General features: G+C 41.5%; 102 protein-coding genes and 2 pseudogenes (1 of these 104 running past the window's edge). 49 read left to right on the forward strand and 55 right to left on the reverse strand.

Annotated elements, in window-relative coordinates:
* Positions 1 to 126: 126 nt before the first annotated feature.
* The 7 genes from FNW02_RS06340 to FNW02_RS06370 form a co-directional block, all read right to left on the reverse strand.
* On the reverse strand, positions 127 to 603 hold the full coding sequence (locus FNW02_RS06340; RefSeq protein ID WP_191756718.1) for a hypothetical protein: 477 nt from the start codon (positions 601 to 603) through the stop codon (positions 127 to 129).
* 436 nt (positions 604 to 1,039) lie between these two features.
* On the reverse strand, positions 1,040 to 3,544 hold the full coding sequence (locus tag FNW02_RS06345; protein WP_191756719.1) for a bluetail domain-containing putative surface protein: 2,505 nt from the start codon (positions 3,542 to 3,544) through the stop codon (positions 1,040 to 1,042).
* Positions 3,545 to 3,942: 398 nt separating this feature from the next.
* The gene (locus tag FNW02_RS06350; protein ID WP_191756720.1) at positions 3,943 to 6,036 is read right to left on the reverse strand and encodes a bluetail domain-containing putative surface protein; all 2,094 of its coding nucleotides are present in this window, start codon (positions 6,034 to 6,036) and stop codon (positions 3,943 to 3,945) included.
* Positions 6,037 to 6,406: 370 nt separating this feature from the next.
* Positions 6,407 to 6,766, reverse strand: coding sequence for a hypothetical protein (locus FNW02_RS06355; protein ID WP_191756721.1), 360 nt, complete (start codon positions 6,764 to 6,766; stop codon positions 6,407 to 6,409).
* 275 nt (positions 6,767 to 7,041) lie between these two features.
* Positions 7,042 to 7,719, reverse strand: a complete 678-nt coding sequence (locus FNW02_RS06360) for a DevA family ABC transporter ATP-binding protein (RefSeq protein WP_191756722.1) — start codon at positions 7,717 to 7,719, stop codon at positions 7,042 to 7,044.
* A 62-nt stretch (positions 7,720 to 7,781) separates the two neighbouring features.
* Positions 7,782 to 9,005, reverse strand: a complete 1,224-nt coding sequence (gene devC / locus FNW02_RS06365; RefSeq protein WP_191756723.1) for an ABC transporter permease DevC — start codon at positions 9,003 to 9,005, stop codon at positions 7,782 to 7,784.
* A 215-nt stretch (positions 9,006 to 9,220) separates the two neighbouring features.
* Positions 9,221 to 10,438 (reverse strand): efflux RND transporter periplasmic adaptor subunit, encoded by a 1,218-nt coding sequence (locus tag FNW02_RS06370; RefSeq protein ID WP_225225476.1) that lies wholly within the window; start codon positions 10,436 to 10,438, stop codon positions 9,221 to 9,223.
* Between the two features lie 173 nt (positions 10,439 to 10,611).
* Here FNW02_RS06370 and FNW02_RS06375 point away from each other — a divergent pair, with 173 nt between their 5' ends.
* Positions 10,612 to 11,196 (forward strand): YdeI/OmpD-associated family protein, encoded by a 585-nt coding sequence (locus tag FNW02_RS06375; protein WP_191756724.1) that lies wholly within the window; start codon positions 10,612 to 10,614, stop codon positions 11,194 to 11,196.
* Between the two features lie 337 nt (positions 11,197 to 11,533).
* Here FNW02_RS06375 and FNW02_RS06380 read toward each other — a convergent pair whose 3' ends face one another.
* On the reverse strand, positions 11,534 to 11,797 hold the full coding sequence (locus tag FNW02_RS06380) for a hypothetical protein (RefSeq protein WP_191756725.1): 264 nt from the start codon (positions 11,795 to 11,797) through the stop codon (positions 11,534 to 11,536).
* A gap of 142 nt (positions 11,798 to 11,939) precedes the next feature.
* Here FNW02_RS06380 and FNW02_RS06385 point away from each other — a divergent pair, with 142 nt between their 5' ends.
* The 4 genes from FNW02_RS06385 to FNW02_RS06400 all read left to right on the forward strand — a co-directional run bounded on the left by FNW02_RS06385 (position 11,940) and on the right by FNW02_RS06400 (position 13,313).
* Positions 11,940 to 12,362, forward strand: a complete 423-nt coding sequence (locus FNW02_RS06385; protein WP_191756726.1) for a hypothetical protein — start codon at positions 11,940 to 11,942, stop codon at positions 12,360 to 12,362.
* Positions 12,363 to 12,580: 218 nt separating this feature from the next.
* Positions 12,581 to 12,811, forward strand: coding sequence for a DUF433 domain-containing protein (locus FNW02_RS06390; protein WP_191756727.1), 231 nt, complete (start codon positions 12,581 to 12,583; stop codon positions 12,809 to 12,811).
* A gap of 24 nt (positions 12,812 to 12,835) precedes the next feature.
* On the forward strand, positions 12,836 to 13,102 hold the full coding sequence (locus FNW02_RS06395; protein WP_191756728.1) for a type II toxin-antitoxin system HicA family toxin: 267 nt from the start codon (positions 12,836 to 12,838) through the stop codon (positions 13,100 to 13,102).
* Complete coding sequence (locus tag FNW02_RS06400; protein WP_191756729.1) at positions 13,086 to 13,313, forward strand: type II toxin-antitoxin system HicB family antitoxin; 228 nt, start codon at positions 13,086 to 13,088, stop codon at positions 13,311 to 13,313. Before FNW02_RS06395 ends, FNW02_RS06400 begins: the two co-directional genes overlap by 17 nt.
* 139 nt (positions 13,314 to 13,452) lie before the next feature.
* On the opposite strand, the gene FNW02_RS06405 is transcribed toward FNW02_RS06400, so the two are convergent.
* The 3 genes from FNW02_RS06405 to FNW02_RS06415 form a co-directional block, all read right to left on the reverse strand.
* Positions 13,453 to 13,956, reverse strand: coding sequence for a GNAT family N-acetyltransferase (locus tag FNW02_RS06405; protein ID WP_191756730.1), 504 nt, complete (start codon positions 13,954 to 13,956; stop codon positions 13,453 to 13,455).
* A gap of 169 nt (positions 13,957 to 14,125) precedes the next feature.
* Entirely contained in the window at positions 14,126 to 16,159 is a 2,034-nt protein-coding gene (locus tag FNW02_RS06410; protein WP_191756731.1) for a hybrid sensor histidine kinase/response regulator, read from the reverse strand.
* A 4-nt stretch (positions 16,160 to 16,163) separates the two neighbouring features.
* Positions 16,164 to 16,736, reverse strand: a complete 573-nt coding sequence (locus FNW02_RS06415) for a chemotaxis protein CheB (protein WP_191756732.1) — start codon at positions 16,734 to 16,736, stop codon at positions 16,164 to 16,166.
* Between the two features lie 756 nt (positions 16,737 to 17,492).
* Here FNW02_RS06415 and FNW02_RS06420 point away from each other — a divergent pair.
* The 5 genes from FNW02_RS06420 (at position 17,493) to FNW02_RS06440 (ending at position 22,185) form a co-directional block, all read left to right on the forward strand.
* Positions 17,493 to 17,990, forward strand: coding sequence for a DUF2231 domain-containing protein (locus tag FNW02_RS06420; RefSeq protein ID WP_191756733.1), 498 nt, complete (start codon positions 17,493 to 17,495; stop codon positions 17,988 to 17,990).
* Complete coding sequence (locus tag FNW02_RS06425; RefSeq protein ID WP_191756734.1) at positions 17,987 to 18,592, forward strand: DUF2231 domain-containing protein; 606 nt, start codon at positions 17,987 to 17,989, stop codon at positions 18,590 to 18,592. The genes FNW02_RS06420 and FNW02_RS06425 overlap by 4 nt, the downstream gene beginning before the upstream one ends.
* Before the next feature lie 95 nt (positions 18,593 to 18,687).
* Complete coding sequence (locus tag FNW02_RS06430) at positions 18,688 to 19,611, forward strand: cytochrome c oxidase subunit II (RefSeq protein WP_191756735.1); 924 nt, start codon at positions 18,688 to 18,690, stop codon at positions 19,609 to 19,611.
* Between the two features lie 131 nt (positions 19,612 to 19,742).
* Positions 19,743 to 21,428 (forward strand): cytochrome c oxidase subunit I, encoded by a 1,686-nt coding sequence (ctaD, locus tag FNW02_RS06435; protein ID WP_191756736.1) that lies wholly within the window; start codon positions 19,743 to 19,745, stop codon positions 21,426 to 21,428.
* Between the two features lie 157 nt (positions 21,429 to 21,585).
* Positions 21,586 to 22,185, forward strand: a complete 600-nt coding sequence (locus FNW02_RS06440; protein WP_191756737.1) for a cytochrome c oxidase subunit 3 — start codon at positions 21,586 to 21,588, stop codon at positions 22,183 to 22,185.
* A 205-nt stretch (positions 22,186 to 22,390) separates the two neighbouring features.
* Here the strand turns inward: FNW02_RS06440 and FNW02_RS06445 are convergent, their stop codons facing one another.
* The 6 genes and pseudogenes from FNW02_RS06445 to FNW02_RS06470 all read right to left on the reverse strand — a co-directional run bounded on the left by FNW02_RS06445 (position 22,391) and on the right by FNW02_RS06470 (position 25,456).
* Entirely contained in the window at positions 22,391 to 23,227 is an 837-nt protein-coding gene (locus tag FNW02_RS06445) for a CheR family methyltransferase (protein ID WP_191756924.1), read from the reverse strand.
* Between the two features lie 332 nt (positions 23,228 to 23,559).
* The gene (locus FNW02_RS06450) at positions 23,560 to 24,096 is read right to left on the reverse strand and encodes a hypothetical protein (protein WP_191756738.1); all 537 of its coding nucleotides are present in this window, start codon (positions 24,094 to 24,096) and stop codon (positions 23,560 to 23,562) included.
* 333 nt (positions 24,097 to 24,429) lie between these two features.
* A pseudogene (locus FNW02_RS06455) lies at positions 24,430 to 24,580 on the reverse strand (photosystem II q(b) protein); the annotation flags it as partial.
* A complete protein-coding gene (locus tag FNW02_RS06460; RefSeq protein WP_191756739.1) occupies positions 24,581 to 24,838 on the reverse strand; it encodes a hypothetical protein in 258 nt (85 codons plus the stop codon).
* Positions 24,839 to 24,899: 61 nt separating this feature from the next.
* Positions 24,900 to 25,136 (reverse strand): hypothetical protein, encoded by a 237-nt coding sequence (locus FNW02_RS06465; protein WP_191756740.1) that lies wholly within the window; start codon positions 25,134 to 25,136, stop codon positions 24,900 to 24,902.
* Between the two features lie 128 nt (positions 25,137 to 25,264).
* The gene (locus FNW02_RS06470) at positions 25,265 to 25,456 is read right to left on the reverse strand and encodes a hypothetical protein (RefSeq protein WP_191756741.1); all 192 of its coding nucleotides are present in this window, start codon (positions 25,454 to 25,456) and stop codon (positions 25,265 to 25,267) included.
* Positions 25,457 to 26,218: 762 nt separating this feature from the next.
* Here FNW02_RS06470 and FNW02_RS06475 point away from each other — a divergent pair.
* The 9 genes from FNW02_RS06475 (at position 26,219) to FNW02_RS06515 (ending at position 35,483) form a co-directional block, all read left to right on the forward strand.
* Positions 26,219 to 26,491 carry a GlsB/YeaQ/YmgE family stress response membrane protein gene (locus FNW02_RS06475; RefSeq protein WP_191756742.1) on the forward strand — a complete coding sequence of 91 codons (273 nt, stop codon included), beginning with the start codon at positions 26,219 to 26,221 and terminating at the stop codon, positions 26,489 to 26,491.
* Between the two features lie 792 nt (positions 26,492 to 27,283).
* Positions 27,284 to 28,807 (forward strand): AAA-like domain-containing protein, encoded by a 1,524-nt coding sequence (locus tag FNW02_RS06480; protein ID WP_191756743.1) that lies wholly within the window; start codon positions 27,284 to 27,286, stop codon positions 28,805 to 28,807.
* Positions 28,808 to 28,811: 4 nt separating this feature from the next.
* The gene (locus tag FNW02_RS06485; RefSeq protein ID WP_191756744.1) at positions 28,812 to 30,389 is read left to right on the forward strand and encodes an AAA-like domain-containing protein; all 1,578 of its coding nucleotides are present in this window, start codon (positions 28,812 to 28,814) and stop codon (positions 30,387 to 30,389) included.
* Between the two features lie 237 nt (positions 30,390 to 30,626).
* Complete coding sequence (locus tag FNW02_RS06490) at positions 30,627 to 30,803, forward strand: hypothetical protein (RefSeq protein ID WP_191756745.1); 177 nt, start codon at positions 30,627 to 30,629, stop codon at positions 30,801 to 30,803.
* Positions 30,804 to 31,076: 273 nt separating this feature from the next.
* A complete protein-coding gene (locus tag FNW02_RS06495; protein ID WP_191756746.1) occupies positions 31,077 to 31,415 on the forward strand; it encodes an anti-sigma factor antagonist in 339 nt (112 codons plus the stop codon).
* A 38-nt stretch (positions 31,416 to 31,453) separates the two neighbouring features.
* Complete coding sequence (locus FNW02_RS06500) at positions 31,454 to 31,891, forward strand: ATP-binding protein (protein WP_191756747.1); 438 nt, start codon at positions 31,454 to 31,456, stop codon at positions 31,889 to 31,891.
* Positions 31,892 to 32,096: 205 nt separating this feature from the next.
* The gene (locus FNW02_RS06505; protein ID WP_191756748.1) at positions 32,097 to 32,939 is read left to right on the forward strand and encodes a PP2C family protein-serine/threonine phosphatase; all 843 of its coding nucleotides are present in this window, start codon (positions 32,097 to 32,099) and stop codon (positions 32,937 to 32,939) included.
* Between the two features lie 52 nt (positions 32,940 to 32,991).
* A complete protein-coding gene (locus FNW02_RS06510) occupies positions 32,992 to 34,596 on the forward strand; it encodes a CHASE2 domain-containing protein (protein WP_191756749.1) in 1,605 nt (534 codons plus the stop codon).
* A gap of 83 nt (positions 34,597 to 34,679) precedes the next feature.
* The gene (locus tag FNW02_RS06515) at positions 34,680 to 35,483 is read left to right on the forward strand and encodes a DUF928 domain-containing protein (RefSeq protein ID WP_191756750.1); all 804 of its coding nucleotides are present in this window, start codon (positions 34,680 to 34,682) and stop codon (positions 35,481 to 35,483) included.
* Positions 35,484 to 35,491: 8 nt separating this feature from the next.
* On the opposite strand, the gene FNW02_RS06520 is transcribed toward FNW02_RS06515, so the two are convergent.
* The 4 genes from FNW02_RS06520 to FNW02_RS06535 are packed head-to-tail and all read right to left on the reverse strand — an operon-like array spanning position 35,492 to position 40,319.
* Positions 35,492 to 36,283 carry a DUF928 domain-containing protein gene (locus FNW02_RS06520; RefSeq protein WP_191756751.1) on the reverse strand — a complete coding sequence of 264 codons (792 nt, stop codon included), beginning with the start codon at positions 36,281 to 36,283 and terminating at the stop codon, positions 35,492 to 35,494.
* A gap of 20 nt (positions 36,284 to 36,303) precedes the next feature.
* Positions 36,304 to 38,646 (reverse strand): CHASE2 domain-containing protein, encoded by a 2,343-nt coding sequence (locus FNW02_RS06525; RefSeq protein WP_191756752.1) that lies wholly within the window; start codon positions 38,644 to 38,646, stop codon positions 36,304 to 36,306.
* A gap of 20 nt (positions 38,647 to 38,666) precedes the next feature.
* Positions 38,667 to 39,608 (reverse strand): DUF1822 family protein, encoded by a 942-nt coding sequence (locus tag FNW02_RS06530; RefSeq protein ID WP_191756753.1) that lies wholly within the window; start codon positions 39,606 to 39,608, stop codon positions 38,667 to 38,669.
* A gap of 3 nt (positions 39,609 to 39,611) precedes the next feature.
* Positions 39,612 to 40,319, reverse strand: a complete 708-nt coding sequence (locus tag FNW02_RS06535) for an RNA polymerase sigma factor (protein WP_191756754.1) — start codon at positions 40,317 to 40,319, stop codon at positions 39,612 to 39,614.
* A 931-nt stretch (positions 40,320 to 41,250) separates the two neighbouring features.
* Between FNW02_RS06535 and FNW02_RS06540 the strand changes: the two genes are divergently transcribed.
* The 3 genes from FNW02_RS06540 to FNW02_RS06550 are packed head-to-tail and all read left to right on the forward strand — an operon-like array spanning position 41,251 to position 47,932.
* Complete coding sequence (locus tag FNW02_RS06540; RefSeq protein ID WP_191756755.1) at positions 41,251 to 42,618, forward strand: NF038122 family metalloprotease; 1,368 nt, start codon at positions 41,251 to 41,253, stop codon at positions 42,616 to 42,618.
* Positions 42,615 to 45,293: a beta strand repeat-containing protein gene (locus tag FNW02_RS06545; RefSeq protein WP_191756756.1), complete on the forward strand. Its 2,679-nt coding sequence runs from the start codon at positions 42,615 to 42,617 to the stop codon at positions 45,291 to 45,293. Before FNW02_RS06540 ends, FNW02_RS06545 begins: the two co-directional genes overlap by 4 nt.
* Positions 45,293 to 47,932: a CHAT domain-containing protein gene (locus tag FNW02_RS06550; protein ID WP_191756757.1), complete on the forward strand. Its 2,640-nt coding sequence runs from the start codon at positions 45,293 to 45,295 to the stop codon at positions 47,930 to 47,932. Before FNW02_RS06545 ends, FNW02_RS06550 begins: the two co-directional genes overlap by 1 nt.
* Here the strand turns inward: FNW02_RS06550 and FNW02_RS38445 are convergent.
* Both FNW02_RS38445 and FNW02_RS06555 read right to left on the reverse strand, forming a co-directional pair.
* Entirely contained in the window at positions 47,912 to 48,088 is a 177-nt protein-coding gene (locus tag FNW02_RS38445) for a ribbon-helix-helix domain-containing protein (protein ID WP_225225477.1), read from the reverse strand. The two genes, FNW02_RS06550 and FNW02_RS38445, sit on opposite strands and share 21 nt — an antisense overlap.
* 16 nt (positions 48,089 to 48,104) lie before the next feature.
* Entirely contained in the window at positions 48,105 to 48,311 is a 207-nt protein-coding gene (locus tag FNW02_RS06555; RefSeq protein WP_191756758.1) for a hypothetical protein, read from the reverse strand.
* Positions 48,312 to 49,006: 695 nt separating this feature from the next.
* Between FNW02_RS06555 and FNW02_RS06560 the strand changes: the two genes are divergently transcribed.
* From FNW02_RS06560 to FNW02_RS06580, 5 genes are all read left to right on the forward strand, one after another.
* On the forward strand, positions 49,007 to 49,273 hold the full coding sequence (locus FNW02_RS06560; protein WP_191756759.1) for a Mo-dependent nitrogenase C-terminal domain-containing protein: 267 nt from the start codon (positions 49,007 to 49,009) through the stop codon (positions 49,271 to 49,273).
* Positions 49,274 to 49,936: 663 nt separating this feature from the next.
* Positions 49,937 to 51,001 (forward strand): CemA family protein, encoded by a 1,065-nt coding sequence (locus FNW02_RS06565; RefSeq protein ID WP_225225478.1) that lies wholly within the window; start codon positions 49,937 to 49,939, stop codon positions 50,999 to 51,001.
* Between the two features lie 111 nt (positions 51,002 to 51,112).
* Entirely contained in the window at positions 51,113 to 51,748 is a 636-nt protein-coding gene (locus tag FNW02_RS06570) for a carbonic anhydrase (protein ID WP_191756761.1), read from the forward strand.
* Between the two features lie 256 nt (positions 51,749 to 52,004).
* Positions 52,005 to 53,033 carry a bestrophin family protein gene (locus FNW02_RS06575; RefSeq protein WP_225225479.1) on the forward strand — a complete coding sequence of 343 codons (1,029 nt, stop codon included), beginning with the start codon at positions 52,005 to 52,007 and terminating at the stop codon, positions 53,031 to 53,033.
* 562 nt (positions 53,034 to 53,595) lie between these two features.
* Positions 53,596 to 54,630 (forward strand): PstS family phosphate ABC transporter substrate-binding protein, encoded by a 1,035-nt coding sequence (locus FNW02_RS06580; RefSeq protein WP_191756763.1) that lies wholly within the window; start codon positions 53,596 to 53,598, stop codon positions 54,628 to 54,630.
* Positions 54,631 to 54,642: 12 nt separating this feature from the next.
* On the opposite strand, the gene FNW02_RS06585 is transcribed toward FNW02_RS06580, so the two are convergent.
* From FNW02_RS06585 to FNW02_RS06600, 4 genes are all read right to left on the reverse strand, one after another.
* Entirely contained in the window at positions 54,643 to 56,025 is a 1,383-nt protein-coding gene (locus FNW02_RS06585) for a CHAT domain-containing protein (protein ID WP_191756764.1), read from the reverse strand.
* On the reverse strand, positions 56,022 to 56,783 hold the full coding sequence (locus FNW02_RS06590) for a MinD/ParA family ATP-binding protein (RefSeq protein WP_191756765.1): 762 nt from the start codon (positions 56,781 to 56,783) through the stop codon (positions 56,022 to 56,024). The genes FNW02_RS06585 and FNW02_RS06590 overlap by 4 nt, the downstream gene beginning before the upstream one ends.
* Before the next feature lie 64 nt (positions 56,784 to 56,847).
* Complete coding sequence (gene glgX / locus FNW02_RS06595) at positions 56,848 to 58,965, reverse strand: glycogen debranching protein GlgX (protein ID WP_191756766.1); 2,118 nt, start codon at positions 58,963 to 58,965, stop codon at positions 56,848 to 56,850.
* Positions 58,966 to 59,046: 81 nt separating this feature from the next.
* Positions 59,047 to 59,460, reverse strand: a complete 414-nt coding sequence (locus FNW02_RS06600) for an anti-sigma factor antagonist (protein WP_191756767.1) — start codon at positions 59,458 to 59,460, stop codon at positions 59,047 to 59,049.
* On the opposite strand from FNW02_RS06600, the gene FNW02_RS06605 reads away from it, so the two are divergent.
* Complete coding sequence (locus FNW02_RS06605) at positions 59,447 to 59,665, forward strand: hypothetical protein (RefSeq protein WP_191756768.1); 219 nt, start codon at positions 59,447 to 59,449, stop codon at positions 59,663 to 59,665. The genes FNW02_RS06600 and FNW02_RS06605 overlap by 14 nt on opposite strands.
* 17 nt (positions 59,666 to 59,682) lie before the next feature.
* On the opposite strand, the gene FNW02_RS06610 is transcribed toward FNW02_RS06605, so the two are convergent.
* The 8 genes from FNW02_RS06610 to FNW02_RS06660 all read right to left on the reverse strand — a co-directional run bounded on the left by FNW02_RS06610 (position 59,683) and on the right by FNW02_RS06660 (position 72,810).
* Complete coding sequence (locus tag FNW02_RS06610) at positions 59,683 to 61,509, reverse strand: AGE family epimerase/isomerase (protein ID WP_191756769.1); 1,827 nt, start codon at positions 61,507 to 61,509, stop codon at positions 59,683 to 59,685.
* 136 nt (positions 61,510 to 61,645) lie between these two features.
* Entirely contained in the window at positions 61,646 to 62,278 is a 633-nt protein-coding gene (locus FNW02_RS06615; RefSeq protein WP_191756770.1) for a DJ-1/PfpI family protein, read from the reverse strand.
* 312 nt (positions 62,279 to 62,590) lie between these two features.
* Complete coding sequence (locus FNW02_RS06620) at positions 62,591 to 62,911, reverse strand: antibiotic biosynthesis monooxygenase family protein (protein WP_191756771.1); 321 nt, start codon at positions 62,909 to 62,911, stop codon at positions 62,591 to 62,593.
* Positions 62,912 to 63,165: 254 nt separating this feature from the next.
* Positions 63,166 to 65,379: a CHRD domain-containing protein gene (locus FNW02_RS06625; protein WP_191756772.1), complete on the reverse strand. Its 2,214-nt coding sequence runs from the start codon at positions 65,377 to 65,379 to the stop codon at positions 63,166 to 63,168.
* Between the two features lie 165 nt (positions 65,380 to 65,544).
* Positions 65,545 to 66,726 carry a Nif11-like leader peptide family RiPP precursor gene (locus tag FNW02_RS06630; protein WP_191756773.1) on the reverse strand — a complete coding sequence of 394 codons (1,182 nt, stop codon included), beginning with the start codon at positions 66,724 to 66,726 and terminating at the stop codon, positions 65,545 to 65,547.
* Positions 66,727 to 67,302: 576 nt separating this feature from the next.
* Positions 67,303 to 70,815 carry a nuclear transport factor 2 family protein gene (locus FNW02_RS38450; protein ID WP_225225480.1) on the reverse strand — a complete coding sequence of 1,171 codons (3,513 nt, stop codon included), beginning with the start codon at positions 70,813 to 70,815 and terminating at the stop codon, positions 67,303 to 67,305.
* A 79-nt stretch (positions 70,816 to 70,894) separates the two neighbouring features.
* Complete coding sequence (locus tag FNW02_RS06655; protein WP_191756774.1) at positions 70,895 to 72,436, reverse strand: EthD domain-containing protein; 1,542 nt, start codon at positions 72,434 to 72,436, stop codon at positions 70,895 to 70,897.
* A gap of 32 nt (positions 72,437 to 72,468) precedes the next feature.
* On the reverse strand, positions 72,469 to 72,810 hold the full coding sequence (locus tag FNW02_RS06660) for a carboxymuconolactone decarboxylase family protein (RefSeq protein WP_191756775.1): 342 nt from the start codon (positions 72,808 to 72,810) through the stop codon (positions 72,469 to 72,471).
* 1,452 nt (positions 72,811 to 74,262) lie between these two features.
* Between FNW02_RS06660 and FNW02_RS06665 the strand changes: the two genes are divergently transcribed.
* Positions 74,263 to 74,460, forward strand: coding sequence for an NblA/ycf18 family protein (locus FNW02_RS06665; RefSeq protein WP_191756776.1), 198 nt, complete (start codon positions 74,263 to 74,265; stop codon positions 74,458 to 74,460).
* A gap of 255 nt (positions 74,461 to 74,715) precedes the next feature.
* Here FNW02_RS06665 and FNW02_RS06670 read toward each other — a convergent pair whose 3' ends face one another.
* Complete coding sequence (locus FNW02_RS06670; protein WP_191756777.1) at positions 74,716 to 75,951, reverse strand: LL-diaminopimelate aminotransferase; 1,236 nt, start codon at positions 75,949 to 75,951, stop codon at positions 74,716 to 74,718.
* 36 nt (positions 75,952 to 75,987) lie between these two features.
* The gene (locus FNW02_RS06675) at positions 75,988 to 76,128 is read right to left on the reverse strand and encodes a hypothetical protein (protein WP_191756778.1); all 141 of its coding nucleotides are present in this window, start codon (positions 76,126 to 76,128) and stop codon (positions 75,988 to 75,990) included.
* A 72-nt stretch (positions 76,129 to 76,200) separates the two neighbouring features.
* Here FNW02_RS06675 and FNW02_RS06680 point away from each other — a divergent pair, with 72 nt between their 5' ends.
* From FNW02_RS06680 to FNW02_RS06715, 8 genes are all read left to right on the forward strand, one after another.
* Complete coding sequence (locus FNW02_RS06680; protein WP_191756779.1) at positions 76,201 to 76,914, forward strand: TIGR04283 family arsenosugar biosynthesis glycosyltransferase; 714 nt, start codon at positions 76,201 to 76,203, stop codon at positions 76,912 to 76,914.
* 76 nt (positions 76,915 to 76,990) lie between these two features.
* Positions 76,991 to 77,218, forward strand: coding sequence for a hypothetical protein (locus tag FNW02_RS06685; protein WP_225225481.1), 228 nt, complete (start codon positions 76,991 to 76,993; stop codon positions 77,216 to 77,218).
* 116 nt (positions 77,219 to 77,334) lie between these two features.
* Entirely contained in the window at positions 77,335 to 78,078 is a 744-nt protein-coding gene (locus FNW02_RS06690) for a TVP38/TMEM64 family protein (protein ID WP_191756781.1), read from the forward strand.
* A 222-nt stretch (positions 78,079 to 78,300) separates the two neighbouring features.
* Positions 78,301 to 79,059 (forward strand): TVP38/TMEM64 family protein, encoded by a 759-nt coding sequence (locus FNW02_RS06695; protein WP_431356798.1) that lies wholly within the window; start codon positions 78,301 to 78,303, stop codon positions 79,057 to 79,059.
* 171 nt (positions 79,060 to 79,230) lie between these two features.
* A complete protein-coding gene (locus FNW02_RS06700) occupies positions 79,231 to 80,778 on the forward strand; it encodes a mercuric reductase (RefSeq protein ID WP_191756783.1) in 1,548 nt (515 codons plus the stop codon).
* A 172-nt stretch (positions 80,779 to 80,950) separates the two neighbouring features.
* The gene (locus FNW02_RS06705; protein ID WP_191756784.1) at positions 80,951 to 81,655 is read left to right on the forward strand and encodes an SDR family oxidoreductase; all 705 of its coding nucleotides are present in this window, start codon (positions 80,951 to 80,953) and stop codon (positions 81,653 to 81,655) included.
* A gap of 109 nt (positions 81,656 to 81,764) precedes the next feature.
* Complete coding sequence (hppD, locus tag FNW02_RS06710; protein WP_191756926.1) at positions 81,765 to 82,856, forward strand: 4-hydroxyphenylpyruvate dioxygenase; 1,092 nt, start codon at positions 81,765 to 81,767, stop codon at positions 82,854 to 82,856.
* Between the two features lie 140 nt (positions 82,857 to 82,996).
* Complete coding sequence (locus tag FNW02_RS06715; RefSeq protein ID WP_191756785.1) at positions 82,997 to 83,689, forward strand: HAD family hydrolase; 693 nt, start codon at positions 82,997 to 82,999, stop codon at positions 83,687 to 83,689.
* A gap of 187 nt (positions 83,690 to 83,876) precedes the next feature.
* On the opposite strand, the gene FNW02_RS06720 is transcribed toward FNW02_RS06715, so the two are convergent.
* Positions 83,877 to 84,497 (reverse strand): CPP1-like family protein, encoded by a 621-nt coding sequence (locus tag FNW02_RS06720; protein WP_191756786.1) that lies wholly within the window; start codon positions 84,495 to 84,497, stop codon positions 83,877 to 83,879.
* A gap of 686 nt (positions 84,498 to 85,183) precedes the next feature.
* Between FNW02_RS06720 and FNW02_RS06725 the strand changes: the two genes are divergently transcribed.
* Positions 85,184 to 85,903, forward strand: coding sequence for a response regulator transcription factor (locus tag FNW02_RS06725; protein WP_162395669.1), 720 nt, complete (start codon positions 85,184 to 85,186; stop codon positions 85,901 to 85,903).
* Between the two features lie 556 nt (positions 85,904 to 86,459).
* Here FNW02_RS06725 and FNW02_RS06730 read toward each other — a convergent pair.
* The 3 genes from FNW02_RS06730 to FNW02_RS06740 form a co-directional block, all read right to left on the reverse strand.
* On the reverse strand, positions 86,460 to 86,657 hold the full coding sequence (locus FNW02_RS06730) for a DUF2811 domain-containing protein (protein WP_162395668.1): 198 nt from the start codon (positions 86,655 to 86,657) through the stop codon (positions 86,460 to 86,462).
* 612 nt (positions 86,658 to 87,269) lie between these two features.
* Positions 87,270 to 87,920 carry a bifunctional phosphoribosyl-AMP cyclohydrolase/phosphoribosyl-ATP diphosphatase HisIE gene (gene hisIE / locus FNW02_RS06735; RefSeq protein ID WP_191756787.1) on the reverse strand — a complete coding sequence of 217 codons (651 nt, stop codon included), beginning with the start codon at positions 87,918 to 87,920 and terminating at the stop codon, positions 87,270 to 87,272.
* Positions 87,921 to 88,021: 101 nt separating this feature from the next.
* The gene (locus tag FNW02_RS06740; protein WP_191756788.1) at positions 88,022 to 88,210 is read right to left on the reverse strand and encodes a ChaB family protein; all 189 of its coding nucleotides are present in this window, start codon (positions 88,208 to 88,210) and stop codon (positions 88,022 to 88,024) included.
* 109 nt (positions 88,211 to 88,319) lie between these two features.
* Here FNW02_RS06740 and hemL point away from each other — a divergent pair, with 109 nt between their 5' ends.
* Positions 88,320 to 89,618: a glutamate-1-semialdehyde 2,1-aminomutase gene (gene hemL, locus FNW02_RS06745; RefSeq protein ID WP_191756789.1), complete on the forward strand. Its 1,299-nt coding sequence runs from the start codon at positions 88,320 to 88,322 to the stop codon at positions 89,616 to 89,618.
* Between the two features lie 109 nt (positions 89,619 to 89,727).
* Here hemL and FNW02_RS06750 read toward each other — a convergent pair whose 3' ends face one another.
* Positions 89,728 to 89,889, reverse strand: a complete 162-nt coding sequence (locus FNW02_RS06750) for a metallothionein (protein ID WP_191756790.1) — start codon at positions 89,887 to 89,889, stop codon at positions 89,728 to 89,730.
* Positions 89,890 to 90,313: 424 nt separating this feature from the next.
* Here FNW02_RS06750 and FNW02_RS06755 point away from each other — a divergent pair, with 424 nt between their 5' ends.
* On the forward strand, positions 90,314 to 91,930 hold the full coding sequence (locus tag FNW02_RS06755) for a serine/threonine-protein kinase (RefSeq protein WP_191756791.1): 1,617 nt from the start codon (positions 90,314 to 90,316) through the stop codon (positions 91,928 to 91,930).
* A gap of 494 nt (positions 91,931 to 92,424) precedes the next feature.
* The gene (locus tag FNW02_RS06760) at positions 92,425 to 93,156 is read left to right on the forward strand and encodes an FHA domain-containing protein (RefSeq protein WP_191756792.1); all 732 of its coding nucleotides are present in this window, start codon (positions 92,425 to 92,427) and stop codon (positions 93,154 to 93,156) included.
* A gap of 101 nt (positions 93,157 to 93,257) precedes the next feature.
* Here the strand turns inward: FNW02_RS06760 and recA are convergent, their stop codons facing one another.
* A complete protein-coding gene (gene recA / locus FNW02_RS06765) occupies positions 93,258 to 94,331 on the reverse strand; it encodes a recombinase RecA (RefSeq protein WP_191756793.1) in 1,074 nt (357 codons plus the stop codon).
* A 1,208-nt stretch (positions 94,332 to 95,539) separates the two neighbouring features.
* Between recA and FNW02_RS06770 the strand changes: the two genes are divergently transcribed.
* On the forward strand, positions 95,540 to 96,013 hold the full coding sequence (locus FNW02_RS06770; protein ID WP_191756794.1) for a BON domain-containing protein: 474 nt from the start codon (positions 95,540 to 95,542) through the stop codon (positions 96,011 to 96,013).
* 429 nt (positions 96,014 to 96,442) lie between these two features.
* Complete coding sequence (locus tag FNW02_RS06775) at positions 96,443 to 97,312, forward strand: amino acid ABC transporter substrate-binding protein (protein ID WP_225225491.1); 870 nt, start codon at positions 96,443 to 96,445, stop codon at positions 97,310 to 97,312.
* Between the two features lie 33 nt (positions 97,313 to 97,345).
* On the opposite strand, the gene acsF is transcribed toward FNW02_RS06775, so the two are convergent.
* Positions 97,346 to 98,440: a magnesium-protoporphyrin IX monomethyl ester (oxidative) cyclase gene (gene acsF, locus FNW02_RS06780; protein WP_191756796.1), complete on the reverse strand. Its 1,095-nt coding sequence runs from the start codon at positions 98,438 to 98,440 to the stop codon at positions 97,346 to 97,348.
* A 435-nt stretch (positions 98,441 to 98,875) separates the two neighbouring features.
* Here acsF and hemN point away from each other — a divergent pair, with 435 nt between their 5' ends.
* The 4 genes and pseudogenes from hemN to FNW02_RS06800 all read left to right on the forward strand — a co-directional run bounded on the left by hemN (position 98,876) and on the right by FNW02_RS06800 (position 102,845).
* Positions 98,876 to 100,258 (forward strand): oxygen-independent coproporphyrinogen III oxidase, encoded by a 1,383-nt coding sequence (gene hemN, locus FNW02_RS06785; protein ID WP_191756797.1) that lies wholly within the window; start codon positions 98,876 to 98,878, stop codon positions 100,256 to 100,258.
* 323 nt (positions 100,259 to 100,581) lie between these two features.
* A pseudogene (locus FNW02_RS06790) lies at positions 100,582 to 100,857 on the forward strand (GlsB/YeaQ/YmgE family stress response membrane protein); the annotation flags it as partial.
* Positions 100,858 to 101,044: 187 nt separating this feature from the next.
* Positions 101,045 to 101,743 (forward strand): manganese catalase family protein, encoded by a 699-nt coding sequence (locus tag FNW02_RS06795; RefSeq protein ID WP_191756798.1) that lies wholly within the window; start codon positions 101,045 to 101,047, stop codon positions 101,741 to 101,743.
* Between the two features lie 373 nt (positions 101,744 to 102,116).
* Positions 102,117 to 102,845: a DUF3891 family protein gene (locus FNW02_RS06800; protein ID WP_191756799.1), complete on the forward strand. Its 729-nt coding sequence runs from the start codon at positions 102,117 to 102,119 to the stop codon at positions 102,843 to 102,845.
* Positions 102,846 to 103,574: 729 nt separating this feature from the next.
* Here FNW02_RS06800 and FNW02_RS06805 read toward each other — a convergent pair.
* Positions 103,575 to 104,771, reverse strand: a complete 1,197-nt coding sequence (locus tag FNW02_RS06805; RefSeq protein WP_191756800.1) for a site-2 protease family protein — start codon at positions 104,769 to 104,771, stop codon at positions 103,575 to 103,577.
* A 508-nt stretch (positions 104,772 to 105,279) separates the two neighbouring features.
* Positions 105,280 to 105,534: a photosystem I reaction center subunit PsaK gene (gene psaK / locus FNW02_RS06810; RefSeq protein WP_191756801.1), complete on the reverse strand. Its 255-nt coding sequence runs from the start codon at positions 105,532 to 105,534 to the stop codon at positions 105,280 to 105,282.
* Positions 105,535 to 105,660: 126 nt separating this feature from the next.
* On the opposite strand from psaK, the gene FNW02_RS06815 reads away from it, so the two are divergent.
* On the forward strand, positions 105,661 to 106,293 hold the full coding sequence (locus FNW02_RS06815; protein ID WP_191756802.1) for a phosphoribosylanthranilate isomerase: 633 nt from the start codon (positions 105,661 to 105,663) through the stop codon (positions 106,291 to 106,293).
* Positions 106,294 to 106,395: 102 nt separating this feature from the next.
* Here the strand turns inward: FNW02_RS06815 and folE are convergent, their stop codons facing one another.
* The 5 genes from folE to FNW02_RS06840 form a co-directional block, all read right to left on the reverse strand.
* Complete coding sequence (folE, locus tag FNW02_RS06820; protein ID WP_162395803.1) at positions 106,396 to 107,103, reverse strand: GTP cyclohydrolase I FolE; 708 nt, start codon at positions 107,101 to 107,103, stop codon at positions 106,396 to 106,398.
* A 98-nt stretch (positions 107,104 to 107,201) separates the two neighbouring features.
* The gene (locus FNW02_RS06825) at positions 107,202 to 107,921 is read right to left on the reverse strand and encodes an SDR family oxidoreductase (protein ID WP_191756803.1); all 720 of its coding nucleotides are present in this window, start codon (positions 107,919 to 107,921) and stop codon (positions 107,202 to 107,204) included.
* 361 nt (positions 107,922 to 108,282) lie between these two features.
* Entirely contained in the window at positions 108,283 to 109,263 is a 981-nt protein-coding gene (locus FNW02_RS06830; protein ID WP_191756804.1) for an acetyl-CoA carboxylase carboxyltransferase subunit alpha, read from the reverse strand.
* A 92-nt stretch (positions 109,264 to 109,355) separates the two neighbouring features.
* A complete protein-coding gene (locus FNW02_RS06835) occupies positions 109,356 to 110,375 on the reverse strand; it encodes a long-chain acyl-[acyl-carrier-protein] reductase (RefSeq protein WP_191756805.1) in 1,020 nt (339 codons plus the stop codon).
* Positions 110,376 to 110,578: 203 nt separating this feature from the next.
* Positions 110,579 to 111,277, reverse strand: a complete 699-nt coding sequence (locus FNW02_RS06840; protein ID WP_162395647.1) for an aldehyde oxygenase (deformylating) — start codon at positions 111,275 to 111,277, stop codon at positions 110,579 to 110,581.
* Positions 111,278 to 111,464: 187 nt separating this feature from the next.
* On the opposite strand from FNW02_RS06840, the gene FNW02_RS06845 reads away from it, so the two are divergent.
* Entirely contained in the window at positions 111,465 to 112,292 is an 828-nt protein-coding gene (locus FNW02_RS06845) for a carbohydrate ABC transporter permease (RefSeq protein WP_191756806.1), read from the forward strand.
* Between the two features lie 20 nt (positions 112,293 to 112,312).
* Here the strand turns inward: FNW02_RS06845 and FNW02_RS06850 are convergent, their stop codons facing one another.
* From FNW02_RS06850 to FNW02_RS06865, 4 genes are all read right to left on the reverse strand, one after another.
* Positions 112,313 to 112,759 (reverse strand): type II toxin-antitoxin system VapC family toxin, encoded by a 447-nt coding sequence (locus tag FNW02_RS06850; RefSeq protein WP_191756807.1) that lies wholly within the window; start codon positions 112,757 to 112,759, stop codon positions 112,313 to 112,315.
* The gene (locus tag FNW02_RS06855; protein ID WP_191756808.1) at positions 112,759 to 113,115 is read right to left on the reverse strand and encodes a hypothetical protein; all 357 of its coding nucleotides are present in this window, start codon (positions 113,113 to 113,115) and stop codon (positions 112,759 to 112,761) included. The genes FNW02_RS06850 and FNW02_RS06855 overlap by 1 nt, the downstream gene beginning before the upstream one ends.
* On the reverse strand, positions 113,108 to 114,979 hold the full coding sequence (locus FNW02_RS06860) for a serine/threonine-protein kinase (protein WP_191756809.1): 1,872 nt from the start codon (positions 114,977 to 114,979) through the stop codon (positions 113,108 to 113,110). The genes FNW02_RS06855 and FNW02_RS06860 overlap by 8 nt, the downstream gene beginning before the upstream one ends.
* 98 nt (positions 114,980 to 115,077) lie before the next feature.
* Positions 115,078 to 115,343, reverse strand: the 3' portion of a protein-coding gene (locus FNW02_RS06865) for a hypothetical protein (RefSeq protein ID WP_191756810.1). 229 nt of this gene lie beyond the right edge of the window; the window shows 266 of its 495 coding nt (coding positions 230-495); its start codon lies off the right edge, out of view — the gene reads right to left on this strand; its stop codon occupies positions 115,078 to 115,080.

Here is a 115,343-nt window from a genome sequence, read left to right on the forward strand (position 1 = left end):
AGTGAACCACGAGTCCGTAAACGCCGCCCAAAAGCTTACCCCTTAATGACCAAACCCCGGCATGAGTTACGCAAGCAATTGCAAACAGCTTAAACCACAAGTGTTTCGGCTTTTCTTAGTGCCATTCTAGTCAGTTACAGAATCAACTGTTCCGTTGGCATCACTGTCCTCGCTTACCGATATCACGTTGCCTTTAGTATCGTAGGTATAAATGGTGAATCGCTTGCCGTTATAAATGGAATCAGAGCTTACGGTTATTAGGTTGCTCTTGGCATCGTAAGTATACTTGCTGACAAAATTAACTACGCCGTTACTATTGGAGTCCTGATATAATAAGTTGCCTTTGGCATCATAGATAGAGGTTCCGATGGAGTCAACTGTGCCGTTGGCATCACTGTCCTCGTTTCCAGATGTCACATTACCTTTGGCATCATAAGTAATAGTAGTACTATAATTAGCCCTACCATCGCCATCGTAGTCAATACTGCTGCGTATGAACTTGTAAGTGATAATTGAATCTGCTATGCCATCGCTGTTTTTGTCAATCTTCTCGGTGATCAAGTTGCCAAAGTCATCGTAGGTATATGTTGTAGTAGAAGCCATTAATTTATTTTCGTGTTTTGGATACTATTACTGATTGTAGTGAGTGCTAAATTACTCTGTTGACGAATTAATATATGTCAATAAATTGAGCTGTTGATGTGAGCAAAGATAGTAAAACTATCGGAAAACCAAATTTTGCTTAACTACATCTATTTTGATAAATGTATTTTTTAGTTAAAGATAAAAATAAGTTTATTATTATCATTCATTAGATGCAAATAATATGGTATTGTGCGCGTTGCTGAATCAAGGGATGAAATAGCACTGAAATTAAAAACTCCTGATACTCTCTGCGTCTCTGCGCCTCTGCGTGTTACGCCAAAAAAACCTGTCATAAACACGCTTTTTGTATCTTTCAAAATATTATTCTGTGACTTTTTTGCTAATAGAGATATTGCAATGCAACATCTCTACATTAAATTTTCACCAACTCAAGTTAAACAATAGACAGCGCACCTAAATTACCACCTAAAGACGTTTCTACATTACTACTCCAATAAGTAATCTCAATGATGGCGTCAGTGGTGGCATTAAACCCATTTGTCGAATCGTTGAGAGCTAAAAAAGTTCGCTGATTATCACCTGTACCAACGCCAAATGTTGCCGCTTTATTGGCAGCAAAAGTAGTTGTATTCAATAAACTTTGAATTTTAGCCTCAGTCAAAGTGTTAATCTGGCCAAATTGGACAATATTAGCAGCATCCACGGCTAATGGTGCATCGATAGTATCTACACCAATCTTGAAGTCTTGAATCACATCAAAATTAGACAGTAACGAATCACTTAACGACTCAAACACAAATTTATCACGCCCCTTACCGCCAATTAGGATATCTGCGCCACCAGCACCAATGAGTGTATCATTACCGCTGTCACCCGATAGTTTATCATTGCCGTCAAATCCTGAGAGTTGATCATTTCCGTTGCCACCATAAAGTAGGTCATTGCCATCAAATCCCACCACATCATCATTACCATTACCACCAGAGATATAGTCATCTCCCGCTAATCCCAAAAGTTCATCGTTACCGTCGCCACCATAAATTTGGTCACTGCCAGCATCACCAATCAGCTCATCATTATCGCTGCCACCTTTAAGGAACAAACCCTCTACTGGATTATCACTATCAATAATCTTTGATACGACTTGACTAATGCGAGTATCTAGCAAGTAGTAGCGCTCAACAATATTGCTGACTACAACTGTATCGTAGATATAGCTAGCAATAGCATCAGTGATGCCATCATTATTGTTATCAATCTTCTCAGATATCAGCTTGCCGTCAGCATCATAGTTATAGGTAGTGAGTGTGTCGATGATGCCGTCGTTTCCATTATCAAAATTCTTGGTTGTCAACTTGCCGTCAGCATCATAGCTGTAAGTGGTGACTGAATCAGTGAAACCATCATTGTTATTATCAATCTCCTCAGATATCAGCTTGCCGTCAGCATCATAATTATAGGTAGTGAGTGCGTCGATGATGCCGTTGTTGCCATTATCAAAATTCTTGATTGTCAACTTGCCGTCAGCATCATAGCTGTAAGTGGTGACTGAATCAGTAATACCATCATTGTTATTATCAGTCTGCTCAGATATCAGTCTGCCGTTGATACCATAGCTGTAAGTGGTGACTGAATCAGTAATGCCATCGCTATTGTTGTCATCTTTTTTGCTTGTACGACCAAAGGTAGTCGTTATATTAGGCACACCGTTAACACCGCTCAAGGATGCTAAGTTACCGTATGTATCATAGGTATAGCTGGCGCTACTGACAATAGTGCCGTCGCCATTCAAGTCATAGCCGACTGATGTTAACTGACCGTAAGCATTGTAAGTAAAAGTGTTGACGATATAGTCAGCTTTACCGTCGCCATTGTTATCAGAGCCTACCGATGTTTGGTTTCCGTTAACATCGTAAGTATAGGTCGTAACAAAGTCAACTTTACTGTCGCCATTGTAGTCAGAGCTGACCGATGTCTGGTTGCCGTTAGCATCGTAAGTATATGTATAGACTTGCTCAAGCTTGCCGTCGCCATTGCTGTCTTCGCTATAGAATATCTGGTTGCCGTTGGTATCGTAAGTATAAATCTTGATTTGCTCAGGCTTGCTCTCATCATTGTTGTACTGCTTCTCAGATGTGCGGTTGCCGTCGGCATCATAAGTATAAGTAGTGACGTTGACTTGATAAGGAATACCGTCGGCATCGTAGTATTTAGTACTTTTGGAGGTTTGATTGCCGTCGGTATCGTAAGTATAGATTGTGATATCATCACCTCTGCCATCCTCATAATCATTGGTTTCGGATGTCAGATTGTCGTTGATATTGTAAGTATAAGTGGTATTTTGCTCAAATTTGCTACCGTCTTTATAAAGATTACTTGTACGAGCGGATGTTAGTCTACCGTTGGCATCGTAAGCATAGGTGTTAGCATAATCAACTGTGTCGTTGCCACCGAGCCTGGATATTAATTTGCTTTTAGCATTGTAGGTATCGGTGTAGAATAAATCATCAGCTACACCGTCGCCATCGTTGTCTATACTTTCGGATGTGCGATTACCATTGGCATCATAGGTATAAATAGTAGTACTATTACCAATTGTTACGGTTGTGCGATTGCCGTCAGCATCATAGGTATAAGTGACAAATTCAGGCGTACTGTTGCGCTCATAGACAGATGTCAGGTTGCCGTTGGCATCGTAAGTAGCAGTATAAAATACTTCATTAGCTATATCGTCGTTATCTTCGCCATAGTTATAACTCCCAGATATACGATTACCTTTGGTATCGTAGGTATAATAAGTTAAGATAGCGTCCTCAAGGCTACTAAATATGACGTTGTAGGTGATGACCGAGTCTGCTATCCCATCACCGTTATTGTCAATGCTTTCGGATATGAGAGTACCGTCAGCATTGTAAGTATAAGTTGTAGTTAATGCCATTACTTGTATTAAGTTTACTAGAGATAATTATTGATTGTAGCCAGTACTAAATTACTCTATTTACAAATTAATAAATAGCAATAAATTGAGCCGTTGATGTGAGCAAAGATAGTAAAACTATCGGGGAAAAAATTTTGCTTAACTACATCTATCTTGATAAATATACTTTTTAGTTAAAGATAAAAATAAATTTATTATTAGATGCAAAGAATATGGTAATATATATTTTGACGCCAGATATAAAATCGAGGAGCGATCGCTTCACTACTCAACTTCCATAAAGCGATTTATCAACTCTAACAATGCATATCCGTCTTAAAAATTTCAAACAGAATATAAAAATAGTAGAGACGTTGTAATGCAACGTCTCTACTACATCAAATTTCCACCAACTCAAATTAAACAATAGATAGCGCACCTAAATTGCTATCCAAAGACGTTGCTAAATTACTACTCCAACCAGTAATTTCAATGATGGCATCATTGGCGGCGTTAAATCCATTTGTCGAATCGTTGAGAGCTAAAAAAGTTCGCTGATTATCACCTGTACCAACGCCAAATGTTGCCGCTTTATTCGCAGCAAAAGTAGTTGTATTTAATAAACCTTGAATTTTAGCCTCAGTCAGAGTGTTAATTGTGCCAAATTGGATCACATTGCTGGCATTCACGGCTAATGGTGCATCGATAGTATCTACACCAATTTTGAAGTCTTTAATCACATCAAAATTAGACAATAATGAATCACTCAAAGACTCAAACACGAACGCATCACGTCCATTACCTCCAACTAAGATATCGCCACCAGCACCGCCGATGAGGGTATCATTACCACTGCCAGCGTCAAGTCTGTCATTGCCGTCAAATCCTGAGAGTTGATCATTCCCGTTGCCACCGTAAAGTAGGTCATTGCCATCAAATCCCACCAAATCATCATTACCATTGCCACCGTAGAGAGAGTCAGACCCAGCTAATCCCAAAAGTTCATCATTACCGTCGCCACCAGAAATTTTGTCATTGCCAGCATCCCCAATCAGTTCATCATTACCATTGCCACCATTGAGGAGCAAATCCGCCACTGGATTGTCATTATTAACAATTTTTTCTACAAGTTGACTAACGCGAAAGCTGATAACGTAGTCACGCTCAATAATCGTATTTTCCGCTGTATCGTAGATGTAGCTAACAATACTATCAGTAACACCATCATTGTTGTTGTCAATCTCTTCTGATATCAGCTTACCGTCAGTATCGTATTTGTAAGTAGTGAGCGTATCAATGACACCATCATTATTGTTATCAGCCTGTTTAGAAATTAGCTTGCCGTCATCATCATACCTGTCCGTAAAAACTGCATCAGTCTGACTATCGCCGTTATTATCACTAGTTACGCTTGTGCGATCGTATACTCTAGTAAACTCCGCACCGGAATCAAGAGAAGAAGATACTAGATTGCCGTAAGTATCGTAAGCATAAGTACCAATGAGGTTGTAATAGTTTACTAGTGTTAAACGACCGTAGGCATCATAGGTATAAGTAAAGGCGAGTTCATCAGCTTTGCCGTCACCATCATAGTCGTTGCTTAAGGATGTCAGGTTACCGTTGGCATCGCGCGTATAAACGTAACCTTCTCTAACCTGGCCATCATCGTCGTAATATACGGCGGAAGTCAGGTAGCCGTTGGCATCATACGTGTAGGACTCAGAACTGGTGGATATGAGGTTGCCGTTGGCATCGTAAGTTGAGGATGCAGATATGGGGTTGCCGTTGGCATCATAAATCTCATAGCTGTAAGTAGTAACTTCGTCAATGATGCCATCGTTATTATTGTCAAAGTTCTTGGTTTTCAGATTGCTATCGGCATCATAGCTGTAAGTGATGATAGAGTCAGGCTTGCGATCGCCATCGTTGTCAATACTTTCGGATGTCAGGTTGCCCTTAGCATTATAAGTGTAGATGATTGTATCAGTATTACCATCGCCATCCTTGTCATAACTTTCGGATGTCAGGTTGGCCTTCGCATCGTAGGTGGCAGTGTAAACTACAGTTTCATCGATGCCATCGTTGTTGTAATCAATACTTTTAGATGTTAGATTACCGTTGGCATCGTAGGTATACATAGAAGCAGACTCAAACGTGCCGTTGTTATCGGAGTCAATTCTTTCGGATGTAACGTTGCCCTCAGTATCATAAGTATAAGTGACAAACTCAGGCGTACTGTTACGATCATAAACGGATGTCTGCTTGCCGTTGGCATCGTAGGTAGCAGTATAGAATACATCTTCACCTATACCGTCACCATCTCCGTCATAGCCTGCGGATGTCCGATTACCTTTGGCATCATAGGTATAAATAATGGTGGGGAAGAACCCATAGGTGTCAGATATGATGTTGTAGGTGATGACCGAATCTATTATCCCATCGCTGTTTTTGTCAATCTTTTCGGTGATCAGGTTGCCGGAGTCATCGTAGGTATAAGTTGTAGTTGAAGCCATTACTTGTATTTAGTGTATTAAAGATAATTGTTGATTGTACTAAGTGCTCAATTACTTATATTGAGTAATTAATCTTTTGCAATAAATAAAGTGATTAATATAACCAAGTTTGATGGAGTAAAATCATTTTCATACTTAGACTAAATTAACTTACTCTACCTTGAGGATAGTTTTGTGATCAATACAAGAAAATAAAGTTCACTCTCCAGATAGATGCACAAAATTTTTAATATTTAGCATTACGGTATGTAAATTATGAAAGCGATCGCTTCCCTACATGACTTCTATGCAGCAATGAATAAGCTTTAGGTAAGTTATATCTATTCCCAACCTTTACACTTTTATAAGTGAGGTTCAATCACCTTAAAACTCACACTGCCATTTTGCGTTTATTTTCTCGGAAAACTTTGAATGTAATAGGGCAATCTGGAGTTTGAAAAACTTTGTCTTCGCTCAAAGCCAACCAGAGAACCCACTTTTTAGGATTTATGCCTAAACATACATAAGAGTATTTTCTATTTTCAATACACCAATGATAATTAATATCTTTAAGAAATTCAGTCTTTAATTGCTCAAACATAATTTCCCAATCAGGGCAAATATTTTGAAGCTTGTATTTAACCCAGTCTTTCACTTCAGAAGAATTTAACCACTCGGACAATTCATCCGCTGTTGGATGAAGGTTCCTATATTGAGAATCTAAAAAATTTCTTAATTTTGATTTTAGCATTGATTTTTAGGAGATAATTCAACTCTTTAACAGTGGAAAATCAATACAAAATGATTTCTCATTAACCACAGATAAACACAGATAAACACCGATAAGTTTGTACCTAAGCTGACTAATGAACGCTATAATAAATAATTTAGTATATAACTGTCTGTAGAAACAAAAAGTAATAAAGTGAATAAGACTTGAAACTACTTTTCTAATTAAAGCAGCAACAATCTAACTCTTGCAGATTCTCTTTGTTATTTGTGTAAATTTTCTGTGTAAGTTTCTTGTTATTTTCTTTGTAAGCGTCCATCTTCCATGTGAACAATGCGATCGGCAATATCTAAAATCCGGGCATCGTGAGTTACAAGTAAAACTGAACAACCTTCTTCTTTTGCAAGACGTTGAATAATGTCAACGACATCGCGACCAGTTTTGCTGTCTAGTGATGAAGTAGGTTCGTCTGCTAGTACTAATTTTGGCTGAGCAACCAACGCTCTAGCAATTGCCACTCGTTGCTTTTGTCCGCCTGATAATTTGTCTGGGTAATTATCTACAAGTTCGCCTAATCCTACAGCTGCTAACATGCCTACAGCGCGGTGTCGATACTCCTGTTTGGGAATTTCTGGATGTAGCTTTAAGGACATGCGGACGTTACCATAGGCAGAGAGGCACTTAAGTAAGTTGTGATGCTGGAAAATAAAGCCGATTTGGTTTCGTACTTGAGTTAACTGGTTTTTGTTAGAACCCCGTAGTTCTTGACCAAGGATTTTCAGACTTCCATCCTGCACCGATCGCAATCCGCCAATTAGTGTGAGTAATGTTGTCTTACCACCACCAGAAGGGCCTGTGAGGATAACAATTTCCCCCGGATAAATCACCAAATCCACATCACTCAGCACAGGCTTACGCAAAATCCCTTGACCGAAAGCATGATTGAGGTTGCTAACAGCGACAGTCGGTTCCATAATACTAATTCGTAATTCGTAATTCGTAATTTGTAATAACGATCAATAGCGAAACGTTAGCTTTAAAACACATCAGCCGGATCGGCAGAACGAAGTTTAGTAGTGGCGATCGCACCAGAAACAGCACACATTACAATGGTTAGGATGAACACTTGAATAGCAACACTCGCCTTCATCGCCAAGGGAATTCGCGTGAGTGTTACGAGTAATTGATAGATACCAACTGAGGCGATAAAGCCAGGAATAAATCCCATTACACCCAAAATCACAGCTTCTTGTAGTACTACTAATAATAGAGAGCGATCGCTATAACCCATAGCTTTGAGAGTGGCATATTCTGACAGGTGATCGCTAACATCAGAGTAGAGGACTTGATAGAGAATAATCACCCCCACAACAAAGCCGACAATTGTACCAAACTTGAGGATGATCCCCTCTGGCTGTGAACCGTAAAATTGCTGCTCGCGTTGAATTAATTCTTGATGAGTAAATACCTCCACCTCTGGCGGAAGACGTTGACGCAGTTGTGCTTGGACTTTGGTTAAATTTGCACCTTTTTCCAGGGTAACTACCCCTAGCCGCGCTTGATTGAGGCTATCTTGACCATTCCGCTGAGCGTAATTCCAGTCACTCATAATCACGTTCCCTTTATCATTCATGGTGCTACCCATGCTGAAAAGTCCAACTACATGGGTGCGGCGATTTTCCATGAGAGTTGCTAACTCTGATCTTTTAGCAAGTGATTGAGGAATTTCACCTAAAGAAGCTTGCGATAAGCGGTCAAATAATACCGCATCTGGTGCAGTCAATTTTGCTAGTTGCTGATTTACTTCTGGTAATTTCAACACAGAAGAATGGGCAGGATTGAAAGCAATAACCCTAACTTCGTTACCAAAGAAACCCCGTCTGCGAGGTATTTTTTGGTTAGAGTTATTCGGTTTAGATAATTGATTGGGATTTACCCAATTTGCTCTATTAATATAGACAGGGCTAACAGCAGAGACACCATCTACCGCAGTTGCTTGATAAATGTAAGCACGTGGAAAAGATATTCTAAACTGTAAACTAGGACTGTATGAGGATACTAATAATAAATCTCCTCCTAAACTTTCATGAAGTCTGGTTGTTCCTTCTGTTAGCATTGCTAGGAGTCCTAACTGTGTGAACATCAGAATATTGGCAAAGCACACGCCTGTAGTTGCTACAGCTAAGCGTACTTTTTGATGAGACAACTGCGACCAAGCTAGGGGAGTTTCTAACGATAATTTGAGCGGGGGGAATTTCATGATTTCAGGTTCCTGATTTGGGTAAAAAATTACCTTTTAACGAACCGCCAAGGACGCCAAGGACGCCAAGAGTAGAAAGAGAAGATTTGAGATATTGCTGAATAAGTATCAAAGCCTAAAATTCATTCTCTCAAACTTTTACTCTCTGCGACTCTGCGCCTCTGCGTGAAACAAAATTCATATTTCCACTCAACAACGCCACATTTTACTAATCATTAAGAAGCCGCAACGTCAATCTTGACTCGCACTTGCATCCCAGTTAAAGCGGCTACTTTTGAAGTATCTTCTGGGTGAATGCGGATTTTAACTTCCACTACACGAGCATTAACATCGTTAGTTGGATTATTTTGGTCTTGATTTAAGCGGGTTTTACCAATCTGCAAACCAATCTGATCGACTTTACCCCGGATATCGCCACTAAAGCCGCCGTACTCGCTGTTAATTATCGCTTGCTGTCCTAGACGCACCTTGACGATATCAGTTTCGTAGACTTCTGCGATCGCATACATCTGTTTTGTTTGTCCTAATTCTGCAATTCCCTCTTGGGTATTTACCTGTTCTCCAACACGGGTATTGAGCCGTAAAATCTGCCCAGCGACGGGAACTCGCACTTGGGAATCTTCTAATTGAGCTTTTTGCTGTTCTACCTGGATTTGAGCTTGCTCTAATTCAGCTTTCGCAATCTCAACATCAACTGGGCGCACTTCCTGCAAGCGCTTGAGATTCGCCTTTTCTTTAGCAAGTTGTGCTTGTACGGTGGATGTGGTGTTGTCTAACTCGGCCTTATTTTGCGAAAGAACTGCTTTTGCTCGATCAAATTTCTCTTGGGCGTCGTCTAACTCAGAGCGCTTGATAGCTCCTTGGTGAGCTAAAGTCACATAGCGTTGATATTGCAGCTGAGTATTGCGGATAGTTGCTTGGGCTTGGGCGATAGTTGCTTCTCGCTGTTTGGTTTCAGTTCGTAGGCGGGCTTCTAATTCAGTAATAGCAGCACGTTGGGCAGCAATTTCTCCCTGTTTAAAATCTCCTTGCTGAATTTTAAGCAATTGCGATCGCTTAATTATCACATTTGCTTGAGCATCCCTAAGTTGTTGTTCAGCTTTGTTCTGTCCTTGAAGAATGGCAATTACCTGATTTGCCTTGACAAAATCACCTTCCTTTACCAGGATTTGGTTAACACGGCTATCTTGGGCATTAACTACAGAAATCTTAATCACGTCTCCTTCTGGTACTAACTTTCCTAAAGCTACTACCCGGCTGGAGGTAGCAACTTCAGTCTGTACCGGAGCATCACGAGGATTATTTTGTGCTTGTATAGAACCGCAAGCGACAGATAACGTGGAAAGACTGATGATAGTTGTGTAAGTCACACACTGCCGAAGCACGACAGATACACCTTGCTGAAACTGAACCATAGCTAATGGGAGCATCATAGCTTTTGGCATTATGTTTTGATGTTTACGTCAAGCCACAAACATGCTAAGAGGCAACGTCTACAAGGAAATACAGACTCCAGGTGTATTTATAAGGTTCCCACGAATAAAATTGCTGACTATCAGCGATGATAATATCGATTCTCAATTGAATGTATCACATAGTCAGTATCATGCCGAAATTTGATAATCAACTAGAAACTTTTTATGCCACAAATCGCCAAAAATGGCGGGAATGGTTGGAGAAAAATCATCACACCTCTATTGGTATATGGCTCATCTACTACAAAGTTAAAAGTGGTAAGCCAAGCGTTCAATATAGCGAAGCTGTGAAAGAAGCTTTATGCTTTGGTTGGATTGACAGTAAAGTCAAATCGTTAGATGAAGAACGTTATATGCAAATATTTACACCCCGAAAATCAAAAAGCGTATGGTCAAAGTTAAACAAGAAATATATTGAAGAACTTATCGAACAAAATTTAATGACGGATGCTGGTTTGAAAAAAATTGAAGTTGCTAAACAAGATAACTCCTGGAACACATTAGACGCTATAGAAGAGTTAATTATTCCAGTAGATTTAAAGCAAGCATTAGAAGCAAACGAAACTGCTAACAAATATTTTCAGGCATTTAGTAAGTCATCCAAAAAGAATATACTCTTTTGGATTGAAAGTGCCAAACGTCCAGAAACAAGGTTAAAAAGAATTGAGCAAACTATAAGCTCAGCTACACAGAATAAAAATCCATTAGTATTATGATGACAATGTATAGCAAAGTGCTGAAGCGCGGATAGCTAGCGATACGCTAACGCTCTACTCTTCCATAACAGGCGATCGCCCCAATGAAATAAATAGACCTCTTGCATGAATCAGATTATGAACAGCCATAACACTATTTATTTGTGAGGCTGCACCAAATTTTCTTGACTTATTCTTTCTTTGTTTCTTTGTGTCCTTTGTCTTGAAAAGTTCTGATGCCTACGGCAACCCCTTCGGGGAACGGAGGAAGCCTCCGCTCAGACTTTTCGCTGCGCCTTTGCGGTTCGTTCCTCTTTTCAAATATTCGTGCAAGAGGTCTCATCTAATTTCTTCCCGTCTAAAAGCTCGTTCCGAGTTTAAGATGCTCACTACTTATTTCGGGGAGCGCATTTGCTATTTCGGGGAACACATTTGCTATTTTAGCGAGTGCATTTGCTATTTCGGGGAACACATTTGCTATTTTAGCGATCGCATTTGCTATTTTGGCGAGTGCATTTGCTATTTTGGCGAGTGCATTTGCTATTTCGGGGAACGCATTTGCTATTTTAGCGATCGCATTTGCTATTTTGGCGAGTGCATTTGCTATTTTAGCGATCGTCATTACTGATTGAGTTAATTATGGTACAGTATAAATACATATATAGTCTTAGTTTTTATGTTTTAATTAAAGCCATAAAAATACGCTTATCACGCAGAAAAGTATCCGAATATCTTGAAAAAGAACTATTCAAGAAATATCTTCTATGTCTTTAAAAACTCGCGGTTCTGCTGCTGTAGACAAAGCTCAACGTCGTCTTGCTCAGCTTAAATCCATTCATGAGCATCTGGATTTAGGGCACGGATTAACCATTGAAGTTTATGCCCACCTAATCGATACTACCCGTGCCATGCTAGAAGCCCATAATACGCTTTTGTCTAATCTTGAGGAATCTCGTAAGACAATCACGCAGATGGATAGAGCACTCTCGGAATTGTCTGAGAGAATGCTCACTGGAGTCGCTACTATATACGGCAAAAACAGCATAGAGTATTCAAAGGCAGGCGGCTCTAATCGAAAGCGGGCTAAACAATCTAGTTCACAAGTTCCTTCAGTTGTAGCGGTTCCTACCACTCAACCCGCTCAAAGTATAATTGCAAACAAGTCAACTAACGGCAAGCGCGGTTAGCTCTTGCTTTACAGCTAAATAGGCGTGTTCATCTACCTCAATACAACCTTATCTTAAAACTATTGTATTGCTGAGGTCTAGATAATCTTTGGCAAAATTGCAAATTGAATGTTTATACCGATTCAATTAATAATTGCAACAAATCCTTTGGTAGAGACGTTGCAATGCAACGTCTCTACTAATGTCATCATAGAAGAAGCAAGAAACGAGCAAAGACAATGCAAAAACAGCTTAAGCAACTAGTTGTATCTGATCCAACAGTGATGATGGGAAAACCTGTAATTGTCGGGACACGCATCACCGTTGAGTTAATTCTAGAAAAGCTAGCTGCTGGCGAAACCCCAGAACAAATTCTAGAATCTCATCCACGACTCACACGCGAAGCTATTCAAGCAGCTTTAGCATTTATCTTTGCATCAACAAATTTTTCAAGAAATATGAGACGATAGAAACATTAGAACAGTCAAAAAAACGTGAGTCAACAAGAGAAACTCTTAGCTAAAATCCAATCAGGTACTTCTGATACAGATATTCCTTTTGCTCAACTGTGGCAACTCTTATATAGTTTAGGCTTTGATGAAAGGATTCGTGGTAATCACCGCATCTTTGTCAAACAAGATGTTGAGGAGATATTGAACCTACAACACAAAATAGGAAAAGCCAAAAGCTATCAAGTTAAGCAAGTTCGCGCAGTGATTCTCAAGTATCAGCTAGGAATTAAAAATGATGCTTCACTATGAAATTATTCTCTATTGGAGTGAAGAAGATACAGCATTTATTGCCGAAGTACCAGAATTACCAGGCTGTGCTGCTGATGGCGAAACTTATCAAGAAGCACTGCAAAATGTAGAAATTGTTATGCAGGAATGGATAGAAGTGGCTAAGGATTTAGGGCGTCAAATTCCTCAACCGCGACGGCGCTTAATATCTCTAGCAAAGGATAAGGAATAGGGAATGGGGGCCCCCTCTGGGGATAAGGGGGAATGGAAATTGGAAACAAAGAATAGGGGATTATTAACAGGCTTTAAAAGTATAAATTTGTATCTCCACAAATATCAAACAAATGATAGAAGTATTTGAGTAATTACAATTAAATAATAGGTTTATTAATTCGCAGCCCCATGATAACTAAGTCCCGTTCAACGTCATCAATTTCTGCGATTTTAGGTAAATGCCCCCAATTTTGAAAGCCAAATGTCTCAAACAGCTTTAAGCTGGGTTGATTATGAGCAAAAATGAAGCCTACAAGGGTCTTTATACTTAAATTAGGACTTTCGCTAATTGCTTTTGCTAAAAGTTGCCGTCCTAAACCACGTCGATGAAAAGCAGAAGCAATGTAAATACTAATTTCGGCAGTTGTATTATAGGCTGGTCGCCCATAAAATGATTGGAAACTGAGCCACCCAGCAATTACTCCTTCTACTTCGATTACCCAAAGTGGGCGTTGTGAAGGCGATCGCCCTTTAAACCAAACCAAGCGACTTTCCACAGACACAGGTTCTAAATCAGCGGTTGCCATACGGCTAGGAATTGCAGCATTATAAATTGCCACAATTGCAGGTAAGTCAGTTTCAGTGGCGTGGCGAATAGTCATTGCTACAAACAGTAAACAGTAAACAGTAAACAGTAAACAGTAAACAGTAAACAGTAAACAGTAAACAGTAAACAGTAAACAGTAATCAGTTAACTGTTAAATAAGATTTTAATTATTAACCTAGAAATTCATTCCTGGGTGGTTGTTGAGAGAAGTGCAAGAATTTAATTTATGGAAGCTGAGGTAATTCTAAAACACTGGCAACTAAAGCAATCAACTCTGTAGGGTCAACTGGCTTAGATAAATGCTTCTGAAACCCTGCTGAAAGGGCTTTTAATCGGTCTTCTTCTCGCGTGTATGCTGTTAAAGCGATCGCTGGGATATGTCCGCCTTTTTCTGGTTCTAAAGAGCGCAGTTGACGAATCAACGTGTAACCATCTTGATCTGACATCCCAATATCGCTAATTAAGACATCTGGTTTTGAGTGTTCTAATATTTTTAGCGCTTCATCAACTGATGCTACCGCAGTGGCGATCGCTCCATACTCTTCAAACATGAAGCTGAGAAAGTTACGGGTATCCGTTTCATCATCTACTACTAGAACCTTTAATCCAGCAAGGGGAGCAGAGCCAGCAGGCAAGGAAGTTTCTCCTTCTGTTTCTTTATTCTTACTACCTCTGTTTTCGCGTAGCAATGGTAGTCTGACGGTAAAAGTTGCTCCCTGTCCTGTACCTGGACTTTCAGCCGAGATTGTGCCTTTGTGCAGTTCCACCAAATGGCGGACGATCGCTAATCCTAATCCTAGCCCATTGTGCGATCGTGTTGTTGTGCTATCTGCCTGTCGGAACCGCTCAAATACTTTAGGTAAAAATTCTGGGCTGATGCCAATACCAGTATCAATAACTTGAATTTGGGCAGATTTGATAGTTGTTAATTCTTCCTGAGTACTAACCATTGATAAAGTAACTTCTACCTTGCCACCTTTAGGAGTGAACTTAATGGCGTTAGTTAGGAGATTCCAGACAACTTGTTGTAAACGGGCTGAATCGCCAAAGACTGACCCTATGGAAGTATCCAGGATAGTGTTTAATTGAATACCTTTTGTATCTGCCAAGGGACGTACTGCCTCTAGGGCTGCTTCAGTCACAGTTACCAAATTCACAGCACAAATATTTAACCGCAGTTGACCCCGGATAATCCGTGATACATCCAAAATATCCTCAATTAATTGCACTTGAGACGTAGCGTTGCGTTCAATCGCCTCTAGGGCGCGAGCAGTTGCTTTTTCGTCAAGTTTCTTGGAGCGGAGGATTTTTGACCAACCCAGCATCGAGGTTAAGGGTGTGCGAAGTTCATGGGAGAGAACAGCGAGAAATTCATCTTTCATTCGATTTGCTGCTTCTGCTTCTGCTCTTGCTGTTTGTTCTCGAATTACTTGAGCGCGGACTTCTTCGGCTTGCTTGCGTTCAGTAACATCTTCGAGCGTACCGACATACCCTAGCAATTCGCCTTGACTCGAAAGCATCGGTGATGACCGAATTTGAACCCAACGGATATGGCCATGAGCATTTTGAAATCGAAATTCTTCAGAGTAGTCACGACCTTGACTAATGTAATTAGACCAACTGGCGATCGCTTTGTCGCGATCACTTGGATGAACAGATTCCAGCCACCTTTTAACTAAACTTTCTGCTGGTCTGAGTCCGCAAATTGCCTGATAACGGGGATTAGTATAGTTACAGCGTCCTTCAGTGTCAGTCTCAAAAATGCCAATAGGTGAACAGGTACTCAGTGAACGGAAGCGTTCTTCACTTTGTCTAAGTTCAGCATTGACGGCTACAAGTTCAGCAGCTTGTCTTTTCACTGCTTCTGTTTTCTTAAATAATTCTACAAATACTGTGACTTTAGAAGTTAAAATATTTGGGTCTATTGGTTTGAGCAGATAATCGACTGCACCTAGGGCATAGCCTTTAAATAGCATTTGGTCGCTGGTGCTAAAGGCAGTGAGAAAAATAATTGGAGTGTGACGCGATCGCCCCCGATTCCGAATCAAAGTAGCAGTTTCAAAACCATCAATCCCTGGCATTTGCACATCCAGCAAAATCACCGCAAAGTCTTGATGCAACAGACACCTCAAAGCTTCTTCCCCAGAGGTTGCTCTCACCAGATTTTCCCCCAGTTTTTCCAGGATTGCCTCTAGTGCTAGCAAGTTTTCTAGTTTATCATCCACTAGGAGGATGTTTACTTTGGGTTCCATCTGCATGGTTTCATTTCCGTATAGGGTGACAAAGCTTGACTAACTGAGAAGCAATGTCTGAGAGTGACAAAATCCAGTCTACTGCAACAGCAGAAATTGCTGCTTCTGGCATAATGCAACTCTCAGCGGTGGTAGGTTCTTGAACAATAGTGAGTCCTCCCCGCGCTTTCACTTTTTTAAGACCTTGAACACCATCTTGGTTTGCTCCTGTCAATATTACACCGATGACTTGCTGGGCGTATATATCAGCTGCCGACTCAAACAGCACATCAATCGATGGTCGGGCATAAGAAACAGGCTCATCAGTAGAAAGAGCAAAGTGATTTGGTTCAATTAGCAAGTGATAATCTGCGGGAGCTAGATAGACATGCCCTGACTCTATTTGATCTTTGTCTTCCACTTCTCGGATCGGCAACAAAGTGTGTTCTTGTAATAATTTATTCAGTGTGTCATCAGACTCTTTGTGGCGGTGTTGCACGATCGCGATCGGCACAACCAAGTCTGCTGGTAAGTTTCTCAGAATAATTTTTAGTGCTGATAATCCGCCCAAAGAAGTCCCAATGACCACTATTTTAAATGACACTTTTTTAGCCCTCATGCCCGTGGAATCAGGATTGCAATCTCGATGTAACTTGATGGCTCATAGAATACTTTTCCCATTCTCCAACTCCTCGACAACTATTAAGCTCATCCCACCCCTAAAAGAGGATGGGATTTCACGTTGACTGTTGACTGTTAACTGTTGACTGTTAACTGTTGACTGTTAACTGTTGACTGTCAACGGCGTCGGGGCGTCTTTCATCACCTACCGAGAAGGAATTGGTTTTCGCGACGCCTTTTTATAACCTACCTTGATTTGGCGTTTATATCATCCATTTAAAAGTATATCTATTTGTTATTAGCATTACAAATTGATATTTTATAAAAGTGAAGTAATTTACATAAACATAGACTATTGGTATTTAATAATATTTTAATAATGCAAGAACAGATACATTATAAAACCTAGCTTTTGCTAAATAAATAACTTTTAATTTTTAATTTTTAATTTTTTGACAATTCACAAAAATTTACCTAAGCTAAAAGATAGGTTAAGCAAATCAAACAAGTGACAGCGATTTAGTTTAGCTACATCAAGAATTGCTGTTGCAGAATATCGCCCAGGAAAATGAATCGCAACCACAATCATTTACTTTAAAAGCAAATTCAGCAGATTGCACCAGGTAGATATTAAACAAATTCTGGTCATCTAGGAATGGATGCTGATGGTGATGTTAGCGAGTATTCATCAATCAATAAAATTTGACCCAGGTGCAGTAGATATGTCCAGGAGAACACCATGTTTGAGTATATTACGTCTTTGAACGACCATAATTTACCCTACCCAGATACGATTCATCCCATCGTTGTCCATTTCGTAATTGCGATGGTATTGTTTTCCTTCTTCTGCGATGTAGTTGGTTATTTTACTGGTAAAACCCATCTTTTTGAGGTGGGTTGGTGGAATATGTTTGTGGCGACAATCGCCATCTTCGTCGCCGTCATTTTTGGTCAGTTTGAAGCTGGCTTAGCCCAACCTTACGACCTAGCTAAATCAGTGCTAAATATGCACACACTACTTGGTTGGTCACTTTCTGGAATCATCGCCGCAATTACAGCATGGCGCTATGTAATTCGTACCCGCAACCCACAAAAATTACCGATTTATTATTTGGCAGCAGGACTACTTTTGACCTTGATAGTTGGCTTTCAGGTATATCTCGGCGATGAACTTGTTTGGGTATATGGATTGCACACAGTGCCAGTTGTGGAAGCGGTAAAGGATGGTATGTCATGAACTCAGAACTAATTGATCAATTGAGCGCACAACTGGGTGCAAATGGACTGCCTTACACCATTCCCATTCATCCCAACCTAGTGCATCTTACCCTAGGTCTGTTCATTATTGGAGTTACCTTTGATATCGTCGGTGTTTTGTTCCCCTTCCAAAAGTGGGTTTTCAAATTTTTGGCAATTACCGTTGAACGTGACAACTTCTTTAATGTTGGCTGGTACAACATGTTAGCTTCCAGCATCATTACATTTTTCACGGTAGCGGCAGGCTTTTACGAAATGATGTTGGCAGCACCGTCACCTAATGTGAAAAGTGCCTGGGGATTGCAGGCAATGGAAACCATGCTTTGGCACGGTGTTGGTGGTGTGTTTTTATTAGCGCTGATTATTGGCATGACCGTCTGGAGAGGATGGCAGCGCTTCGTTTGGAGCAAAAACGCAGATAGACAAGTGCAGTCGAGTTATTTGCTCACAGGCATAACAGTCATGTTGATTATGTTCTTCCACGGCACACTAGGGGCACAAATGGCCACCGAATTTGGCATACACAATACCGCAGATAACTTACTGCGATTAGGCCAAGACCTCAATACAACACTTAAGTAATTTGTCCTTTGTCCTTTGTCATTTGTCATTAATTATTCTCTCCCCCTGCTCCCCAGTCCCCAATCCCCAATCCCCAGTCCCCAGTCCCCTTAACCATGAAAATCCAGAAGATTTTAAACATTTTGACATTAATTACGGGTGCGATCGCAGTGACTACTACTAGTCTCTGGATTGGAAAACAGGCTTATTCCTGGCTTCCACCACAAGCAGCCGCCGAATCTCGACTGATTGATGATTTAATTAGTTTTTTGGTAACGCTAGGTGCATTGATTTTTTTGGGAGTGACTAGCACTCTCATGTATTCAGTGATTTTCCATCGCGCCAAAAAAGATGACTACACCGACGGCCCCCCAATTGAAGGTAATGTCACACTGGAAGTTGTTTGGACAGCCATCCCAATTTTGCTAGTATTTTGGATTGCGGGTTATAGCTACCAAGTGTATGAGCAAATGGGAATTCAAGGCCCGATGGAGCATGTACATTTCCATCTGCCGATGGCTATGCAATCTGCCTATGCAGCGCCAAAAGACCCAGCAAGCGACGCCTTAACTGAACCAGTAGAAAAAATTGATGTACTAGCCAAACAGTGGGCTTGGGTGTTTCATTATCCCCAAAAAGATATTACCAGTACCGAATTGCATTTACCTAGCGATCGCCGGGTGCGTTTAGCACTGCAATCAGCAGACGTTCTGCACGGCTTCTACATTCCGGCATTTCGCCTCAAACAAGACGTGATTCCCAATCACACTATCGACTTTGAATTTACTCCCACCCGCACAGGCGAATATCGACTGACCGATTCCCAATATAGCGGCACATACTTTGCGACCATGCAAGCCGATGTAGTTGTCGAATCTCCCGAAGATTATCAGCAATGGCTAGCCCAAGCTGCAACCCAAAAGCCGTCTGTGGCAAATAATCAGGCAGCTTCCGAATATGCTCAAGCATCCAATCAGTCAGTCAAAACTGGTTGGACGACTGTTGCACCTGCGGTAGCTCCTCTAGTCAATGCCCATTAGGGGAGTCAACAGTTCAAAGTAAATCATTTGTTGCTCCTTTAAAAAGTTAAGAGTCCTCCAGTCCAAATTTTGACCATTGACTGTTGACTCTGGACTCTTTGAGTAGCACCCGGTTAAAAGGAAAATAATCGATGACTAATATTCCTATTGACAGTATCAGTATCGCTAGTCAGCAGCCCAACCACGAATCTCCGGGTAACTGGAAAGAATACTTCAGTTTTAGTACAGATCATAAAGTAATTGGTATCCAGTACCTCGTTACTTCTTTCTTCTTCTTTCTCGTTGGCGGTATCTTTGCGATGGTGATTCGGGGAGAACTAATTACACCCGAATCAGATTTAGTTGACCGCACCGTCTACAACGGGATGTTCACCATGCACGGCACTGTCATGCTGTTTTTGTGGACATTTCCCTCGCTAGTTGGTTTTGCTAACTATCTAGTGCCCCTGATGATTGGGGCGCGAGACATGGCATTTCCCCGCCTCAACGCCGTCGCCTTTTGGATGGTTCCAATAGTTGGGATTCTGCTAATGGGCAGTTTTCTCATCCCTGGTGGCCCAGCCCAAGCAGGCTGGTGGTCTTACCCACCAGTTAGTCTCCAAAACCCGACAGGTAACTTAATTAATGGTCAAGTTCTCTGGTTGCTGGCAGTGGCAATATCAGGCGTGTCCTCAATTATGGGAGCAGTCAACTTTGTCACCACAATCGTCAAAATGCGAGCACCAGGCATGGGCTTCTTTCGGATGCCCCTATTTGTTTGGGCAGTATTTAGCGCTCAGATTATCCAACTATTTGGACTACCTGCACTAACAGCAGGTGCGGTAATGCTGCTACTTGACCTCACAGTTGGCACCGCCTTTTTTGACCCAGCCAAGGGCGGGAATCCAGTCATGTTCCAGCACTACTTCTGGTTCTACTCTCACCCTGCCGTTTATGTGATCATTCTGCCTGTATTTGGGATTTTCTCAGAAATCTTCCCAGTTTACTCACGTAAACCCCTGTTTGGCTACAAGGTAGTCGCCATTTCATCCATCTTAATTGCCGTAGTCAGCGGTATTGTTTGGGTACATCACATGTACGTCAGCGGTACACCTGGTTGGATGCGGTTAATTTTCATGCTGACAACAATGTGTGTATCTGTACCCACTGGTATTAAGGTATTTGCTTGGGTAGCGACCATTTGGGGCGGTAAGCTGCGGCTGAATACAGCGATGCTATTTGCTCTAGGTGCATTGGTAATGTTTGTCTTCGCCGGCATCACAGGCATCATGCTTTCCTCTGTGCCTGTTGATGTACACGTTAATAACACTTATTTCGTAGTAGGTCACTTCCACTACGTCCTTTACGGCACAGTAACGATGGGCTTGTATGCTGCCATCTACCACTGGTTCCCCAAAATGACCGGGCGGATGTACTCCGAAGGCTGGGGTAAATTGCACTTTTGGTTAGCATTCATTGGCACTAACCTCAACTTTTTACCCATGCACCCTTTAGGACTACAAGGGATGTTACGTCGAGTCTCTTCCTACGCCCCAGAGTATGCATTCTGGAATATCATCGCTAGTCTCGGCGGATTTCTGCTGGGAATGTCTACCTTGCCCTTCATTTTCAACATGGTGATTTCTTGGATGCAAGGTGAGAAAGCACCTGATAACCCTTGGCGGGCAATTGGATTAGAGTGGTTAGTTTCTTCACCACCCCCAGTCGAAAACTTTGAAGAAATTCCCATTGTTCTTACCGAACCCTACGGCTACGGCAAGTCAGAACCATTGACAGCCAACTTACAGAGCCATAACTCTTTAACAGACATAAAGTAACCCAAAAAGAGGTACGTAGAAACCCTTTGCGTACCTCCGCGCTTTCCTCCCTTCGGGTTCACCAGTCGCCTGCGGAGGGAAACCCTCCCGCAGCGCTGGTTCACCGCGTTCCTTTGCGTTTCAAATTCAACCCTCAAAGTAAAAAAGAATTCCCCCGATGGACAGTTATATCATTTCCCATGAATCGCACCAGACAGCAGAACACAGCCACGACGAAGAAGGCAACAAAATGTTTGGCTTCATTGTGTTTCTCCTGTCTGAAAGCGTCATTTTTCTGAGTTTTTTTGCAGGATATATTGTCTACAAAACAACGACCCCTAACTGGCTACCTTCTGGTGTTTCTGGACTAGAAATTAAAGAACCAACCATCAACACAGTAATTCTTGTCGCCAGTAGCTTTGTTATTTACTTAGCAGAACGCGCCCTTCAACGCCATGACTTAATGAAATTTCGCCTATTTCTCTTAGCCACGATGGTAATGGGAACTTACTTTTTAGTAGGACAGGCGATTGAATGGAACAGTCTCAGTTTTGGCTTCACTTCAGGGGTATTTGGTGGGACGTTCTATTTACTAACTGGCTTCCACGGTTTGCATGTTTTTACTGGCATCCTGTTGCAGTTAATAATTTTTGTCCGCTCCTTCATTCCCGGAAACTACGACTCAAGTCACTTCGGTGTCAATGCAACTTCATTATTTTGGCATTTCGTAGATGTCATTTGGATTATTTTGTTTGTCCTGATTTATATTTGGCAGTAGACATTAAATCTGCTTTCATTCTGCGTTGCGATCGCAGTTAAAATGTATTACTGAGCAATGGATAAAAACAGTGCTGCTCGTTTTCACTTCCAAATTCAGCACCGGCTAAACGCCCCGCTAACGCTAACATTGCTCAGTATTGCTTCACTGAGTCAATCTGCCTGTAAATAATAGATTTTATTATAAAGTCTAAATCTAGTAACTTTTACGTCCCCGCAATTTTCTTGTAGAGCTTCTCGCCCTTGGCTATTTCTTCATAATATTGTTCATAAGGAGTGAATCTGATCGATTCTTGTCGTCCTAAACCCAAAAGACCAAAGTTGCAAAGACTATTATAAAAAAGTTCATGTACCCGTTTTTGAAGTACTTGATTGAAATATATTAAAACGTTACGACAAATGATGATATTAAATTCATTGAAAGAACCATCAGTTGCCAAATTATGCTGAGCGAATACTACGTTTTCTCTTAAGGATGTCCGAAAAATGGCATTGTCATAAGCCGCTGTATAATATTCTGAAAAAGACTGCTTACCACCTGCTTTGAGGTAAAGCTGAGTATATTCCTGCATAAGTTTTAGGGAGAAAATACCACTCCTGGCGGTTTGTAGTACCTTCTCGTTAGTATCAGTAGCATATATCCGACAACGATGGTAAAGCCCTTCTTCTTGCAGCAGAATTGCCATTGAGTATACTTCCTCCCCAGTAGAGCAGCCAGCGTGCCAAATCCGAATAAACGGATACGTTTGCAAGAACGGAATAACTTGATTTCTTAAAGCCTTATAAAAGCTGGGGTCACGAAACATTGATGTTACATTCACCGTTAGACCTAGCAAAAACCGTTCAAGATAGGCGCGATTGTGGAGTAACTGCTCTTGCAATGCAGAAATATTGGCTAACCCTTCTAGCTGTATAAAGCTCAGAATGCGTCGCTTGAGTGAGGAAAGAGCATAATTACGGAAGTCATAACCGTAATATTGGTACACTCCCTCTAATAGCAACTGGATTTCGATGTCCTCCAAAGTGGGTTTGGGCAAAGTCATAGTAGGAATTAGCATATCTATCTGCTTAACCAATTACTGAAATACGCTAGCTATTCAACAAATTAAACTGCTTGCGGCTAGCAAAGCAACTACAGTGGTTTGCACTTGGATGTAATGAACTCACTTCTCCTACCAGAAAGGGAAATCTTTGCTCCTATTCCCTAAATTAGATTTGCTTTTCTCAATTGATAATAACTATTTTCCTTAAAATACCTTATTTATCACCAACTTTTAACACAATACACTGATAGTATTTTAATAATTCCAAACGATAATCATAGAGTTTCACCTTGAATTATCCAGTTTGCCAATTGAATTTACTATTTAACCGTTCAGTTCAAATAATTGAATACTACACCTAAACAGGCGATCGCTACTATTGAAATCCCAGTTAGCCATCTCACCTGGTAGCGCAGATGTTTAATCTCTAAGCTAAGACTTTCCGTTGATGATAAAGAATATGGCTGAAGTTGTTCTGCTTCGATAGCTACCTCTTGAGCTATCTCTTGAGGTATATTTTGTAATCCTTTAAAGGCAATTTGTAAGTATAGCCAATCAGTAATCAGTCGGGGACAATTCTTTTTAAACCAATTGAAGGCTAAGACTCTAAAAACTGGTTTGGACATTCGAGAAATTAACTTCATCACCCTGTTTAGGGGTCGCAAGCGAATCTTTTGGTTAATCAAGTTGACTGAGCCAACATCATAAAGACAATCCAGAATTAGTTTTACAGTGGCTTCTTCACTGTTAATTAAATTTTGTATTAAAAGCAGAACATCACGCATACGCTCTGCTTCATTATCTTTTTCTGGCAATGTTTCTGAAGGCTGTACTAAGGTCTTTAGGGGTTTTTGTCTAACTATTGTCATACTGGTAAAATAACAGCGACATTATTTTAAGTACACCTGTCTATCGAAAGAAATATATTTTATCTAGAGGGAGAATGTAAAAAGTGAACTACTAAGACTTCTAAGGCTGAAGTCTGAGCTTCTATAATCACGGGGGAGTGCCGCAACGCGCGACTGTCGTTCATGCTTTGGTCTTATACCATTTCACGAAATTTTTGATACAAATCACTTTTCCTACTCCCCCTCTGCCTCCCTGCTTAAGCGTAGGGGTACAAGTCGGGGAACCCGCCCAACGCAGTGGGCTAGCTATACAAAAAAAATCCGCCTGCGCGGTTTAAAAGGCTGACATTTTACAATTGTGCTTACACCCAAGGCGGTGTATATGCCGATTACAAACCATGCAGCTAAGAAGAAGTGAAAGCTGCGGCTGTTTTTCAAAGAAGCCTATTGGAAGTATTAACCAACTGAAATAGCCGTGAGCCGCAACGATGTTGTAGGTTTCTTCTCACGAATCAATATTCTCTTTAATCGAACGGTGGAGCAGGCGGCAAGGCCAGCAGAAAGCTCCACAAATACTTACCGAAGCAATAGCAGCGAAAACTCGCCAAGTCAAACTAGGTGGAGTGGCATCTGAGGGTTGGTTTTGTGCGCCTTTAGCTAGTTCTGGAGCGGAATGAGATAGCTGACTGGCTGTACTCACCCCTTCAATCGCCGCTCCAATTAGATAAGCTACCAGGGCAATTCCTAGCCAGTGATTTATCATGTTGTACTATTTGAATTCTGATGAAGATGCTCGACAAGAAGCAATTATTTGGTTTCTCATGCTAATGATTGCTTTGCCCAACAGATAGTCTGCCTTCTGCCGTGTCGCGAATGAGGGGCAGTTTAGATTTGATGTAAGTATTGAGGCTACCATCTGCCTGAGCGTCAAGCCCTTGCTTGGCTTGCAACTGCTGGAGGAGTAATTGCACTAAAGCAGCATCGTCAAACTGGAGCAGGATACTGACCTGAGTAGACTCGATTACAGCCCACAGTTGTTGCATCATTTTGGCAGTGATCATGAGTCTCAACCCTCTTAAGCTTTTCTTTATATTTACACAGTTTTGGAATCGACACTAGGTTTTTGTCTCTGGTTTAATCAATCAACACAATTAGAGAGGCGTAAAAATAGCAAGATTTACGCAAATCCTTATTCCGTCTTGTTTTCATTAATTTTGAGGTCAGGGTCGCCACCAGTGATTGTTTGGAATAAGTTCCCTAGTAAGAGGAAAAAAGCCGCGATCAACAATATGAACATTAAACTAGCAAGAGCAGCAAAGGGAGAGATGATGAGCGACACTAACAAAGCAAACACCACAGTCGTTATTAGTGTTTTATTCATTCTTTTTTTACCTTAAATAATTGCTAATCTCCAACTTACTAACTAAATCAGGAACTCGTCTACATCCAATAGACGGAATCAGTCATATTTATCTGGTAGTTGTTTGAGATGAAATTAACTGATAAGCTGTCGCGCATATAATCTGCACATCTTTTCGTGTTGGCTGTTGATTGTTGACGGTTGACAGTTAACCGTCAGCGATTAACGAACCTCATGAGTGACTGTGCAATTTAAAAGCGTAATAGCTTAATATTTAGTTAAGTGCATTAATGAAGATGCTCAACTCCAGTCAATTAATTTGTTGTTAGAACAACCAAGCTGAAGTTTACTTGAAAATGTGAAGCACTTTATCTTGAGTTTCTCCAATTTTTAGAAAGGCTAGAGAAAATGATTCAGATTGTGTACTCACTTTGAGATTTCCTAGCCATATTCGCTTGACCTTATCCAAATCTAAGAACGTAATTCTCATTATCCGGCAACAATTCTGGCATTGTGGCAAAAACCTTTCCAGACGTGATTAGTTGTGATGAGATTGGAAAAGTCAAAGCCTAACTTCCGTAAAGGTTTTAGCGTATGTGTCATAGCGGAATGCGAAAATGTATAAAGTCTTGAGAAAGAGGGCTAAAAAACCGTATACGGCTTTTCGAGCCACCAAAGTATTCCTTAAGGTTATAATCATTAGTTCTGATGGGAGATGTAATACCTAAATTTGAATTGTTATTCTATATTTGTGAGTAAAAAATATTTTCAAAATTAACAACAATGAACATTCTTGCTTGGATTGTTTTAGGTCTAATTGCTGGCGCGATCGCTAAAGCTATCTATCCTGGTCATCAAGGCGGCGGAATTCTCGGAACAATCTTGTTAGGAATTATTGGTGCTTTTGTTGGCGGTAGTTTAGGTGTATTCTTCAGTACAGGAACCTTAGCTCTAGCCGCACCTGGTCTTAGCATTACTGGTATTATAGTCGCAGTTTTGGGTGCAATTGTAGCCGTTTTCCTTTGGAACTTGCTAACCCGTAGAAGTGCTGTATAAAAAACTAAATCAGTTTCAACTAATAATCAATCTCAGGGAATTAATTCTACTTTTTATCCCTGAATTAAAGTCAAAGAATAGCGCCTACCTTTACTTAGGGAGCGCTATTCTTGTTTTTTAATAAATACAAAATAAAGATTAGCAAAAACTTGAATGTAGTGCGTAAACGTATAGAAGTTTGTAGCCAAACATCACCGTTTGTTAAATGTTGATGATATTGATTGCTAGATTTGTGGGATACTAGTGCAACAAGGTATAAGGCAGCACGCTGCACTACAACAATGGAAATGCAGAGATACACTACGATTTCATTTAAATTTAAAACAGCTTTCAAAACTGACTTAGCACAGATTGATATTGCTGTATGAGTTTGCATCTAACACAGCTTCATCCCTTACTCAAAAACTATTATGCTAATTGCCTTCAAAAAACAGTTAAATAACCTGTTAGATAACTCTCTGATGGCAACAAGTTTCAGTCATGTCCGAGTTAACTCGATTACAAAATAAGACCTGCTATAGTGTCATTGCATAAAAAGTTCCCAAAAAGTAATTTTAGAAAGATTTTTTGACACTTACTACTTAATTATTTGAGCGAGCAATTTATCTCAGCTTACTCACATGTCCTAAGCCACTACCAAAATGTATTTGTCCCTACCACAGCCAAGTTTAGCTTTGTTTGGACTTAAAAGGTTAAAAACTTACACTATTAAATTTAAGTAAATAAGTAAAAAAAGTATGAAAAAGTCCGTTAAAGTCATATCTAAAATAAACTTTATTACTTTTTTTACAAATGAGTATCGAAGAAGCATTAGTAATTTTAGACACATTTCTTGAGCAAAGCTTAAATGACGTTCAGGAGCTAGTGTTTCGCCAAGCTTGGGAAGGGCAAACTTATCCAGAAATAGCAGAAAGTTCTGGTTACGATGCCAATTACATAAAAGATGTTGGTTCTAAGTTATGGAAGTTACTGTCACAGGCTTTGGATGAGGAGGTTACGAAAAGTAATTTTCGGTCAGTTTTAAGACGGCGATCGCGTAGTATCGACTTTCGTGAAGCATCCCGTACCCCTGTAGAATCACAAGCTACACGTAGCATTGAGCATAGTATCAGGGAAGACATCATCCAAAAAAGATCGCAGAATGTACAAGCAGCCTTAAAGCATCGTCAGCCATTAGAAAAACAGAGAGAGGAACTTGAGATTATCTCTAAGGATGGTGAAATATCAGAGTTACTTGTGGGGATAGAGGCACAAGAGAGGAGAAAATCCCTAAGTCCTAATTCTGAGTTGCTAGAAATTCCTAGTGGTTCAGTACCACTCAATTCCTTTTTTTATATCGAGCGTCCTCCAATTGAAGAACGCACCTATGCCGAAATCAATAAACCTGGAAGTCTGATCCGAATTAAAGCCGCCAGCCAAATGGGGAAAACCTCCCTGCTGCACAGAATTCTTGCTCATGCCAGACAGAATGGGCTACACACAGTACAGATAAGTTTGCAGCGGGCAGATAGTCAAGTTTTCACTAGCTTAGAAAAATTCTTACGCTGGTTTTGTGCCAACATTAGTCGGCAATTGAACATAGAACCAAAGCTAGATGATTATTGGGATGAAGATATTGGCAGCAAAGTTAGCTGTACATTGTATTTACAGGGGTATTTACTGCAAAAAATCGACTTTCCGGTAGTCTTAGCTTTGGATGAAGTGAATCGCATTTTCGAGTATCCAGAAATCTGTCGCGACTTTCTACCCTTACTACGCTCCTGGTATGAAGATGCTTCTGAACTAGAAATTTGGCAGAAACTTCGACTAGTGGTGGTTCACGCCACTGAGGCTTATATTCCGTTAGATATCAATCAATCGCCTTTCAATGTTGGGCTACCGATTAAGTTACCAGAATTTAGTTTAGAGCAAGTACAGGAATTGGCCATACGTCATGGGTTGGATTGGGTTAAATCTGAGGCAGGAGTGCATAAACTCACTCTGCTGATAGCGATGATTGGCGGTCATCCCCATCTAGTACGTCTAGCTCTTTATCAGTTGGGACGTCAAGAGGTGACTCTAGAGCAGTTATTACAAGATGCTCCCACTATTGCTGGAATTTATAGCAACTATTTGCGGCATCATCTGGCGAATATCCAAGGGCATCCCCACCTGATAGCAGCACTCAAATCAGTAGTTACGTCGCCAACAAGTGTGCAATTAGAAGCGATCGCCGCCTATAAACTAGAAAGCATGGGTCTGGTAAAACTTGAGGGAAACCAGGCAATGCCTAGCTGTGAGCTGTATCGACTTTATTTCCGCGAGCAATTGGGCTAAAGGCATGAATAAGTACGAATATCAAATCGGCGGTAGTCTGAAAGTAGAGGCTCCTAGCTATGTAGAACGACAAGCTGATTTTGAACTCTATAATTCTTTGCTACAGGGAGAGTTTTGTTATGTATTCAGCTCACGACAGATGGGCAAATCCAGCTTGCGCTTACGAACAAGGCATCGATTAGAACAAGCAGGTTTTAGTTGTGCCTCTATCGACATGACCCGAATCGGTAGCGCCAATATCACCCCTTCTCAATGGTATAAGGGCATAGTAGTTGACTTATTGAGAGGTTTTAATCTCTTTGAAAAAGTAAATTTAAAAACCTGGTGGTGGGAACGAGAAGATTTACCAGCGCTACAGCGATTGAGTCAGTTTGTTGAAGACATTTTGTTAGTTCAGATCAAAAGTGAAAAAATATTTATTTTTGTTGATGAAATAGATAGTGTTCTCGGTCTGAATTTTCCAGTCGTCGATTTTTTTGCGCTGATTCGGTCATGCTACAATCAACGAGCCGAAAATCCAGAATATAACCGCCTAACTTGGGCGCTGTTCGGAGTGGCAACGCCCTCAGATTTGATTGCCGATCGCAACTCTACCCCATTTAATATAGGCAAATCTATTGACCTGCATGGCTTTTTGTTGTCGGAAGTTCAGCCATTAGCAGCAGGTTTAGAGGGTAAGGTTGCTAACCCGATGGCGGTTCTCAAAGAGATTTTGGCTTGGACGGATGGTCAACCCTTTCTCACCCAAAAGCTATGTGAGATTGTAGTGCAAGAAAGAAACAGTGGCCGCAAGGATGTTGAGGAGCATAGAAGTTTAGAAGCCGATGATCGTTACAAGTTAGATGACCATTTACCCATTATTAATTATCATCTCATCAGTTTTTATTACCAATTTCCATCGTTAATTTTGGAAAAGCTTGTGCAAACTCACATCCTTGAAAACTGGGAAGCCAATGACGAGCCAGAGCATTTGAAAACCATCCGCGATCGCCTCCTCACAGATGAGCAACGTGCAGGAGGTTTGCTGGGAATGTACCAGCAAATTTTACAGGGAATTCAAGTCTGTTCTAATGATGGAGAAGAACAAATCGAGCTGCTGTTATCAGGGTTAGTGACTAAACAGCAAGGACAACTGATAGTGAAAAACCGCATTTATCATCAGGTTTTTAATCAAGCTTGGGTAGAGAAACAATTAGCAAAACTGCGACCTTATTCTCAGACATTAAATGCTTGGGTAGCTTCAGAGTACCGTGACTATTCACGGCTATTACGCGGACAAGCCTTGCTTGAGGCTCTAGCTTGGTCACAGGGCAAAAGCTTAAGCGATTTAGATTATCATTTTTTAGCAGCTAGCCAAGAATTTGATCGGCGAGAAGTTGAGACGTGGTTAGAGGCGGAACGTGCTAAAGAAGTTAAAGCCAGATTGGTTCAAGAGCAAAAAGCTGCTAGATTTCAAAGATTGTTTTTTCTGGGTGCATTCAGTTGGGTATTGTTGATTGCTTTAGGCTTAGGGATGGGAACTTTATTCGAGTATGGAAAGAACTGTTCTGTTAGATTTAAGCAATTGTTCCATTACCGATGAGTAGGAAGAAAGGGGATTGGGGAATGGAAAACTCTTCTCTAGTCGCCAGTTTTTAATTTTAATTTCTGATAAAACTATAGCGTTTCCTAGTCGGCTGAGGTACAAATTTGTCGGTGTTTATCCGTGTTTATCTGTGGTTAATTACAACTTCTGTATAATACCGATTCAATTAATGATTGCAACAAATCTTTTGGTAAAGAGACGTTGCATTGCAACGTCTCTACATGGTCTGTCTCTTTGTCAAAGTCAATTTTTTTTAACGTAGACGCGGAGCGGCTTGCCGCAGGCTACCGCCAACGCGCAGCGGACGCACCAGAAGGATGCATACTCCTGCAAAGAAGCAAGCTACGCGGAGCGTCTGTCTACGACACGCTACGCGAACGTAGAGAGCAAAGAGAAGGAATAAATACTTAACTGAATTGTATTGCTTCTTCTTTGTACCTCACTCAAATGATAACTGCTATATATGACTTTTTCTGACTAAATAATACAAAGCAATTCGAATAGTTTTTTGATATCTCTAACTATTTAGGACTTTTTCAGGCTGTGTTTGTGCAACCAAAAGCTTAATTTAGATTCAGGATTAAACAAAAACCATCCCAACTATACAAATTAAATAAATTATAGGTGTCGGTTAACAATTTTTTGGTAACACTATCAAATTAATGTAGTTTAAGGAATAAAATTATGGCTTTTAATGCAACTCTAGAAACAAATAATAATATTGCCACCATCAAGTTGTCTGGCGAATTAGATGGGTTGACTGCATCAGTTTTCAAAACAGAAGTAGATAAAGCAGCATCTCAGAAAGTGAAATGCCTTGTTTTACTAATGCAGGATCTAGAATATATGTCTAGCGCTGGTCTACGGGTGCTGATTTTCGCTAAGCAAAAAATGGGTGCAAACGTTGATATTTATGTCGTTGGCGCTCAGGAAACGGTGATCAATACATTGCAAAAGACTGGATTTGATCAAAGTGTGATTTTGCTAGATGATGATAATATCTCTGAACTCGAAAACGTTTAGAAGAAAGCATATTAATTAGTTTCTACAAGGCAATTGGTATGCAACCTTCTTTAACAGTGCCGGCAACCTTGGATTCACTTTCAACAATCGCTAAATATGTACTCGCAGCTACCGCAGCAGCCGGTTTAGATAAAAAAGCTGCCTATCGGTGCCGCTTAGCAATAGACGAAATAGCCACCAATATCATTACTTATGGCTATGGTCAAGCAGGTTACGAAGGGGTATTGGACTTGCAAGCAGAGATTGACGAGCAAGCTTTGACTATTTCTATTGAAGATACAGGTTTAGCCTACGACCCTTGCCAAACGCAGCTTCCAGACGAAAATCAGTTAAAGTTGCCTCTAGAGGAGCGGTCAATTGGTGGTCTAGGCATATATCTTGCGCTCCATGAGGTCGATAAGTTTCTTTATGAACGCGTCGATAACAAGAATCGCAACATCTTCATTATGTTTCGTATGAAAGAGAACAAGGAATAGGGAATAGTGGAAAATAGAGCGATCGCTAGAGACTAGTCAAATCAACGCAGTAGATGCGATCGCGTCCTACTTACTAATTAGTACCGTTTTACATAGTATTTGTACTGCCGTGCTATCTAGATGCAACCTTCTGCAATGTTAATGCACCCTTTTTTATTCTCATTCCTTGACTCTGCCAAAAAATGTTTAAGGAGGCTCCTCCATAATGAAAACTGAGCACGAGCTTCTACTTATCTATGAGCGAGACTTACAAATCGCTCACATGATTCAAGCCGACTTCTTACCAGAAGCTTTGCCACAGATGCCTGGGTGGGAAATAGCAGCCCGTTTTCATCCAGCGCGTGTAGTAGGTGGAGACTTTTACGATGCTTTTCCCCTTGCTAATCACCGAATTGGTTTTGTGATTGCGGATGTTTGCGATAAAGGGGTGGGTGCTGCGTTATTTATGTCCCTTTTCCGAAGCTTGATTCGGGCTTTTGCCCAACAGCATTATAATTTGAGCTGGTTAGGCGCTCTTAACGATGAGAGCAGCAAGTTAGCGAAAGGTGGACAACGGGCACAGGCTCCAAGAATTGGTACTACTGCGCTCAAAAATGCTGTCAGCCTGACAAATAATTATATTGCTAATAATCACAGTCGGATAAATATGTTCGCCACACTTTTCTTTGGTGTGTTGAACCCAAGCACAGGTCTATTGCACTACGTTAACGCTGGACATGAACCTCCAGCTATTTTTGGGGCTGGTGGTGTTAAGGCTAGGCTTAAACCTACTGGCCCAGCTGTTGGGATAATGCCTAATAGAGAATTTGGAATTCAGCAAGTCCAGTTGGAACCGGGAGATATTTTAGTAGCTTACTCTGATGGTGTGACTGATGCTCGTGACCCTAAAGGTCAGTTTTTCGGTGAAGAAAAATTTCTATCTTTATTACAGCAGCCTGCGCCCTCTGCTACTGCGGTGCTAGACCTGATCGAAGCAAGTGTGTATGCTTATATTGATGATGCTGATCAATTTGACGACATTACTATGCTGGCTGTGCATCGTGCCTGATTTAAGGTGCAGACTATCACCTTACTAGTAGGATTGCAAGGACGAAAGCTGCGTGATTTCTAAGTTATCTCAGAAAATTAATTCTGTGTTGCCACGTTTGCAGAGACTTTACGCAGCATCATTAGTCTCAGGTACAAGCGTAATTGTCACTAGTGCGATCGCTACAGTTTTGGTAATTGGAGCACGACAAGCTGGTTTGTTGCAAGCACAAGAACTCTGGGCTTTTGACCAGTTTATCCAATGGCGTCGTGATGAAGGCCCTGATCCTAGGCTGTTGATTGTTGCAATTACAGAGCAAGATCTGCAACTGCAAAAGCAATGGCCATTGCCCGATCGCACATTAGCACAGCTCTTAGGCAAACTAGAGCAGCAACAACCGCGAGCTATCGGATTAGATATTTATCGAGATTTACCCGTAGAACCTGGAAATCAAGAATTATCTAAACTTTTGCGGCAGAGCGATCGCATCATTACTGTATGCAAAGTCAATGATTCTGCTACCAATCCCGGAATTGCACCTCCCTCTGGTGTCCCAGAAAATCGCATTGGATTTGCTGACTTGCTAGTAGATTCAGGTGGTATCCTGCGCCGCAGTTTACTATTTATGAATCCTCCCCCTGTAAACAAGTCAATTGTCAAAAATTCCCATTTCTGCCAGAATTCCGCCGCCGACCTTTTCTCTTTGAGTCTCCGGCTAGCATTAAAATACCTCAAAGTAGAAAAAATTCAACCACAGCTAAATTCCTCTAATGAGCTAAAGCTAGGTTCAACAGTATTTAAACGATTAAAAGCCAATTCTGGCGGCTACCAAAATGTTAATTTAGCAGGGTATCAAGTCCTGCTTAACTATCGCTCTCCCTGGAACGTTGCCCAACAAGTAACGCTCACAGAAGTATTAACAGACAAGGTGAATCCTAGTTTGATTAAGAACCGTGTAGTTCTCATCGGCACTACAGCAGAAAGTATCAAGGACGGTTTCTATACACCTTACAGTTCTGGACAGCAAAAAGACCAAGAAATGCTGGGGGTGATGATTCATGCACAGGCGGTAAGTCAAATCCTCAGTGCTGTCTTAGATCAGCGCCCTTTATTTTGGTATTGGCCAAACTGGGGTGAGACTCTATGGATAGGGCTATGGTCATTCTCAGGCGGAATAATGGCTTGGCAGATTCGCCACCCTTTACGCTTTGGCTTAGGCAGTGGAGTAGCGTTAGGGGGTTTATTGGCGCTATGTTTCGGTTTCTTTTACCAGGGAGCTTGGATACCACTAGTACCATCTGTGTTTACATTCATCGCTACTGCTGGAAGTGTGGTCATCATAGACCGATTTAATAAGGCAGGATACACAAGGGCTATTTACGTTCGCCTCAAAAATCCTCTCAAAGTCAACATTGAAATTGACCATTCTAAGAAAGAACGCCAAGTAGCTGAAATTACACGCACAGAATACTTTCAAGACTTGCAGAAAAAAGGAAAGGAACTTAGGGATAGAAAAACTAAAGCCACACCAAAAAGTAACTCTAATGCATCTAGCGAGGTGAATGATACTAACAAAATTAGTCAAGAAACCTCTGAAAGTTCAGAAACAGAATATTACCAACAGATGCAAGATAAAGTAAAAAATTTAAAAAATAGAAAAAATAAAACTGATGATTGATTTTTAGTAATTTTATTTGAAACGTCATATTTTTCGTAAATACTGTCATTCGTAATTTAAATATCCGCAAAACGAGGTTGAAGATGAAGAATAATTTTTCTCGAAAATTTGCACTATTTTCTTTAACTATGTTGCTAGAGATAGCTGTAATTAATGCTTTTGCTGGAAGATTAACAGCTCAGCCATCATCGACTTTATTTAATCCAGAAATCATTGAAAGTGGAGAAGTAGTTGGAGAAAAAGTTAATTTCAAGCCTCCGAAAGTTGGAGCACCTGAAAATCGTAAAGGAGGAGCATCGCGTGGCCTTAATTGTAGCCAAAGTCAAAAATCTCTCAAGGCATTACTGCCAGCCAGCAATCTGGGATTAACAGTAGAACAATACCCAACTTTCTTTGTGTACGTTCCACCAATTTCTACACAATTAGCAGAATTTGAGTTACGTGAAGGAAATGATAGCACCGTAGTTTACAAAACAAGATTTAAGCTTCCGGCAACTCCTGGCGTTGTTAACTTTAGCTTGCCTCCTAACAAAACCTTGCAACCTCTAGAAGTTGGCAAAAATTATAAATGGTCGTTTTCCATAATTTGCGATTCTGAAGATCGCTCTAAAGACCTTTTTGTAGAAGGTTGGGTGCAAAGAATCGAACCAAGCTTAACTCTCACTAGTCAAGTAGAAAAGGCAAAACCACGCGATCGCCCAGCCTTGTATGCAGAGTCCGGCATTTGGCACGAAACTCTAATGACATTAGCTGAGCTACGCTACTCTTATCCTCAAGATTCAACTTTAGTAGCTGAATGGACAGAGTTATTAGAGTCAGTTGGACTGAATAATATTGCTCAAGAGCCGTTAGTTCCAAATTCCAAAAACGATCAGGCAAATAAGTAATTTAATTCTTACTTCGCAAAAACACAGCATTGAACAAAGGGTTCTGAGGCGACTTGTTCCAAGCCCATAGATTGTAACAAACTTGACCAGTCCTGACGAGTTTTGGCATCCTGTGGAGAGACACTCAGGCTTTGAGCTAGTTCGGTCAGAGTTTCGTACCAGATACCCTCAGCCTTATACTGAGCCAGGCGATCGCGGGAGGAGACTGACACTAATTGTTTCTCCAAAGCAGGACGTTCCACGCGTCGAACTAAACCATTGACGTAAACAAACCTATTCTGGTTTTTGGCATCGCAATAAACGAGAAAATACCAGTTATAATCCTTTTCAGCTTCTAGTGATACGGTTGATGGCAGGCGCAGACTAACTATACCTGGTGGGGTTCCCTTGCCTGCAACCTTGTTTGTGTAGACAGTATGATCTTGATTATCTTTCAGCACAAACTCAACCGAATAGTTGGTTGTGAGCGTGTACGGTACATAAAACCAGAAGGTGGGAAATTTAGCAAGGGTTAGCCCTGCACCCGTATCGGGTACTAAGGCTGTTAATGGGGGCTTATTTGTAGCTAAACAGGGGCCACGGCTTCCGCCTCCTCTGCGTCTTCGGGGTCTGCCGATATCAGAAAAGTCTAGCGCATTAAAGCGCGATCGCTCTTGACGGGGAAGGGCGTTAGAGCCTGTATTTGCAGTTGAGGTAGAACGAGTAGAACTAGCAGACGCTAAAGTGAATTCGCCCAGCATAGACTGCGCGATCGCCCAGGTTATGATCATTTTACCGAAATGCAACATTTTCTTAGTCATGCTCAAAATCCGCGTGTTTACTATAAGCGTCGATTTTGGTATGTGGTATAAGCCACCACACTGCCCCCTGTGAGGACTAAACCCAATGCAGCTGGAATAAGCGTCATCCATCCACCTTTAAGCAAAAGAATCAAGCAGACACCTGGTAAGACTCCTAAAGCAGCACTACTTACGAGTACCAGATTGAGAGGCGATCGCGCATACAAAACCAAGACACCCCCGACGAAAGCCCATCCCCAGACCCAGAGTGTTATTCCCGACGGTGTTAACCACCACAACAAAGGGCGCTGATCTAAGACAGCACTGAGAATCTGGCTTACCATGTGTGCGTGAATTATTACACCTGGCATTTGCTCAGATTCCTGTCCTGAACTATAAGGTGTCAAAGAATAATCTTTAAAGCTCTGGGCTGTTGTGCCAACTAGAACAATGCGATTTTTAATTAGATTGGAAAGTTCAGCGTCCGATGAATTGTTCAGGATGTCAGTGAGTGTGACTTGCACTGCAACAGAGTTTGAGGAACGGTAATTGAGCAATACTTGATAGCCCAAGTTGTCTAATCCTTGATAGCTGCCGGTTTGAGGTTCAAGTCGCTTAAAAGTAGTACGCCCAATCTGTAAGTCTCCCTCTGGATTGCGTTGGGCATGAATGCCCTTGGCGGTAAGATACGATTGAGCAACTCGAAAGCTAAAGGATGTGTCCGTCACACAAAGCGAGTTTGGGTTAGGAGCCATCGCCAATAGTTGGCGGCGCACAACACCATCTGCATCGATGGGAAAGTCGCTAAAGCTGAGGCGATCGCCTGAAATGCCAGGAGGAGGTCTAGTACCAGAATCTTCGTTAGTTTCCCCAACTTCGCAAATCGGAATAAAATTCTCATTCTGCTGAAAATGAGTTTTCAAGTCTGAATGGTTCTGATTAATGGGAAAATCACGATAGATATCTAAGCCGATGACTCGTGGCTGATGGGACTCTAGTTTTTTCAATAGTTGAGCCAGTGCCCGATCCGAGAGCGATGAACCTCGTCTTTCCTGGGGATTTTGACTTTGAACGTCTTTTTCAGTCACCGTCACAATCAAAAGGCGTGGATCGGGCGGTTCAGTGGGTCGCAGCCTCATTAGTTGATCGAACGCCTGTAACTCCCAATTTTCCAAGACTCCTAGTTGCCGCACCCCCATCACGAAGGCGGTGACTATTATACTTGCCAAAAGTAAGGTTTTGAAACAGCGTTTGCCAGTCCTGGGGCTGCGATCAATCGCTAAGGAACCAGATAATGTTTGCCAGGTTGTTGGTTCTTCGCTAGGATTCTGGCAAATTATCGGCAACCATGTTGCACAAGGACAGTCATCTTCTAGTTTTTCGAGTCTTTCTCGTGCCTCCCGAACCGCAGCATACAAAGACTGACCCCCGGAAAAGGCGTTCAGAAAATGCCTGAAAAATTCATGAGCAACTCTATCGGGTATCAATTCTCGCATGACAATCACTTGCGGAATGTGCAGATCAGCGAGCGATCGCGCTAAACCCAAACCATCACAAGAATTGAAAATGACGAGCTTTAAACCACGACTAATGGCTTTTTTGAGAGCATTTCTTAATTGCTTTAGGGTCAAGCTATCGGTTGGATTAATATAAATCCGTCCTGTATCTTCTTCGGTTTGACTATGCCCAGCAAAAAATAGGATGTCCCAACCTTGTTGATCCCAGAGATGCTCATATAAATCCCAGTAATGTGGTTCTTCGAGAAACATCGGCACAGCACCAGGTACCGCTTCTAACAATTTGCGGTCTGCCAAAACATTGATACCATCACGATTTCCCAGAATAGCTAAGATTCTAACAGTACCGACAGGAGTTTGAGATTGGGGTTTGATTCGCTCATATTCTTGAACACTGAGGGCAATTTCTGCCTGGGGGTAATCCTCAAAGAAGTTCCACAAATGCCAAGGGAGTCGCCGCAGAGAATCATTGTTGGTTTCAATAATTACTCGGACTTCATCCGATGGATGTATTTCTCTGCTTAATTTGCGGTCAATTGGAAGAAACGATTCTGAGTTGAGCCAGGCATTGAGTTGAAGTTTTAACCGTTGTGATAGCTCATTAAACTCCAGCTCAGAAAAGTGAGTAATACCTCCTGGTTCAATGGTGATTGCACGAGTTAACGGTGCGCTACGCTCTCGATAGAATTCACGATAAAGCAATTGCCAGTGGCGATAGAGTTGATCAATTTCTGGGGCCGGAGGTAAACCGCCTGTAAATTTTGTTGGATAGCGATCGCTCACTGCTTGCGAAATTTGAGCAGTGACATTGGGGCAACCACTTTGCAAATCACCTGAACCCAGGTTGATGACAACCAACTTACTCATTCCTGTCAGTCTACAAGCAGTTAGAGAACAAAATCTTCAGTTACATTAACATTATTGAAACCTACTTGCAGACTGAAGCCGTCTCCAGACATTCCCTTAAAAGGTCTGATCTGAATATAGTTATCGTGTCCTCTTGAATAAACCTCCTGTAACGTTTCTCCAGACTCAGACAGCATTACTAGCTTGACATTGGGCGACAAATAAGTGTTACCAGAGCTTGGATAAAGTTGTGCCAAAACACTGATTGTCCCGTCAATATTTGAACTAACAGCAAGTGACAGTACCACAGTTTGATCATTAAGTCGCATCCCAAAATCAATTAACTTGGCTCTCTTAATATCAGTCTTTAATATAGTCATGCTCCTAATTGAAACCAAATTCATATCAATGCCTAAAATGGCTTCAGTGGACTGCCAACCCGTCTCAAAAATGCCCTCAAGCCACCTTCTTAGATTCACCACTTTAGCGGGTGGAGCAGTTAATGGAACCTCCTGGAGCTGATGGAGGTATGCGAGAAATTCTGAGAGCGATCGCAGATTACTAAGTGGCACTTTTGCCATTGCCGTTTGAGTAAATCCTAGCAGTGTTGCTTCTTTTAGCGTTTGGCTCATTTGCACAGCCACATAGCCAATTCGGTCTGACCAAGCATCCGGCGGAATCTCACAAACCTTTGCATCTGGCAAAACTGGACGACATTCTAACCTACCTAGCTGTTTAACCCATAAATCCGCAACATCCATCATTTTCACGATCATTGGATTACGGCTATCATTTTGGTTTGCATCCACTTCAAATCCCAAACAACGCAGGTAAAAATCGACAGCGTACACAGCTAAGGTGTTCAGATAAACTTGCTTTGCTTTCAAAGGTAGTAACTGCTGTTTTTGATAATGTTGCGCGATCGCGTGCGCCTCAAAAGATAGCGGTACTGTAAAAATCGAAGGCTCAAAGATTGAACTCATTCGTTATCTCTCTATATATCTTTTAGGTATTAAATATTTTTGGAAATAGGGGATCAATTCTTTTAATTGACGGTTAAAAAAAGAACATAAAGTCTGCGCTGAAACATCTAGGCTTGTCGCAATTTCTAACCAGGTTTGACCTTCAACGAATCTAGCCCAAACCAATGACTGAAAAGTAATCTCTGGGAGTTCTCTAAGTCTTTGTTTTTGCAGAAGCCTTTCTGGATCTTCTTCGATAAACTGTTGCAGAATTTGAGCGTTAGACAGTGTATCCTCTACTGAGACGAAGTTATCTAAATCATCCAACGATGGCAGGTGAGCAATCTGTTCTGTCTTGTCTGATTTCGGAATTTGTGTGATTCCTTGTTTTCTATAATCATTAACAACATCAATAAATTGAAAGTTGAGACGGAAATTAACCCACGCCAACACAGGATATTCTGGGTTATAACTGTCAATCTTCTCGCATATCTCAAGTAGGGTTTTCTGGAAAGCTTCGTTATAAAGATCTTCGTAAAGACTAGCAGACCATAACTGTTTTTGAGGACGACCTAGCCTACCCGACTTCAAAATTTCCTGGACTAGCCGATTGAGTGCTAAACGTCTGTTGAGACTTTGAGGCGGGTATTGTTGAATTTCTTTGGCGTACTGCTGAAGTCGCTGATCTAGATCCTCATTAGGTGAAGCACCTGCAAAGCGCCCATTCACCATCCAACTCTCCTTGCTTCTCTAAAATGATAGAATACATCTCAACATCAAGACTTCAGTTGCAGATGCTATTTTTAGCCGATTAAGATATTATTTGTTAAAGTAAAAGCAGCACATCTAGCATTGAGAATTTTTTCAACTCTACAATCAAAACACTGCATTTATCATGAATTAAGGGCTAAAAATTTACAAGTTACACTAGATGAGTACCGGATCTCTACAAAGTTAATTAAAGTAACTCCTAATTGAGCGTGAAATACTAAGTCCCATTCTGTAGACGTAATTAAGATATCTCCATAATTGTTGGTTGTAAACTGCATTTGACTTCAAGAGGCTCTATCTGCTATTCAGCCTGGTGATTCAGAAGTTAGGCATTTTGTTACAAAACTTAATAATTGAAGATGATTAGCCAATTTACTCTAGACATTTATTTCGACAGAACTTAGATACTGCTAGGCTTGAGGCATTTGTTGAAGGTTTGATTTGAGGCTGATTTTGAATAAAAGATACAAATCCTGTTATGGCTTGTTGTATAAGGAATACAGCACCGCAAACATCTAAAAAATCAAAAGCGATCGCTCAATAAAATATTGTAATCATCAGCTTTTTTTATTATTCGCAATTAAACAGATTTCTCGATTCTGTGAGAAACTGCTGAGAATGGAGGAGTTAAATTCTACCAATCAAAAAGCCTGGAAACTCATTTGTACAGACTCTAGATAAATTAATTCATTAGCTTCAAAAGGACTAGTCTTCATAACTTTTGTATGGGGAGTAAATACCAATTCGAGGTCAAAACAGCACCGAGAAAAGCACTGTTGTTCACTTACTTAGAAAGATGATTTCAGCGTCTAGTACAACATGCGTAGTGTCTATGTACCCAAACAATTTTTCATTTCAATTTGAATCTCATCCATTAGTTAGAAAACTGCTCATGCTCCTGATAGCAACTAGTGCGGTTATTAGTAGCAGCACTGCGGCTCAGGCTGTAAAGTTCAACTTTAGCTATGCTCCAGGAACTTCATTAGAGCAAATGCTCAGTTTTGAAATAGCAGGCGGTGTTTGGTCAAATTATTTAGCAGATAATGTCACCATCAACATCCATGTAGAGATGACAGATAAATTACCAGGGGGTGTGATTGGTGGAGCACTTCCAGGTATCCGGGCAGATCAACCTTATGAAACCTGGAGAAATCAACTTGCAGGCGATCGCACCTCGGCAGATGATCAATTTGTCTTTGACAATCAGCAAGATGATGCAGATAAATTCACAGCGCTGATTGACGGCTACAAGGTCGATAACAACTATAAACTCAAAATGACCCGTGCTAATGCAAAAGCACTAAAGATGCTTGACGGCAATAATACAGGTCTTGATGGCTACGTCCTGATGAACAAGCTGCCGAGTTCGTCTGTCACCTGGAATTATGATGTTTTGGGCAACGTTCCGAATCGGACTTTGGACTTCTTAAGTGTGGGGATACACGAACTTGGTCATCAGCTTGGCTTTGTAAGTGGAATCGATAAGGCTGGATGGTTAACCCAAAAGACTCAATATGACGCGGCTCATCAGAGTGACTTTTACGCCACCTTGAACGGCAAATTAGATAATACCACCCCACTTGATACATTTCGCTTTTCTTCACAGAGCGTCAAAGAAGCGGGTTCGGGCGACTCCTGGATTGATATGTCTGTGGGTGGCAAACCCTACTTTTCCACCGATGGTGGCAAAACCCCATTAGGCTACTTTTCCACGGGAGAAAATACTAGTTTAGGTGGAGATGGCGATCAAGCTAGTCATTGGAAAGAGCAGAGTACTCCTTTGGGCATCATGAACCCAAAGCTAGGATCAGGACAGTACAGGAGCATTTCAACCCTCGATCAAAGAGTCATGGATGCGATCGGCTGGGATTTGCAAAAACAAAAAATAGATCTCGCAAGCCTCCAGACTCAGGCTAAGACCCGACTGGCGCTGCGCCTAGGAAAAACAGTCGCGTGGCTAGATGCCAACCCAGAAGAGGCAGCATCACTTCTGACCAAAGACCGGACGCTGGACGTACAAACGATGATCGAGCAAAGTAAAGTCTACGAATGGCGTTCGTCTAGCAGTAGCGGCTGGTGGCAAGGTGGCGTATGGCAGCACTTCTTGGAAGAAAAAATCCCCTCGTCAATGACTAACGCTCAGACTGAAGCGATCGCTGTTCCAGAACCATCTTTAACAGGGGGGTTAGTTTTGGGGAGTGGTTTCTTAGGTATCCGCTTTCTGCTCAAGCATCGCGATCAAAAGCAGGCAAATAAATGATCAGCAATCCCCGAAAGTTCAGCCGACTATTCTGGTTGCCTGCATATCTTCTGGTAGCAACACCAACCAGTGTCTCTGCTCAGGTTATACCTGACACGACACTCCCGAATAATTCCGTCGCCCCCTCCAATGGTCAAACCATTGAGATTACGGGTGGAACGCCAAAACAGAGTAATCTTTTCCATAGCTTTGAGCAATTTTCTCTTGCCACTGGCAGCACTGCCTTATTCAAAAATGCTTCAGCCTTTGAAAACATCATCAGTCGAGTTACAGGCAAGTCTATTTCTAATATTGATGGTCGTATCCAGGTAGAAGGCAACGCTAACCTGTTTTTGATCAATCCTAACGGGATTATTTTCGGCCCCAATGCTACCCTCGATATTCGTGGCTCATTTATCGGTAGTACAGCCAACAGCATCAAATTTGCCGATGACAACGAGTTCAGCGCTGTCAATCCGCAAGCTTCACCGTTGTTGACTATCAGCGTTCCCGTTGGCTTGCAGTATGGAGATCCAGGAAATATCACAGTACAGGGTTTAGGAAACAATCTGTTTTTGAATTCACCGACAGATCCTTCGGTAAATCGATCAGATCGACCTCCCGGACTTCAGGTAGATACTGGGCAAACTCTGGCGCTTGTCGGTGGCAATCTCACCTTGGAGGGAGGCAACCTAACAACAGCAGGCGGACGGATTGAGTTAGGAAGTGTGGGTGTTGGAATGGTCACGCTGACCCCAACTAATCCAGGCTGGATGCTCGGCTACGACAACATTGAACGCTTTCAGGATATCCAGCTTTCCCAAGCCGCTTCTCTCGAAGCCAGCGGCAACAGTGGAGGCAGTATCCAGGTGCAAGGGCGCAACGTAAAACTTACCGACGCTTCAGCCATATTAGCAGACACCTTAGGCAGTGGTTCTGGAGGAATGCTGACTGTCAAGGCAACGGATACAGTACAAGTTAGTGGCTTTTCATTCCCGCCTTCAGCTCCTCCATTTATGAGTCGCTTATCTACCGATGTGGCTCCAGAAGCTACGGGAGATGGAGGGAATTTAATCATTGAAACTGGGCGGTTACTAATTACCGATGGTGCTCAAATATCAACTGGGACTTTTAGCGCTGGGAATGCTGGAACATTAAGGGTTACGGCTAAAGAGCTAGAAATCATTGGCGGTTCACCCATAGGTGCGAGTGGCTTGTTTGCTCCAGTAGAGGCTGACGCTACGGGTAATGGAGGCAATTTAACAATCAAAACCGATCGCTTGCAAATCAGCAATGGGGCGCAAATTGCTGTGAGTACGTTCGGTAGTGGGAATGCCGGAGCCTTGAATATTCAGGCGAATCAAGTAGAACTGATTGGTATTTCACCAGAAGGTTCTCCCAGTGGCTTGTTTGCAACTGTCGAGTCAGGAGCCACGGGTAATGGTGGGAATTTGCTGATTGAAAGCGATCGCTTGCAGCTAACTAATGGTGCTCAGCTCGCCGTGAGTACTTTCAGCGACGGAAATGCCGGAACCTTAACGGTTAGAACCCAGAATTTAGAAGCGATCGGCGGCGCGCCAAGGGGTTCTAGTGGCTTATTTGCCGTATCCAGAGCCACAGGTAATGGCGGGAATTTACTGATTGAAACTAATAGCTTACGGCTGGTTGATGGAGGGCAGATAGCAACTGCAACTGGAGGTTCTGGAAATGCAGGAGATCTAATTGTCAAAGCGCTTGAGTCTGTAGAACTGATCGGTACAACTGAACTTGGTCGCAGCGGCTTATTTTCGAGTGCGATTAACGGAACTGGTGAGGGCGGGAACTTAACGGTTTCAACGGGTAAGTTGATTGTTCGAGATGAAGCCACTATCAGCGTTAGTAACTTTTCTAGCCGTAACCCTAACATTCCACCAGGGCAAGGAGCGGCTGGAAACTTGAATGTAGACGCTAACTTGATTTTGCTTGACAATCAGGGAATTCTCACTGCTGAAGCCGCAGCAGGCGATCGCGGAAACATTAATCTCCAGTCTGATACAATCTTCCTACGTCGGGACAGTGCAATCACTACCAATGCCCAAGATACAGCCACAGGTGGTAATATCACCCTCAACACAGATATTCTGGGGGCTTTTGAGAATAGCGACATTACCGCGAATGCTAAACAAAGTTTTGGGGGACGAGTGATTATCAATGCTCAAGGCGTCTTTGGTGCTCAGTTCCGGGGGCAACTCACCCCAGAGAGCGACGTTACTGCTTCCTCGAACTTGGGAGCACAGTTCAATGGCGTCGTACAACTCAACACCCCGGATATTAATCCTAATCAGGCACTCGTGAAATTGCCCAGCGATTTGGTTGATCGCAGTACGCAAGTTGTTGCGGTTTGCCAAAAAACGGGAGGCAATGAATTTGTGATCACAGGACGAGGTGGACTACCAGAAGTACCAGCCCAAATTCTAAGAGATGGGACAGTTTGGGAAGATTTGCGTTTAGCATGGCGTGGGAACCAGGAATTAGAAGCTAAAAACCAGAATTCTCCGACACCTAAAACCCGACACCCAACACGCTCCCAAGTCCCGATCATTGAGGCACGCGGATGGGTAATGGATGCCAATGGTCAAGTGACTCTTGTATCTCACCTTCCTCAGACGCCTAGCCAATCCTGGTATGCATCCAGTCAGTGTGGTTCTGTAAAGTAATGGCAAAATTACGTTGGCGTAAATTTTTACAGCAGTGGGCAATTCGTGTGAATGTTGGGCTGGCATTGCTGACGTTTTTTTTAGTAACCGTGGGTGTTCCGGCTGGGGCTATTGATCGCGTGGCATCTGGTGGAGGAAATCTCTCAGTGGCTTCGATTGTTCAATCTGCGGCTGTCTCAAGCCCCCTAGCACAAGGAGAAATCCTTTATCAAACAGGACAATTCTCTGAGGCGGTGACGACCTGGCAACAGGCTGTACAGAATGCTCAGAAGCGAGATGAACCGCTCAATCAAGCTTTGGGCTATAGTTACCTGTCGCTAGCTTATCAAAAGTTGGGAGATTGGGAACAGGCGAAGCGAGCGATCGCTCAAAGTTTGCAACTCTTAGAACCACAAACTAGCTTAAAGGAAACGGGCACTGGCATTCTCGCCCAAGTCTTAAATACCCAAGGCAGTATTCAACTTGCAATGGGACAACCGGAAGCGGCACTAGAAACCTGGCAGCAAGCAGAGAAAACTTACGCCCAAGCAAAGGACAATGCCGGAATACTCGGTAGCCAAATTAACCAGGCTCAAGCACTGCAAACATTGGGGCTGTATCGCCGCGCTCAAATGCTCCTCGAACAGGTAAATACTCGGCTACAAACCCAGTCCAACTCTGCATTGAAAGTTTTAGGATTAAAGAGCTTGGGCACGGTGCTACAAGTGACAGGAAACTTACACCAGTCTGAAAAAGTTTTAAAACAAAGTCTAGCGATCGCTCAACAGCTAAACCCTCCACTCGACACCAGTGAGATCCTGTTTAATCTAGGTAATACTTCAAGGGCGTTACAAAATACTCAAGCAGCATTGCGCCTTTATCAACAAGCAATATCAACAGCACCAACCGCGATCGCCCAACTCAAAGCGCAACTCAATCAATTAAGCTTGTTAATTGAAATCAAACAGTGGCAAGAAGTTCAAGTTTTGGTTACTCAAATTCAGCCAAAGTTAGCCAATCTGCCGCCAAGTCGCAGTTCTATTTATGCTCAGGTCAATTTCGCTGCCAGTTTGATGAAAATCGCAGCCGGACAAAAAAGCAGTGAAAATACTCATATACTGAGTTCACCAATCTTCACACCTGGAGCGATCGCCCCACTTCTAGCAACAACGGTGCAGCAAGCCAGGACGCTTCAAGATCCCAGAGCGGAATCTTACGCACTGGGCCAACTAGGTGGCTTGTATGAACAGACACAACAATGGGATACTGCTCAACAACTTAGCCAGCAAGCTCTGATGCTAGCTCAAACTACCAATGCTTCAGATATTGCTTATCGCTGGCAGTGGCAGCTAGGGCGCATTATCAAACAAAAAGGTTTCAAAGAAAATCAGAAAACAGATGCAATCTCTGCTTATATCGAAGCCGTGAAAACGCTTCAATCCATTCGCAGAGATTTATTAGCAACTAATCCAGAAATGCAGTTTTCTTTGCAGGAAGCAGTTGAGCCTATTTATCGAGAACTCGTCGAATTACTTGTTCAACCCGATGCCAGTCCTGAAAATCTGCTACAAGCCCGTGAGGTAATTGAAGATCTTCATCTGGCCCAGTTAGAGAATTTCTTTCGCTCAGCCTGTTTAGATGCAGTACAACAAATCGATTTTATTGATGATCAAGCAGCGGTTATTTACCCGATTCTTTTAAACAATCGGCTAGAGGTGATTCTCTCCGTACCAGGACAAGCCCTGCGTCACTACTGGACAAATGTGCCACTGCGTCAAGTTGAAGCTCTTGTAGAAAACCTACACCAAAAATTAGTTCTTCCCTACACTTCCAAAAAAGAGATCCAGCCGCTATCTCAACAGGTTTATAACTGGGTAATCCAACCCGCTGAGACAATCCTGGCTAACAGTGGAGTGAAAACGCTAGTGTTTGTCCTGGATGGCGCATTAAACAATATTCCCATGTCAGCGCTCTACGACGGCAAGCAGTATTTAATAGAAAAGTATAACGTTGCTCTCACCCCAGGCTTGCGGCTGTTTGAGCCTAAATCTCTGGCACAAATACCACTCAAGGCTCTAACCGCTGGACTGACTGAATCGCGCTATAATTTCGAGCCATTAGAATTCGTGAAGCTCGAATTGGCACAAATTGAGTCTCAAATTCCCAGTGAGGTGCTACTAAATCAAAAATTCACTAGCAAAACGTTTGCCAGCAAGCTAAAATCATCGCCGTTCCCAGTGGTACATATTGCTACTCATGGTCAGTTCAGTTCTCAGTCTGAGAACACTTTCATTTTGGCTTGGGATCAGACAATTACTGTCAATCAGTTAGATAGTTTACTTCAAGCAAGAGAGGAAAGTTCGTTTGACACACTTGAATTATTAGTACTCAGTGCTTGCGAAACTGCGGCTGGAGACAAACGTGCTGCTTTGGGGTTAGCTGGCGTAGCTGTGAGAGCTGGAGCACGCAGTACACTTGCATCTTTATGGTTAGTGGATGATGAATCAACCGCTTTACTGATGGGTCAGTTTTATCAAGGGCTGAAGACCGGATTGACTAAGGCAGAAGCCTTACGTCATGCTCAACTCACACTCTTGCAAGGAAGTTATAATCATCCACGTTTCTGGTCTGCTTTCGTCTTACTTGGAAACTGGTTGTAATGGGCTATGTGTTGAATGAAACTCAAATGTTCGGATCAATTCCCGAATTACATCGGTTGCTGGTCTTCCTGTTATTGAGCAGTAATTTTCAAGTTTCTTTGCCTCACTTGATGTGAGATTTATCGTAAGTCGTTTAGCAACCCATTTTTTATTCATAGAAATATGGGGAATACTAACCACCCCAAAAACCTGCCAACTTGTAATATTCGTTAAGGGTAAATGTGGAAGTAGTCGGGGCTAAGATAATATTTACACGACCACCGTTGATAGTGGCAGCAACTTCATCACTTAGTTTTTCCCATTCCATTCCTAGATCATTTAGAGTAATTTTGGTTTTTTGGGTTTGAGGTAGATTTTGTTCTTTGCTGTTAAATTTCATTGAACTTTATTCCTAATTATTTAAGTCTGCTAATGGCAAAGAGCGATCGCATTCCGTTAAGCCACTAACAGAGTCATATTGGATAATTTTCGGAAATTGTTTAATGCCCTCTAGGTTAAAACTCTTAAGAGCTACAATGCATATTCATCTCTATTTGAAATTCAGCCTAGTCAGCCAGAAGTTAGGCATTTTGTTACAAAACTTAATAATTTCAGAAAAAGTGGCATTTAGGACATGGAAGCAGAGTTTTTCATTTAATGCTCAGTTAGCAACAACGGTAAGTCTGAACAATGGAAAACAACACAAAGTTATTAAAGTGGGTAACATAGCTCAAGCCACTTAAGTACGGGCTGTTTAATCATAGTTGTTCAAATGCTTATTGTGAAGTTTTGTAACAGCTTGCGTAGTTTTTAGACCTCCAAGCTGAAAGGCTAAGTAGAGGGTTTAAGTATAGGATTTTGACCGGGGTCGTCTGAATCACAAAATATCTGTGTGATATCCAAGTGAGATTTAAGATGCACCATGACTTGTAAAATACGTAAGCATAGTTCATTTTGGACATAGCCTACTTCTTGTATTGAAATCTCACCAATCACCACAGTCAATTTAGCCCATCGAACTTAATTCCCTCCAGCCAGGATTCACTCAACAACCAAGACATTAGTCAAATAGATTACAAAGAGTGGTTATTATACATGAAGATTAGTAATCTGCAAAGACTAGTTCACCAAAAGCTTGATGTCATAGAAGTTCATGACCGTAAGACAGCTCATTTATTGTGTAAGATGATCCCGGCTAGTTGTCCTTTTGAGCAAGACATAAAACTGTTTAATCGCACCTTATTTCACATTCCTCCTCTGTGCAAGCTGAACCCACTTTACGAGGAAATGGTTACTCTTCGTTTTAAGTCCCTATGCTATTTAGCAGATGAATGCGGTGAGGATATAACACTCTATTACTGACACAAAGGCAAGGCAAACATTTAATCTTTACAACAGAGCCTTGCTGATGAAAATAGTATATAGCTAGTTCAAAGTTCAGGGCAAAGTAGAACTGTCTTAGACCTTTGCTTTGAAAAAATTAGCCCAGCCCTTCTTTTTTGGCTAACGCTACGCTTAGCTTGCTTCTCTGTAGTAGTACAGGACTGGACTTAAAGGAAACTAGCAAATGAACCCACAGATTCCTTTTAAAACAGCACTTCAGTTTTGGGCAATAACCTATTTGGTCAGCGTGATACTTCTACTGTTAGTTTCTCAAGTTTGTTTAGCCGTAATCAAAACTCTTGAGAAATCTGGTTGATCTTCGTAAAAATCAGCATAATTCTCTATACATGGTGCGTTGTAGAAATGTGAATATCTACACATAACATTTGACTGTAGATAGCACATAATATTAATTGGAGTTCTGTTATGTCTTCTAGCTTTTCAAATAGAACAAATCAATTAGCAACAAATCTTAGAAACTATTTGCGCTCTGTTAATCAACAGTTTCTAAAAACATCAGATCGCTCTCTTGAACAAGCCTACCAAGCTGTATTAAGGATTCAAGACATTGAAAATGAGCACTTTAATGGCAACAAAGTCTCCGCAGAATCGGTAAATCACACTACTTCAGTAACCTCCTGTTTGCAATCAGATTTAAATAAAAAATTGAATATTGCTAAACTGAGGGTGCTAGAATTCAAAACGAGTACATTTGTCTTTGGTAATCTCAGCGCTAATCATTTAGCAAAGCTAAAATTAGTAGATGAGGTATTAGATAGATATGAAAATGCAGCAGAAGATAATACTTCGCAAGTTTTAGTTCCGCTTTCGGAAACTGTAAAAAATAATTCGAGCAAAGCTAACATTCAACCATATTCAACAGTAGATACGATTTCTGTTGAAACTGTCAACGATAAAACAGGAGTACTGCCTAGATCAATTGGGAGAACAATTAATAAGATCAAAAATGACTTCAGTCCGAACAAAGAACAAGAAGTTATCAGAAAGTTTCGTAGTTCTAGAGCCAAGACAACAACTGCTGTCAGGTTTGTGTTCACACTAATTTTGGTTCCGCTTTTGATTCAACTGTTGTCAAAAAACTTGTTAATCAGCCCAATAGTTAACCGTGTAAGAGTTGAAAATATTCCGCAACTTTTCCTTCACTCGGAAATGAAAGAGTCAGCTTTGCGAGATTTACAAGGTTTTGAAGAAGAAATCAAATTTGATAATATAATCAATCTCGCTCCTCCAATGTCAGAGGAAGTAATTGAGGAGCGTGTAAAATATAGAGCTGCTGAAATAGCTAAAGAATATTGGCAAAAAAGTAATAGTGCTATTAGCAATGTTTTTGCCGATTTACTAGCGCTAGGTGCTTTTATTTTAGTACTATTAGTAAGTCGCAGAGAAATCACAATTTTGAAGTCGTTTATGGATGAAATTGTATATGGCCTCAGCGACAGCGCCAAAGCTTTTATCATCATTTTGTTTACCGATATATTTGTAGGATTTCACTCACCTCCCGGCTGGGAAGTGCTTCTAGAAGGATTCGCAAATCATCTAGGTATCCCTGCAAATCACAGCTATATCTTTCTGTTTATTGCAACATTTCCAGTAATTTTGGACACCATTGTGAAGTATTGGATATTCCGCTATCTGAGTCGCATTTCTCCTTCGGCTCTCGCAACTCTTAAAACCATGAATGAGTGAGATTCCTTAATCCACAAATTTTCTGGTAGTGCGACTAGCTTAAAGTTTTATCCAGAATAAAACTTGTGATCAATAAAGAACAATCAACAACATACATTCGAGGTTTAGACTATGAGACATTACAGCATTGAAGAAATCCTCAAAAATAATCAGGCTTGGGCTAAACAAAAACAAACTCAAGACCGCACTTACTTTGAAGAATTGGCAGATGGACAACACCCGCCCTATCTCTACATTGGATGTTCAGACAGTCGTTTAGCCCTAACAAGATTTACCGGCACAGAACCCGGAGAGTTATTTGTTCATCGCAATATTGCCAATCAAGTTTGTCTCACAGATATTAACTTTTTATCCATTTTAGACTACGCAATTTCTCATCTGGAGGTGAAATACATTATTGTTTCTGGTCACTACGGTTGTGGTGGAATTAAGGCGGCGTTAGAAGGGAGAACAACCGGAATTATTGATAATTGGGTGAATCCAATTCGAGAAACCTATTTACAAAATCAAGAGGAAATTGATGCCTTGCCAACACAAGGAGAACGTTTGAATCGCTTATCAGAATTGAACGTGATCATGCAAGTTAAAAATCTCTACCAAACTTCTATCATGCGTCAGGCACTTCAACAACAAAAAGCGCCTGAAGTTCATGGCTGGGTGGTGGATTTAAGGACTGGGTTGATCAAAGACTTGCACGTTTCAACAAAACAATGGGGACTGCGCTCATTATCTCTCGCTGCATATTAAGGTAAGAAAATCAGAGGTTAGACAGATAGCGATCGCTGCATATAGCTGGCGATCGCCAATTTTCTTAAAGTTACCAATTGCAGCAACATGAGTGATTTATTCCTTGTGCGATCGCACACACAACAACAACTGAAGTATTATGACATAGCCTAAATTTCTGTCAAATATCAAAGCCTAGACATTTATCAGAGGTTTAGAGATGGAAGAAAGAAATAATAAAAATATTTCTTTTCCCCCAAAAGGAAACAATAATAAATTGAGAGAACCTAGGGAAAAGTATTCAAGTTCGATATCTCAGACAAAACTTTTACTGAAAGAATCTCAGAAAAGATTTTTTTCTACCGAGAAACATGTTTCTAAGAGATCATTCAGTGAAAGATATGGACTCTACTCTGGCGAAAACTTCTCTGGATTTAAAGTAACCTTACACCTTGCAGAGTCAGTTATTCAGGCAGTTTTACCCTGGGTGATATTGTGGGGAGGATATGGCTTTTTAATTTCACTGTTCAATTACTCTGGAGATTTAGCAAAACTTAATAGTGATATTAAAAATATTCCCAATATTATTATTTCTCTCAACATTGTTTTGAGTTTACTATTAATCTTCAGAACAAATACAGCCCACGATCGCCATTGGGAAGCTCGTAAATTGTGGGGAGGAATGGTCAACACTGTTCGTAACCTGGCTCGGCGAATCTGCCTTGTAATTGAAGAAACTGAGCCAGAGGATAGAACAGAAAAAGAAGCGGTATTGTTACTAGTAGTTGCGTTTCCAGTGGCAATGAAGCTGCATCTGCGAAGAGAACAAGTGAGTTCCGAATTATCTCCCTTAATGTCACCATCTAGGTATCAGACGCTAATAAACACAAATCATCCTCCACTCAAAATTGCTTATTGGATTGGAGATTATTTTCAGCATCAGGAGCAGCGTCAATCTATCGATATGTTTGAGTTGATTGCTTTACATCAATTGCTAGATGAAATGGTGAATATCTTGGGTGGCTGTGAACGCATTTTGAAAACACCAGTGCCTCTGGTGTATACCATTACTCTCAAGATGCTATTGATGATGTATTTCCTGATGCTTCCTTGGGGATTAGTCAGTGGTCTACATTGGTTTACTGGGCCGACGTTAGCTTTCTTGAGCTTTATCTTGCTTGGCATTGATGAAATAGGGGCAGAAATTGAAGAACCTTTCGGTCACGATCCTAACGACTTACCTTTAGATGCCATTTGTCTAACAATGCTTCGCAATGTTAACGAGATTGGTTCTTCCTCCCATTAGGTGTCATAGCAATTCTGCTTAGTACAAGAAATCAAAAACGAACCGCCTTTCCTTCTCTACGAGAGGCTGCGCCAACGGAACGCTACGCGAACGCGCAGCGTCTCGCAGAGAAGAACACCAAGAAGCCAAGATAAGAGTTTATGAGAGTTTGGCGGAGCTTGGCAATGAAACGGTATCACTAAGTAGAAGGACTAAATTAAACCTAACTTAAGATTGCCGGGTTTCGACTGCGCTCAACCCTCTTTTAATCACGCTACCGAGCATTGAGCGTATCCCTATGGGGAAGCAAGCTACGCGCAGCTTCGACCACAGGAGAAGTCGAAATGCTTTTTCTAAATAATTGTGTCCACCTACTTATTTTGAATGAAAAGTGTGCAGTTTTCAGAAATTTGTTTCACGAGATATGAGCGCAAAGCGCACGCCACGCAAGCACAACGAAGGAATCAAAAGACTTCTTTCCCAGTTCCCAGTCCCTATTTTCATAGGAGGCTAAACAAACAATAGCCAAAGCAGTTACAAATTCAAGTTTTCAACATTTATTTCACGTCATAGGTTTAAAGTGATGAACACAACACTAAAAAGGTGGGCAATCCCGTTTGGTATTCTCGGTTTATTGACTGTGATTACGGCGCTAATCGATGATCCATTTACTAGCGCCCAAATGCAACGAAAGGAAACAATCGAGATTGATGGTTCTAGCACCGTCTATCCAATCACAAAGGTGATTGCTTCGGAGTTCGACGGTAGTGAAGGCAACAAGGTGCCAATTAAGGTTGGTATTTCCGGTACTACTGGAGGATTTAGAAAGTTCTGCGAAGGGAAAACCGATATTAGTAATGCCTCACGCCCCATCCTCAAAGAGGAAATGGCAGTCTGTAACCGCAACAAGGTTAATTATGTGGAACTCCCTATTGCCTTTGATGCCCTGACTGTAGTGGTCAATCCCAAAAATGATTGGGCAAAGGACATCACAATTGCTGAGTTACAGAAAATCTGGGAACCAGCCGCCGAAGGGAGAATTACCAAATGGAACCAAATTCGTAGTACCTGGCCCGACAAACCCCTCAACCTCTATGGCCCAGATAAGGATTCTGGCACTTTTGACTACTTCACTCAAGCAACTGTGGGTAAATCTAAAGCGTCGCGCAATGACTATACAGACAGTGAAGATGACAACGTGCTGGTCAAGAGAGTAAGTCAAGACCCGAATGCCTTGGCTTACTTTGGCATGGCCTACTACCAAGCCAATACAAGTCAGCTAAAAGCTGTAGCAGTTGACAACGGCAAAGGTTCTGTGCTTCCTTCGCGTCAGACAGTAGAGAAAACTCAATATCAGCCTTTATCTCGCCCACTATTTATCTACGTCAACTTCAAGTCTGCCCAAACCAAACCCAAAGTCAAAAAGTTTGTAGACTTTTACCTGGCAAATGCCCCAACATTTGTTAGTCAGGTTGGTTACATCCCTCTATCAACCGAAGTCTATCATCTAGGCTCTGTTCAATTTCATCAAGGTGAACTGGGGACAGTCTTTAATGGGGAAACTCACTTAAACCTAACCCTTGCTGAAATGTTAAACAAACGAGCAAACTTATTTTAGATAGCGCCACATCTACCAAGGACTACCAATCATTGTAAAAGCTGCCCAATAGTACGGATGGGATAGATTGAAATCTCCAAGTTGTGCTATTTCTGGCGGTAAAGGCGTTCCTGCTCTCAACCCCGCTTGACGTAATTGTCCTTGTTTAATCTGAATTTGCTTATTAAGCATTCCTATTTGGGTTTGCCTCAAGGCTTCTGCTTTTATGGGTGATGTTCTCAAGTGCTTGTAAAATTCTGTCATCAGAGCTAAAGTCCCTGCATCACTAACAGACCAGAGACTACCCATTGCAGACTTGACTCCTGCTTCCAGCGCCAACCCGGAAAAGCCTAGTTCTGCTTGCTGATCCCCCAAAGCAGTTCTACAAGCGCTCAGCACTAACAACTCTACAGGAGGAATATTCAATTGCAACTGTCGCAATTGGTTTAATTGCAGCTTAGTATTCCAAAATTGAATGTAGGAGTTACTAGCTGACCCTGGTTGAAAGACTCCGTGGGTTGCGAGGTGAATAATTTTGTAAGGTTTCTGTTTGCGTTGCGATCGCAAATTTTCTAAAGTAAATTTATCATTCAAAAAGTGGCTTCCCCCTTTATTCTGCACAATTGTCGATAACTCTATAGGTACAGCAGGTAGAGGTTCAAGGTTTTTGAACTGGGAAGCCCCCATAGCTAAAACTGAGAAGTTGCGGATGTCGCTATGGCGAGTGTCAGTCAGACTGAAAGCCGGAATCAAACTAACGCTGTATTTCTCCACAAGAAATTGCTTACCGTCATGCAATGCCGAAAATGGCACAGAGCGCAAGCCAACACCTACACAAAAAACTAAAGTATCTATATTTTCAGCTTTCAGGTCTTTTTCGATTGGAGCGATTAACCACTGATAAAGCTGCTTTGCAGAAGCCAAGTAGTTAGTATTATCAACTTCTCTAGGATTACTAAGCTCAGTTTGAAACTGTTTAGTTATTTTGAGCAAAGCCTCTTTATTAGCTGCTTGTATATTCTTAGTGACCGGATTATTTTTAGGTGTTACTAAGAGAATTTTTAGCTGTTTCTCGGTTGGTATTAAATAGACAACAGCAGAATTTTTACCAGTTTGTGTTTTAATTCTTCGCAATGTGTAGCTAATAGCTTTAGCCGTCATTAATTCGTTAGAAAAACTTGAGCCTATGTAATTTTCATAGGTTTTTTTCCAGATCTTTTCTTGTTCAGCTACAACATCTTTTGGTACTGGGACATTTGGAGCTTGTAAGCTGAGATTGCTAATAGCTTGAGACGAAGTAATAGCCTCAGCCGAAACCGGGGTGGGATTAATTAGTCCTGTAATTAGAAATGTTAAGGTGAGAAAATTAATTTTATTCATGACTGCGATCGCGGTTGGTAATTGTAAATGTTTCAACTCATAATTTGTTTGGCGATCGCTTCTACTACCAGGCTAAAGGGATGATAGGGGTTGCGTAAGCAAAAAATATCACTACTAGCTAGCTCCATTACCTCTTCAGAGAGCGGGAAGATGCCTGCTAACGGTGCGTTGTAAGTTACCTCCACTCGTTCCCGTAAAGCTTTGAAATCCAAATTTTGCAGCGCTTTATTAACCACCAGCAGCAACTCAGGTACTTCTAATTGACGGGCTACATCCACAGTGACAGCAGTACCTTGAAAGTCTTGACGATCTGGACGCAAGATAATGATCAAAGCATCAGAAATGGTAATTGAGAGTAGTGTCTCTTCATTCAGACCAGGGTGGGTATCAATAAATAAATATTCTAAATTTAGTCTGTCGAGCAGCTCTTGGAAGCCATCATGTAGTAGGCCTACGTCATATCCCTCACGCAGAACTCTGGTAATTTCACCAAGATTTAGGGAGGAAGGAATCAGGTAAATAGCGCTGTTTTTCTGGGCTGTCTCCTTCAAAGCCGAAGTGACATCATAGGCAGTATCCTCGATATCACAGCGGCCCCACAAGTAATCATTCAGGGAACGATCCATCGTTTCCTCATCAAAACCGAAAACGACATGAATCCCTGGTGATTGGATATCAGTATCAACAATGCCAACCCGATGTCCATAACGAGCAACCGTAGCAGCCAGATTAGCAGTTATATTTGATTTCCCGGTTCCTCCGCGGAATGAGTGGACAGAGATAATTTTGGACATGAGTAATTGAAGTATGAAGTATGAAGTATGAACTGAAGTCCGAATTTCATCCTTCAGCCTTTTTCTACTTTCCCACTAATATGACCACTGACCTACCTCCGATGAGCAATCCAAACTGATTTTCCAATATTGGTTCTGTACCAGGATACCAGCTTTCCTCTGGTGGTGTAGCACCAGTATTCACAAAGACGTGCCATTGCATTCCCTGGGGAAGTCCTGGTATTTCAAACCAGTTACCTTCCCAATGCATATTCATCGCTACGTAGATGTAATTGTCTGTTAGCGTTCCTTGTTTGGCGTGCCTCCCACAGAGCATAAAAGCCAAGATCCGACTAGAGTCAGACCAATCAGCTGCCCATGCCTTAGTTCCATGCCAAGTAATATCGGCATAACCACTAGCGGCGTAATCCATATTCTGGAAGTGGAATTTATTTCTGAGTACGGGATGGGCGTTACGAAAGGCAATACAATGTTTAAAAAACTTAAACAAGTCTGCATTTGATTCCAACAGTTTCCAGTCCAGCCAGTTAAGTTCGTTGTCGTGACAGTAAGTATTGTTATTACCTAGTTGAGTGCGTCCCATCTCATCACCCATGAGGATCATCGGCACTCCTTGGCTTACCATTAACATGGCGATCGCATTTCTGATCTGTTGATAGCGCAGGGCCTTAATATCTGGGTTATCAGTCGGCCCTTCCCAGCCACAATTCCAGCTATCGTTATCGTTAGTCCCATCGTTGTTATTTTCGCCGTTAGCTTCATTGTGCTTCCCGTCATAGGAAACCAAATCCATCAGCGTAAAACCATCATGGCAAGTGATAAAGTTAATCGAAGCCGTCGGCCCTCGACCAGCCCAAGCATAAAGATCCGGTGAACCCTGTAGCCGCTGTGCCATATCCCCAACCTTTCCCGGCTCCCCTTTGAGAAATTGGCGAATCGTGTCACGGTACTTACCATTCCACTCTAGCCAGCGCCCAAATGCCGGAAAAGAGCCAACTTGATACAGACCGCCTGCATCCCAAGCTTCGGCAATTAGCTTGCAGTTAGCGAGAATTGGGTCAAAAGCAAGACTTTCTAACAGTGGTGGGTTTGAGAGTGGAGAACCCCAAGGGTCGCGCCCCAAAATCGCCGCTAAATCAAAGCGGAAACCATCAATGTGATACTCAGCAGCCCAATAGCGCAGACAGTCGAGCACCATATTGCGAACAATAGGGTTATTGCAGTTGAGGGTATTGCCAGTACCACTGAAGTTAAAGTAGTAGCCCTCCGGCGTCAGCATATAGTAGGTTTGGTTGTCAATCCCACGAAAAGAAATGGTAGGGCCGTACTCGTTGCCTTCTGCTGTGTGGTTGAAGACAACATCCAAAATTACCTCAATACCATTTTGATGCAAGCTTTTAATCAGCGTTTTGAGTTCATCAACTTGCATCCCATATTTGCCTGTGGCAGCGTAGCCAGCTTTCGGCGCAAAGAAGCCAACAGTACTGTAACCCCAATAATTGAGCAACAATTCCCCTGTTTGGGGATTAGGGCGACTGTTTTCAAACTCGTCAAATTCATATATGGGCATCAGTTCAATACAGTTGACGCCTAGCTCCTTGAGATAAGGAATTTTATCGCGGATAGCGGCAAAGGTTCCTGGATGCTTAACCCCAGAGGAGAGATGACGAGTAAAGCTACGGACATGCATCTCATAGATGATCAAATCTTCAGTGGGGATTTGTAGGGGACGCTCACCTTCCCAATCAAAGTCATCGAATGCCAAACGAGCTCGATGGTGATACATATTGTACCAGTCAGGCTTTTCTCCCCAAATATCTCTACCACCAATAATTTTGGCGTAAGGATCTAAGAGAATTTTCGTCGGGTCAAACCAGTGACCTTCTTTGGGTTTGAAAGGCCCATCCATCCGGTAGCCGTATTCGAGGTTTTCATAATCCAATTCAAATACGACCATACTAAAGACATTGCCAATACGGAACTCTTCGGGAAATGGAATTTCCGCCATTGGTTCTGGGGAGTGCTTATTGAACAGCACTAAAGTACAAGATTTGGCATGACGCGAAAATATGGAAAAATTAACGCCTCCCGGTACTAAGGTTGCTCCAAAAGGAATCGCACTACCAGGACGTAGCTTGAAGTTCTCGTAACTATGAGTGGGATGAATGTCAATTCTTTGCATTTGTTGATTCTTCCTATAAGACACTAGTAGTTTTCTAGGTTCGTAGTCAGCACTCAAGCGCTCACTACAAACCCTGCAATACTAAGTGCTTGTTACCTGAACTTTGACCTTAAGAGCTTCCAAGGCTTGGTCACGGGTGTCACGAGTTTGAAAAAAGTCTAGAAATCCAGTGATGGACATTGTGTCCTGAATTTCTTCAGACAGTCCTACCAAAACAATCTGTCCACCTTGTGCGGATATTTGTCTGTAGAGGGATAGCAGGACTCTTAAGCCAGCACTTGACATATAAGGCACTTTGGTCATTTCTATAATCATCCTCGTTCCGGCTTGGGCCAGTGGTAGAATCTGCTCTTGAACGAGGGGGGCTGTATTGGTGTCTATATCACCAACCACTTCTACCAAAGTTACTTGTGGGAGTTCATTTAAAGCGATTTTTTCGGAATCGGCAGATGTTTCTACCAATGTTACTTGCAGCGATTCAATGTTGATTTTCATAGGTGGTACGGGAACTAAATACAGAATTTTATTGAAGGCGACAGGCAAGTGTGTCCATCTGTGGTTAATTAATCTTTTGGCATTGCTGATTGAGAATATGAATTTGTGTCATCCCAATTCAATTAATGATTGCAACAAATCCTTTGGTAGAGGTAAAGACGTTGCATTGCAACGTCTCTACATTTCAGCAACGCCTATCTTTTGATGCCAGGACTAGAGTTATTACGTATTTGGGATGATTTGCACCCGGATTTTTATTTGTTCTTGGGTGTCGGGTAGCTTGACTGTTAAGGCATCGGCGTCAAAATCGGTATACTCTTGTTCATTTGCCCATACTTTACCAATCCGTACGCTACCAGGTGGTAGGATATCTGGCTGCACCCGCAAGATGTTGTCTTTAAATGCTCCTGGCTGTGGCTTGAAGTAAAAGTCCATTGGTTGTTTGGTAATCAGCAGGTTGGTGTAAACTGCTGACAAATAGCTCAATTCAGTTGAGTGATAACCGCTCATTGAGTGGCTGCCTTTGAACCGCTCGTTACCCATGAGGTATGGTAAACCGTTTGCTAAGACGTTGAAGTAAACGCCACCATCATCATGGTCGAGGAAGAAGGCGTTGTAGAAGGCTGACGCTTCCCTAGCATGACGCAAGTATTCCGGCTCTTGAGTTATGCCGTGCAGAATCAAGTAGGCTAAAATTGCTTGCTCTTGCTGCCACCAAGCTTTCCGGTCATGCCAAACGTAGCGGTATTGTTCTTCGCCTTCGCCTAGTGTGCGCTCTACGACATCATACCAGCCACCGCGCTGGCGATCGCTACCCGCATCAGGCATAAGTGCGGCAATTTTTTCTGCCAAATCTGCATATTCTTTCTTGGGTTTGAGGCTTTGCATCCGCATCAAGTTCCAAGCAATTTTGAGATTATGACCGATGACGGCGCGGTTTTGCTGCCATCCCCAGGTGTTATCGTGACTCCAATCTTCGTAGAACCGCTCTTGGACAAATGGGCTGTTGTCGTAGTCTGGGAAATATTTGGCGATCGTATCAAAGGTATACTCCAGCATATCGGCGTATTTCTGTTCGCCAGTTGCTAGCCACAAGTTAATCAAGTAAGCTGGAGCGTGATCCCCGACTGAGTTCCAGTTTTTGCGAGCGCGGTTTGCACCTAGTGATTCTGCACGCGGGTCTAAGGTGATGGGGTCAATATGAGAGAAATAACCAACGCCATCTTTATCCAAGAAAAAGCGGTCAAACAAATCGATGGTCATTTCTGCATCTCGTAGGATGCGGCGATCGCCAGTTATCCGATAAGTTTGAATAGGGCCAGCTAAAGCATAAATCTGTTCATAAGCTGGGATAGCATCATAGTCATCGCCAAACTCAGATGACAGTAGTTTTTGCTCCCGGTTGCCTGTGACTTGAATACCGTGATACCAGTAAATCAGGTCTTCATCATGGTCATAAAACCGCATGTGTTGACGCAGATATTCTGTACCTTTTTCTGCACCTTCTAGGAAGCGGTCTTCTCCAGTTAACAAATAAGCTGAAGCAAAACCATAAACTAGGCGGGATACCGTGTCCGTTTCCTGGAGAAAGTCGTGACGCTTTTTAGTCCCAGCCAAGTTGAGATAAGTCCGATATTCCCGATAATCAATCGCCTGTTCGGGATAGCCAAACTGCCATTTCAAGTATGAATCAGCAATTGAACGTATTTGCTTAACCCACCAATCTGGTTCTTCATGGCGATATTTGTTGGGTTCATCACCAGGAAAGACAAGGTATTTAACTTCAAATTTGTAATCCTGTCCATGAGGATAGAAAACACCATAGGCAAACACATGCTGACCGGGAGTAAGCATTTCGCCAAACCGAGCAGTACAGTCAAGATAAGGTTCTTCTAAGTTTTGGCTAATCCGACCATAGGCGCTGGGAGTGAGGTATGCTTGGTATTCTCGTCCATCTGATGTCTGGATACCAAAAGATTTTTCGCTGCGATTAAATGCTGTGACATAACCTGCGATCGTGTCTGAAAATGAAAAACTCATGTGATCCATGAAGCTACCTCCCGGATATTACGTTTATTTTTAAATGATTGTTTGAAGTAGAGACGTTGCAATGCAACGTCTCTATTTTTTCAAAATGGTATAAGATAAGCAGTGATTTTTCACAAATGAATTAAGGCTGTTATATCTATGCATTTGCTCCAACTTTCTGCCTTTGTTCCTGCTTTTCAATCTCTTTTATAAAAACTTCCATGAATTGCTCTACAACACCAGGATGTTTCCCCGTAATCAGATTACCATCGATAACTAAATCAGCAGTTCCGTCATCTTCATAAACAACTTCACCACCTGCATTTTCCACATCACAAATAATGTTGTGGGCGCAAGTAACCTGGCGACTTTTAATTAAATCGGGATCAGCACATAAAAGCCATAAAGAATGACAGATTGTTCCTACTTTCACACCATCTGTATTCATCGTTTTTCTGAGAAATACCACCGCTGGAGCTTGATTCTTCTGACCTTTTTTTACCGAAACCTGATATCTCAGCCGATCCATAGCGTAAGCACCAATACAAATAATGCCTTTGTAATCTGATGGATTGATATCATTGACTTCCGTAGTCACAATTACATGGTCTTCGACTTCACCGTTATCTGGATTTGAGCCGAATGTTAATTGTGGATTCCCCCATAAATGAGAAATATACTCTACTTCATAGCCTTGTTGAGGAAAATATTCATTGAATTTCCGATATTCAGTTTGGTCAAAATGTTCTTCAATCAGTACACCGATTTTTCCTTTAGATTCAGTTGTCATGGCATTAAACTCCTGATGTGATTTTAGATTGTGCAAGCTTGATTGCTAATTACATCTCATGCTTTTATTTGTAGTAAGTAGCTAGGCGTAAATATAAAGTTAGTAGTGAGTTAGCGCGGTCTTGGGGGTTTCCCCCATGAGCGACTAACGAACCCGTTCGCGCAGCGTCTCCGTTAGGAGAAGGGTAAGGACTTTAGTCCTGAGAATCCTGATTTTGAGCGATGAATCGCTCACTACAAACTAGGATTATTGCTAGCTACTCACTCCTCATTCCTTAGTCACCACTTATGATGAGCCTCTAGTGAATAATCACTAGGCTTCCATTGTGACGACGACCTGGTAAAAGTTGAAATCGTGAGGCGCAAAATTTCCAACCTTCTCCTTCATAGCTATAAAATCCTGGTCTTTCATAGCTACTTCCATATCTTTCTGGCTGTGCCACTGAACATAGTTAATAACCCGCTTGCCGTCTAAGCTTGTATGCACGCTGGCTGATATGAAGCCTGGTTGTCTCATAGGTATTTCTTTATTCTCTACCAGGAAATCCACTATCTGCTGCTGCTGTTCAAGACTTTCAACTGTGAAGATGTTGATTGCGGTGACTTGATCAGCTTTGTCGCTAATTGTAATCATTGTTGCTCCTATTTACGTGTTAGGGCTGAGTTTGGTGTAGTTTCAAGCAATCAAGGAAAATCGGAAGATTATAGGACTTACGCACATTCAAAGAATCTTGGCGCTCTTGGCGGTTCAATAAATTAAGCTTTTTAGCAATTGCGTAAATCCTGGATTAATTAATACCGACTTGCATTCAGAAACGTGATCAATGAGATTGGTAATCGGTAATTAGTAACTGGCTTTTCAAAGTTTTCTCAATTCTTTGAACTAACTTAGGCGAAAACGAAGTCCCCAGCCGATAATTCGTTGAACAGAACACCTGACAAATTTGCCAGAGAGATATCCTTGCCGTCCAAGCTAGCGAGGACGCTGGTACTGCGAAGATCGCCAAAAGCAGGCAGGAATTTCAAGTCATCAAACTTAGAGATGCCGCTGACTCCGCTAATGTAAATTTTGTCAATACCTTGCTCAAAGTCTGCGATGATGTTGCGAGTATCCTCTAACGGCCGTAAGTCGGGAAAGGGGAATGGCTGATCAATTACTTGCCTGGGGTCAGGAACAGTATCAGGGATTCTACCATTGACAATCCAAAACTGGTCAGCCCCAGCGTTACCGTAGAGGACGTTTTCGCCACCATTGACAATGATCAGTGTATCGTCTCCGTCACCCCCAACCAGTTGATCCTTGTTGCCAGCTATAAGGAAGTCGTTCCCCTCACCGCCATCAAGCAGGTTGCGTCCTGAGCCACTAAAAGCATCGAGCAGGTCTTCTCCTTCTTCGCCAAACAGGCGATTATCTTGAGTGGCGTAGAGTTCATCATTACCCTCACCACCGTAAACCCGAAGATTTTTGCGATTGGGCTGATAAAATATATCATCTTCATCACCCAGGAAGACTATCTGGTTAGGCGAGAGATTTCCTTGAGGCTTTAAGTATGAAGGAATAGGTGCTGGTTCAAGGTTTTTTTGCGGGATTGAAACTGCTAGCGATTCTACTTCTTCTGTGCCAAAATTGGCGATCGCGTATTCGTTTCCTGGAGCAATTTCGACAAAGGTGTCTGGGCTGGCCAGCCTAACTTCATCACCGATTTTAACGGATAGTTGCCCTTCTGTTACATATAAAAGTTGATGATCCTCACTTTTGACGGGATCAGGAAAATCATCACTGTTAAGAGCAATTTGACCGCGAATTTCGCCAGACGGATTCCCCTCGGTGTGGATCTGGAAGTAGTAGTCGGATTCCTCTCCCGGTAAGCCACTACCAGTGAGGAAATCACTCAAGTCTGTGGGAATCTCTGCTTCTGTCGAATTCCAGATACCACTAATGGTGGTGGAACCATCCGCATTCAATTTAATACTAAGATTTTCTTCATCCTGATGATGCGGATCTAAAATACTAAATGTGTGTGGGCCACTGCTGCCGCGATCGCCTGAGTGGATATGGATAGCGGTAACATCATCTAGTTCATTATCAGGAGTTTGGGGAGTACCACCCGGTAACAATTCTCCAAAGTCCAAGCCATTTACTGTCAACTCATAAATAATACCGTCTCCCGCTAAAGTGGGTTCCAAATCGGCAACGCCAGTTGCTAACGATTCACTATGCTTCACCACCTGGCTGGCATTCAAGTTCGCTTGGACAAAGGTATCAGTTTCCTGGGAAGACAAAGAAAATTGATTGTAGGATAATTCATTTCCCGATTCTTCCAAACTGAGCAGGGAAGTGTACTCAATTCCAAATGGGCCATCAAATGTTGGTCGCTGCGCTAACCCTTCTTGCTCGCCAGTTGTCCAGACACTAAAACCATCAATCTTTGAGAGTTCTTTTGCCTGCTCTACTACTTCCCCCTCAGCGTCTTCTGGCAGCACCAGTACGTACTTATTAGAACTTGAGGGAGGTTGATAATCTGGCGGAGCAAAATTTATGCCAGCATTAGTCCGAATCGAAAATTCTGCTAGTGTTCTGTAAGTGTCATCACCTGGAACAGCGCTGAAGCCAGGTATTGGGTCATTCCTATCTATTATTGGGGTAGCTATATTCTCGAAAAAGAGATCTAGCGCCCCAGGAGTTGTCAAAGAAAGTGTCCTTGCACCTGGAGTTTTTCCTGTTATTGATGCCGTCGAGTCGAGATTACGATAACCGTGTATTCGGTTTCTAGCACCAAAGATTAAACTGCCTTCAGGCAACACGATACTATTAGTTCCCTGATTGCCTAAGTTATATTGAATATTTCCGGCAGTTATATACCAAGTCTCGTGTTCGTAAGGGTGGAAGTGTGGAGGTGGCCCGCCGCCGACTGGCAGAAAGAAATCGAAAAAATTGAAATCAAAGTTAGTTTCTTTGGAAGTTGCTAAATAAGTATATAAGTCTCCAGAAGCGTAAACCGCCGGACGAGATGGATCATCCTGTGGTACGAGCAGGTAGTCATCAACTTTTGTTTTTATATCTGAATTGATAATCCCAACGGGGCCTGTGTTATGTGTCATGCAAATGAATTCCCTTTAGTTAGTGAGAAGGTAGTGAAGCCATGTATATATGGGCAAGGTAGACCTTGCCGTACTGGGAAGTAAGATTATTTCTCACTCGAATTTTTTCTTAAGACCTAGTACAGCAAGCGAATATAATGGTGGCGAGCTCTCCCTACCTGGTATTCAAGAGTTGCCCCAAGGAGACATATCTGCATAAACCCGCCATTCACTAACCTTGTTACCTCGCAAACGGTAGACATCACAGCAGGCGATTACAACATGCTTTTTACTATGAACCATTTCATATTTAGCATCCATTTCGATAGTGATAATATCTGAATCTTGCCAAACTTTTCTGACATCATGACTATAAAAAACCGCAGTAGTTTTAAATGTGTGTGCAAAGAAATCTACTACAGCTTGTGGCCCATAAACAACTTCACCGGAACCGACTTTATAAAAGATGTCATCAGTCAAATAACTTTTGACCTTTTGCCAATCTTGAGCAGTCACAGCCTGTGCTAATTCACCCACAGCTTTTAACTGCGCCACAGATTTTGCATCAGTTGGATTCTCTAAACCAATTGGCCATTTTGGCCCGGTAATTGACCACTTGGGTGCAAATCCATTTTTCACCCTTTCTTGTGCTTCTGGATGTTCAGCAAAATGCCGCCTCATAGTTCCAGGAGGTATCAGTTGCTTTCCTTGACTTGCCGTTAGCACAGAAGCAGATTTAGGGACAGGAATTGTGGGATCAAATACGGGATTCACATCCATAAATATCCGCAGTTCTGAGAATTTTTCACCCTCAACGCGGAAAATATCTTTGCAAGGAAGTGAAATAAATGAGCCATCTTTACGCCAGTAAATAACATCCATTTCCACAAATACAACATCGCCGATTTCCCACATCATTTTAATTTCGTGGTAAACAGCCGATATTTGGCTAAAGAAAGCGTCCGCAGATTTCTTAATTGCTGCTTTATCTAGACATACATCGAAGTTACCAAATTGATAAACTGGTGTATCGGTAAAGAAAGTAATAAATCCTTCTGAATCAAACGCCTCGCCTCTGGAGAATAAGCGTTTGACTAAATCTACATTTGTCCCAGAAATTTTTTCTGTTATCGAAGCTTCACTAGTACTAGCAGTTCCAATTAAACCACTCAACATTGATTCCACAACTTCGCCAAAAACAACATGCACTTTACCAAGTGCTGATGCTAATTCTTCTGCGGTCAAATTGTAACCATTTTCAGATGCAATCTTGACGAAGCTTTCAGGAGTTTTAGCAGTGTGAAGTTTTTGTTGTAAAGTCGGATTCTCAAAAGCATCTGCTAACAAGCTAATTACTTTTTGTGACATAACTCACCTCATTCTATTTCTACAAATTTATGTTTGAAGAGTATTAAATCAGTAAACAGTAAACAGTAAACAGTAAACAGTGGTCAGAAAAAACTGATAACTGTTAAAAGTAGACAAGGAATTTAGGCGTTGCGTGCGGGATGATTTATCTCACGCAGCGGAAAGTCTGTAGCAAGATCCCGCAGGGTGCGCCGGCTCCCGGCGAACAGAACTTTCCAAGACAGAGGCGCAGCGAAAAGTATGTAGCTTGCTTCCCTGCTTCCCGCAGGGTGCGCCGGTTTCCGGCGATGGTCTGTTCACTGCCGAGAGGCGCAAAGCCTTGCGCCTCTCCCTTGTGTCCTCTGGACACAAGGCAACCGTTCTTTTAGAACGGTTGGGCAGTAAGACCCGCATAGCGTTCATAACTTTTCAAGGCAGAGGCGCAGCGAAAAGTTCTGTTCGCCTCCGGTCTCCGTCAGGAGAAGGAGGGTTAGCCCGACCTAGGAAACTTTTCAAGACAGAGACGAAGAGGAGTTTGAGATTTCAAGAAATCAATTTTCATCCCATGATTCAGCAACGCCGAATTTATTCTTTATTCTATGATTGCCAAGGAGACATATCTGCATAAACCCGCCATTCGCTCACCTTGTTGCCTCGCAGACGATAGACATCACAGCAGGCGATTACAACATGCTTTTTACTATGAACCATTTCATATTTAGCATCCATTTCGATAGTGATAATATCTGAATCTTGCCAAACTTTTCTGACATCATGACTATAAAAAACCGCAGTAGTTTTAAATGTGTGTGCAAAGAAATCTACTACAGCTTGTGGCCCATAAACAACTTCACCGGAACCGACTTTATAAAAGATGTCATCAGTCAAATAACTTTTGACCTTTTGCCAATCTTGAGCAGTTACAGCCTGTGCTAATTCACCTACAGCTTTTAACTGTGCCGCAGATTTTTCATCAGTTGGATTCTCTAAACCAATTGGCCATTTTGGCCCGGTAATTGACCACTTGGGTGCAAATCCATTTTTCACCCTTTCTTGTGCTTCTGGATGTTCAGCGAAATGCTGCCTCATTGTGTTGGGAGGTGCAAGCCTTTTACCTCCGCTAATAGTAAATACACTGGCTGAATCGGGAACAGGAATTTTTGGATTAAATACAGGATTTACATCCATAAATATCCGCAGTTCTGAAAATTTGTCACCCTCGACGCGGAAGATATCGCAGCAAGGAAGTGTAATTACTGAACCATCTTTACGCCAGTAAGTAACATCCATTTCTACGAATACTACATCGGCTATTTCCCACATCATCTTAATTTCGTGGTAAACAGCTGATATCTGGCTAAAGAAAGCATCCGCAGATTTTTTAATTGCTGCTTTATCTAGACATACATCGAAGTTACCAAATTGATAAACTGGTGTGTCGGTAAAGAAAGTAATAAATCCTTCTGAATCAAACGCTTCACCTCTGGAGAATAAGCGTTTAACCATATCGGTTGTTGTTCCTGGAAGTTTTATTAAGTTAGGTTTACTTCCATTTGTAGTTTCTACTTTACCATTAGAAACGATTCGTTGTGCATCTTGCTGTTCAGCTACAGTTTTTGAGTTCAGAACAGCCTGTTGAATCGCTTGGGCTATTTTGGGTTGAATTGTTTGAGCAATGTTTCGAGCTTCTTCGTTGTAAGGTTCCCAGTCTAAAGTATAGGTAATTACTGGGAGTTCGTTAGGACTTGCAGGACGGGTAACTGTATTAGTCGCCTGACCAGTAAAAAGGGGATTATTGACTAATGTGTGCCGGACTTCTCCAGTTTTTTCATCCCAAACGATTTTTTCTGTAACTGTCATGTTTAGCGCTTTCATTTCGCGCAATATGCTATTGCTACATTTTTCGATAATCTTGTAATCTCTAGCCTCTGGATTGTAGCGTTCTGGGTTTTCGATTTTATCGAGCAATACATTCCAAGCGGTTGCAAAGGAAGCATTTACAGGACTGCTAAAGGTAGCATAAACTCTTTCTACTACATTTTCTTTTTGTTGGGAATTTATACCTGAAAATTTAGTATCTGAAGCTGTAAAATATGTATTGTTTGCCATGTTATATTTTTCCTGTGCTTGAGTAAAAAGTCCTTTAACTTTACGAGTAGCTTGGTTGAATTCAAGCTGTTCTCCATTTGGCCCTTTACAATAAAATAATGCCCAGCCTTCTAATTCACCAAAATCTATTTCTGATTGTTCTTCTGATGAATCTAGTTCATTCCAGAATTTTGTGGAATTGTATTTAAGGGCGATGTTTCTTCTTTCTTCTTCAGATTTGACTCGAATAACACGATTAAAAGTAACGTTATTTAGTCCTCGTGTTTGACATTCTTCTTCTAAAATTTTGGCGAAAACATTTAGATCTACATCGTCTTTTACATGAAAAGAGATATGCATTGCATTCACATGACCAATATGGGAAGGAATGCTACTTACAGAGGAAGACTGAATATGCGGTGTTGTCGGGTCTTTGAAATATATAAGTTCAACACAGGTATTGCCAAAAGAAATGAACTTAATATCTAAGGCTGCTTGGGCATCTCTAAGATTTGGAACATCATAAGTTTTGAGGTCAATACCTTTGGCGATCGCATCTAATTCTTCTTTTTGAAAGAGGGTGTTTTGCATCCCATCACCCATTAGATCATGTTCAGCAATAACTAATTTTCCTCCTAACACCTCTGTGTAAAATTCCAGGGATTTTGCCATGTCCTGAACTGTGACACCGACGTGTTGCACTCCCTGAAGATAATGACCTAATCCAGATTTAGTAATTTGCTTACCGCTCATAAGAGAAACTATGTCTGACTTGAGTTGATTTGTTGCTCCTACTTTCACAATTAGATCCGCAACATTGGAACTACATTGACCAGCTAAGGTCATTTTGCTGTCATACACAAAGGTGTAGGCTCTACGTTGTGGAAACGGTAAAATTTGTTTGACATACTTCGCTTGGTTTTGAACAGCAATAGCGTATTCTTGGGAAGCAAAGAATGTTTCCATTTCTAGAGGATTAGCAAAGGCAATTTCAAAGGCGGCTTGATATTGCTTTTCTGGAGATTCGTAACGAGATACTCCATCGTTATCGGGGCGCGAATTGTCTACTTTTTCTAATAAATGCAGTCGAAATTTCAGAACATGATTGCTCTGCACGACTGCTGGTGCAAAGCTATCTGTGAGATATTTGCGAAAAGCTTCTACACTCACCTTGTCAGATTTCTGTACCATGACGTGAAACTTGATCACCCCAAGTTCTCCGTTTGGTTCACCTGTAGGAATACGATCGCTATAGGTTTGAGAATTGCCAGAACTTGTAGTGTAAGCGATCGCTTTACTGAATAAGTTGTGTTCGTCAGCCATCAGGATGCTGAACGCTTGGATATATGCTTGAAATTCGGCTTCTGTGGCAAAAGTTAATTCAGCAATGCCATTGAACTGATCTGCGGCGGGGCGAGTATACTCGATGCCATTAATAGTAGGCCAGATACCGCCTTCATTCGGAGCTAGATGAAACTGCCAATATTGATGCTGGCCTGGAAGATGGGCGCAGAGGGGGCCGTGAACATTTCGCCAATATTGCTCAAATAGCTCCAAGGAAATGCCTTTGCGTTTCCACAGCAACACATAGAAAGCTATTTTGCCTTGGCGATCGCGGATTGAGTAATCGACCTTTCTCACTGCTGTTGTCATTGCCTTTTTCCTTGCTTGAAAAATTTCTTTCAGTACGCCCAAGCAACCTGCGACCTTATTGAACCCCGCATAAGCGCACATAAATAAAAGAATTTCTGTGATTTCTTCGTAAGTAGCTCCCTGCTTGAGAGCCATATCCACGTGTGCTACAAAAGGATTGCCGGGGCCTTTATGATTTTGATTGGCAACATCAACTGCGATCGCAATCAATGCTTTAGTTTTTTGATCGAGTAATGGCAGACCCCAGGCTTCCCCAGCTACACGAGTCACAAAGTCACCAAATTTCGGGTTGATACCTTTTAAACCTGCTTGCAGTTCTAAATCATCTAAAACTGCATTTTTATACTTCCGCTTTTCATCTGATACCATTTGGGTTTATTTCTGCTACTTTTTGATTTTGAGAAACTCCCTTTTGGTGAGCCTTGCAAAATATCTAATCCAAGTAGTATTAAGCTGTGGTGATCAATTTCAGCAATCCACCTGGAGCAAAAACATCGCGGTAGAAGGTCAATTGTTCAGTTTTGAGGTAACATCCACCTCTATGACCACGGCGAATCCAAGTAACATTTCCCTTCGCAAGTGTTTCGTTAGTTTCATCATCCACACACTTCCATTCAAAGAAGGTCACTTCACCATGAAACATCACGATTGGCCAGCACATAGTTACACCTGGCTGGGCAATTAATGCCCACCAATGTTGTTCACGCTCTTTTTGTTGTTCTAAGCCTTGATAAGGGCCATCCTGGCAAAAATAAACCAAATCATCACGATATTCACCAGTTAAGATATCGCCTCGTCCCTGTCTCAATGCCTCACAATGAGTTGGCCACCATTCGCGATTTTCTTGCTCAATCTGTTCAACAGTATAACTATGACTAATTTGTGGTAGTGTTCTTTCTTTCATTGCCACAAATCTCTCAGCATCTTCTATCAATTTTTTCGCAACATAAGCAGTTACAAGTCCTGGACGAGAATAATCTGCTGCTAAATCTTTATAGTAATTAGTTCGTTTGTTAATCGATGTATTTGTAGTGTTTTGAGAACCATTACTATGACCATTCGAGTTAGAAATAAGTTTTTGTTCCAGCATAAGACAAACTACGTCCTCTTTGAGTTGATTGGTTGCGCCGATATTGGCAATTAGTTCTGCCACTGTAGAACTCCGCTGACCGGCTAGAGTCATCTTGCCGTCGTAAACAAAGGTGTAAGCAGTTCGCTCTGGAAATGGTAAAAGCCGCTGAACATACTTAGCCTGGTCTTGAACAGCATTAGCGTATTCTCTTGAAGCAAAAAATGTTTCCATTTCCAGAGGATTAGCAAAAGCAATTTCAAAGGCAGCTTGATACTGCTTCTCTGGAGATTCATAATGAGATACTCCAGCTGCATCTGGGCGAGAATTGTCTACTTCCTCAAATAAATGCAGTCGGAACTTCAGGACAGAATTGCTCTGGATAACAGCTGGTGCAAAGCTATCTGTCATATATCTGCGAAAAGCTTCCACACTCACAGCGTCAGATTTCTTCACCATGACGTGGAATTTAATCACACCCAATTTGCCGTTGGGATCTCCTGAAGGAATGCTATCTATATAAGTTTTAGAATTGCCAAAACTAGTGTTATAACCGATCGCTTTGCTGAATACGTTGTGCTCGTCATCCATCAGAATGGCGGCAGATTTGAACCATATATTACGTTCAGCTTCCGTCTCAAAGGTTAATTCGGCAATCCCATTAAACTGATCTTCTTCTGGACAAATATACTCAATACCTTTAATAATTGGCCATAAACCACCCTCATTTTGAGACAGATGGAACTGCCAGTATTGATGTTGACTTGGTAGACGCGCACATACTGGGCCATGAACGTCTCTCCAGTAGTCATCGAAGAGTTCTAGAGAAATTCCTCTGCGTTTCCACAAAAGAACATAAAAGGTGACTTTGCCTTTTTGGTCGCGAATCGCATAATCGGCTTTTCTAAATGCTGCTATCATTGCTGTCTGTCCACGTCTGCAAAATATTATGTCTAGGAACCGAGAATTTCATTGAGAGCACCAAAGCAACCAGCGACCTTATTGAAGCCTCCGTAAACGCACATGAATAAAAGGAGTTCTTCTATCTCTGCAACAGTCGCTCCTTGCTTGAGAGCCATATTTACATGTGCTGCAAATGGGCTACCTGGGCCTACCTGGTCTTGATTCACAACATCTACTGCGATCGTGATTAAAGCCTTCGTTTTTTGGTCAATTAATGGCAACCCCCACGCTTCACCCGCTACACGAGTGCAAAAATCACCAAACTTCGGGTTGATACTTTTTAAACCCTCTTGAAGGTTTTGATCATCCAAAACAGCATTTTTGTATTCCACGTCGTTCTCCGTTATATATTGAAGCTAATAAAAGCACGATCGCAAATGGCAATGCCTGTATTGCTATCAATTGCTTAATTAAATTCATCTTTTATGCGAACTTGATAAAAACTTTTTGTAGGTAGTTACTGTAATTGTTCTCTATCAATATTTAGCCGTTCTATAAAGTTTGGTGTTGAAGATTTGTTTTACTTCTAAGTTAAATTTAAGTTAGTTGTTCACTTTTTACAGCATGAAAAAGTCAGAAGGAGTAGGGATTATATCAGGATAATTCTTATTAATTTATGTAAATAGTCAGAAAATGTCTTAAAAAGTCATATTAATATAATTATTTTCTTATTACTACTCCCCACTCGCTTCGTGACGTACTCAACGTTACACAACGGCTACGAAATCCGCACAGTACAGGAATTACTCGGACACAAAGACGTAAAATTGTGACAATACAATACAGTAATTCCTGGAAATATTAAATCCAATTCTGATTCTCAGTCGTCTTATAAACAGACGCGCCACAATTGACTACTCCATTATCAAAATACTCGAAACCGCTTTGGCGAACAATTGTTTTGTCCCTATCTTTAGGGGCAAAGCTAGGTTTTCATGGCTGCAAATGCTTAGTGCTGAGAAGTCATTTTTAATTCAATTAATACTTTTTTAAGACATAACTCAAGTTATTATGCCTGTAATGTTCTACTTAATTAAGCTATTAATTCTGGACAATGGCTAAATAAAGATGGCTACTTATTTGACAAAGTTATTCTGTCTCTATGTAACTGTATAATTCCCATAAGTTTTGACTAATATACAGTATTTAGTTTTCCTGTCTCCAAATCCACTTAGATAAAAATAAAACCTCATATTTTAATGAGATGGGATTAATTATCGTTTTTAGTTTAAAGCTTTGTCATATGCACATTAAGTGCTAATAACTTACTTGAATAGCAATATTAGTCTTAAATTAATCAATAAACTAATAAAACTTTCCTTAAAAAATTAATTATTTACTTGTCAAATCAATCATTAGACTGAAAAGGTATATAGACAAAACTCTATTATTTATGTCTAAGCAATCGATTTAAAAGACTTGATTTACTATGGTTAAATTGCCAAAATCAAAACTAAAGTTAGAGGAAAGCTAGTCTAATCTTGCTTTTGATTTGAAAAACACTTGCTTTGGAATAAAGGGGGAATTTTAATTGCTAATCTCAAACTAAGAGCCTATGTGAAAAATGATTACATTCCCAAAATAAACTTCAAAGCTGCTGTAAAGTTTGTTGTCCAAATTTCTAGAATTTTGCAAGAAACTCCATGAGCTGCGCTTACAAGGAAGGATGAAACTAGACTTTCAAGGCAGGTCTATTAAATTTTTGAGTCTAAGTTTGCAATGCAGTCAATTAGCAACTTACAAACGGAAATAATAGATTAAAACCTATCAATAGGAGAGAACTTATGAAGTCTATAGAACTCACTATAGAACAGCAGTTTAAACTAAAAGTTCTAGAAACGCATATTCAAGGTTTAAATCAACAGCAAGCACAAAGGCTATTGGTAAAATTTGTCCAAATAGGCATGCTCAAAGACAATATTATTAATAATTACACAGACATCCAATCAATAAAGCTACAAGGCTATCTTCCAGAACTTTGAGCAAGGCTTTATAGCTTTCTTATGTGCATAAGTCTTAGGTGATTTATTAAAGGCGGTGGGTAATGCTACTCACCGTAACCTTTAATATTCAGGACTTATACCGATTCAATTAATGATTGCAACAAATTCTTTGATAGAGACGTTGCAATGCAACGTCTCTACAGTGGTCTATCTGTCGCATTCTTCTTTCAAAATGGTATTACGCCAAATTATGAAAAAACGTAGACGCGGAGCAGCTTGCTGTTAAACATCGCTCTATACCTTAAACTTTTCAGTAATCCGCTTCATTGCTTCTTCGACATTCTCCCGGCTATTAAATGCTGAAATGCGAAAGTAACCCTCGCCTGCGGCACCAAAACCAGAACCGGGGGTTCCTACAACATTTACAGTGTGTAGCAGCTTATCGAAAAATTCCCAACTAGACAAACCATTAGGCGTTTTCACCCAGACATAAGGTGCATTCACGCCGCCATATACTGCTAATCCGGCGGCTGTGAGTTTTTCACGAATAATTTTGGCATTTTCTAAATAGAAACTAACCAGCGCCTTGATTTGTGTCTGTCCTTCTTCAGAGTAGACTGCCTCGGCTCCACGTTGTACGATGTAGGACACTCCATTGAACTTGGTAGACTGACGGCGATTCCACAGTTTCCAGAGCTCCACATCGGAACCATCGGCCGCTTTTCCTGTTAGCGTTTTTGGTACAACAGTTAATGCACAACGGGTTCCCGTAAAGCCTGCATTCTTGGAGAAAGAACGGAACTCGATCGCAACTTCCCTGGCTCCCTCAATCTCATAGATAGAGTGGGGAATTTCGGGATCGGTGATGTAGGCTTCGTAAGCAGCGTCAAAGAAAATGATCGAGCCATTGGCTTTGGCATAGTCTACCCACGCCTTTAGGTATTCTTTTGTGGCGATCGCACCAGTAGGGTTATTGGGAAAGCAAAGATAAATTAAATCAACTTTTTGAGAGGGAATTTCAGCAGTAAAGTTGTTTTCAGCAGTAATCGGCAGATAGACTAAACCCTCAAATTCGCCTTTATCGTTAGCATTTCCAGTATTTCCCGTCATTACGTTAGTGTCTACGTATACGGGATAAACAGGGTCAGTAACGGCGATGGTGTTGTCATGTCCAAAGATTTCCAGAATATTGCCCGTGTCACATTTGGAACCATCGGAGATAAAGATTTCTGAGGCATCTATTTTAGCCCCTCGCGCCTGGAAATCTTGGACGGCAATTTTCTCTCGTAACCAAGCATAGCCTTGTTCTGGGCCGTAGCCCTTGAAGGTGGTGCGATCGCCCATTTCTTCAACAGCTTTGATCATAGCTGTGCGGCAAGCTTCAGGCAGGGGTTCGGTGACATCGCCAATGCCTAGCCGAATGACTTTGGCATCAGGATTAGCTTCAACAAAGGCATTAACCCGGCGAGCAATTTCAGGAAATAGATAACCTGCTTTCAGCTTGAGATAGTTGTCGTTAATCGTTGCCATAGGAGATTGTTACAAACGCTCTACAACAGCTTACTGCTAATTTATATATGCGATAACTTTGTTGCTTTTGCTGATATCATCATTCAAAGCGATCGCTTCAGCATCCGCATCTAGTACATTGAGACGTTTCAAACAGTCATACGTATTAATTATTACCACTAAAGCGTCTCGACTCATCCTGAGCAGCCCTATGATAGCTGTACCGAATTATTTCCAGCTAATACAACAAGACCAGCAAATTCAGAAATCATGAGTCAGAATATTGGCGCTGCCAAAATTTGTATTATCATTCCGGTGTTAAATGAAGCGAGAAATATCAAAGAAGCGATTGCAACGACTCAACCTAGTACAAATATAGAAGTGATTGTAGTAGATGGTGGCTCACAAGATGACACAGTAGCGATCGCTCAGTCGTTGGGTGTAAAAGTTATTTCGTCACCTCCTGGTCGTGCTGCTCAAATGAACGCGGGTGCTATGGCTGCTAATAGTAATGAGATTCTGCTGTTTCTTCATGCAGATACCTGTTTACCAGCTGAGTTTGATGCCATGATTCGCACAGCGCTACAACAACCCCAGACTGTAGCAGGTGCATTTAACTTGCGGATCGATGCATCACTTTTGAGTTTACGATGGGTGGAGTGGGGAGTAAATTGGCGATCGCGTTTTTGCCAAATGCCATACGGCGACCAAGCAATTTTTTTAACAAAAGAAGTATTTCAGCAAACAGGTAGCTTTCCTGAATTGCCCATCATGGAAGACTTTGAACTCATGCGTCGTTTAAAATACATGGGAAAAATTGTAATTATCCCTGCACCAGTTGTCACCTCAGCTCGTAGGTGGGTGCAAAAGGGAGTTTTCAAAACTACATTACTTAATCAAATAATCATCATTGCCTATTTACTCGGTGTTTCACCTGAGCGAATTCATAGCTGGTATTGCCGGGAAAAATTTAGAAGAATTTAAGCTGTTTCTCATGTAAGTAGTTTATCTTCAGAACTTAGAACTTCGTGCTCAGAACTTGGAATTTCATGCTCAGAACTTGGAATTTCGTGTTCAAAACTCGGAACTTCATGCTCAGAACTCGGAACTTCGTGTTCAGAACTCGGAACTTCATGCTCAAAACTCGGAACTTCATGCTCAGAACTCGGAACTTCGTGTTCAGAACTCGGAACTTCATGCTCAGAACTCGGAACTTCATGCTCAGAACTCGGAACTTCGTGTTCAGAACTCGGAATTTTGTGTTCATACCAGTTTACGAAATTCTTGATACAAATCACTTTTCTTACTTCCCCTGCCTCCTCTGCTCCCCCTGCTTGCTATTTGTAGCCCCCACACCTATTTTCAAGTTAGGTTTATTGAACTTCCAAAAGTGAATTTATAAAAATGAGGAAGCGCACATTTAATTTTCAACTCAAACTGTTACTGTTAAGTTGCCTAGTAACTATTCTAATAATTGCTGCCAAACAGTTTAACGTTCAGGGACTTTTGCAGACCTCAATTATTTGGGTTGATAGTCTTGGCCTTTTGGGGCCAATAGCATACATAGCAATTTACAACCTAGCAACATTGCTGTTTGTACCAGGTTCTCTTCTGACTCTTAAAGGTGGTTGCCTATTTGGCGTATTTTGGGGGTCAGTCTATGTGTTAATTGCTGCAACAGTTGGAGCGACCCTCGCTTTTCTCATTGGACGCTACCTGTCGCGGGATTGGATTACCCAGATGATGGACAAACATCCTAAATTTAAAGCAATTGATCTAGCAGTTGCCAAAGAAGGATGGAAAATTGTGCTATTGACTCGTTTATCCCCCGTTTTTCCATTCAATTTATTAAATTACGCTTTTGGAGTAACACAAGTTTCCCTCAAAGACTATATCTTAGGTTCCATCGGCATCATTCCAGGTACAGTAATGTACGTTTACATCGGTTCCCTAGCTGGTAATCTGACCGTAATTAATATGCCTCATCAGCCAACCACTCCAGAAACTCAAATCTGGCAATGGGCGATACAACTGATTGGGTTAATTGCTACTGTTGCAGTAACTATATATGTCACAAAAGTTGCTCAGAAAGCTCTAGCTCAAAGTATAGCAACAGCAGAAATCACCAATGACCCAAATAATAATTAGTTCAAAAAGATTATCAATTGCTTATTGTTGTTACTAATATCCAAAACCATGAAAGTATACAATTTTCATATGTTCATTAAATTATTAATTTTCTGTCGAGTTTTTATAGACAAATATAATTTCAGTGTTTATCAAATTGAGTCTGAAAACACTGACAAAAAATCTATTTTTTAAAAAAATACTTCCTGTTTATCATTTTTACAAGTTATGAAAAATAAAATTATGAAAAATCAATATCGTACCAAAATATTAAAAGAATTTTTCAGACTAGGTATATTAATATTGCTAGTGGTTGGCTTTGCTTTTTTATGGAATACAGACTTTGCCCTGGCAGAGAAATCTATTAATACACATTCTTTTAATCCCCAAGCAATTTTACGAAATGCCTTGCAGTGGATTAATAGCATTGGTGCAGTAGGAGCCTTAGCCTTTATTGCACTTTATATTATTGCCACTGTCGCTTTCTTACCAGGTTCCATCCTTACCTTGGGTGCTGGTGTTGTCTTTGGTGTAGTTTGGGGTTCACTCTATGTATTTGTTGGTGCAACTCTGGGTGCTACTGCGGCTTTTCTCGTCGGGCGTTATTTAGCAAGAGGCTGGGTTGCACGTAAAATTGCAGATAACAAAAAATTTGCCGCTATTGACCAAGCTGTTGGCAAAGAAGGATTAAAAATTGTACTGTTAACGCGACTGTCTCCCATATTTCCTTTCAATTTATTGAACTATGCCTTTGGCATCACAGGAGTTTCACTCCAGGATTACTTTATTGGCTCTTTAGGCATGATTCCCGGAACCATCATGTACGTTTATATTGGTTCTCTTGCTGGTAATCTTGCCATGATTGGGACTGAGGCTCAACCTACTAACCCTACTTTACAATGGGCAATTCGGCTCATTGGTTTTATTGCTACAGTTGCAGTTACCATTTATGTCACCCGTATTGCCCGGAAAGCTTTAGAAGAAGAAGTGATTAACAATTAAAAAATAAACTCAACTTTAAGAGTGTCTGTCAATTATCGAACTGACAAAACAATTCAAAAGCTGTATTTCTTATTAAACAATCTTGAATCTAAACCCCAGCCAAAGAATTAAGAAATCTTCCCAGTCCCCAGTCCCCAGTCCCCAGCCCCCAGTTCCAACGAGGTATCACTAATGTCCAATTCAGAATTCGAGAGAGTCACAGTTCGCCCAATGGATGAGTATAACCAAAAGTTGGTGTCCTACGTCCATCCACCAAATTGGGTCAATCCTGAACCTGTTGATGTTTACGACTTGGTAGTGATTGGCGCTGGTACAGCGGGATTAGTGGTGGCGGCGGGTGCAGCAGGTCTGGATTTAGGTTTAAAAGTGGCTTTAATTGAAAAGCATCTCATGGGTGGTGATTGCTTGAATGTTGGTTGTGTACCATCTAAAACTGTTATCCGCTCCTCTCGCGTAGTTGGCGAAATCTGGAATGCCAAAGAGTTTGGGGTTAACATTCCCCAACATGTTGACGTTGATTTTCCCGCAGTCATGGCACGGATGCGGCGGGTAAGGTCTGGGATTAGCCATCATGATTCGGCTGAGCGCTTTCAGAAATTAGCGGTTGATGTCTTCTTGGGTAGCGGTCGGTTTGCGAGTAAAAACACCGTGGAAGTTGGCAACAAAACCCTCCGATTTAAAAAAGCTGTAATTGCGACTGGAGCCAGAGCCGCGCAACTCTCGATTCCGGGAATTGAAAAGGCGGGTTATCTGACCAATGAGACGGTTTTTTCCCTGATTCAACGACCGGAACGTTTAGCGGTAATTGGTGGCGGCCCGATTGGGTGCGAATTGGCACAAGCTTTCCGGCGTTTGGGTTGTGAGGTAGTACTTTTCCATAGTGGTTCTCACCTCCTTAATAAAGAAGATGCTGACGCCGCTGAAATTCTCCAAAAGGTCTTGATTCACGAAGGAATTCGCGTGGTGCTGAATTGCCAGTTAGAAGAAGTGGTAACTGTCACCGAGGGCAAAAGACTTTACTTTTCTTCTAATGGTCGCCGAGATTCTGTCACAGTAGATGAAATTTTAGTAGGTACAGGACGTGCGCCAAATGTAGAAGGTCTAAATTTAGAAGCAGTGGGAGTGGAATACGATAAGCGCCAAGGTGTAAAGGTTAATGACTATCTTCAGACTACGAATCCCAAGATTTATGCAGCTGGCGATATCTGCATGAACTGGAAGTTTACCCATGCTGCTGATGCGGCGGCACGAATTGTAATTAAGAATACGCTGTTTTCTCCCTTTGGCTTAGGACGCTCCAAACTCAGTAGTCTAGTGATGCCGTGGGTAACTTATACTGATCCCGAAATTGCTCATGTGGGAATGTATGAACATGAGGCGCAGAAGTTGGGTATTAATGTGGCGACGATCGCAATTCCTTTTAGTAGTGTAGACCGAGCGATCGCCGATGGTGAAGAGTTAGGATTTCTCAAAATCCACCACAAAAAGGGGTCTGATGAAATTATCGGTGCAACTATTGTCGCCAATCATGCAGGTGAGATGATCTCAGAAGTAACTACGGCAATGGTCGGTAAACTGGGTTTGAGCAAACTCAGTAGTGTGATTCATCCTTATCCCACTCAAGCTGAAGCTATTAAGAAAGCGGCGGATGCTTATCGTCGCACACTCCTCACCCCGAAAACCAAACGATTTTTAGGATTTCTCACAAAGCTTTCTTGAATTCGACAGGATTACAGCAATTCTCAAATGCATGAAGTGCAGCACAACATATTGTGTCCTTACGCGTGTGCCTATTGAATTGAAAACCGCTTTCTATAAAATGAGCTTACACATAACCCTGGTCTGTATTTTAGTATTATGTAAAATAATGTAAATAAATGTAAATAATACAATGCAAGATAAAGTCGTTGTCATTGTTGGTGCTACTGGCGGCATTGGTTCAGCTTTAACTCGCAAACTTGCCCCCACAGGGGCACAGTTGGTACTAACGGCGAGAGATGCAGTTCATTTAACAACACTGGCAAATGATTTACCTGGGTCAATTTTGACCATTCCTTGCGACATTACTGATCCGCAACAGGTAGACACTTTAATAGAAAAGGCTGTTGCTGAGTTTGGTCAAATCGACGTTTTGGTGAATGCAGCGGGTGCTGGTATCCTCAAGCCCTACAACAACCTGGAACCAGCTGATCTAGACAAGATGCTAGATGTCAACTTAAAGGGTAGCTTCTACACTACTCAGGCGGCTGCTGAAGAAATGCAAAAGCGTAAGTCTGGTCATATTTGTAACGTGATCGGGATTTTGGGCAAACATTCGATGGCGACGGCCGCGGCTTATTCGGCTTCCAAGTTTGGCGTTGTCGGTTTTAGCAAGTGTATGGCAGAGGAACTTAAGCGTTTTGGTATCAAGTTCACGCTATTCTACTTTGGTGGGGTAGATTCTCCTTTCTGGGACAACGTGAATTTAAAGGTAGACCGGAAAAAAATGCTTAGTACTGCAACTGCTGCCAATGCGATTTTCTTTGCCCTTTCTGCGGAACCGCAAGCTGTGCCAATGGAAATCAATATTCAACCTGATAGTCATCTGTTCTTCTAAAATCAGAGTGTGCTTACATAATTCTTGCTTAGGAAAGACCTGAAAATCTAGCAAAAAAGGCAGAATTTACAGATATATAAGCTGTTGTGCTGGATTTTCGTAACTTATGATAAAAATTGACCATGTTCACTTTTATGTAGAAGATGCCAAAGTGTGGCGGGATTGGTTTGTACACCATCTCGGTTTTGAAGCAGTAGCCGATAGTATCAGTTCATTTCACACTTGTACGGAAGTTGTGAAAAGTGGTGTTGTCTGCTTTTTGCTGTCTTCACCACTATTGCCTACAAGTCCTGTAGCTGAGTTTCTGCGTCAGCATCCACCTGGTGTGGCAGATGTCGCGTTCATTGTCGAAGATGTGGAAGCGGCAATCGCCATAGCTCAAGCACACGATGCCGAAGTTATACAACCCATTCAAGAACATCAGGAGGGTGATATGTCCCTCAAGTGGGGTAAAATTGCCGCTTGGGGTGGGCTAAATCATACGTTAATAGAAAGGCACTTTCTTAAACGGGAAGAGTGGGAGAACACGAAGCTAGAGGAGATAAGTAAACAAGTACTTTTGTCCCCCTCTCCGATTACCGCCATAGATCACATAGTGCTAAACGTAGCAGCAGGGGATTTAGAGCGTGCTGTCGCTTGGTATGAAAAAATCCTAGATTTTCAACCCCAACAGGTATTTAAAATAAAAACTGATCGCTCTGCTTTACATAGCCGAGTGATGGTTTCGCGCAACGGTAGCGTACAGATGCCAATTAATGAGCCAGCTTCTAGCAATTCCCAAATTCAGGAATTTCTAGATGTCAACCGTGGGCCTGGAATTCAACATATCGCTTTGCGAACACCCAATCTTATTAGTGCGATCGCTCAATTTCGTGCCGATGGTTTATCCTTACTCTCAGTTCCTAACAGTTACTACTCACGGCTAAAACAGCGGCGAGGACTGCCACTATCACACCGAGAAATTGAGGCGATCGCCCAACAAGAAATTCTAGTAGACTGGCAAGAAGATGCTCCCGTAGAGGTACGAAATGCCGCGCCCCTACTACTGCAAATTTTTACACAGCCCATCTTTGATGAGCCGACATTTTTCTTTGAGTTTATTGAACGCCGTTCTCAAGCTCAAGGTTTTGGGGAAGGTAACTTTCGCGCTTTATTTGAAGCTATTGAAAGCGAACAAATTAAACGCGGTACTCTCAGCTAAACAATTTAAAATTCAAATCCCTACTTCCTTAAAAAGAAGTTTCTAAAAAAACGCCTAGATAAACTTGATAGTGCGGTTTATCTCTCGAAAAATAGCCCCACAGATGAGATAATTTTAATAAATATTAACATTTCCCGCCGATGCTAAGACTAATTACTGACTTCGACGGCCCGATTATTGATGTTTCTGAACGCTACTACCGTGTCTATCAATTCTGCTTGGAAAAAACTCGATACCCAGATCAACTGGTACGAGAACTTGCTAAAGCGGAATTTTGGCAGATGAAGCGATCGCGCGTTCCCGAAAAACAAATAGCTTTAAATTCTGGGCTGAACGAAGCTCAAGCACAAGAATTTTCTCAATTACGGCGGCAAACAGTGCATACAGAACCTTATTTCCAGCATGACAGCCTTGCACCTGGTGCTGTAGATGCACTGTTAAAAATTCAACAAGCTGGTGTCGATTTGGCGGTTATGACTATGCGTCGGGTTTGGGAACTAGATTATGCCTTTAAAAAATACGATTTAGGTAGGTTTTTCCCAGAAAATCGTTGTTATTGTCTCAGTAACGACTACGTCAAAACCCGCGACATTGAAGACAAACCTTTGTTGATGGCACGAGCATTAACAGATCTTCCCCCCGCTGCTGATACTTGGATGGTGGGGGATACAGAAGCCGACATCGCCGCTGCTAAAAAACACGGTGTTAAGGTGATGGCTGTGGAGTGTGGTATCCGCGATCGCACTCAGCTAGAACTTTACCACCCCGACTTAATTGTTAAGGATCTAAGCTTTGCAGTAGATTTAATCTTAGAGCCTCAACGTCTTATCTAGGACTATGCATCTACGACTTCAAATAGAAATTTGTCTATTTTATTTTCATCTTGGTAATAGGTAATTGGCCTCTAACCCATTACCCCTTACCAGTAATACACATCCAAAATCTAAAACTCACACCAACTTTGTTTGAGTAGACTTTCCAAGATGTAGAAATAGGGTATGGCCCCAATTTCAACTAGGTTTAACGTAGAAAGCTACTAACCAACCACAACAATATAAATGTTAATACCGTAGAGAACTGATTCGACGTAATGAATGGTGTTTGAGATATTAGCCAGCCAGCTACTAATCCTCCAGCGATTAGGCCAATTATCAAACAGATTAGCGTGAACAAAACTGCTCTACCAAATTTGCCTTCTTTGCGATTGAGAAAGTAAATACTTACTCCTACCCCAACCACCAATGCTAACTGCAAAACTTGGTCGCCCGCCTCTGGATAAAACACACTAATCGCACTCAAACCAAGATACCAAGCTCCTGGTAAGAGTACATCCGCCGGTGTTGGTTGATCCAACATTCGTTGCAGCCATGCAGGCGACTGCTCACGCGGAGTTGGACTTTCTTTAGGAGGCGATTGCACACGCAACTCTGGGAACCGGATACGCTCAGGTACTTTGATTTTGCCTTCTTGGCGCATTCGTAAGCGATCCATTAAAATCGCATCGTAAGCTGCTTCAATTATTTCTAGACGCTTGGCATCGCCACTGTATTGCTCGAATAGGCGATTACGAGCATCCTGAATTTCATCGAAGCTAGCCTCTTCTGATACCCCAAGTTTTTCGTAGGGATTTTGATCGCTCATGGGAGTTTGTTACTTCAGCCTCAGTCAGCGGCAGTCTTTTGTCGAAGAATAAAACAGCTTTAGGTCATATTCTAATCGAAACTAAGTCTCGACAGATTTTTGTGCCCTACCAGGATAGTAGCACGGGTCAGTTTGATTGACTTGTGAATTTTAACTACAGTCACTTTAACATATTGCCAGAACTCCGTGTATTTCCTCATGTCGTTACCTAGTTAGCGCTTTACTCTAGAATTTGAACTGGGATACCTACATATCTTTATGAAAAAATTAACTTTAGTGTTTCAAATTTGGCAACTTACCGTCCCCTGAGTGAGTCCTATTGAATTAGCCTTACAATTGCTTGTGGCATCGATTCTGTATTACGCATATCAATTTAAAACCCTACGGTTTTAGATTAGTATCTAACTCGGAAAAACTGTCCCAGCGTAGCAAACCGCTGCGGCTAAGATCAGAACATCTGTCTGCGGGACATAAAATTGACAATTACAAGGTCTGCACTTGCATGTAGCGCTGGCTATAAAAAGTTTTGCGCTTCCATTGCTCAGAATCCAGATTACACTATTATTTTGAATAATCAGGATTCTCATACCTTAGCCTTGTAAATTCTTAATTAGTGCCGAAGTGGAAACTGCGTATTCACGCAATCCTCATGTTAATCCTATGAATTTTTGTACAAAGTGATGGTCATGGCTCCTGCCAAGATTCTTGTAGTTGACGACGACCCTGCGGTCCGCAATTTAATCCAACGCTTTTTGATTAAGCAGAACTATCAGGTGGAGGCTGCTGAAGATGGAAAGATGGCTTTAGCTCTATTTGAGCAATTTAACCCTGATTTGGTAATTCTAGATGTGAATTTACCAGATGTAATTGGGTTTAACCTCTGCCAAGAGATGCAAAGTCGTAATGGTGTGTTTGTTCTGATGCTGACTAGCCGTGCAGACGAAGCTGACAAGATTCGCGGCTTTGCTAAAGGTGCTGATGATTATCTTACCAAGCCTTTTGGGCTGGGAGAACTAGAAGTCAGAGTAGCAGCTATTTTGAGGCGTCAGCGGGTTGTGACTACCGCCGAACAGAAACGCCTGCTATTTGAAAAACTTATGATTGATCCAGTGCGGCGAGAGGTGACACTTAATAGCCAACCAGTACTCTTAACTGCTCTGGAATTTGACTTGTTGCATTTTTTAGCCAGTCATCCAGGTCGAGTTTGGCGGCGTGCAGAACTAATCCAAGAGGTGTGGGACTATGAATATGTAGGCGACCAACGGGTTGTAGATGTACATATCGGTCAAATCCGCAAGAAAATTGAAGTAGATGCTAGTCAGCCAGCATTAATTCAAACTGTACGTGGCGTAGGCTATAAATTTGAATGTCCTACTCAACCCCAGCAGTTGGAGGCCAAGTCCTGAGTCCCTAGTCTAGAGTTTTAACTCTTAACACTTGACTAAAATACTTAAGTACTGGATTTCATAAATCCCTAACTTAATTTGCCATGCTGAGCGGAACGCAGTGTAGGTTAGATGCGTTCCATTCAGAATGACATTGAGAATTTTTCAAATTTTGCAACAGATATGCATGAACTTTTAAGAGAGGTTCTAGAGAACTCTGAGCATCAGCTTCCGGCGCTCAGAGTTCTTTTATGCAATGAAGTGGCTTCCTTTCTCTACGAGACGCTCCTTCGCGTTGGAAGAAGATCCTTCGGGTGATGCTCGTTACCTCTACCCTCTTGCTACCACTTCTCTACGTTCGCGCAGCCGTGTCGCAGACAGACGCTCTTGCTAGCTTGCTTCCCTATAGGGGTACGCTGACGCAGTTTCCTAGATTGGGAAACCCACCTACTCCCGCCGTAGGATGCCCGTTCGCCTCCGATTTCCTTTAGAAGAAAGGCTGTAGGGCGAACAGACTGAACTAACCACGCTGGTTTACCAGTCCCCAATTACTATTTTTAAGCCAGGGTAATCATATTTAGCAGTGGTGGAACAAAGTTTCCAGATAGACTCGGGCCGCACGGCGATCGCTATCTCCATTTTGTAGCAAAAATAGTGATAGGGCTGCTGTTAATACTCTGTTTTGATCCCAATCAGGATGCTTTTCTAAGTAGTTTTTTAGGGATTCGTGGAGTGTTTCGGGAATTTCTGTAAAGATGCTGACTGTTGTGTTCATAAGATTTTCCTTCTATGAGACTAATTAGGAGGGACTTGCTTGCGCTAAAGCGGCCTAGGGCTACTTCACACAATCTTTCGCCAGTCCGACAATCTGCACCAACATCTTAGGTAATATATTTGACAAATTTGATGTCAGCGGTTGAGCGCATTACAAAAGCAAGCCGCATCATTGTGCGCCAAGAGGGGGTGGGTTTGTCAATGCTGCGAAATGTAAAAAACGATTGTATAAAAAATAAATGCTAACGAAATAATCAGGCTTATAACCTTTTTTTAGTTACTTTACTTAACAAGAACTCAGTCCACGCAGTTCATTACCATTTGTAATCAATAATCCCCAGTAAAACCGTAAGAGCCTATTGGCTCGTAATACACCTGTGGAAAACTGCAAAAATACCTGTGGAAACCCTGTGGAATTAGTGAGGAAAATAGCAGTCAATGATAAGAATTACAAAAACGTTTACAATTCTCACATGGGCTTTATTGGAAGCAACTTGAAAGTGAAATGATACAAGAGCGATCGCCTTTGAAATCAAGATGTCAGTATACACGTCGAAAATATAGTGGAGACTCAGTGAACCTAGAATATACGAGGCTTGAGCCAGCATAGGGTCTAATTCCGACGCTCTTGCAACTTGCGATAAACCGATTTCAAATCCACTTGATGGTAAGCTAAAGCAACTAAAGTATGATATAATAAGTCAGCTACTTCGCCTGCGATCGCATCAGCCTCATCATCCTTAAAAGCCATCACAACCTCAGCAGTTTCCTCACCAATCTTTTTCAAAATCTTGTTATCACCGCCAGCCAATAACTTGCACGTATAAGAACTTTCAGCAAAATTGTCGCGGCGATCGCATATCACCTGAAACAATTGCGATAATGTATCGCCTGGTGGTAAAGCAATTTTCCCGTTTACTTGATGAAAACAACTGCGTTCACCAGTGTGGCAAGCAATATCTCCAATCTGTTCCACCCCAATGAGCAGCGCATCACTATCACAGTCATAACGGATAGTCTGCACTTTTTGAATATGTCCAGAAGTTGCTCCCTTATGCCATAATTCCTCACGGGAACGACTCCAAAACCAAGTTTCTCCAGTTTCCAAAGTCTTATATAACGACTCCTGATTCATCCACGCCATCATCAGCACAGTGCCATCAAGATAATCTTGAACAATTGCAGGCACTAAACCCTGTTCATTGTAGCGAATTTCCTCAACAGGGATAGCAGAACGCAGTGAATGCAGATTGTTAAAGTACATATCAGCTAGCTTGCTCTAATGAGAATGATTCATGGATTCACGATACCATTCTAAATACAAAAGCTGATATGCTTTTGTGAATTGAATTTTATTAGTTAGTTTTAAACAAGAACATTTCTTTCCATCGCAGATTGCATTTTTATCGCACTTAATGCGACTTGGTGAGCTTTTGGTGCTTCACCATACCAGTGAATCGCCGAGTTAAAGGCTGCCCGGTAAAGATCCTGGTATGCCTCAGATAATCGAGTCCGAATCTCTAAAGGCAAGTCTTCATTGGATTTATATAACATATTGTTATTTTTATAGTTCAGCTAATTTTATACGATAGAAATTCTAGGCAGTTTTTAACCCTATCCTAAGATAGAGCTTTTTTTTCTTGTCCACTGTTAGGAGAGAACCTTGGTAAATACCACAATAAAAACAACAAAATCACAAGAAATCTTCGCTGCTGCCCAAAATCTCATGCCAGGCGGAGTTAATTCTCCAGTGCGTGCTTTTAAATCTGTAGGCGGACAACCCATCGTTTTTGATCACGTTAAAGGTGCGTACATTTGGGATGTAGATGGCAACCGATATATCGACTATGTGGGCACTTGGGGGCCAGCAATTTGTGGTCATGCTCATCCAGAAGTGATTGCAGCACTGCATGAAGCCTTGGAAAAAGGTACTAGTTTCGGTGCGCCCTCAGTGCTGGAAAATGTTCTGGCAGAAATGGTCATCGATGCCGTTCCCAGCATTGAAATGGTAAGATTTGTTAACTCTGGGACTGAGGCTTGCATGGGAGTTTTGCGGCTGATGCGGGCTTTCACTAAACGCGACAAAATTATCAAATTTGAAGGCTGCTACCACGGTCACGCTGATACGTTTTTAGTGAAGGCGGGTTCTGGCGTTGCGACACTCGGCTTACCCGACTCCCCAGGAGTACCTAAATCGGCAACTAGCAACACTCTAACTGCTCCTTTCAATGATCTGGAAGCTGTAAAAGCCTTGTTTGAAGAAAATCGCGACGAAATTGCTGGTGTTATTCTTGAGCCAGTCGTCGGTAATGCTGGCTTTATTTCTCCTGATGCTGGCTTTTTAGAGGGCTTACGGGAGCTTACCCACGAGCATGGAGCGTTATTGGTGTTTGACGAGGTAATGACAGGCTTCCGCATTGCTTACGGTGGCGCCCAAGAGAAATTTAGTGTCACCCCCGATTTAACAACGCTGGGTAAGGTTATCGGTGGTGGCTTGCCAGTAGGAGCGTATGGCGGTCGCCGGGATATCATGTCAATGGTTGCTCCCGCAGGCCCTATGTATCAAGCTGGCACTCTTTCAGGTAATCCCCTGGCGATGACTGCTGGTATTAAGACTTTGGAATTGCTGCAAAAGCCTGGTACTTATGAATATCTTGACCGGATTACGCAGAAACTAGCAGATGGGTTACTACAAATTGCCCAAGAAACAGGCCATGCGGCTTGCGGTGGTCAAATTAGCGCCATGTTCGGGTTATTCTTTACCTCTGGGCCAGTTCATAATTATGAAGATGCGAAAAAGTCTGATACTGCTAAATTCGGACGGTTCCATCGCGGTATGTTAGAGGGCGGTGTTTACTTAGCACCTTCTCAGTTTGAGGCTGGATTTACGTCTTTAGCTCACACTGAAGAAGATATTGAGCAAACTTTAGCAGTGGCAAGAGATGTAATGTCTAGCTTGTAACTAAAAAAGTGCTGAGTGCTGAGTTCTGAGTCAAGACTACTTTTTTCGGACTTAGCACTCAGCACAACTTCAGTAGACGCTTCTGCTCAGAATGGTAACTCAGCACTACTTAACAGCCACAGCCTTCGTGACCACAGCCTTGGATGGTTCGATGACCTTCAGCACAGGCTTCAGAGCAATAGTATTTGCTGTCCTTGTTAATCGCATCTTCAAGTGAAACGATACACAAGCAGGTCGGACAAGCGCATTTCATTTGGTTTACGGTTGTCATATTTTTCTCAATTTCCTCTTGAGATTACTGTGAAAAGATTACTCTAAAAGATATGAACAGCTATTCATATATTTATTAATATAACTTAAACTGCTATTGGAGATGGAGAGAGTAAGTAAGAAGGACGAGTGTTTTTATTTAAATCTACTAATTAAATACACGTAATACTGTTTATTTTTGATAAACGATAAGTTGCAATATTCGCTACGTATTCAGACTAAATAATCATCGATAAAAGAGTTTTAAGAGTCAGTACAGTAAATTCTCTTCAGTTTGTTAAAGCTTTAAGTAAACTCAGTATAACTTTAGCAACTCTTCAAAGTCTTTCCAGCAAAAATTACCTGGTAAAAGTTGATTCTGCTCTCAATAATGAAATGAGAGTGTAATGCTCCCCGTTATTATTCGTGCAGCGAGTTGACAGTGCATGAGCTACTGCTTAAATCCTACCTGTCTCAATCCAGAAAATTTGGCATATAGCCAGATGTGTCAGTCTTGTGGCTCGCGGCTACTGTTGCGCGATCGCTATCGGGTATTCAAACCATTAGGTCAGGGTGGCTTTGGAGCAACCTTCTTAGCCAATGATCAAGCTTTGCCAGGAGAGCCTAGTTGCGTGATTAAGCAGCTACGTCCCTCTGGAACCACACCACATGTTTTGCAGATGGCGCGGGAACTCTTTGAGCGAGAAGCTAAAACTTTAGGCAAGATTGGCAATCATCCCCAAATACCAAGGCTGCTGGATTATTTTGAAGAACAGGAACAATTCTATTTAGTTCAAGAATACATCAGTGGTGACACCCTTCAACAGGAAATCAAGCACAACGGTATCTTAAGCGAAACTGGAGTTAAGCAGTTCTTAAGCGAGACATTGCCATTACTGCAATACATTCATGAACGCAAAGTGATTCACCGTGATATTAAACCAGCTAATTTGATTCGTCGTACTCAAGATGCCAGAATGGTTCTCATCGACTTTGGAGCTGTAAAAAATCAAGTTAGTCAAGGTGTACCAAGCCAATCAGGTCACACAGCATTAACTGCCTATGCAATTGGTACTCCTGGTTTTGCTCCTCCAGAACAAATGGCTATGCGTCCGGTTTATGCCAGTGATATCTATGCGCTGGGGGTAACATGCATTTATCTGCTAACTGGCAAAACCCCTAAAGATTTGGAATACAATCCTACAACGGGTGAGATGATGTGGGAGCAGCTGGTGCAACTGAGTGACCATTTAATAAATGTACTGAGGAAAATGTTAGATGTATCAGTACGTACTCGCTACCAGTCAGCGGAAGAAGTTCTTAGAGCATTAGAAATAGAACCATACTTGGAGAGCCTAGCACAGGGTTTGCTCAGTAAATCCGATGCTGGTGTTAAAGAGCGAACATATAATCACCGGGATAATTCTGCTGTTTTGTGCAGTAACCCTTCTGCTGCTGCCAACACAGGCATGGCGCAGGTAGCGGCAGCAATTCGTGCTAGACGAGCTAGGGTAGCAGAAGCCGCTGGATCACAAGCAGGGGGAATGCATCAGGGGCCTGTGATGGCTAAATCAACGACTTTGGCTAATAGCAACAGTCATGGTTCACAAATTCCCAATTCTAGAGTTGAGCGTAAGTTAGATACCCAAAGTTTGCTAACAGCTTATCTGAAGGGGAGACGGGATTTTGCTCTACATAATTTAAGTTTGCTGAACCTGCAAGGTGTTGACTTATCGGGAACAAATTTTCACTCCTCTCAATTGCAAAAAACTAATCTCCAGGGAGCTAATCTCTACAATAGTGACTTTGGCAGAGCCAGCCTCACTCGCTCCAATCTTAAAGACGCTAATTTGACCAAAGCTTACTTCAACCATGCTGATTTGGAAGGAGCAGATCTGCGAGGTGCAGACCTAAGCCATGCTCATTTGAGCAATGCCAATCTCCGGGGAGCTAATTTGTGTGGTGCTAATCTGACTGGTGCTAAAATTTCCGATGAGCAGATGGCACTAGCAAAAACGAATTGGATGACTGTGCGCCCCAATGGTAAACGAGGTTTGTTGTGATTTGAGATTTTTAGATTAGTTCAGTCTCAATGGAGCATCTCATGTTTGCAAATTGGGAAAGAATGTCTTGTGTGAAAAATTGATTACAGTTTAACAATATTAAATTTTATAAAATATAATGCTATGGCAGTTATGCTTAGTATGACCTTAATTTCCTAATCCATAATTTTATTCAAGGTTACATAGCAAAACTACGTAGTTGTTTTACTAGTTCTTAATCAAATCTTCATATTGTTGAGATTTTACAAATAACAAAGATTTATTTACAATAAAAAACGAAGTATCACAATAATTTTTTAGAAAAACTTATCATGATGCTTGTGACTATGAATAGCAGGGAAACTCTAATTTAAAAGTTGTAAAACTTCACGCTCTGAAATAGTTCAAATTTTCAGTTAACAGCGGAAAATAAAAAAGCAAAAGCAATTATCCCTGATTGTCGGCTGAGACAAAATATTCATGACCGAAATCAGGCAATACAAGGCTTATCTATAATGGCTGACTTTGCACAAACGGAAATACAACGACGATTAAGTTTATATCAGGTATTCCTCAAGTTGTATGAATACCATAGCAGCCTTTTAGATGAAATTCTTCAGCTAGAAAACGTATATCAGCCGTCGCTGACAAAGGTGAAGCCCTGTTATGTAAATGGTGTAGTAGATACTACTGCTGTTTATTTAATAACTAACTTATGCGAAAATGAAACACAAACTTTACGACAGCCACAACAAATTTGGACAATAGGTCGCGATCGCAGTAGTGGCATCCGCATTGCTGATAGTTATCTGTCTCGTCGCCACGCCGCTATTCAATTTATTGACCAAGGTTTCTATTTAGTTGACTTTAACAGCACTAATGGCTCGTTTGTAAATGGCGAACGCGCTTACCAGCCACTCAAGCTCAAAGATGGCGATCGCATCAAGTTAGGCAGTATGAGTTTCAATTTTTTCATAAATCATACTTACCGTATTTTGCCAACTGTAGCAATGGAGTTATTGATGCAGCTTGTGCCTAGAATTGGTAGCAATCCAGTAGAAATATCTACTTACGTCCGTAACAGACAACAGCCAATGTCTGAAAATCCAGATGATACTTTAGCTATCGCCAACAACTCTAACTTGTGTAAGAAGTTAGAACATTGGCACAATGCCTTAAGCACAGAGCAAAAGTCAGAAATTTTAGATCGCTTTTTAAGTAGACAAATATCATACAATCCCAAATAACAGGCTGTATGAAGGTAGATGAGGTTTTCTACGTCTCCTGTTTTACCCCGAACTTATGGTGATGAGCAGCAAGTGCCGCTCATCAATAATTTTCACTACTGTTATTCTTCTTCCTCTAAATCGGCTTCTTCCTCTTCTTCACTAGTCTTAGTTACGGAGTTAGCAGAAACAACAGCTCCTTTGTCTAGCTTTTCACGTACTAATTGCTTAATTTGTTCAGCAAATTCCGGTTTTTCTTCTAGGTACTTGATAGCGTTGTCTCGACCTTGGGAAATGTTGTCACTGTTGTAGCTATACCAAGCTCCCTTGCGGACAAGCACGCCAGTCTCTTCTGCCAAGTCTACAATACAACCCAAGGTAGAAATTCCTTTGCCAAAAATAATGTCAAATTCCGCAATCCTAAAGGGTGGAGCTACTTTATTTTTAGCAACTTTAACTTTGACGCGATTACCAAATTCGTCAGTGCCTTTTTTCAAGGTTTGAATTCGGCGAATATCCAAGCGTACCGAAGCGTAAAACTTCAACGCATTACCGCCAGTTGTTGTTTCTGGGCTACCGTAGGTAACACCAATTTTTTGTCGCAGCTGGTTGATGAAAATTACAGTGCAGCCAGATTTTCCAATATTACCAGTAATTTTACGCAGAGCTTGGCTCATCAATCGTGCTTGAAGACCAACATGAGCATCACCCATATCGCCCTCAATTTCAGCGCGGGGAACCAATGCTGCTACTGAGTCAATGACTACAATATCAACTGCGGCGGAGCGAACAAGCTGATCGACAATTTCTAAAGCTGATTCACCAGTATCAGGTTGAGAAATAAGTAAATTGTTGATATCCACACCTAGTGCAGCAGAGTAGGCGGGGTCAAGGGCGTGTTCAGCATCGACATAAGCGGCAATACCACCATTTCGTTGCACTTCAGCGACCGCATGTAGCGCTACTGTAGTCTTCCCGGAACTTTCCGGCCCATAAATCTCAATCACTCGTCCTTTGGGTAAACCGCCACCCAATGCTAAATCTAGGGTGAGCGCTCCACTAGAAATTGTCTCCACCCGCATCCGGGTAGCATCGCCCAGGCGCATGATTGCTCCTTTACCAAAGCTGCGCTCTATTTGGTTGAGTACCATATTCAGCGCTTTTTGCTTGCCAGAAGTATCGGTGTTGATAGCCATTCCTGCCTCTAAATATATGGATTTTATGGATTTAAGGATTGATTGTTGGGTTCGGAGCTTGAGTAGAACAGATATACTATTTTAGCCAGAAAATTCTGGAATAGGACTTCTCATCTTAAAAAAGGGTGTGACAAGATCGTAACTTGATCGCTACCCAATCGCTAGCTGATTTAGGTAGTCCTGAACAATGATACCAACTTGCATTCAGAGATAGCTTCTTTTGGCTGGATAAGCAAAGGATTTTCAAAGAAAAGATTATTCAAACAATACTGACTGTTAGTAGAATCTTACTCGTAAGCTGCGGTAGGAGCTAAATTAGGAGCGAGCCAATGCAAATCAGCATATCATCTACAGGGCTTCATTGGCTAAAGGGAAGATTATAGACGGCTTGTAGTGTGGTGTTGAAGGGATTTCAAAGCTTTAGGATCAAAGACTTCTTGAGTCAAAGTTTAGAGAATCTATACTTTATACTCTATGCGGGACGGCTTTCTTCCTTGCCTAGTTCGCGTAGCGGCACGTTAGCGAACGCGAAAGCGTCTCGTAGACAAAAGAGGCGGGACAAAACCCAGTACAAGTACAGAATTACCACCGCTTTTAATAAAGAATATTCTTATTATCTTGTTTTTTCAGATATAGAATATATTCATAACTACGATATTATTCTAAGTTTATATACTTGATATTTATATCTTAAATTAGTTAAGCTTTAAAATAAAACATTAGACGTTTTTTAGCTTTTCAAATATCTTATACTTCAATTAATAAAATATAAGTTTTTGATGTATAAAAATGATTACTGAGAATATCTTTTACATGAATATTGTCTAATATATTGCCATAATAAAGTCATAAAATTTTGAGATGGGATCGCCAAATCTCTTCAAATCTGATAACATCGAGTCACCGCTGTGGGGCGGCATAGCTTACCTTAGAAAAGTTGTTTGGTGTCTACGTCAAATCGCTAGATAACCAAAATTCTTATGCAAAACCCTGCTCGGATATAGCCGTCAGGAAAATTGAATTGGCGCTTCTAAGAACTGGCTTCAACATTTCAGCCTCAAGAAGTCGTTCCAGCTTCAATTTTCATCAACAGAAGTGCTTGGTTTTGCACTTCTGCTATTTCACATTTAATTGTTTTTTAACATTTGCTCCTCATCATGACACACAGATCAATTAATCGCTTCAATTACTCAATCTGGAGATAGATAATGAATAAGCTAATTCTGTTTCTAGTTAGTAGCGTTTTGGTAATTAATACCTTTGGCTGCCAAGAGGCTCCTAAAACTGGTTCAGAAACTCCTAGTACTACTAATGAAGCTGCTCAAGTCCCAGCCAAATCGGCTTCTCAAACAACTCAAACTAAAGATAAAACTGCTAAACTTCCAGGAACACAAACTACTCCTTCAGTAGCTAGCACAGATACTAAAAAAACAGAAGTACAAAAATCTACCACCTCTACTACTAAAGTTGGAGGCGACTTAAAAACCGAAGTTAGCAAAAAGTTGAAGCAAGGCTTACCTGGCAATAAGTTAGAAGTTGAAAACAAAGAAGGTGATATTGTCCTTAAAGGCACAGCTACTTCCCAAGAAGAACTCCAGAAAGCTGAAACCCTTGTCAAAGAAGTTAAAGGTGTGAAGAATGTGAAGGTGGAAGCGAAAGTTGAACCTGTAAAAAAGTCCTAGAACTGGAAATTAGGGACTAGATACTGGATACTGGGTACTAGGAGGACGAGGGGGAATTATTGAGCAGATTTCTCCCTTGTCTCTTTCCAATACCTGATATTTGTACCTTGAATTGATTACTGTCAAATATAAAACCTGTATACAAATATCTCACTTATAAATGAAATAGATGTTTATTAAAAGCATAATGTAAAGAATCGTTACTGGATCTGATTAGTCTGTACTCCATAAAGAGAATTGCTGTACTTTGATGCATTATTGCTGAGTTCATCCCGTTCTGGTAACGTCTGAGCTAGGGCTGTCCAGCCAATTCTGTATCAAAGACTAAATATGAAAGTACTTGTGAATCTAAGAGGTTATCTAGCGTACTTATCTGCATTGAAGAAAGCGAGTGTGTGTAAAACAAGTGCGATCGCTTGTCTGAGTCTGATGTTTCCTACATTTATGCCTGATGTAGCTGCGGCAGAAACCGTGATGCAAAAAGTGGCACGGACTGGTATACTAACTGCTGGCACTAGTAAAGATGCGCTTCCTTTCGCCTCCTCTGACAATCAAGGGAAGTTGACTGGTTATTCTGTGGATATGCTGGCTCTTATCAAAGAACAGTTAGAAAAAGAATTGGGCAAAAAAATCCAACTGAAATTAGTCGGACTTACCCCGGCAGAACGTATTCCCAAAATAGTTAACCGCCAAGTTGATATTGTTTGCGACGCTACCAGCTTCACATGGGAGCGGGATAAAAAAGTGGATTTTTCGGTCAGTTATGGTGTTACTGGCACGCAGTTATTGGTTAAGAAGGGGAGTAATTTGGGTTCTCCTGAATCCTTAATTAACAAGCGAATTGGTGTGCTGGCACAAACTACTAATGAACTGGCAATTAAGCGAGCACAACCCAAAGCTAAACTAGTGTACTTGAAAACTAGGGCAGAGGGATTTGCTGGTTTGCAACAGGGCAAAATTGATGCTTTCGCATCCGATAGTATCCTGTTGGAGGGATGGTTGCAAAAAGCGAAAAATTCTGATGCTTTTGCGATCGCTCCTGATCGCCCCCTTTCACAAGAGGGGATTGCTTGCATGGTTCCTGAAGATAACTCTAAATTCCTGGACTCGGTGAACTATTCGCTTGTCAAGTTCATGCAAGGATTTGTGAATGGTAATCAACGATATGTCGCTATTTTTGATCGCTCGTTCGGTTCACAAGGAGCCGTTTTTCTGAATCGCGATTTACGAGATTTATTTTTGGAAACCATGCAACTGGTTATAGAATTCCGTGAAGAGATTCCCAAGGGTGACTTGTGAGAAGTGCAGATATCTTGTGTATCCCGCTACTAGTTAACGAACTGTTCCTCTTAATGATTCAGCATTAACAGGTTTAATTAGGTAAGTCTGCAACAAATGCCAAACGATGGAGATTATTAGGGGTAATTTTTGGCAGAATTTGAGAATTGGTGAGCGTAGCTTGCCGCTGTAGGCATCGCTCTGACTAATCTCTGCCAGTTTCAGATTAAGCTCTGAACACTGCTCCAACCGCCGGAAAAACTTAGGGTGATTTGTATTCAAAATCAGGGGAAATGCCCGTGCAGCAGTGTTATTCGTCTCTTGAATAACTCTGGTATTATATTCGCGTGGGTCTATCCCAATGGATTGATAAAACGTTGCCCGTTCAAATACTGTCAAAGTATGGGTAGCAAATACACTCAACAAGAAGAAACGCACCCACAACTGCGCCTTCCAATTGTTCCATAGTTGAGGTTGCGACAGCAGCAACGCTTTGAAAAAATCCCCATGTCGATTTTCATCCTGACACCAACTCTCAAACTTACGGAACAACGGATAAATTTGGTGTTCTGGATGTTTTTCCATGTGACGATACACTAGGATGTAGCGCCAGTAGCCAATTTTCTCAGATAAATAGACTGTGTAAATAATCCACTCTGGCGGAAAGAAGGTATAAGTGCGATTTTTAGTTAAATAACTCAAGTCAAGCGTAAGATTAAAATCTGCCATTGACTTATTCAGAAATCCCGCATGGCGTGCTTCATCCCGTGCCATAAAATTAAAAGCTTCTGCCAAAATAGGGTTACGATTTTTCAGTCGGCGCGATAACTCTTTGAATAGCAAAAATCCAGAAAACTCTGAGGTACAAGAGCGTTCTAAAAAGTCAATGAAAGCGCGGCGCGTTTCCCCATCAATGTGATCCCAACACTGCTGAAATTCTTTATCGCGTACAAAGTGATTGCGGTTATAGTCTGCTCGTAACTCCTCTACAATTGCTTGTAACTCCATCTCTTGCGCCGAAATATCCAACTGCGCCACAGCCTCGAAGTCAGTAGTATAAAACCGAGGTGTTAATAATGTTTCTTGAACAGGCACTTTTACACCTGGTTTCGGCAACTTAGGTTGAGGGGTTTCCAGAGACTTAACCATAAAAATCCTTCTATCGTTTTAACCTTTAAAAGTTATATAACCATAAAAAGTTATTAATGGACATCAGTTAAATTATTGAAAGTAAATTGTGAGAAATAATCTGACTGCCTACCGTTTTAGAAGAGTTGAAATGCTTACCTATAATCAACTTTGTAACTGCTCAACTAAGATGTGCTTCAGTGTGAAAAGCAGAGAAATCTAAAGAAATATTAATAACTTCATAGTTATACAAATATTAATAGTTAAATAATTTTAGAGGAAAGAAAAATAGCTGAGATCTGTATTTGCAGTCGTACTTGCTGGATGGCGTAATGCAGATCCGCTCCACACCGAGAATAACAATCTTTTAACTCTGGCATTGACTATGAACTGGCAAACATCCTGAGTCGATGACCGATCAAAAACCTTGCGCTTGAACATGAAGGAAGCAACTCAATGGTTTTTCTACTACCTGGTGTCAAATTTGATTTGGATATGATCAAAAAGTATGACACTCGCGCACCCAGATACACCAGTTACCCACCTGCTACAGAGTTAAACGAAACATTTACTCAAACTGATTTTAAAGCCGCGATCGCCGCATCGAATCAACGCAAATCTCCACTTTCTTTGTATTTTCATATACCTTTTTGCCAAAGTGCTTGCTATTTCTGTGGCTGTAACACGGTAATTTCTAACAACAAGAAGATTGCTAAACCTTACGTGGAGCATTTAGTTCAAGAAATTAAGAATACCTCAGCCTTAATCGACTCACAAAGAAAAGTGCTTCAGATTCACTGGGGAGGCGGTACTCCTAATTATTTAGAACGTGATCAGGTAGAATTCTTGTGGAAAAACATCAATCGCTACTTTAATATTGATCCACAAGCAGAGGTTTCAATTGAAATTAATCCTCGCTATATCGATAGAAACTATATTTTCTTTCTCAGACAGATTGGGTTTAACCGTATTAGTTTTGGTATCCAAGATTTTAATCGTCAAGTTCAAGTTGCAGTGAATCGCGTCCAACCTGAAGAAATGTTATTTGATGTGATGAGTTGGATCAAAGAAGCCAAATTTGAAAGTGTGAATGTAGATCTAATTTATGGTTTACCATATCAAACCCGTGAGACATTTCGGGAAACAGTGAAAAAAACTATTGAATTAGATCCTGACCGAATTGTTGTCTTTAACTTTGCTTACGTACCGTGGTTGAAACCGACGCAAAAAAATATTCCTCAAGAGGCTTTACCAGTACCGCAAGAAAAATTAGAAATTTTGAAAATGACCATTGAAGAACTAACGAGTAATCAATATCTATTTATTGGTATGGATCATTTTGCTAAGACTAATGATGAACTAGCGATCGCTCAACGTAATGGTACTCTTAAACGCAACTTCCAGGGGTACACTACTCATGCTGACACAGAACTTTTTGGTTTTGGTGCCACTTCAATCAGTATGCTAGAAGATGCTTATGCCCAAAATCACAAGCAATTAAAGGATTATTATCAGGCAATGGTAGCAGGTGTTTTACCAATTAGCAAAGGCATCAAGTTGACTCAGGATGATATGATCAGACGGGATACGATCATGTGCATTATGTCTCACTTTCAGATTAATAAAGAAGATATTGAAAATAAACATCACATTAGCTTTGATGAATATTTTTCTGAGGAAATAGAAGCATTAAAGCCACTAGAAGCAGATGGCTTAGTCAGTTTATCAACAAACTACATTCAGATCACAGACATTGGCAGATTATTAGTAAGAAATATTGCTGTGAAATTTGATAACCATACTAAAATGCAAGAAACAACTTTTTCTCGTGCAATTTGATCCTATTTTTTTTCTAAATAATTGTTATATGTTAGTGACTCAATGGCTTGAAAACTTGTTTTGGTCGTTAATATTATCTTGTTACAACCAAAATAATTTGTAGTGAGCAAAAATTTTTGGCAAAATTTTATTTATAAAATGTATTTCTCAAGATGGATAACAAGATTCTCAACTTCTTTAAGAAGTTGGAAATCTCTTTTATTTAAGAAGTCGAAAATTTGAACGAACTATAACTTTTGGATTTAGAATTTACCCCATGTGGTAGAAACTATTGTAAAGCAGGATTGGTAACTTATATACAGGGTGAGCAGTTTGAGGAAATCATGAACATCGTTGTTTGGGTAGCATTAGGACTTTTAGCTGGTGCGATCGCCAAAGCTGTTTACCCTGGTTATCAAGGTGGTGGAATTTTATCCACAATAATTTTGGGTATTGTTGGTGCTTTTATTGGCGGAAGTCTGTTAACACTACTGCAAACAGGAACCCTACAATTGACAGCAGGCGGTGCTGGTTTAAGTATTACTGGTATTTTAGTTTCTGTACTCGGTGCAATTATTACTATATACCTATGGGCATTACTGGGAAAAAGTAGTAATGCCCAAATACTGATTACCAGTTGCGAACTATTAACTGAAGTGTGTTTAATTAAGTCTTTTAGTTCACTAGTCTTATTGAAAATCTAAAATCTGTAATTAGATAGACGAGACTAGAAAAATACTAAAAGATAATGATTTAGCTGATCCATTCTGTTCTGTCACATTACATTATTTTTGGAAAGGGAAGAGTATGTTTTTTCACAGAAAAGAGCCTATTCATGCAGTCAAAATTGGTGAACCAAATCCTCGTTTTGCTCAACTGCTTTTAGAGCAATTTGGTGGAGCTACTGGAGAACTTAGTGCTGCTCTACAATATTGGGTACAATCCTTTCATGTCGAAAATGCTGGCATTAAGGATATGCTTCAAGATATAGCTATCGAAGAATTTGGACATCTAGAAATGGTTGGCAAACTCATCGAGGCTCATACTAAAAATACGGATCAAACAGAGGCTTATAAAAGTACTCTTTTCGCAATAAGAGGCATAGGCCCTCACTTTCTAGATAGTCAAGGTAATGCTTGGACTGCAAATTACTTGAATGAAGGTGGAGATGTGGTGCGTGATTTGAGAGCTAATATTGCTGCTGAAGCTGGCGCTCGTCAAACTTACGAAGAATTGATCAAGCTGTCTACTGATCAAGAAACTAAAGAGGCTTTAGTTCATCTATTAACACGAGAAATTTCTCATACCCAGATGTTTATGAAAGCTCTAGATTCACTGGGTAAGTTGACAGATCCATTCTTTGGTAACGTTAAACCTGACGAAACTGTTGCTCTATACTACAATCTATCTTCCTATGGAAATGGAAATGGTAAGGATGAGCGTGGCCCTTGGAATTCTGAGCCAACATTTGAGTACATTGCTAACCCATCAGAAAGTAGCTCTTAATTCAATAAGTTCCAGTAAGAACGTAGATTGAAAGGTACAGATCCCTTTAGCACCTTCTTACTTAAAACTTTCAAACTTAAGGTGGGCATTGCCCACCTTATTTTAAAATTGGTAGTCGTTAGTTTACTCTATTAAGGTTTTATTTTGTCTATCGTATAATTATGCTTAAATTTACACTATTTGTTGTTAATCGCCAAGGGGAAATGATAATTAGTGTATTTTCAGTAATAATTTTATTGTTTGCTCACCTTTGTTTGCTAAATTATAGTTTTTCAAATTAAAGGTATTTGCAAAAGCCTACCTCGATGTTTCTGAATTCAAACATGAATTCAATAAATATCAAAATCAAAACTTAGAATCTGGAGATTGACTTGTGATTGTCAGTGCTACACAAAATGGTTGGGAAATCATTTATCATCGTGCTCACGCTTTGCTAGCAGCTCAACTAGCAGGACAGTGGCGACGCAAAGATGCTCCAGCACGTTTGTATGAAACGATCGCTGCTATTTCTCATCATGATGACCTAGAGAAGGAGTGGGAGGAAGATAACCTGACTGAAGCGGGTACGCCAATGGACTTCACTCTCAATTCAGATATCGATATCGAGAAGTTGTCTAATATGGCAAACAATGCACGCTACCGGGGACGATGGGTGGCTCTGATGATTTCTATGCACATGAGTCGTTTAAATGAGTCACAACGAGGTCAGTCTTCAGAAATAGACGAATTTTTAGATGAGCAACTTCAGAACCAGCAACGTTGGCGTAAGGAACTAGATATTGAGAAGGAGGAAATAGATGCAGCTTATGCGTTTATGCAGTGGTGCGATCGCCTTTCTCTCATCCTCTGTCAGCAGGAGTTACCTGCTGATGAGCGGTTCTTAGAAATTAGCAAAGGGCCTGACGGTAAGCGCTATGACATCATGCAAAGTAGTGATCAATTGGTGACTGTCAAACCCTGGCCCTTTCAAGATGACCGATTTACAGTCAACGTCGAAGCTTGCAACCTCTCTCAGGTTAAATTTGAAAGCAACGCCGAACTGAGTAAAGCACTTCAGGAAGCCCCCATCAAGGTGCTGGAGTGGACATTTGTTAAGAGTTAGGTACATCCAAATCAAGCTGTAGCTGACAGACTCCGCAATTGAAGCCCTCATTTGAGGGCTGTTTGTGTTGGAATTCCTCTAGAAATCCCAATAGCTTTTGATTAAGGGAGAAATTTCAGCCTTTCCCTCCCTTGCCCTTTACCCGGGCCACAAAGGAGATCAGAAGTGCTTATGAAGGAAAGTATTAGCCCAAATCTCTCTATTTTGATAAGTAGCTCTTATATTAGTTATCAATCTTCTTTTGTCAAGTTTAATTGACTATATGTAACAATCAAGCTAATATTGTTTACATAAGTTAATAAATCTAAAATTTAAATTACTGCTAGACAAAAAAAGCTGATTTCAGTATCGCTATCTCTCATAGACATTTGGACTTCTCCCATCGACCTCGACTTAACAGCCGAGGTTTTTTTTGCTCAGTAGTGCTAAGACTTTTACTAAGCTTGCATCATCACCTTTTCTGATTCCAGGCGTCAGAATACAGAAATCAAATCTTCAAATCAAGTTAATAGCCTTACGCAGATTTCGGTAAGCTTGAAATTATTACACCAATGTCAATTAACGTGCGCCTCCGTTGGAGACTCACGTTAAAGTGGACTAAAACCCAATAAATAAAAAAGGTAGGACTGCCTACCTTTAAACCAAAAAAAGCATTTTATAACCAAACAAACCAAATATCACACACAATTTTGACGAATCTATTGCAAAAATATAACAACCGTGTGACATTTAATCTGAAGTAGATTTTGCTATGATCCCCAGCTGCAAACCTGCCGGATAACTACCTTGCTCTTTGATTTGCTTAATTTCAGCATCCGTTACCCGCAAATTTAACTTTTGTGCCAACACTCGTACAACATCTCCCCGGTCAATTACACCAGCTACAGCACCAGCGGGAGAAAGTACAGTAATCCGAGGTAACTGCTCATTTTCTAACTTGTTAATCACCTCAGCTAAGGAAGCTGACTCTCCAACCGTGGGTATTTCTGTCAGAGGATGTACGATGCTGTGTAGGGTTTGGCTTTCCCATTGACTTCTTTGGATTAGACGTAAATCGTTAATGGAAACCATACCCCGGTAACGTCCATCAGAAGCAGCAAAATAAATCTGGGAAGGAGCAGTTTCCAATAAGTATGAATCGGCAAAGGAACGCAATGTTTGGTCAGCATCGACAACGCGAAAATCACGGGTCATAGCATCTGTGGCTAGCAGCTGTAGTAAAGTTTCTTGCAATGTAGTCACACGGTCATAGCTGTTGGCATTACGGATACCAAACCAACCCAACAGAGCAATCCATAAACCAATAGCCAATTCTTTAGTCAATAAATCTATGGCAAATCCCAAGGCGATCGCACTGTAACCCAAAATTTGCCCCGCTCTGGCAGCCCAGTGTACAGCTTTATAACGATTACCTGTTGCTTGCCATAGTGCTGCTTTTAACACTTGCCCCCCATCTAAAGGTAAGCCAGGAATCATGTTAAACAGTGCTACAACCAAGTTAATTCGTGCTAAATCTCCGACCATTACACTGATGGGGCTAGTATCAGGTAAGACGCTAGCTCCGAGACGCAGCAGAAAAAACAGCACAATACTCACCAACGGCCCAGCGATCGCTACTTGAAAAGCTTTTCCTGGAGTTTTGGATTCTTCTTCTATAGCAGCAATACCGCCAAACAGAAACAGGGTAATCGAGTTAACTTTAATGCCTTGCGATCGGGCTACCAAACTATGACCTAACTCATGTAATAACACCGAACCAAATAGCAGCAGCGCCATCACTATTCCAGCGCTCCAAGCGATCACAGTCCCCCATTCTTGATAAGCCACCCCAAAGTTAAGGGTCGCCAGCCCCAAAATCACAAACCACAATGGATCTAAAAATAGGGGAATTCCAAATAAAGACCCAATTTTCCAATTTGTTTGCATTACATTGTCCTAAAACTAAATATCGCTAGCAGTTTTTATAGCGGCATCTTTAGTATATTTTTATACATAAATTATATGGCAATAATTTCAGCAGTACCGAAGCCAAAGATGCTCTAACTTCTAGAATAGACAATTACTGCTAGTAATCAAAACTTAATGCTTATAGGCAATGCGAGCAATTTGAAGCAGCGAAAGATAAGGCAGCAGGGAAGAGGGCCTATCCTAGTAATAACAATGGCATGATGGTTCTTTCTCCTGCATGAGTAAACTAGTTGAGTCTAGAGAGTGAATTTATACTATCTTTGAAGGCAAGTACAACTTTGCTGATGAAGTAGTTGAATCTTCCCACAAAGGGAAGGTTAATACTTCCCTCCTCAGTTAGAACAACTACACGAAAGCTGACTTGGCTAATACTCACGAGTTATCTTGCTGGAGAAAGAACCAGAATCATTTTTGAGAGTTTTGTATTTATTGAAACGTTATGAGTAACGTCTCTATCATCCCAAAACTACAGGCGACCGATGTTAGTGAGTCCTAAAACAATGCCAACACCGATAACATGACCGAAAGCCATTGCCGCGACGAATGTTGGAACACTAACGGGTAGAATTGGGAACTTAGGCCCAACTAGGGGTTTCTCAATTCTAGTACTTAGCAAAAGAACTACTAAGCAACTGATGCTGATGATAATCCCCACAGTGGGACTCCATGCTGGTGTTGGAGGAACAGTTGCAGCGGTTGCTAGTAAGATAGATGAAGTCAAGCTTTTGTCTCCTAAATGGAAAAATAATGTAAACCTACAAAATTATAAAGTTACTCAGGAAACAAGCGAAAATAATTAGCAAAAATTCGACGTTTTTTTTTAGTTCTCAATTTATGTCAAATTTATATGCGCGTTAAGATTTGTGGCATCACTCAACCACAGCAGTCTGTAGCGATCGCCTCTCTTGGCGCAACTGCACTAGGATTTATTTGTGTGCCGACTTCACCTCGTTACGTTACTACATTGCAAATTTGTGCAGCTGTGGCACAACTACCAGAAAATATTGACAGAATTGGTGTTTTTGCCAACGCCAGTATCCCCGAAATCAGCCAGACAGTTGTTGATTCTAGGTTGACTGGTGTGCAGTTACACGGAGATGAATCACCAGAATTTTGTTACCAGTTGCGTCAATCTCTAGCAAACGTCGAAATTATTAAAGCGCTCAGAATTAGAAGTCTTGAGCATCTAAACACAGCAGTTGATTACAGTAAATACATAGATACTTTGCTACTTGATGCTTATCATCCCCAACAACTGGGTGGTACAGGTCAAACCTTAGATTGGACAATGTTAGAGCAATTTAGCCCCAGTTGTCCTTGGTTTTTAGCTGGGGGACTGACACCAGATAATATTGTGGAAGCCTTGAGTCAGGTTAATCCTAGCGGCATTGATTTATCTAGTGGTGTAGAGCGTATACCTGGAGATAAAGATTTGGACAAAGTAGCAAAGTTGTTTGAGAAATTAGGGACTAGGGACTAGGGACTGGGGACTAGGGACTAGGGACTGGGGACTAGGGACTATAAATTAGAAACTAAAGATAAGGTAAATTTGTCCCAATACCCAATACCCAGTACCCATTCCCTAAAAGAATGCTGCTTGGTGACGAATCAAGTTAAAGAATTCTTCGCGGGTTTTGTGTTCCTCTTGGAACACACCAACCATTGCACTGGTAACAGTCCAAGAACCCGGTTTTTGAACACCTCGCATTACCATGCACATATGAGTAGCTTCCATCACAACAGCAACTCCCTGGGGTTCTAGAATCGTCTGAATTGCTTCGGCAATTTGCCGGGTTAACCTTTCCTGTACTTGCAAGCGGCGAGAATACATCTCGACGATCCGAGCCAGCTTACTTAGTCCCACGACTTTTTGGTTAGGGATATAAGCAACGTGTGCTCTGCCCATAAATGGCAGCATGTGGTGTTCGCACAAACTAAAGAAATTAATATCTCGCACTAGTACCATCTCGTTATGTCCTTCATCAAAGATGGCATCGTTAACGAGTTCTTCGAGGGATTGGTTGTAACCACTGGTTAAAAACCGCATTGCCTCGGCCACCCGCTTGGGTGTTTTGAGGAGTCCTTCGCGTTCAGGGTCTTCTCCGACGCCTAATATTAGTGTCCGTACGGCATCCGTCATTTCTTCCATTTGTTCCTCTTTTGGCGGGAACACATCCGCTTGTCGTCCGTTATGGGTATTGCGATCAGGTCTAGGATTGATAGCTTCTGCCAAATCGGGAATCAGAGGCGATTGAGAGCGATTAGAACCGTTGGAACTAGCGATAGTCATGGTGTAGTCTTGGTTATGGTTTGGTCATTAGTCATTAGTCATTTGTCATTAGTCATTTGTCATTTGCAAAAAACAAAAGACAACAGACAAAAGACTAATTAGAGTGCGCCAGCGCTAGGCATCAGGGTCAATTCGTCAACGACTGCCTGTTGTGGTAACAGAACTGTGTAGAGAATTGATTGAGCAACACTTTCTGGGGTTAACATCTTTGAGCGGTCAAAATCGGCATTAACGGTTTCTGTGTCCCAAAGTTCAGTGTTGACTGCACCAGGACAAATAGCAGTAACACGAATGCCGTGACCCCGTTCTTCTTGCGCCAGGGTTTGAGAAAGGGCTATCAGTCCAGCTTTACTGACGTTATATGCACCCCAACCGGGGAAAGGTTGTTTTGCGGCAATAGAGGCGACGTTGATAATTGTGCCGCCCCGATCGCGCATTGAAGGCAAAATTCCCACAATGCATTGAAATACGCTGGTGAGGTTCAAGTTAATTACTTGTTGCCAGTCTTCTAATGGGGTTTCGCTCAATGTACCTGTGTAGGCTATGCCAGCGTTATTTACCAGAATGTCTACGTTGCTATCAAGAGCGATCGCCTGAATCTTTTCTTGGACTTCTGAGATACAAGCTAGATCCACAGCGTAAGCTTTCGCTTCCACCCCAGCTTGCTGTGCTGCTTCTGCAACTGCCTCCAACTTATCTAAAGAACGGCTGACTAAGGCAACATCTATTCCTGCCTTTGCAAAAGCCAAAGCCGTTGCTTTCCCAATTCCACTACTTGCCCCAGTAATTAAGGCACGTCGTTTCCGCTCAACACTCATGGTTTCTCCCAATTTTTTGGCAGTTCCGAAAGCTTATTCCCACCTAATTATTCACATCTCTCTGTTTGGATAGATTAAAAGGAGCTAAAAATCCGTTAAATTTTTTGACACCTGCTGTACCTTAGTACCAGGGTGACTATATGCCATTTTGGTTTTTCCCAGTGAGGACAACAAATTATCGCCTGGGAAATCATACCGTACACTCAAAGTTGATTACTTCAATACTAAACAAGCCACTCAATCAAATCGAGTAGGCTTGCCAAACATGCAAATGCCTATGGCTGAGAAGATTGTTAAAAATCTTTAAGCACATAGGCAATTATAGCACTGCTGTTGAGCTAATCAATCATCTCCAGAGGCGCTAGTGAGCAACTTCAGTAAAAACACCAATTTTACGGAATTTTTCATAACGCAGTTGGCGTCGTTCTGGAGCGGTTAAGCGATTGAGTTCATCCAAATTGTCTAAAAGAGCTTGCTTGAGAGTAGTAGCGGCTTTTAGGGGATCTGCATGAGCGCCGCCGATGGGTTCAGGCAATATCTCGTCAATAATTCCCAAATTTTTCAGATCAGGAGAAATAATTTTTAGGGCTACTGCTGCTTGGGGAGCTTTAGCAGCATCTTTCCACAAGATAGCAGCACAGCCTTCGGGGCTAATAACAGTATAGACAGCGTGTTCAAACATTAAAAGCCGATCGCCTACACCAATACCAAGTGCGCCGCCAGAACTGGCTTCACCGATGACTGTACAAATGATCGGCACATCCAGGCAAAACATCTCTCGTAAATTGTAGGCGATCGCTTCTCCCGCACCTTGTTGTTCGGCTGCTACTGTCGGCAAAGCGCCTGGAGTGTCGATGAAGGTCAAAATCGGCATTCCAAACTTATTGGCATGTGCCATCAAGCGCAGCGCCTTACGATAGCCTCCTGGGGAAGCCATGCCGAAGTTTCGGGCAATATTGTCTTTAGTGTCACGCCCTTTTTGTTGACCCAACATAACTACGGGTTGTCCCCCTAAACGAGCCACACCGCCAATTAATGCCGGATCGTCACCACCACTGCGATCGCCATGCAATTCCATCCATTCATCACTAATTGCTTGAATGTAATCGAGAGTGCTGGGACGGCGAGGATGCCGAGCGACTTGTAATCGCTGAGATGGTGATAGACTACTGAAAATTTCCTCACGCAGTTGCATGGCGCGTGCTTCAAGTTGACGAATTTGACCAGAAACATCAACGCCATTTTCTTCTGCAAGTTGCCGAATTTGCTCAATCCGGGTTGCAAGTTCTGCGAGTGGCTTTTCAAAATCCAACAGTAGCGGTTTTCGCTCGATAGTTGCCATTGTAGGAGTTATGAGTTACGAGTTATGAGTTATTTGTTCTTTGTGATTAGTCATTTATCATTGCATTCAGACAAATGACTAATGACCAATGACTAAACCAGCAGTGGTCTAAATCCGTGTTTAACCGACACCCGACCAATCTGCTCCATTTTGTCTACAGTAATCTGATTGCGTCCCCATGAAAAGTTTGTATATAACTTCTCAAATTCCAGCAGCATTGATTCAGCGAAACAAGCAAACAACTGGCGTGCTGGCACGTCCATATTGACTATTTTCATAATTTTCCAGTCAATATCCAGAGAATGCTCTACAATTCCACCATTTAGCACGTGTACACCAGGATGCTGAATTTTCATTGCTAAATTTTTAGGATAGCCACCATCAATCAGCAAGCAAGGTTTCTTCAAAACTGTGGGGTCAATTTCCACACCTTTGGGCATACTAGCTACCCAAACTACAATATCAGCTTGGGGCAGTGCTTCACTCAAAGACATAATTTTTCCCCGTCCCAGTTCGCCTTGCAACTCTTGAAGACGTTCTTGGTTCCGGGCGATCAGCAGGAGTTCTTTGACATCAGTTTTCGCATCTAGCCAGCGTGTAACTGCACTGCCAATGTCTCCTGTTGCTCCACATACAGCAACAGTCGCGCTCTTAAGATCAATTCCTAGTTGTTTTGATGCTTCTTCCACTTGCCGACAAATAATGTAGGCAGTATGTGTATTTCCCGTGGTGAAGCGTTCAAATTCTAGTTTAATGTTGCGGACTTGGCTAAACTGCTCTAATTTAAAGTTTTCAAAAATAATCGAAGAAAACCCACCCAAAGCCGTAATGTTGATGCCATGCTTCTGGGCATGAGCCATAGCGTTCAGGATTTTGCGTGTCGCTGCTTTGATGCGGCGAGTAGCTAGCATCTCCGGTAAAAAGCAAGATTCGACATACCGTCCTTCAATTTTTTGCCCAGTCACACTGGTGACGATAATGCTATCAACTATTTGCGGCGGGGCGCTGCACCAAAAATCTAGCCCTTGATCGGCATATTCTGGATATCCCAATTCTTGGGCTACCGCTTGAGCGTGTTCCAAACTAGTCAGATGTCCAATTAGACCAAACATGTAGTGATGTATTAAGCTTATGCTGCGTCGAAAGCGTGGAATTGAGTTGTTCAAAAATGCTGAGTTACTGAAGTTTTAGAGTAGCAAAAGTCGCCACTCTAACTTTTTGCTGAGTGTTGAGAAAAAAGCAGGTAAAACAATTGATTCACTCTTAACTCTTCAATCTTCACTCATTACTCAGCACTCATAGCTCAGCACTGTGTTTAAACTGCCGTCAGTCCGTAAGCTGACATCCGCATGATGTCACGAGTTGTGAAGCCGATATTACTCAATGCTTCACCGTACTGAATCATGAAGTCTTCTACCAAAGCATCTTTAGCCATTGCTAAAGTGTGAGCATCGTCTGCAACTTGGTTCAGCATTTTCCAGACGATAGGTAGGTTTTGGCGATTTGCTTCTTCTAGTTCAGTTTTAGATTCTGTATAGTGTTCTTTCAACCAAACTTCTCCAAAGTTGAGATGACTGTATTCATCTTTTACTACCCCTTCTGTGATTTTACGTGCAAAATCATCTGCAACTGGGATGTAAATGTTATACGCTGCTATGGCGAAACATTCAATAATTAAAGACTGAATTAATAGGCAAGTAACAACTTTACCTTCTGCCGCCGCTGTTTGGAAATTTTGGTGTAGTCCGGCAAAAAATTCTTTGGCAAATTGCAAATCTGGTGTGACTTGCAAATTGCGCCCACAAGCTTCAAATCCTTTTTTGTGGCGACTTTCCATCTTGGACAGACGAATCAGTTCATTTTGATGTTCCGGCAGCAGTTGGCCCAGTCTAATGTAATTTTCATGGGCTTCTTGTTCCCCTTCAATTACGATCGCATTAATGCGGCTGTAGGCATCTTTATAGATTTCGCTGTGAAAATCAATCTCTTCAAACTGGTCTGCAAGCTGCTGCATGGTATGTTTACTCCTGTAAAACTGAATCATTTAATACCAGAGTTGAATTTACTCTATAAATTTAGGGTAACAAGCACTGTGGTTTAATTTTACTTAACAAGTAACTATGTTTATAGATTAGCTTTTGCTGGGGGCAATGCTCTAGTACTAAAGAAATAAACAAACAAATGCTTTGTAGAACAACGTCATGTCCAAACCAAACTGGAATCTGAAATCTGGCGATTTTTTGAGCCTAGGAGTGCTGTTGTTAGGAGCATTTATTGTCCTACTACCGCTGTTTGTGGTCTTTCTCACTTCATTTGCACCTCCAGGAGCAGCTTTAGAAGTTTTACCCAAAAATAATTGGTCATTAGCTAATTACCGCGATGCATGGCAGCGAGGTAAATTTTTGCTGGCGTTTGCTAATTCTACCTTGGTAGCGATCGCTGTGACGGCGTTTCAGATTGTCACTTCAGCATTAGCAGGTTACGCCTTAGCACGGCTGAAATTTCGCGGACGCCAAGCACTACTACTGATTGTTTTGGCAACTTTGGTGATTCCGTTTCAGTTATTGGTGATTCCCATCTTTTTGGTGTTGAAGTGGGGACACTTAATCAACACTTACGGGGCACTAATTTTACCAACCGCTGTCAACGGCTTTGGCATTTTCTTGTTACGTCAGTATTTTCAAACGATTCCCGTGGAGTTAGAGGAAGCCGCAGCTATAGACGGAGCAAATCGACTGCAAATTTTGTGGCGGGTGATGTTACCTTTAGCGCGTCCAGCTTTGGTAACGCTATTTCTGTTCACCTTTATCGGCGAATGGAATGATTTGTTTAAGCCTTTAGTGTTTACAACACGCCCAGAATTAAGAACGGTGCAGCTAGCTTTGGCAGAGTTTCAGGAGCAATTTACAAATAATTGGCCCTTGATGATGGCAGCGGTGACTATAGCGACTGTCCCCGTGATGGTACTATTTCTCATCGGTCAGCGTCAGTTTATTCGGGGTATTGCCGCGACGGGGATTAAGAATTAGCGGCAGAGGTGGAGAAAAACTTACGGCGTTATAGCTGTAGGGTGAACAGCCGTAATTTCAGAGTAACGGGTAAAGTCGTCGAGATTGAAGGTAATAATGTAAGTCACACCATGAACGTACATGGAAGCCACAATTCGTGCATCATGTACCTTTACCCCAGAGACTCTATAGTCCACAACTAAACGTCGCCATTCACTATGAATTGCTTCACTATCAGGCAAGAAAGTGAAGTAACGCTCGATTACTTGTGCCCTTCGGTTTGTCTGCTCAATTGATAAACCAAAGCCACTTCGTGCTGTTGTGGGGCGGGTGCATACGTTCCAGAATTCTGCCAGGTTTTGTGAGGTGTAACAAATTTCCTCTCCTTGTAGCAGTAGAGAGTAAATGGCATCACGAACGAGAATATGATTTGGATCAGAAGGAGAGATAAACCTTAATAGGACGTTTGTGTCTGCCATGTAAGGCATTAGTCATGATTCCCATAAATGCTTTCACGAGTAAATGCTTCTGGTGGCAAAATGGGTATTTCTTCTGCCTCAGCAAGTATTTTTATGTCAGCTTTCCAAGCTTCAGGGTCAAAAGAACGCTTTGTCTTTTGAAAGGCTGTTGAATATTTCTGTCTCTCTAATGTGCCGAAGATATCCCTTTCAATCAAATCACGGACGTATGCAGCCCTGTCGCCGCCTTTTAAGCGAACTCGCTCATCAATCAACTTGAGTAGAGGTTTGCTGATTCCAGTCACCTCAATTATGTTATTTTCCATGTTTTTTTCACTTCCATGCTGTAGGTGCGATCGCTTATCACTCATACTTGAATTAATCACAGCGCCAAATCTTAATTGCACCATCATTACTACTACTAATAATGCTCCTGCCATCTGGGCTAATGACAACAGCATGAATTAAATCTAAATGTCCGGTGAAAGTATCAATTAGTTGTCCATTGCCCACATCCCACAATTTGATGGTTTTATCTCGACTACCGCTAAGGAGCAAATTACCTTGAGGGTTAATGGCAACAGTAGTTACCCAGTCAGAATGCCCAGTTAGGCTACGAATCATTGTGCCACTGTCTATGTGCCATAGATGAATTGTATTATCCCGACTGCCACTTACTAAAGTTCGACCATCTGGGCTAATGGCTACACTATAAACCCAGTCTAAATGTCCAGTGAAAGTGCGAAGTAGCTTGCCGTTAAGTAAGTTCCAAATTTTAATTGTGTTGTCCCAACTACCGCTGGCGAGTGTCTGACCATCGGGGCTAATGGCAAGGGTGCAAACTGAGTTAGAATGCCCGGTAAGATTGCGAATTAGTTGACTGGTGGGTAGATTCCAAACTTTGATTGTGTTATCACGACTGCCACTAACTAAAGTTTGACCGTCTGGACTGATGGCGATCGCATTGACTCGATCAGAATGTGCTTTTAATTTACGAAGTTGTTTGCCACTACTCCAATCCCATAGTTTGATAAATTTGTCCAAACTACCGCTGACTATTGTTTGACCATCTCGGCTAAAGGTAACAGCAGTAAACCAGGTAAGTTCGCCTTTAAAAAATCCTGATGGGGAAGTTAAAGTACTTTTAAGGCTGCCACTATTGAGATGCCACAGCTTAATGGTATTGTCGTCACTGCCACTAACAATAGTCTGACCATCTGGGCTGATGGCGATAGAACGTACGGAAGCAGCATGACCTGTGAGAGTATGGATACATCGCCAACCTTGGGAACTTGGGGTTTGAGGTGATGTTGTCGGCTTGCTAATAATTGTTGACGGAATCTCGACGGATGAAGTAGTGCCATTTAAATCTTTTAGCACGTGATTGGCTGATTGATAGCGATCGCCTACTCGGTCTTTAACTAATTTCTCTAAAATTGCTATTAACTGGTTACTAATAGTTATACCTGCATTCCGTAGATGTTCTTGCCATAACCAGCGTGACTCCCAGGCATTGTAGAGATTAGAAGGGTGCGTTCCCGTCATTAGATGTATGCAAGTTACACCCAAAGCGTAGAGGTCACTAGCTGGATATGCTTCGCCAAAGCGGAGTTGTTCATCTGGGGCATATCCTGGTGTACCTGCCATTGTACCCCTTGACCCACTGATTATAGTGCTGCTTGCCTGTTTAGAAATGCCAAAATCAATTAGCACTAGAGTGCGATCGTGGCGACGCATAATATTTTCAGGCTTGATATCTCGGTGAATCACCCCGTGTTCGTGAATGAACTTCACCACTGGCAATAAGTCTGCCAAAAGCTGCCAAATCAAACTTTCGTGAAAGGCTCCATACTGTTCTAATTCTTTTAATAAATTCTGTCCATCGACAAACTCTTGCACCAAGTATAGTTGTTTGTCTTGTTCAAAATAGGCCAACATATTGGGAATGCGATCGTTTTTCCCTAATTCATATAGCCGAATTGCCTCTTGATTAAACAGTTCAATTGCCTTGTTTAACGCTTGCGAATTTCCCTGAATTTCTAGCGACGGAGAAAATTGTTTAATGACACATGCTTCATTTAATCGGTCTTGATCAACTGCGCGATATGTTTTACCAAATCCACCCTCACCCAACTGACTAATAGCTTGATATCTTTGTTTCAGCAGCAGCTTTGACCCGCAATTAAGACAAAAATTTCCATGAGCGGGATTTTGGGGTTTTTGGCAACTGGGATTGAGGCAGTAGCTCATACTTTGGCAGATAATTGGGCAATGGAGTACTGTGAAGCCTCTATCAAATCGCTAAACGTTAGCAATAATTTGATAATACCCTATTGAGCCTACATTTTTTATACATCACTAGAGGCTAAAAATCCAATTATTATCAATAACCATAAAATTGCACCGAACATAATCCACGCAATTTCTCTACCTGTAAAAGATTCATTTGTTGGTAAACTAGGCTGTTGCTGTGTCCAGTAATAATTAAACGCTTTGACAACTGTTAATAATGGCAAAAACGTAAATACTGAGATTAGCCATAAAGGGTCTGGCAATCTTGTTAATACAATAAATATCCAATAAATAAATGTTACTTGAAAAGATGAAGGCTTAC

This window comes from Komarekiella delphini-convector SJRDD-AB1, assembly GCF_014831675.1.
Classification (GTDB): Bacteria; Cyanobacteriota; Cyanobacteriia; order Cyanobacteriales; family Nostocaceae; genus Komarekiella.

Excerpts from the sequence above, each read along its gene's own strand:
- FNW02_RS06340 (WP_191756718.1), bottom strand. The coding sequence starts at position 603 with ATGGCTTCTACTACAACATATACCTACGATGACTTTGGCAACTTGATC.
- FNW02_RS06345 (WP_191756719.1), bottom strand. The coding sequence starts at position 3,544 with ATGGCATTAACTACAACTTATACTTACAATGCTGACGGTACTCTCATA.
- FNW02_RS06350 (WP_191756720.1), bottom strand. The coding sequence starts at position 6,036 with ATGGCTTCAACTACAACTTATACCTACGATGACTCCGGCAACCTGATC.
- FNW02_RS06355 (WP_191756721.1), bottom strand. The coding sequence starts at position 6,766 with ATGCTAAAATCAAAATTAAGAAATTTTTTAGATTCTCAATATAGGAAC.
- FNW02_RS06360 (WP_191756722.1), bottom strand. The coding sequence starts at position 7,719 with ATGGAACCGACTGTCGCTGTTAGCAACCTCAATCATGCTTTCGGTCAA.
- devC (WP_191756723.1), bottom strand. The coding sequence starts at position 9,005 with ATGAAATTCCCCCCGCTCAAATTATCGTTAGAAACTCCCCTAGCTTGG.
- FNW02_RS06370 (WP_225225476.1), bottom strand. The coding sequence starts at position 10,438 with ATGATGCTCCCATTAGCTATGGTTCAGTTTCAGCAAGGTGTATCTGTC.
- FNW02_RS06375 (WP_191756724.1), top strand. The coding sequence starts at position 10,612 with ATGCCGAAATTTGATAATCAACTAGAAACTTTTTATGCCACAAATCGC.
- FNW02_RS06380 (WP_191756725.1), bottom strand. The coding sequence starts at position 11,797 with ATGACGATCGCTAAAATAGCAAATGCACTCGCCAAAATAGCAAATGCG.
- FNW02_RS06385 (WP_191756726.1), top strand. The coding sequence starts at position 11,940 with ATGTCTTTAAAAACTCGCGGTTCTGCTGCTGTAGACAAAGCTCAACGT.
- FNW02_RS06390 (WP_191756727.1), top strand. The coding sequence starts at position 12,581 with ATGCAAAAACAGCTTAAGCAACTAGTTGTATCTGATCCAACAGTGATG.
- FNW02_RS06400 (WP_191756729.1), top strand. The coding sequence starts at position 13,086 with ATGATGCTTCACTATGAAATTATTCTCTATTGGAGTGAAGAAGATACA.
- FNW02_RS06405 (WP_191756730.1), bottom strand. The coding sequence starts at position 13,956 with ATGACTATTCGCCACGCCACTGAAACTGACTTACCTGCAATTGTGGCA.
- FNW02_RS06410 (WP_191756731.1), bottom strand. The coding sequence starts at position 16,159 with ATGCAGATGGAACCCAAAGTAAACATCCTCCTAGTGGATGATAAACTA.
- FNW02_RS06420 (WP_191756733.1), top strand. The coding sequence starts at position 17,493 with ATGTTTGAGTATATTACGTCTTTGAACGACCATAATTTACCCTACCCA.
- FNW02_RS06425 (WP_191756734.1), top strand. The coding sequence starts at position 17,987 with ATGAACTCAGAACTAATTGATCAATTGAGCGCACAACTGGGTGCAAAT.
- FNW02_RS06430 (WP_191756735.1), top strand. The coding sequence starts at position 18,688 with ATGAAAATCCAGAAGATTTTAAACATTTTGACATTAATTACGGGTGCG.
- ctaD (WP_191756736.1), top strand. The coding sequence starts at position 19,743 with ATGACTAATATTCCTATTGACAGTATCAGTATCGCTAGTCAGCAGCCC.
- FNW02_RS06440 (WP_191756737.1), top strand. The coding sequence starts at position 21,586 with ATGGACAGTTATATCATTTCCCATGAATCGCACCAGACAGCAGAACAC.
- FNW02_RS06445 (WP_191756924.1), bottom strand. The coding sequence starts at position 23,227 with ATGACTTTGCCCAAACCCACTTTGGAGGACATCGAAATCCAGTTGCTA.
- FNW02_RS06450 (WP_191756738.1), bottom strand. The coding sequence starts at position 24,096 with ATGACAATAGTTAGACAAAAACCCCTAAAGACCTTAGTACAGCCTTCA.
- FNW02_RS06460 (WP_191756739.1), bottom strand. The coding sequence starts at position 24,838 with ATGATAAATCACTGGCTAGGAATTGCCCTGGTAGCTTATCTAATTGGA.
- FNW02_RS06465 (WP_191756740.1), bottom strand. The coding sequence starts at position 25,136 with ATGATCACTGCCAAAATGATGCAACAACTGTGGGCTGTAATCGAGTCT.
- FNW02_RS06470 (WP_191756741.1), bottom strand. The coding sequence starts at position 25,456 with ATGAATAAAACACTAATAACGACTGTGGTGTTTGCTTTGTTAGTGTCG.
- FNW02_RS06475 (WP_191756742.1), top strand. The coding sequence starts at position 26,219 with ATGAACATTCTTGCTTGGATTGTTTTAGGTCTAATTGCTGGCGCGATC.
- FNW02_RS06480 (WP_191756743.1), top strand. The coding sequence starts at position 27,284 with ATGAGTATCGAAGAAGCATTAGTAATTTTAGACACATTTCTTGAGCAA.
- FNW02_RS06485 (WP_191756744.1), top strand. The coding sequence starts at position 28,812 with ATGAATAAGTACGAATATCAAATCGGCGGTAGTCTGAAAGTAGAGGCT.
- FNW02_RS06495 (WP_191756746.1), top strand. The coding sequence starts at position 31,077 with ATGGCTTTTAATGCAACTCTAGAAACAAATAATAATATTGCCACCATC.
- FNW02_RS06500 (WP_191756747.1), top strand. The coding sequence starts at position 31,454 with ATGCAACCTTCTTTAACAGTGCCGGCAACCTTGGATTCACTTTCAACA.
- FNW02_RS06505 (WP_191756748.1), top strand. The coding sequence starts at position 32,097 with ATGAAAACTGAGCACGAGCTTCTACTTATCTATGAGCGAGACTTACAA.
- FNW02_RS06515 (WP_191756750.1), top strand. The coding sequence starts at position 34,680 with ATGAAGAATAATTTTTCTCGAAAATTTGCACTATTTTCTTTAACTATG.
- FNW02_RS06520 (WP_191756751.1), bottom strand. The coding sequence starts at position 36,283 with ATGACTAAGAAAATGTTGCATTTCGGTAAAATGATCATAACCTGGGCG.
- FNW02_RS06525 (WP_191756752.1), bottom strand. The coding sequence starts at position 38,646 with ATGAGTAAGTTGGTTGTCATCAACCTGGGTTCAGGTGATTTGCAAAGT.
- FNW02_RS06530 (WP_191756753.1), bottom strand. The coding sequence starts at position 39,608 with ATGAGTTCAATCTTTGAGCCTTCGATTTTTACAGTACCGCTATCTTTT.
- FNW02_RS06535 (WP_191756754.1), bottom strand. The coding sequence starts at position 40,319 with ATGGTGAATGGGCGCTTTGCAGGTGCTTCACCTAATGAGGATCTAGAT.
- FNW02_RS06540 (WP_191756755.1), top strand. The coding sequence starts at position 41,251 with ATGCTCCTGATAGCAACTAGTGCGGTTATTAGTAGCAGCACTGCGGCT.
- FNW02_RS06545 (WP_191756756.1), top strand. The coding sequence starts at position 42,615 with ATGATCAGCAATCCCCGAAAGTTCAGCCGACTATTCTGGTTGCCTGCA.
- FNW02_RS06550 (WP_191756757.1), top strand. The coding sequence starts at position 45,293 with ATGGCAAAATTACGTTGGCGTAAATTTTTACAGCAGTGGGCAATTCGT.
- FNW02_RS38445 (WP_225225477.1), bottom strand. The coding sequence starts at position 48,088 with ATGAATAAAAAATGGGTTGCTAAACGACTTACGATAAATCTCACATCA.
- FNW02_RS06555 (WP_191756758.1), bottom strand. The coding sequence starts at position 48,311 with ATGAAATTTAACAGCAAAGAACAAAATCTACCTCAAACCCAAAAAACC.
- FNW02_RS06560 (WP_191756759.1), top strand. The coding sequence starts at position 49,007 with ATGAAGATTAGTAATCTGCAAAGACTAGTTCACCAAAAGCTTGATGTC.
- FNW02_RS06570 (WP_191756761.1), top strand. The coding sequence starts at position 51,113 with ATGAGACATTACAGCATTGAAGAAATCCTCAAAAATAATCAGGCTTGG.
- FNW02_RS06580 (WP_191756763.1), top strand. The coding sequence starts at position 53,596 with ATGAACACAACACTAAAAAGGTGGGCAATCCCGTTTGGTATTCTCGGT.
- FNW02_RS06590 (WP_191756765.1), bottom strand. The coding sequence starts at position 56,783 with ATGTCCAAAATTATCTCTGTCCACTCATTCCGCGGAGGAACCGGGAAA.
- glgX (WP_191756766.1), bottom strand. The coding sequence starts at position 58,965 with ATGCAAAGAATTGACATTCATCCCACTCATAGTTACGAGAACTTCAAG.
- FNW02_RS06605 (WP_191756768.1), top strand. The coding sequence starts at position 59,447 with ATGTTGATTTTCATAGGTGGTACGGGAACTAAATACAGAATTTTATTG.
- FNW02_RS06600 (WP_191756767.1), bottom strand. The coding sequence starts at position 59,460 with ATGAAAATCAACATTGAATCGCTGCAAGTAACATTGGTAGAAACATCT.
- FNW02_RS06610 (WP_191756769.1), bottom strand. The coding sequence starts at position 61,509 with ATGGATCACATGAGTTTTTCATTTTCAGACACGATCGCAGGTTATGTC.
- FNW02_RS06615 (WP_191756770.1), bottom strand. The coding sequence starts at position 62,278 with ATGACAACTGAATCTAAAGGAAAAATCGGTGTACTGATTGAAGAACAT.
- FNW02_RS06620 (WP_191756771.1), bottom strand. The coding sequence starts at position 62,911 with ATGATTACAATTAGCGACAAAGCTGATCAAGTCACCGCAATCAACATC.
- FNW02_RS06625 (WP_191756772.1), bottom strand. The coding sequence starts at position 65,379 with ATGACACATAACACAGGCCCCGTTGGGATTATCAATTCAGATATAAAA.
- FNW02_RS06630 (WP_191756773.1), bottom strand. The coding sequence starts at position 66,726 with ATGTCACAAAAAGTAATTAGCTTGTTAGCAGATGCTTTTGAGAATCCG.
- FNW02_RS38450 (WP_225225480.1), bottom strand. The coding sequence starts at position 70,815 with ATGGTATCAGATGAAAAGCGGAAGTATAAAAATGCAGTTTTAGATGAT.
- FNW02_RS06655 (WP_191756774.1), bottom strand. The coding sequence starts at position 72,436 with ATGATAGCAGCATTTAGAAAAGCCGATTATGCGATTCGCGACCAAAAA.
- FNW02_RS06665 (WP_191756776.1), top strand. The coding sequence starts at position 74,263 with ATGAAGTCTATAGAACTCACTATAGAACAGCAGTTTAAACTAAAAGTT.
- FNW02_RS06670 (WP_191756777.1), bottom strand. The coding sequence starts at position 75,951 with ATGGCAACGATTAACGACAACTATCTCAAGCTGAAAGCAGGTTATCTA.
- FNW02_RS06675 (WP_191756778.1), bottom strand. The coding sequence starts at position 76,128 with ATGAGTCGAGACGCTTTAGTGGTAATAATTAATACGTATGACTGTTTG.
- FNW02_RS06680 (WP_191756779.1), top strand. The coding sequence starts at position 76,201 with ATGAGTCAGAATATTGGCGCTGCCAAAATTTGTATTATCATTCCGGTG.
- FNW02_RS06690 (WP_191756781.1), top strand. The coding sequence starts at position 77,335 with ATGAGGAAGCGCACATTTAATTTTCAACTCAAACTGTTACTGTTAAGT.
- FNW02_RS06695 (WP_431356798.1), top strand. The coding sequence starts at position 78,301 with ATGAAAAATCAATATCGTACCAAAATATTAAAAGAATTTTTCAGACTA.
- FNW02_RS06700 (WP_191756783.1), top strand. The coding sequence starts at position 79,231 with ATGTCCAATTCAGAATTCGAGAGAGTCACAGTTCGCCCAATGGATGAG.
- FNW02_RS06705 (WP_191756784.1), top strand. The coding sequence starts at position 80,951 with ATGCAAGATAAAGTCGTTGTCATTGTTGGTGCTACTGGCGGCATTGGT.
- FNW02_RS06715 (WP_191756785.1), top strand. The coding sequence starts at position 82,997 with ATGCTAAGACTAATTACTGACTTCGACGGCCCGATTATTGATGTTTCT.
- FNW02_RS06720 (WP_191756786.1), bottom strand. The coding sequence starts at position 84,497 with ATGAGCGATCAAAATCCCTACGAAAAACTTGGGGTATCAGAAGAGGCT.
- FNW02_RS06725 (WP_162395669.1), top strand. The coding sequence starts at position 85,184 with ATGGCTCCTGCCAAGATTCTTGTAGTTGACGACGACCCTGCGGTCCGC.
- FNW02_RS06730 (WP_162395668.1), bottom strand. The coding sequence starts at position 86,657 with ATGAACACAACAGTCAGCATCTTTACAGAAATTCCCGAAACACTCCAC.
- hisIE (WP_191756787.1), bottom strand. The coding sequence starts at position 87,920 with ATGTACTTTAACAATCTGCATTCACTGCGTTCTGCTATCCCTGTTGAG.
- FNW02_RS06740 (WP_191756788.1), bottom strand. The coding sequence starts at position 88,210 with ATGTTATATAAATCCAATGAAGACTTGCCTTTAGAGATTCGGACTCGA.
- FNW02_RS06750 (WP_191756790.1), bottom strand. The coding sequence starts at position 89,889 with ATGACAACCGTAAACCAAATGAAATGCGCTTGTCCGACCTGCTTGTGT.
- FNW02_RS06755 (WP_191756791.1), top strand. The coding sequence starts at position 90,314 with ATGAGCTACTGCTTAAATCCTACCTGTCTCAATCCAGAAAATTTGGCA.
- FNW02_RS06760 (WP_191756792.1), top strand. The coding sequence starts at position 92,425 with ATGGCTGACTTTGCACAAACGGAAATACAACGACGATTAAGTTTATAT.
- recA (WP_191756793.1), bottom strand. The coding sequence starts at position 94,331 with ATGGCTATCAACACCGATACTTCTGGCAAGCAAAAAGCGCTGAATATG.
- FNW02_RS06770 (WP_191756794.1), top strand. The coding sequence starts at position 95,540 with ATGAATAAGCTAATTCTGTTTCTAGTTAGTAGCGTTTTGGTAATTAAT.
- FNW02_RS06775 (WP_225225491.1), top strand. The coding sequence starts at position 96,443 with ATGTTTCCTACATTTATGCCTGATGTAGCTGCGGCAGAAACCGTGATG.
- acsF (WP_191756796.1), bottom strand. The coding sequence starts at position 98,440 with ATGGTTAAGTCTCTGGAAACCCCTCAACCTAAGTTGCCGAAACCAGGT.
- hemN (WP_191756797.1), top strand. The coding sequence starts at position 98,876 with ATGGTTTTTCTACTACCTGGTGTCAAATTTGATTTGGATATGATCAAA.
- FNW02_RS06795 (WP_191756798.1), top strand. The coding sequence starts at position 101,045 with ATGTTTTTTCACAGAAAAGAGCCTATTCATGCAGTCAAAATTGGTGAA.
- FNW02_RS06805 (WP_191756800.1), bottom strand. The coding sequence starts at position 104,771 with ATGCAAACAAATTGGAAAATTGGGTCTTTATTTGGAATTCCCCTATTT.
- FNW02_RS06815 (WP_191756802.1), top strand. The coding sequence starts at position 105,661 with ATGCGCGTTAAGATTTGTGGCATCACTCAACCACAGCAGTCTGTAGCG.
- folE (WP_162395803.1), bottom strand. The coding sequence starts at position 107,103 with ATGACTATCGCTAGTTCCAACGGTTCTAATCGCTCTCAATCGCCTCTG.
- FNW02_RS06825 (WP_191756803.1), bottom strand. The coding sequence starts at position 107,921 with ATGAGTGTTGAGCGGAAACGACGTGCCTTAATTACTGGGGCAAGTAGT.
- FNW02_RS06830 (WP_191756804.1), bottom strand. The coding sequence starts at position 109,263 with ATGGCAACTATCGAGCGAAAACCGCTACTGTTGGATTTTGAAAAGCCA.
- FNW02_RS06835 (WP_191756805.1), bottom strand. The coding sequence starts at position 110,375 with ATGTTTGGTCTAATTGGACATCTGACTAGTTTGGAACACGCTCAAGCG.
- FNW02_RS06840 (WP_162395647.1), bottom strand. The coding sequence starts at position 111,277 with ATGCAGCAGCTTGCAGACCAGTTTGAAGAGATTGATTTTCACAGCGAA.
- FNW02_RS06845 (WP_191756806.1), top strand. The coding sequence starts at position 111,465 with ATGTCCAAACCAAACTGGAATCTGAAATCTGGCGATTTTTTGAGCCTA.
- FNW02_RS06850 (WP_191756807.1), bottom strand. The coding sequence starts at position 112,759 with ATGCCTTACATGGCAGACACAAACGTCCTATTAAGGTTTATCTCTCCT.
- FNW02_RS06860 (WP_191756809.1), bottom strand. The coding sequence starts at position 114,979 with ATGAGCTACTGCCTCAATCCCAGTTGCCAAAAACCCCAAAATCCCGCT.